Raw genomic sequence first — 115,343 nt, 5'->3', positions numbered from 1 at the left:
ACCAGCGCCGCATACGGCACCGGCTGTGAAGAGTCGAGCCAGCCGATAGCAGTTAACAGCTGGCTGAAATGCGCAAACTCAGCGCGCGGAATCACGCAATCTGGCGCAAACACACCGGCCTGTTGATAGGCCGCGAGGCCGCGCACCAGCGCCTCGCGCGGATAATCGGGGTAAAACGCCTGCACCTGTTGCGCCAGCGCAGTGGCGTCATGGTTGGCGATCCACGTCAGCGCCTGGGCAATGGCGCGGGAGAAGGCGGCGAAAGCGGTGGCTTTCTCCTGCAATACATCGGTGCGGGCGATGTAGGCGCTCCAGGGTACGTGGCCGCACACGCTGGCGAGGCTGCTGATGTTGTGGAGTTGTCCGGCGGCGATGGCGGGCGCCAGCATATGCATGGCGTGCAGCGCATAATCGGCTGCCCCCTGGGCCACGGCGGTGAAATCCCGCGCCTGATCGCCGCTACCGGCGATCAGCTCAACGTCATCCTGCAAACCGTGACGCGCCAGCAGCCAGCGGAACGTCAGCGTGGCGGTGCCGACATTACCGACATCCAGCACACGTTTGCCGCGCAGATCGCTGAGCTGAAAATCGGGCTGCGCCTGCGCCGCCGCAAGAAACCACGGATTGGCCGCCACCGAGGCGCAGAAACACTGCAACTCTGCGCCGTGCTGCTGAAAATGCTTCATCACCACCATCGGGCCGCCCAGCGTGAGATCGGCGTCGCGATTCAGCACTGCGGGAACCTGGCCGCCTTGTACCGTATGCCCGCCTGATTCACTGGTGGTGAAGATCACCTGCAGCTGCTGTGCGGCGAACAGGCCGAGGCTGTGCGCCAGATAGTGCGCGCAGTAATAGATGCGGGATTCGCTGGCATCGCCTTGGTTGAAAATCAGTGTCTGCATCAGTGGCGCTCCTCGGTGATAAAGCTGCCGTTCAGCGCCGCCATATCGCTGACGCCGCACCAATGACTAATGGCCGTAACTTCATTGATCCAGCCGGAAAGCAGATCGAACACCGCGCTCTCGCCACCGGCGACTAAAGCACTGATGATCGGGCGCACGCTGAGCGACAGCGACGCGCCAAGACAGCGCGCCACCACCGCATCGCTGCCGCAGCGTACGCCGCCATCCAGCAGCAGCGGCAGCCGCGTCACCGCCTGCAAATCGGGCAGCTGATCGACCGGCATAGCCCAGCGCGCGCTCTGGCGCAGGCCGATGTTTGAGGCAATCACTCCGCTGACGCCGTGCTGCGCGGCCTGCGCCGCATCGTCATGATGCAGAACGCCTTTCAGCCACAGCGGCAGTTGATGATTAGCGCAGTGCGCCGCTACCTCGTCAATTTCCTGCCAGCGCCACACCGGAAAAGCCGGCAGCGGCGCAACGCCCGGCTGCGTACCGCCGATGGTGTGCCAGCCGCGCTGTTTCAGGGCGTCGCCGATAGAGAAGCCGCCGGGCTGTAACCCGGCCACCGGATGCACCGGCGCCAGCACCGTGAGCACGATATTTTTAAATCCGGCCTGCGCGGCCTGGTCGATCAAGGCGTTGATACGGGCGACATCGCCCGCCGCGCGCAGTTGCAGCCAGCAGCGATCGTACTCGGCGCCAATCTGCTCCAGCGTTGTGACGCTCTCTTCGGAGATCACCAGCGGCAGTTGCAGACGTTTGCAGGCGCGCGCAATCGGCAGCACCCCTTCTTCATGGAAAATTCGGTCACCGGCAAACGCGCCGACGCCAATCGGCGCGGACCAGTTTTGCTGGTGCAGGGAAATCTGCGTGTCGATGCTTTCATTGCCCTGCAGCACGCGCGGTAACAGACGAAAGCGGCGCAGCGCCTGCTGATTGGCATCGGGTTCATTACCCAGCGCATCGGCCGGTTGGCCCTGCATATAGCGGAACAGCGCATCGCCGAGGCGCTCGCGTGCCGTGAGTTCAAAGCGCGTTGGCATGTGGCGCCTCCGCAGCATTTTCATGTTCAAGGAAAGTGGCAAAAGCCGGCGTTTGCGGATTTTGCAGAATCGTCGGCGGGCCTTCTTCAATCAGCGCGCCGTCCTGCAGGAACACCACACGATCGGCAACGCCCGCCGCAAACGCGAGGTCGTGGGTGCTGATGATCATGGTGATGCCGGTTTGCGCCAGGCTGCGCATGGTTTGGTTCACTTCGCGCACCAGTTCGGGATCGAGCGCGGAAGTCGGCTCATCAAACAGCAGGATTTGCGGTTCTGCCGCCAGCGCGCGCGCAATGCCGACGCGCTGTTTCTGTCCGCCAGAGAGTTCGTGCGGCAGCGAGGCGGCGAAATCACCGAGTCCTACCATTTTCAACGCGCGCATCGCTTTGCCGCGCGCGATTTCCGGCTGTGCGCCCTGCACGCGCAGCAGAATGCTCATCACGTTTTCCAGCGCGGTAAGATGATCAAACAACGCGAAGTGCTGGAACACGATGCCAATGCCCGACTTGGCGCGGTTCACCGGCAGATGTCGCTGCGCCAGCGCGCGACCGTTTTCGTCGCTGCCCATGAAGTGGCCTTCAGTCTGAATGGTGCCGCTGCTGCGTGGCGTCAGCGCCAGAATCGATTTCAGCAGCGTACTTTTGCCCGAACCGGAGCGACCAAGCAGCACCACCACTTCGCCGCGACGGACGGTTAACGACAGCGATTTCAGTACCGCTTTACCGGCGTAGTCGACGCACAGCTGATTCACTTCCAGCACCGGCGCGGCGGTTTGCGTATCCCAGCGCCGTTTTGGTAGCTGCATTGGCATCACGTCTGCTTCCGGCGGCAGTTTCGCCAGGCGCGCGCGCGCCCGTCGCGCACGTTCATCAAGGTTGTAGAACTTCTCCAGCCACCACTGACCGCCCGCCAGCAGCGTGGAAAGAATCAGATAGATGCCGCCCGACGCGACCAGCACCGGAATAAACAGGAAGTTTTGCGACACAATCGCCTGGCCGCGCATCGTCAGCTCATTGACGCCCACCACCGAAGCCAGCGAGGTGGATTTCAGCAGCCCGACAGTTTCATTGCCCATGGTGGGCAGAATGGCGCGCAGCGCCTGCGGGATCACCACGTGAATCATCTCTTTGCTGCGCGAATAACCGAACGCCTGCGCCGCCATGCTTTGATCGCGATCGGTCGCCATAATGCCGCCGCGAATGATTTCGGCGCAGAAGGCGGTTTCGTTGATCATCAGGGCGATAAGCGCGCTGGTGAACGGGCTCAAACGCAGACCAAATTCCGGCAGCACGTTGTACAGCAAAATCAGCTGCAGCAGCACCGGCGTGCCGCGCAGCGTATAGATGTAAATCTTCACCGGCACGCGAATAAACCCGTGCTTTGAGCTGCTGGCTAACGCCAGGAAAAAGCCAATCACAATGCCGCCCGCCAGCGCGCCAATCAGCAGCTGCACGGCGATAACAGCGCCTTCCCACAAGTAGGGGAAAGTCAGGTACTTAAGAAAATCATCCAAGGCGTTATCCTCCTCAACGCCTCGGATTAGTCACCGAGGCGGCTGAGTTTATGCATTAACCACGCGCAACCACTGGACGCTCGGCAGCGCTGCCCTGGCCCCAGTAATCCAGCAGTTTTTTCTGTGCACCGCTCGCCTGAATCACCTTCATCGCGTCCAGCACCGCCGCGCGCAGCGTGGCGTTGTCTTTGGCGATCGGGAAGCCCACCATGATCGGCAGATCCACGGTGAAGCCGCTTTGCAGCGATTTGTCCGCTTTGGCGATGGCAACGGCGGAACCGGCTTCGGTCAGATAGACGTCCGCGCGACCGCTTTTCACCGCCTGAATGCTGTTGTCGGTGTTCTGCACCATCAACATGCTGACTTCGGGCTTACCGGCGGCGCTGCATTTGGCGCTTTGTTCCGGCACCAGTTTGTTGGCTTCGTACGAACCCGCAGCGGCGGCGACGGTTTTGCCGCACAGATCATCGACGCTATTGATTTTCTTCGGATTGCCCTGTGCCAGCACTGAACCATCCTGCACCTGCATCGAGGCGACGAAGGCGATCTGCTTCATGCGTTCTTCGGTGACGTACAGCATCGGACCGATATCCGCGCGTCCGCTGGCGATCGAGGTGAGCAGCACGTTGAACGAGCCACTTTGGTAACTGTGTTTCGCGCCGAGGCAGCTGCTGATGCGCTCGAACAGGGAAGGATCGAGACCTTCAATGATGCTGGGATCTTTTTCCGATGGCGCTTCAAAGCCTTTGGTGTAGCCGCCGAGGCCGACGACCAGATCTTTGCCTTTCAGCGAGGGATATTTGGTTTGCAGTGCTTTGCACTGCGCCATCGCCGCGAAGTCGCTGGCGGCAGGCGTGATGGGATCGGTGCTGGCTGCGTGGGCGCTGGAGATGCCCGCCAGTAAGCTGCCGCTGAGACCAGAGATTAACAAAGCAGTGCGTGCAAATTTCATAATAAGGTTCCCCTGATGCTGGTGAATGAGAAAGCGATGACCTTGTGATTTATGAACGTCTTTGGTGTTTGGGTGCTGCTGGTCCCTCACCCCAGCCCTCTTCCAAGCATGAGAGGGGGCCGATAGTGCGGGCTGAAAATCTCTTCATCCCCTCTCCCATTTATGGGAGAGGGTTAGGGTGAGGGGAAAAGCGCACCCTTAATAACCTCGTGCCGGATCAACCTGATTACGCAGCGGTTGTCCGTGGCGGAAGCGCGCCAGGTTATCGATAAACACGTCAAGGCAACCGGCGAGGTAGGCGCTGTGATCGTCAAGGCTGCAGTGCGGCGTCATCACTACGCCGGGCGTGTGCCACAGCGGATCGTCGGCCGGTAGCGGCTCTTGCGGATAGACATCCAGCACCGCGCCGGCCAGTTCGCCTGCGTTGAGTTTTTCGCGCATCGCGCTGTAATCAAATACATCGGCGCGTCCAACAATCACGATACCAGCGCGTGCGGGCAGCAGATCGAGACGGCGGCGATCGAACAGATTGCGGGTTTGTGGCGTCAGCGGCAGCGTCGATACCACCACATCCACCTGCGGCAACACCTCGTCTAGCGCATCAATGCGGATGCAGCGCGCCACGTTGGCATCGCACTGGCCGCTGCGCGTCACGCCAATCACGCGATAGCCTTGCGCCGTCAGCAGAGTTGCCGCTGCGGCGCCAATGCCGCCCACGCCCAGCAGCAGCACGATTTTGCCGCGTGCGCAGCCGCCAAAGGTCGGACGCCACACACGCTGCGCCTGATCCTGCAGAAAGCCGGGAATGCCGAAGTTGAACATCAGCGCCGCCATCAAAATGAACTCGGCACCTTTATCGCCGTGTACGCCAGAAGCATTGGTGAGCGTCACGCCTTGCGGCCAGTGCGCCAGCCACTGCTCAACGCCAGCGGACATCACCTGCACCCAACCCAGACGCGGCGTGCTGAACTGATCGAGCGCCAGCTTGCGGCCGCTCCACAGAATGTCGCAGCGGGCGAGGAAGTCGGCGGTGTGTGCCGGATCGCGGTTTTCGCTCAGCGTAAAGTGGCTGCGCAACGGCGGATGCGCGTCGAGTTGCAGTTGCAGCTGCTCGACAGAGAGATGGAGTGCGCGCGGTGCGCTGGCGTCGTTCTCGATGTGAATATGCATCAGCGCATCGCTGTCACTTCCATCTCGACCAGCAGGTCAGGATGGTTGAGTTGAATGCCCACGGTGGCGCGCGCCGGGAAGGGGAACCGGAAGAATTCACTGTAAGCGGCATTCATCGCGCTGAACGTGCTGAGATCGGTCAGGTAAACAGTGACGCGGACCACGTTGTCGAAGGTCATGTTCGCTTCACTCAGCAGATCGCCGACGTTTTTCAACACCTGACGCGTCTGGCTGGCGATGTCGTTGCCCATAATCTCGCCGCTGTAGGGATCAATCGCCACCTGGCCGGAAATGAACAACATCGGTTCGTGCAGCACGGCGGCGGAGAGCGGCGCAGGCCCCATTGGGCGGTCGCTGGCGTTCATGCCGGGATAACTCAACGCAATCTTCATGGTGAAATCTCAAGCAAAACTGTTTCACCGCAATTTCGTATACGATTATACGAGTGTCAACGCGCGATTTTTAACCATTGGGTCAAAAAGGTGATATTCATCACGTAATAGGATTTGCTGATATATAGATCAAGCTTATGATATGTAAGATTTTAATGAAAATTTTATGTTGAGTGCTCGCGATGAGTGTGAATCGTATACGATTTTCTTATTGTTCTGTTTTTGCCCGCTAAACCTTGCCGTAATCGCCTGCGCATTGGCCTGGATTTCCGGCTGCACAATCCGCGGTCAAAGGGTATACTGGCGCACTCTTTTTTTAACCGATCCGTATCGCGTGCGAATTCAACATGCAAAAGTTTGATACCAAGACCTTTCAGGGCCTGATCCTGACCTTGCAGGATTACTGGGCGCGTCAAGGCTGCACCATTGTCCAACCGTTGGACATGGAAGTGGGCGCCGGCACCTCACACCCGATGACCTGTCTGCGTGCCTTAGGCCCAGAGCCGATGGCGACCGCTTACGTGCAGCCATCTCGTCGTCCGACCGACGGACGTTACGGTGAAAACCCGAACCGTTTACAGCACTATTACCAGTTCCAGGTGGTGATTAAGCCCAACCCGGACAACCTTCAGGAGCTGTACCTTGGGTCGCTGAAAGAGCTGGGTATGGATCCCACCATCCACGACATTCGCTTTGTCGAAGACAACTGGGAAAACCCAACGCTGGGCGCGTGGGGACTCGGTTGGGAAGTGTGGCTGAACGGCATGGAAGTAACGCAGTTCACTTACTTCCAGCAGGTTGGCGGCCTCGAGTGTAAGCCAGTAACCGGCGAGATCACGTACGGCTTGGAGCGTCTGGCGATGTACATTCAGGGCGTAGACAGCGTTTACGATCTGGTGTGGAGCGACGGTCCGTTCGGTAAAACCACCTACGGCGAAGTGTTCCATCAGAACGAAGTGGAGCAGTCGACCTATAACTTTGAATACGCTGACGTTGACTTCCTTTTCACCTGCTTCGAGCAGTATGAGAAAGAAGCGCAGCAGCTGCTGGCGCTGGAAAAACCGCTGCCGCTGCCGGCTTACGAGCGCATTCTGAAAGCGGCGCACAGCTTTAACCTGCTGGATGCCCGCAAAGCGATTTCGGTTACCGAACGCCAGCGTTATATCCTGCGTATCCGCACCCTGACGAAAGCCGTGGCGGAAGCCTATTATGCGTCCCGTGAGGCGCTTGGCTTCCCGATGTGCAATAAAAACAAGTAAGAGGCAGCCATGACCGATAAAACTTTCCTGGTGGAAATTGGCACCGAAGAGTTGCCTCCGAAAGCGCTGCGCAGCCTGGCGGAAGCCTTTGCTGCGCATTTCACCGCTGAACTTGATAGCGCCGGTCTGGCGCACGGCGAAGTGAGCTGGTTTGCTGCTCCGCGCCGTCTGGCGCTGAAAGTGGCCCAGCTGGCTGCCGCGCAGCCGGATCGCGAAGTTGAAAAACGTGGCCCGGCTATCGCCGCCGCGTTTGATGCCGATGGCAACGCCACCAAAGCGGCCGAAGGTTGGGCGCGTGGTAACGGCATCACCGTGGCGCAGGCCGAACGTCTGAGCACGGATAAAGGTGAATGGCTGGTGCATCGCGCTGCCATCACCGGCGAAAGCGCGCAGGCGCTGCTGCCCGCTATGGTGGCTACCGCGCTGAGCAAGCTGCCAATTCCTAAGCTGATGCGCTGGGGCGCGAGCGACGTGCAGTTTGTGCGTCCGGTGCACACCGTTACGCTGCTGCTCGGCGATGAGCTGATTCCCGCGAAGATTCTCGGTATTGAGTCCGATCGCGTGATTTGCGGTCATCGCTTTATGGGCGAGCCAGAATTCACCATCGACAATGCCGATCAGTATCCGCAGCTGCTGCTGGAGCGCGGTAAAGTGGTGGCGGATTACGCCGCGCGTAAAGCCAAAATCAAAGCGGATGCGGAAGCGGCAGCGCAGAAAATTGGCGGCATCGCCGATCTGAGCGAAAGCCTGCTGGAAGAAGTGACCTCGCTGGTGGAGTGGCCGGTGGTGCTGACGGCGAAATTCGAAGAGAAGTTCCTCGCGGTGCCAGCTGAAGCGCTGGTTTACACCATGAAAGGTGACCAGAAGTACTTCCCGGTGTACGACGCGGCGGGCAAGCTGCTGCCGAATTTCATCTTCGTCACCAACATCGAATCCAAAGATCCACAGCAGATCATCGCCGGTAACGAGAAGGTGGTGCGCCCGCGTCTGGCGGATGCCGAGTTCTTCTTCAACACCGACCGCAAAAAGCGTCTGGAAGATAATCTGCCGCGTCTCGAAACCGTACTGTTCCAGAAAGAGCTGGGTACGCTGCGTGATAAAACAGATCGCATTCAGGCGCTGGCTGGCTGGATTGCCGCGCAGATTGGCGCTGATGTGAATCACGCTACCCGCGCGGGCTTGCTGTCGAAATGTGACCTGATGACCAACATGGTCTTCGAGTTCACCGACACCCAGGGCGTGATGGGCATGCACTACGCGCGCCACGATGGCGAAGCGGAAGATGTGGCGGTGGCGCTGAATGAGCAGTATCAGCCGCGCTTTGCCGGTGACGATCTGCCGTCAAATCCTGTGGCCTGCGCCGTGGCGATTGCCGACAAAATGGACACCCTCGCGGGTATCTTCGGTATCGGTCAGCATCCGAAAGGCGACAAAGATCCGTTCGCACTGCGCCGTGCTGCGCTGGGCGTGCTGCGTATCATCGTGGAGAAAAACCTGCCGCTCGATCTGCAAACGCTGACCGAAGAAGCGGTGCGTTTGTACGGCAGCAAGCTGAGCAACGCCAAAGTGGTCGATGAAGTGATCGACTTTATGCTGGGCCGTTTCCGTACCTGGTATCAGGAAGAGGGCCACAGCGTTGACACCATTCAGGCGGTGCTGGCGCGTCGTCCAACCCGTCCGGCTGATTTCGATGCGCGCATGAAGGCGGTTTCGCACTTCCGTACGCTGGAAGCGGCCGCCACGCTGGCTGCTGCCAACAAACGTGTGTCGAACATCCTGGCGAAATCGACCGAAACCCTGAACGACAGCGTGCAGGCTTCCCTGCTGAAAGAGAACGAAGAGATCCAACTGGCGACCTTCGTGACCGCGCTGGGCGACAAGCTGCAGCCGTACTTTGCAGAAGGTCGCTATCAGGATGCGCTGGTTGAACTGGCGCAGCTGCGTGAAGCGGTAGATAACTTCTTCGATAAAGTGATGGTGAACGCTGACGATCAGGCGGTGCGTATTAACCGTCTGACGCTGCTGGCACAGCTGCGCCAGCTGTTCCTGCAGGTGGCGGATATTTCACTGCTGCAGTAATTGGCGTGGTCGCCATGAATGGCGATGCTACAAAACAAAGGGGACGAGAGATCGTCCCTTTTTTGTTTTCAAAACTCGGCGCTAACGTCCTGCGAGTGGTGCAAGATACGCCCGATGAAAATTTCATCCACTTCAGCGCGGTAGATCACAATATGCTGTTCGAAAGGCAGCGAATAGATCTGCTGACCTAAATCCGGTCGTTTACGACCTAAATCAAACATGGCGAGTTTGTCGAAGAGCTGAGCGAATCTGGCGCTATAGTCATCAGCTAACTGCTCTCCATAATTCCAGTAGCCATAAATCCAGATCTTCATTAGATCTGCATCAGCTTCCGGTTTTATCGTGATGGTCCTTTTCATAAATGCCTACCCTGGCTTTTGCTCGTCTTAGAAAATCTTCATGATCCCACTCTTTACCCGGGCCGCTTTCAAAGCCCTCTCTGACCAACTCTCTGAGCTTTTCCAGCTTTGATTCAGCCTGCTTCTCACGCAGCAAGCGCAGCGAGTCGCGCACCACTTCGCTTTGCGTACGGTAGTCGCCGGATTCAACCAGAGATTCAACAAACTCGCGCAGTTCATCGCCTAAATCGATCGTCATGGTACGTGCCATCATCGTCATCCCGTGTAAGAGTATTTCTTACATTCTGGCACTTTTTTGCGCAACAGGGAATGCGCGTTACAGCGCAGTTACAGGCTGAACTGCGAGGCAACGCGAGAGATTTTAGGCAGATGAGACGGGAAACAGGCGGTCGTCGCGCAACAGATGATCGTTACCACGGCGGCGGGTGAAGCCGCTGCGGTCGAAGAATTCCAGAATCTGTATCGCCACTTTGCGCCCGGTGCCAAGCTGGTTGCGGAAGTCGGCGGCGCTGGTGCTGCCCTCTTGCGCGGCACGTTGGCGAATCAGATCGGCGAAGATCTGGATCTGGTCGCTGCGATAGTAGCGATCGCGTACGATCGCGGTGATATGTCCGAGCCGGGCAGCAGTGAGCAGCAGCGAGCGAATCGCCTGTTCATCCTGCTGCAGCGCCAGCGCGATATCGCGCACCCACAGCGGCTGATCGCCAAACAGCGGGCCGACCTGCTGCCAAAGAGCTTCTTCCTGCGGATTAAAGCGCGGTTCGAAGTCGGGCAGATGCAGCCAGCCTTGTCGCTGTTGTAGCTGACCTTGCGCCAGCAGTTGATCAATCAGCGCTAACACCCATTCCGCAGGCTGATGCGGCATTGCCACACGACGCAAACGATCGTGGCCGATGCCCGGCACCTCGGGATGCTGCTGATGAAAATGCGCCAGTGATTCCAGCAGCTTTTGCCGCCATTGTGCTGCCTGCGCGGCACTCATTAGCGCGTTATCAAGCTGCACCGGCGCTGCATTCTTGATCAGTGCATCCAGCGCGGGCTCGGTAAGCTGGCGCGCCCACGCCAGGTCACGCCGTTCTGTCGGTTGATAGGCCAGATGCGCCTGCAGGCTGGCGTCATCATCTTGTGCGGCGGCCAGCTGCTGCAGCCAGGCAAGATACTCCGCCTGACGTTTGCCGCGCTTTTTACTGTTGAGCAGCAGCACGCGCGCGCCGCCCAGCGTGTGCTGTGCGTTGCTGTCGCGGATAATCAGCCGATCGTTTTCGGCCAGCCACAGCGGCTGATTCAGCACCAGTTCCGCGACATCATCCGCCAGCAGCGTAATGCGTCCAGTGACGTGGCTGGCGGCGTGGTGGAGATGAATCGGCTGCGACGCGCTCTTAAGCGGCTGCAGCAAGCGCAGCGCCACGGTTAAGCGCGTGGTGCCTTCCGCTCTGGCCTGTGACAGCAGCCAGTCGCCGCGCGCGATCTGCGCTTTTTCCACATCGCCGACGATATTCAATGCGATACGTTCACCGGCTTGCGCGCGCGTCACCGATTGGTTCTGCGCATGCAGCGCGCGCACGCGCAGCGGCAGATTCAGGCTGCTAAGCCAAAGAGTATCGCCGACGTTCACTTCGCCCGACAGCGCGGTGCCGGTGACCACCAATCCGCTGCCTTTCAGCGTGAAGGCGCGATCAATAGCGAGACGGAAACGGTAACGAGAGTCGAAGGCCGGTTCCGCTAGCGTGCTGAGATGCTGGCGCAGCGCGTCGATGCCTTGCTGGGTGTGGCTGCTGGTGACAAATTGCGGCACCGCCGGCCAGCCGAGTTGCTGCGTGAGCTGCGCCACCTGCCGCTGGACTTCCGCGATGCGCGTTTCATCCACGCGATCGGCTTTGGTCAGCGCCACGCTGAGCGGCGGCTGTCCGGCCAGGCTCAGCAATTGCAAATGTTCGCGGGTTTGCGGCATAACGCCATCGTCGCAAGCCACCACCAGCAGCGCATGATGAATGCCGCCAATGCCCGCCAGCATATTGGCAAGAAATTTCTCGTGGCCCGGCACATCAATAAAGCCGAGCACGCGACCATCCGGCTGCGGCCAGTACGCGTAGCCGAGATCGATGGTCATGCCGCGCCGTTTCTCTTCCGGCAGGCGATCGGCATCCACGCCGGTCAATGCCTGTAGCAGCGCGGTTTTGCCGTGATCGACGTGTCCAGCGGTGGCAATAATCATGACGCTAAGGCCTGAATCAGCGCGCTTTCATCATCAAGGCAGCGCAGATCCAGCCACAGCTTGCCTTCCTGAATGCGGCCAATCACCGGGCGCGCTAAGCTGCGCCAGCGCTGTGACAAATTGACGAGCTGGCTACCGCGCCCATCGTGTGGCGTGAAGGTGATGGCGAAACTGGGAAGGCGTTCAACTGGTAACGATCCACTGCCGATTTGGGATGAACAGGGCGCAATAGTTAGCGAAAAATCATCTCGATAAATCTGTTGTAACGCGGGCAGCAATCGTTCAGCTTGTTGCTGAATATCCTGCGCTGGACGGGTGAGCAGCCGCAGCGTCGGCAGGGCTTCGCGCAGCGTTTCCGGCTGACGATAGAGCTGTAGCGTGGCTTCCAGCGCCGCGAGCGTCATTTTGTCGACGCGCAGCGCGCGTTTTAGCGGATGCGACTGGAGCTGATCAATCAGCGTCTGCTTGCCGACGATAATCCCCGCCTGCGGACCGCCGAGCAGTTTGTCGCCGGAGAAACTTACCAGACTAACGCCTGCGGCGATCAGCTGCTGCGGCATCGGTTCAGCCGGCAGACCAAATTCGGTCATATCGATCAGCGATCCGCTGCCAAGGTCGGTGATCACCGGCAATTGATAAGCGTCACCCAGCTCAACCAGCTCTGCTTCCGTTACCGCATGGGTAAAGCCCTGAATCTGATAATTGCTGGTGTGCACCTTCATCAGCAGGCCGCTGTTTTCCGCGATGGCAGCGCGATAATCTTTCAGGTGCGTGCGGTTGGTGGTGCCCACTTCCACCAGTTTGCAGCCCGCCTGGCGCATCACGTCAGGAATGCGGAAGGCGCCGCCAATTTCCACCAGCTCGCCGCGCGAGACAATCACTTCGCGCCCCGGCGCTAACGCGGCCAGCATCAATAACACGGCGGCGGCATTGTTGTTGACGATACAGGCCGCTTCCGCGCCGGTTAACTCGCACAGTAGCGCGCTGACCGCACGATCGCGGTGGCCACGCGCCGCTTCATCCAGCGCGTATTCCAGCGTGACCGGCTGACGCAGGCAATTCACCACCGCGTCGATAGCGCGATCGCTCAGCTGTGCGCGGCCAAGATTGGTGTGCAGCACGGTGCCGGTGAGATTGAACACCGGACGCAGCGCACTTTGCTGCTGTTGCTGGCTGCGGCGCAGCGCTTCATCCGGCCAGTTCAGGTGCCACCCTGGCAAGGTTTGGTACTGCTGAATATGGTCGCGCGCTTCCTGCTGCATGCTGCGCAGCTGGCGCGTAGCGAAGGCGGTTCCGTGATGCGCCAGCAGCGGCTGCAGCGCGGGATCGCGCAGCAGGCTGTCGATAGCAGGTAATTGACTGTACAGGGTTTTCATCGGGTGACTTACAGAGAGGGCGGAACGGTGCGGGCAAAGCTTTCGCGCGCAAACAGGTTTTCGGCCAGCTTCACCAGCGCTGGGCGATTCACGCACCAGTTTGGCAGCACGCGGCGGAAGTTGAGGTAACCAATCATGCAGCCAGTGGCGATATCGGCCAGATTGATCGTGCCGCTATTGAGCCATTCGCCTTGGGCGGCGGCGGTTTCTAGCGCATCGAGGCCGCGTTGGATTTTATCACGGTTGCGCAGCAGCACCTCTTCAGATTGCTGATCGCCAGGACGCATCTGCTCGCGCACGATCATCACCGCCGCATCGTTAATGCCGTCGGCCAGTTTTTCCAGCTGACGGATGTGCAACGCGTGCAGCGCATCATCGGGCAGCAGCGCAGGCGCATCGCCGCGCAGTTCAATCACCTGCGCGATGATCGAAGAGTCGAACCAGGTGAGCTGGTTGTCGTCAATCAGCGCCGGTACTTTGCCCAGCGGATTGTACTGCGGTACATCGCTGTCATCGATCCACGGAGAGTGATTAACGAATTCGAAAACCAGGCCTTTTTCCAGCAATATCACTGATATTTTGCGGACAAAAGGGCTGGTGTAGCTGCCAATCAGTTTCATCGTGCGCCTCCGTGTTGAATGAAAATACGCGATAACAAACCGCACATATCCCTGGCGGCGCGCTGGCACAATGCGCGATAAATCGCGCCGCTACGGACCGCAGAAACATGGAAAAAGCTAATCGCCGGGGAACATAAATGGATTCAGACTGCTGCGGGCGAATCCTTCCTGCTCCATGCGGGCATCCAGCACCAGCGAGGCCAAATCATCGGCCACCGGCTCCACGGCGGGATCCTTCTCCTGATACAACATCTTCAGGTAGGTACCGCAATCGCCGCAGCTCTCTGCTTTCACCGCCGCTTTTTCGCTGTCCAGCGACCAGTAATGCAGATCGCCGGTTTGTTCACAGTTGGAGCACTTGCTGCGCACCACATACCATTCGCTTTCACACAGATTGCAGTGCAGATAGCGCAGACCTTGCTGGCCTACGCTCATGTGCACCACGCTGGTGACCGGCACGCTGGCGCATACCGGGCAGAACTGGCGATGCTCACCGTATTCGGCGCGCGCTTTGCCGGGAATTAATGCCGCCATCTGCGCCCAGTAAATCGACAACGCCGCCCAGATGAACGGCGATTTGTCGCTGCTCACCTGTGCGAAATCGCCTTCCAGCAGCGCATGTGCCAGATTTTCCAGTTCGGTAGTGGAGGATTTTTCCAGATTCTCCAGCACTGCCAGCGCCTGGCCGCTCATCTCTGGCTTCAGCTCGGCGATCAGCGAATGCAGCAAACGCTGCCAGTGCGCATCGCGCGGATAGGTGTGGATATCAAGCGGCGGTTTGCCCTGCTCGGCGCTCTGCGTCAGCCGCTGCTGCAGATCGAGCTGCAGCGGATGGTCATACAGCACGATCTCCTGCGCCTCGGCGATCACCGCGGCAAAGCGCAGGTAATCACCCAGCGGATTCTTCGCGGCCAGGTCGCGCAAACGTGCCGCACGGCGGCTATACAGATTTTTCAGCCGGGGGAAAAGTAACGGCGGAACTTGCTCCGCCGTGTGCTTTTCGCTTTTCTCCAGCTGGTCCTGCGGGATGATGCGAATACTCATCAGGGACGTTTTTCCTGTTGTGTTTGGCGTTGGCGCTGCTCGCGATACCAGCGTGGGTGATGTTTCTTCGCCCACGCGGCCGGAACCCAGCCCTCAACCATGGCGGTAATGGTGCCTTTTACCCACAACGCGGCGTAAATGTGCACCATAATCACCACGATCAGCGCCACAGCTGAGACCGAATGCACCACTAGCGCGATGCGAATCAGCGGAATAGTAAAGGCACCGGCAAAGTACGGGCGCCAGATAACAATTCCGCTCACCAGCAGCAAGACTAAGCTGATGATAGCAGCCCAGAACACACACTTCTGCCCGAAGTTGTATTTGCCGGTATCGCCGACCTCTTCGTTTTGCACGATTTTGTGGATGTTTTTCGCCCAAACCAGGTCTTCGCGATTGATCAGATTATGTTTCCAATAGCGTAAGAACATGATGATAAAGGCGGCAAACATCACCGTGCCAACAAACGGATGCAGGATACGCGCCAACTGCGGCGTGCCGAGCACGTGCATCAGCCAGTTAAACGACGGGAAAAAGAAACCCAGTCCGCTCAGCGCGGCGAGCACAAAACAGAACGCCACAATCCAGTGATTGATGCGTTCCGGTGCGCTGTAGCGCACCAGACGATCGCGTTTTTTCATTATTCGCGCTCCTCTTTTTCGTGCAGATTCTCGTCCTCATCCTCTTCCACGCGGTTTGGCCCTACGCCAACGTAGTGGAACACGGATGCAGCAAAGGTAGCGGCAAAACCGATCGCCGCCAGCGGTTTCCAGATCCCTTTCCAGAACGTTACCGCCGGGCTGATGCTCGGATTATCCGGCAAACCGTGATAGAGCTGCGGTTTGTCGGCGTGATGCAGCACGTACATCACGTGTGTGCCGCCGACGCCTTCCGGATCGTACAAGCCCGCGTTGGCATAGCCGCGCGTATTGAGCTCGGCCACGCGTTCACCGGCCAGCGCCTGCATATCGCTTTTGCTGCCGAAGTGAATCGCGCCGGTCGGGCAGGTTTTCACGCACGCCGGTTCCTGACCGACATTGACACGATCGACGCACAGCGTGCATTTATACACGCGGTTGTCCTCTTTATTCAGACGCGGCACATCGAACGGACAGCCAGCGATGCAGTAGCCGCAGCCAATGCACTGTTCTGACTGAAAATCGACGATGCCGTTGGCGTACTGAATAATCGCGCCTTCAGATGGGCAGGCTTTCAGGCAGCCGGGATCGGCGCAGTGCATGCAGCCATCCTTGCGGATCAGCCACTCTAACTTGCCGTTCTCCTCCACTTCTGAGAAGCGCATCACCGTCCACGATTTGGCGGTCAAATCGGCGGGATTGTCGTACACCCCAACGTTATGTCCCACTTCATCGCGGATATCGTTCCACTCCGAGCACGCCACCTGACACGCTTTGCAGCCGATGCAGGTGGTCACGTCGATCAGTTTCGCCACTTCCTGCTGATGGTTACGTGCCTGCGGGGCAGGCGTGAGTCCATTGGTGGCGGAGCGGCGGATAATGTCTTGAGATTGATAAGCCATATTCGTTCTCCTTACACCTTCTCGACGTTGACCAGGAACGCCTTAAATTCTGGCGTCTGCGTGTTGGCATCACCGACAAACGGCGTCAGGGTATTAGCGATAAAGCCTTTTTTCGCCACGCCCTGATAACCCCAGTGAATCGGAATGCCGATGGTATCGACGATTTTGCCGTCGACGTTGAGTGGACGGATGCGCTTAGTGACCACCGCTTTGGCTTTGATGTAGCCGCGATTGGAGCTCACTTTTACCGTGTCGCCCTGCGCGATGCCGAGCTTGTTGGCCAGCTTCTCGCCGATTTCAATAAACTGTTCCGGCTGCGCGATGGCATTGAGCCGCGCGTGTTTGGTCCAGTAATGGAAATGCTCGGTGAGGCGATAAGTGGTGCCGACATACGGGAACTGCTCCGCCTGGCCCATCGATGCCAAATCGTCCTTGAACACGCGCGCCGCCGGGTTGGATACCACGTTCGGATGCAGCGGGTTGGTGCCGATTGGCGTTTCAAACGGCTCGTAGTGTTCCGGGAACGGACCTTCGGCCATTTTATCGAGCGCAAACAGGCGGCCCATGCCTTCCGGCTGCATGATGAACGGCCCGACATCGCTGCCGGGTGCGGCGGCGCTGTAGTCCGGCACATCCATGCCCCCCCATTTGCTGCCATCCCACTTCAGGATCTGACGTTTCGGATCCCACGGATTGCCTTGCGGATCAGCCGAGGCGCGGTTGTAGAGAATGCGGCGGTTGAGCGGCCAAGCCCAGCTCCAGTTCAGCGTGTTGCCCAAACCGGTAGGATCGGTGTTGTCGCGGCGCGCCATCTGGTTGCCGTCCGGCGTCCAGCTGCCGGCGAAAATCCAGCAACCGCTGCTGGTGCTGCCGTCATCTTTCAGATGGGCAAAGGTGCTGAGCTGTTGGCCTTTTTTCACCAGCAGCGTGCCTTTGTCATCGTATACATCCGCCAGCGCTTTGCCGTTGTTCTCCATCGCCACTTCTTCCGGCGCCGGATTTTCTGGCGTCAGGTAGTTCCAGCTCATGTTCAGCACTTGCTCAGGCAATGCACCGCCTTCACTGGCGTACATTTTGCGCAGGCGTGAATAGATGCCGGAAAGAATCTCGCCGTCATTCAGCGCTTCGCCCGGTGCATCCTGACCTTTCCAGTGCCACTGCAGCCAGCGGCCGGAGTTAACGATTGAACCGTTCTCTTCGGCGAAGCAGGTGGAAGGCAAACGGAACACTTCGGTCTGAATTTTTGACGGATCGACATCGTTAAACTCGTCGTGATTCTCCCAGAAGGTGGCGGTTTCGGTGTTGAGCGGATCGATGGTGACGAGGAACTTCAGCTTCGACAGCGATGCGATCACTTTGCGCTTGTTCGGGAACGACGCCACCGGGTTGAAGCCCTGGCACAGATAGCCATTGACCTTGCCTTGCGACATCATCTCGAAGTACTGCAGCACGTCGTAGCCTTTATCCCACTTCGGCAACCAGTCGAAGCCCCAGCTGTTTTCCGCCTGGGCTTTGTCGCCGAAGAAGGCTTTCATCTGGCTGACAAAGAATTTCGGGTAGTTGCTCCAGTAGTTTACCTGGCCCGGCAGCAGCGCTTTCGGCGTGTTGGCAGCAAGATAACTCTGCAGATCGGTGTGTTTTTCCGACGGCAAAGTCATGTAACCCGGCAAACTTTGCGACAGCAAACCGAGATCGGTCAGACCCTGAATATTCGAGTGGCCGCGCAGCGCATTGATGCCGCCGCCAATCATGCCCATGTTGCCGAGCAGCAGCTGAATCATCGCCATGGTGCGGATGTTCTGCGCACCGACCGAGTGCTGCGTCCAGCCGAGCGCATACAGGAACGAGGTGGTGCGATCGCGCGCGCTGGTTTCGCCAATCAGTTCACACACATGCAAGAAGTCCGCTTTTGGCGTGCCGCAGATGCGTTCAACAATCTCTGGTGTGTAACGGCTGACGTGCTGCTTCAGCAGGTTCCACACGCAGCGCGGATGCGTTAGCGTGGTGTCGCGTTTGGCGAAGCCGTCGGCGTCCAGCTCGTAGTTCCAGCTGGTTTTGTCGTATTTGCGATTCTCTTCGTCGTAGCCGCTGAACAAGCCATCTTCAAAATGATAATCCTCGCGCACGATCAGGCTGGCATTGGTGTACGCCTGCACATATTCATGCTGGATTTTGTCGTTTTGTATCAGCCACAGCAGTACGCCCGACAGGAAAGTGATGTCGGTGCCCGAACGAATCGGCGTATAGAAATCGGCTACCGATGCCGTGCGCGTGAAGCGCGGATCGATAACAATCAGTTTGGCTTTGTTGTGAATCTTGGCTTCCATCGCCCAGCGGAATCCCACAGGATGCGCTTCAGCGGCGTTTCCGCCCATCACAACGATCAGATTGGCATTACGGATGTCGACCCAGTGATTGGTCATCGCACCGCGACCAAATGTTGGAGCAAGACTTGCTACCGTTGGTCCGTGTCAAACGCGTGCCTGGTTGTCGACCGCTAACATGCCGAGCGATCGGGTAAATTTCTGGGTTAAGTAGCCGGTTTCGTTGCTGGAAGCGGAAGCACACAGCATGCCGGTGGAGAGCCAACGGTTTACCGTCACGCCCGCAGCGTTTTGCGCCACAAAGTTAGCGTCGCGGTCCGCTTTCATCAGCCTGGCGATGCGATCAAAGGCATCGTCCCAGCTAATGCGCTGCCATTTATCGGAGCCTGGCGCGCGGTATTCCGGGTATTGCAGACGACTTTCACTGTGGATGAAGTCGAGCAGGCCTGCGCCTTTCGGGCACAATGCGCCGCGGCTCACCGGATGATCCGGATCCCCTTCGATGTGGAAAATGGTCTCTTTGGCGTTTTTCGCGCCGTCACCGAGGCTGTACATTAACAAGCCACAGCCAACTGAGCAGTAAGTGCAGGTGTTACGGGTTTCGCGTGCGCGCAGCAGTTTATACTGTCGCGTTTCCGCCAGCGCTACCTCTGGCGCAAAGCCAAGCAGCGCTGCCGTTGTCCCTGCCATACCGCCAGCACAGACCTTGAAGAATTTTCTTCGGCTGACGTTCATGGATTATCCTTTCAACATGAATGATTTTTTACTTTTGCAGAGCAGTGAATCGGGCGTCACAATAACCCGACGAATATTGCGGCAATAGCGACCTAATATTACCACTACTTTAGTAAGGTTGTTATGTGAGGCGAAAAAAGTGACAGAGAATGAGCAGGAAAGTCACATTAATGTGAATAAGATCTCAGGAGCGGTGCAGGCGCAGGTGCATCAGCGGCGTGATATCAGCCTTGCGGAAACAGACTGGCTGGCGCAGGAAGTGCCGGTGGCGCTGGTCTATAACGGCATTTCGCACGTTGTGATGATGGCGACACCCAATGATTTGGAAGCTTTTGCGATAGGTTTCTCGCTCTCGGAAGGCATTATTGCGCGCCCGGATGAAATCTACGGTATCGATGTGGTTCCGGGCTGTAATGGCATTGAAGTACAGATTGAACTCTCCAGCCGCCGCTTTATGGCGCTGAAAGAGCAGCGCCGCGCCATGGCTGGCCGCACCGGCTGCGGCGTGTGTGGCGTGGAGCAACTTGATCAAATCGGTAAGCCATTACAGCCGCTGCCGTTCAGCCAAACCTTTGATTTAGCCAATCTGGATAAAGGCCTGGCGCAGCTGCGCGACTACCAGCCGATCGGCAACCTCACCGGCTGCACGCACGCGGCGGCGTGGATGTCACCGCAAGGCGAATTGCAGGGCGGGTATGAAGATGTCGGTCGCCATGTGGCGCTGGATAAACTGCTGGGGAATCGCAGCCAGCAGCCGTGGCAGCAGGGCGCGGTGCTGGTTTCCAGTCGCGCCAGCTATGAGATGGTGCAGAAATCCGCCATGTGCGGCGTGGAAATTCTGTTCGCGGTGTCGGCTGCGACACAGCTCGCCGTTGAGGTAGCCGAACGTTGCAATCTCACGCTAGTCGGCTTCAGTAAACCGGGCCGCGCCACGGTTTACAGCCATCCGCAGCGGCTGCGTTAAACCACCTGCACCTGCGGCAGCGCTTGTTGCAGCGCCGTCAGCGCGCCGGGTTTTGCCGCGCCGCTGTCGCAGATCAGCAGATCGATTTCCGCAATCGCTGCATAAACGGTGCGGCTCATCACGCCGAGTTTGCTGTGATCCGCCAGTAAAATGGTGCGGTTTGCCTGCTGTACCATGGCGCGGGCAATCGCCGCTTCGTGGGGATGAAAACTGCTGGCACCGTTTTTCGCATCGATGCCGACCGGCGAAAGCAACGCGACATCGGCGCGATAACGATAAATTTCCCCAATCGTCATCTCCCCGCGCGTTTGCTGCGCGCCTGCCATCATCATGCCGCCAATTAAAATCACCTGATTATTCAGCGTCTCATGCTCTTCCGCTGCGCTCAGCGCCAGCGCGGCCTGCAGGCTGTTAGTGATGATGGTTAAACCCGACATGGTGCGCAGTTGTTCGGCCAGCATGGTGGTGGTGGTGCCGGCATCAAGGAACAGCGTTTGGCCGGGCTGGAGATGTTGCGCGGCAGCAACCGCAATTGCGCGTTTCTCTTTCGCCTGCGCGTTACGGCGCACCTGCAGCGGCGGCTCTGGCTGACTATCGACGGCGACCAAACCGCCATGCACCCGCCGCGCCAATCCCTGCGCTTCCAGCTCAATAATGTCGCGCCGCGCGGTTTCGCGCGAGATGCCAAGCTCATTGATGATGCGTTCGGTGCTGAGCTGATGTTGCGTGGTCAGCAGCGCGCGAATGCGGTGTAAGCGGGTTTCCTGCAGCATGACTTTTCCCTGTGGCGTGTTCAACCTGGGCCTAAGCTTACCTGAGTGTCATTGCGCCGTCATGTGTATTTGGTTGTATTTGTGTATTTGGTTGCATTTGTCGCCAAAGCAGGCATGATATTGGCAAACGGCGATTTCGCATGCACCCCTTTCACCTTCGCAACGGGAGTTACCATGGCTACACGTTCTACCATCATGGATACCAACAGTTTTCGTGCTGAGCACGCCGACGGACTGGATGCGGCAACCCGCAAGCTAACCGACAAGCGCAGCAAAGTGTTGGGCGAGTCGTATCGCCTGTTTTACCGCAAGCCAGTGCATTTAGTGCGCGGCGAAGGGCAGTATGTGTGGGATGCCGCCGGTGATAAATATCTTGATGTGTACAACAACGTGGCGAGCATTGGTCACTGCCATCCGGCGGTGATTGAGGCGGTGAATCAGCAGATGAAGATGCTGAACACCCACACGCGCTATCTGCACGAACGCATTCTCGATTACACCGAAGAGCTGCTGGCGACCACGCCAGATGCCATTGATCGCGCCATGTATATGTGCACCGGTTCGGAAGCCAACGATTTGGCGATCCGCGTGGCGCGGGCTTTCAGCGGCGGCACCGGCATTATCGTGTCGCAGGAGGCGTATCACGGCACCAGCGATCTCACGTCAGGTGTGTCGCCCGCGCTCGGCAGCGGACAGCCGCTGGCGGCGACCACGCGTCTGGTTTCACCGCCGGATGCCTATCGCGTGAATGCGCCCGATCTCGGCGAGTGGTTTGCCAATGAAATCCAGCAGCAGATTGACGATATGAAAGCGCACGGCATCAAGTTTGCCGGCTTCCTCGCTGACTCAATCTTCTCATCCGATGGCGTATTGCCGAACCCGCGCGGCTTCCTGCAAAAAGCGGTCGATGTGGTGCATGCCAACGGCGGGATTTTCATTGCCGATGAAGTGCAGCCGGGCTTTGGTCGTACCGGCGATGCGTTCTGGGGCTTTGCGCGTCACGGCGTGGTGCCTGATGTGATCACCACCGGCAAGCCAATGGGCAACGGCATTCCGGTTTCAGGTTTGCTGGCGAAAAGCGATGTGCTAGCGGCATTTAGTGACGAGATTCCTTACTTCAACACCTTTGGCGGTAATCCGGTGGCGATGGCCGCCGCGCAAGCGGTGCTGACGGTAATTAAAGAAGAGGGCTTGCAGGAGCACAGCCGCGTGGTGGGCGCCAGGCTGTTGAGTGAACTGCAGAAACTAATGGATCGTCACGAGTCGATCGGCGACGTGCGCGGTGCGGGCCTGTTTATTGGTTTCGAACTGGTGCAGGATCGCGCCAGTAAAACGCCGGATAAAGCGCTGGCGCTGGATTTGATCGAGAAACTGCGCGAACACCGCGTGTTGACGTCAGTGGCGGGACCTTACGGCAACGTGCTGAAGTTGCGTCCGCCGTTGGCGTTCCAGGAAGCGGATATCGATTGGCTGGTGGGCGCGCTGGATAAATCGCTGAGTGAGCTGGGGCGTTAACAGATCATTGATTGTGCACATTTTGTCGCGGCGCGATTTATCGCGCAATAAATTGCGCCGCTACGATATGTGCAGGTTTACGCAGCTGCGGTTTCCTCGGCGAAAATGCTCTCCATCTTCTGCCACGCCTGCGCGACATCGTCATCCAGATTAAACAAACCTGACGTGCCCACAATGAACACATCCACGCCTGAAGCAGCAATCTGCCGGAAGGTGCGTGCGTTGCATGAACCATCAATTTCGGTCAGATAGTGATAACCGTGCTCTTCGCGCATGGCGATCAACTGGCGAATCTTATTCAGCGTTTGCGGGATAAATGTCTGCCCGGCGAAACCCGGATCCACTGACATCACCGTGACTTTATCCAGCAGGTGCGCATATTCACGAATAGTTTCTGCTGGTGTGGCCGGATTTAACACCACGCCGCAGCGACGGCCTGCGTCTTTAATTTGCGTCAGCAGGCGGAAAATTTTGTTATTAGCGGTTTCCGGGTGGAAGCTAATAATATCTGCGCCGGCCTCAATGCACATTGGGATAATATCTTCCGGATGATTTACCATTAAATGCACATCAATTGGTACATCAGTAATTTTACGCAGGTTCTCAATAAAGAACGGCGACAGCGTAATATTCTTCACATAGCTGCCATCCATAATATCGACATGATAAAAGGCAGCGGTGCTATTCATCGCTTCAACCTGCTCGCGAAAACGCGTGAGATCCATGCACATTAAGGAGGGGGAGAATTTGGCTTGCATAACTTATTTCCTCATTACAACAACAGCGCCCGCAGGCGCTGTTGATGACATCAATGGAAGAACGAAATAATGTGGCCGAGCACGATACCAACAATGCCGAAGTCGGCATCACCGAAGGTGGTGGAAGCGAAGCCGAGGTCGCCCATCAGCGGCAGCAGAATCGCTGGCAGGAAGGAGATCAGCAAGCCTTGCACAAAGGCGCCGATCACTGCGCCGCGACGTCCGCCAGTGATATTGCCGTAGACGCCAGCGGTCGCACCGCAGAAGAAATGCGGTACCAGACCCGGAACAATAACGCTCAGACCAAACAGCGGACACAGGAACATGCTGATCAAGCCGGCGGAGAAGCTCGACAGGAAGCCGATGATCACCGCGTTCGGCGCGAACGGGAACACGGTTGGGCAATCCAGCGCCGGTTTGGCGTTGGGTACCAGCTTATCGGCGATACCTTTAAAGGCCGGCACGATTTCGGCAATCACCATGCGCACACCGGCGAGGATGATATAGACGCCCGCAGCAAAGGTGATCGACTGAATGATGGCGAACACAATGTAGTTTTGGCCGCCACTGATGCTTTCGGTGAATTCTTTACCGGCAACCAGAACCAGCGCGATAAACAGAATCATCATGGTCAGCGAAATCGCTACCGATGAGTCGCGCAGGAAGTTGAGGGTTTTTGGCACCTTCAGCTCTTCAATCGACGGGCTGCCTTTACCGACCATTTTGCCCACTAATGCGGAGAGCAGATAGCCGGTTGAGCCAAAGTGGCCGAGCGCCAGATCGTCCGAGTTGGTGATTTTGCGGGTGAACGGCTGCAGAATCGCCGGGCAAACCACCATCATGGTGCCGAGAATCAGCGAACCAATCAGCACCAGCCAGAAGCCGTGAATGCCGCCTACCGACAGAATTACCGCCAGCATCGCCGACATATACAGCGTGTGGTGACCGGTCAGGAAGATGTATTTCAACGGGGTAATGCGCGCCAGCAAGATGTTCACCAGCATACCAAACACCATGATCATGGCGGTTTCGGTGCCGTAACTTTTCTGCGCCAGCGCGGCCATTGCATCCGTATTTGGCACTACGCCCTGAATATTAAAGGAGTGCTCAAACAGCTGGCTGAAGATGGTCAATGTGGCCGCAATTAAATTGGCCCCGGCGATGAGAATAACAAAACCCATGATGGTTTTAAGCGTACCGGAAATAACATCAGAAACCGGTTTCTTTTGCAGTAATAAACCAAACAGGGAAAAAAGGCCGACAAGTATAGCGGGTGTTCCAAGAACATCCTTAATTATAAACTGCAGCATAACTTACTCCATAGTGAGTAAAGTTTTTCGGGATAAACTGTTATTAGATATTTTCAGCCAAAATTTCTTTAATCTTTGCATTATCCAGCAGGTTAGTCAGACCAACGACTTTCGCGCTATGCCCGGCTAATTGGTCGGCAATATCTTTTGCGGCAATGATTAAATCAGCCTGTTCAGATTTTGCAGAGGTTAAATCGGTGTGGCCCACTTCCGCTTCTTTGCCTAATTCCGCCACAATCTTCTTCACGTTCATTTCAACAATAAAGCTGCTACCTAAACCATTTCCACACACAATCAGGACTTTTTTCATCATAGGGTTCTCTGGTTATTTATTTTCAATGACAGCTTCAATCGCTGACAGGGTAGAAGCCGACAGCAATTGCTGCAGGCGGGATTCGTCGCTGAACACGTCCGCTAAGGCGGTGATCATCTGAATGTGATCGTCACCAGATACCGCGCACAGCATGATGACCACATAAACCGGATCGTTTTCATCGGCCTGAAAATTCACGCCATTTTTCACATGCAGCAACGACAGGCCGTTTTTGCGCGCGCCTTGTTCCGGGCGGGCATGCGGCATCGCCAGGCCCGGCGCCAGCACGTAGTAAGGGCCGAGTTCGGCATGCGAAGTGAAGATGGCATCGAGATAAGCCGGGCTGATCGCCCCAGCAGCCAGCAGCGGTTCGGCGGATAATCGCACTGCTTCCTGCCAGTGGCTAACCTGCTCTACTACCCGAATATGTTGCGGCGTTAGCCATTGAGTGAGCATCAGTCATTCCTGTTTATTCGTCGATGGAGTGCAATGTAGGTTATTTTCTCAGCGGTTTTCTGTGATGATTGTCGCAAAAGTTAGCGCTAACACCGTTATTGTTAAAAAACGTGTTATCGCTAACATTTCCTTGCTGTGCGTTTGTCTTGGTTGCAAGCACCTGACATGCTCAATCATTCTGAAAAGATCGCGGGGTGAGGCACGCCCGAAACTGTGGTTTTTCACATGGCGCGTTAACAGATTTGGTTTTAAGCTGCGTCCTGGCAAAAAAGTAGCGAGTAATGCAGGAGATCGCATGACAGAAAAAAAACGGCGCGGTACCGGTAAAAGCACTTTAGCCGATGTTGCCCGTTTGGTGGGCGTAAGCACCATGACAGCGTCGCGCGCGCTACGCATGCCGGAGAAAGTGTCGCCTGAAATTCGCGCCAAAATCGATGCGGCAGTGATTGAGCTCTCCTATGTGCCGAATGTGCAGGCGAGCAATCTGGCATCGGCCACATCACGCCTGATCACCATGGTGGTGCCATCTTTTGCCACGCCGGGCAGTGCAATTGTGTCCGAAGCGCTACAGGAAGTGCTGCGGCCGCAGGGCTATAACATGATGCTGGCTGAAGCCAACCATTCGGCGGCAGAAGAGAGCGAGCTGATCGAAATGTTGCTCTCCTATAATCCGGCGGCGATGGTGCATTTCAATTTCGATAACGCCGCCGAAGCGCATCGTCTGCTGAGCAATTCCGGGCTGCCGGTCATGGATATTGGCGGCGTGCATCAGGATTCGGCGGGGATCAGCATTGGTGTCGATTACGCCAAAGCGATTCGCCAGTTGGTGCAAAGTCTGGTCGAGCGCGGCTATCGCAATCTCGGTTTGCTGTGCACGCAGAGTAATAACACCATCTTCCGCCAGCTGCTGAATGGCTGGCACAGCGGCATGCTGGCGATGAATCAGGCGCCGCATCGCGTGGTGACCTCGCCGAAAATGCCGACCTTTGCCGCCGGGCACAGCTTGCTGGCGGAAATTCGCCTGACCTGGCCGGAGCTGGATGTGCTGATTTGCACCAGCGACGAAGTGGCCTGCGGCGCTATCATGGCGTGCCATGCGGCGGGGATTGCGATTCCCAGCCAGTTGGCGATTGCCAGCATCGGCGGCGGTCCGCTAGCGGCCGTATGTTCGCCGCCGCTCACCAGCATTGTGCTGCCGTATGAAGAGATGGGGCGCATGGCGGGTAAACGTCTGCTGGCGGCGCTCAAAGGTGATGAGCCGCCAGCCATCAATGAACTGCCGGTGCAGCTAAAACTGCGCGCCAGCAGCCACAAGGTGTAGCCGTGCGTGCGCACCTTTTCTCAGATTCATCAAATCCTTATCAATTCTAAGGCATTGATAACCCTTTTACGGATCATGTTTTTAACTATAATGATCCGACTGCTTACGCGGCACGCCCAGAGAGGTGGTGCTGCAAAACACTAAAATGGAGAGGAAGAACATGAGTTATTCACTGCCATCCCTGCCGTATGCGTACGACGCACTGGAACCGCACTTCGACAAGCAGACGATGGAAATCCATCATACTAAACACCACCAGACCTACGTTAACAACGCTAACGCTGCGCTGGAAGGTACCGAATTCGCTGACCTGCCGGTAGAAGAGCTGATCACCAAACTGGATCAGCTGCCAGCAGACAAAAAAGGTCCACTGCGTAACAACGCAGGCGGCCACGCTAACCACAGCTTCTTCTGGAAAGGTCTGAAGCTGGGCACCTCGCTGCAGGGCGACCTGAAAGCCGCCATCGAAAAAGATTTCGGTAGCGTTGAAGCTTTCCAGGCTGAGTTTGAGAAAGCCGCGACTACTCGCTTCGGTTCAGGCTGGGCGTGGCTGGTGAAAAAAGGCGACAAACTGGCTGTGGTTTCAACCGCAAACCAGGATAGCCCGCTGATGGGTGAAGCCGTTGCTGGCGTTTCAGGCACGCCGATCATCGGTCTGGACGTGTGGGAACACGCTTACTACCTGAAGTATCAGAACAAACGTCCTGATTACATCAAAGCATTCTGGAACGTAGTGAACTGGGACGAAGCTGCAGCACGTTTCGCTGCTGCGAAGTAAGTTCAGGCGATAGCCGCAACGCACTAAACCGGTGATCTCTTCACCGGTTTTTTTTCGCCTTTATAAACCCTTGCTAAACGACCTGAATATTCCCGCACACGACTATTCCGCTGCGAAAGCTATTAACCTGCCGTTGATAATTTGGGGCATATAGTGGCGATAATTTGTCTCGCCAAGCCTAAATAATCATGTCTACTATCACAACTTCTGTGACGAATAATGATTCGTCAGCACCGCTGTTTTTGCCGTTAATAAGCGGAAAGTTCAGGCCAAATAAATTATGGAATAGCGGAAGATTTCGCGCGAAATTTGCCTTAAGATCGCTGGTGTTTCCTGTAACTACCTTTAATTACCTGCACCAGTTGGCGCAATTATCTGCGTTACCACAGCTGTTGACCATGCAGGGTTTGCTGCCGGCGAAGCCACATCGTCCTTATCTGCGTGCGGGATTCAGCGTGGCGCAGCGCGCACAGGCGATCATCGATCACTATACGTTGATGGATCAGTTAGATAATGCGGCGCTGCGTCAGCTGTTGCAGAGTCCGGGTGATAATTTACTGGCCAGCCTGAGCGGCAAAAATGATGAGACGTATGTGATTCACTGCTGTCCGGGCCGCTTTGACCGTGAAGGTGAAATTACTCTGGAATTGCGCTATGAAACGCAGTTAATTGCGTCGCTCTCTTTCTCAATTATTCGCGAACAGCAGAAGCGCACGTTATTAATTGGTGGATTGCAGGGGCCGCGTAAGCATATTTCTAACGATGTGATTCGCGATGCCACCAAAGCGGCGCACGGCGTATTCCCAAAACGCCTGCTGATGGAAGCAGTATTTAATCTGGCGGAACAGTGTGGCGTTGAGGCGATCACCGCCGTTGGCGATACCACGCACGTGTTTCGCAGCCTGCGCTACCGTCACAGTAAAGGTGATAAGTTCTTTGCCAGCTACAGCGAGTTTTGGTTGTCGTTGGGTGGCGTGGCGCGTGGCGATGAGCTATTTACGTTGCCGTTACGCGCGGAGCGTAAAGATTTGGAAGAGATTGCCAGCAAGAAGCGCGCCGAGTATCGCCGTCGTTATGCCTTGCTGGACAGTCTGAATGAACAAGTTCATCAGGCGGCGGGCATCCTACGCGACGTTTCACACGCCGCGTAAGTCAAGATTAGAACGGCTGCTTCGCGTAGCCGGTCATCACTTTCAGTCCCATCTCACGTCCGAGCGCGGTCATTGGGTGTACCACCACCAGGCCGCGCACGCTTTTCTTGAATGCGCCCATGTTGGCTTGTTCTTTTTTGGTAATTTCGCGGCTAAAGCCCAGCTTCTGCAGCTGTTGCGCTTCTTTGCTCAGCTTCTCGGTGCGCACACCGCGCAGGCGCTCAATTTCCAGCTCCAGCTTCTCTTTTTCACGCAGCAGTTCACCGAGCTTTTCGGCATCGCCAGAGGCTAACAGCGGGGCTTCTTTGCGGTTGAGCGCATCGAGCTGATCGCTCAGAAGTTTGATCTCGGCTTTTTCTTGTTCTTTCATTGGGGGAAAACTCGTTAAGGAAAACAGGCAAAGGATACATCAAATTCAGGCAACTTTGCAGCGCATGACTTCGCGCGATAAATCGCGCCGCGACAATGCGTGCTGATTTAAGACGTAGATGCCTCACGCGCACTTATCCGCAGCGGCACGCTTCATCGTGCTTGTTCATACAAAAACTACAGCGCCGGCTTTTTAAACACCTGCTTATGCGAAATCCGTGAAATCAGCTCGGTGAGTGACAGCACCATGGTTGAACGCACCATTTGCAGATAGCGCTGTTGCTGCATGGAGCGCAGTTGGTCGTCGTCGCGGTTGAAGTCTGGCTGCGGTGGCCAGGCGGCCACGCAGTGCAGTTCGCCAAACGGGCCGAGGATCTCATCATCGGTAAAACGATAATCGCTGATGTCGTGATTCAGCTCCTCACGCAGCGCCAGCAGCAGTTCACAATCTTCGTACTCATGCCGATTGATCACGCCCAGGCCGTAAATCAGCTTGAGGCGAACCGAGAGTTCGCCCAGCGGACCATCACCCAGCAGCAGCGGTTCTACCGCGTATTTAACCGCGTAATCGTCCTTGCGAAACACTTGCAGTACCAGCAGGTTAACCGCTTCGGTCAGCAGCTCAACGGCGGCGATCAGGAAGCTTCTCACCGAACGACCGGCGTTCAGGCGCTCAAGCACCCGGTTTTCAAAAGCCTGCTTCTCTTCCATCATTGCCTGCATCGTTCAGCTACCGCCAGCGGGCACGCAAGCGCGCCCGAGTTAACCACTAAAGGGCGCGCATTATGCCATAGCGTTGTAAGCGCTCACCACTGAGGTGACCACTTCGCTGTTGGCATCCAGGCCAGAAATTTCCGCCAGCGTGGCTTGCGGGCCTTTTTCTGCCAGCAGCGCGACCAGTTCCTGCGCCTGCGGATCGGCTTCGCTGCGATAGTGCATCGCGGCGGCAATGCCCTGAACCAGATTATCGTGCGGCAGCTGATACTCCAGCGTGCCCAGCGTTGGCTTGATCAGGCGATCGCCCGCGCTGAGTTTACGCAGTGGCTGACGACCGACGCGCTCAACGTCATCTTTCAGGTACGGATTTTCGAAGCGGGTGAGGATTTTCTGGATATAGGCAGCATGTTTATCGGCTTCAAAACCATAACGCTTGATCAGCACGGCGCCGCTCTCCTGCATCGCGCCTTGCACTACCGCACGCACGTTCTCATCGAGAATCGCGTCACGAATGGTAGCGTGACCAGCCAGCTGGCCGAGATACGCGGTGATGGCGTGACCGGTGTTAAGGGTGAACAGCTTGCGCTCAACGAATGCCATCAGGTTGTCGGTCAATTCCATGCCAGGAATGTTCGGCAATTCCCCTTTGAACTGGGTTTTATCAACAATCCACTCGCTGAAGGTTTCCACGGTGACTTCCAGCGGATCGGTGGTGCCCGCTTCGGACGGCGGCACGATGCGGTCTACCGCGGAATCCACGAAGCCAACATGCGTTTCAACCCATGCGTGATACTGCTCTGGCAGCGCTTTTAGCACGTGCTGTTTCAGCTGGCTGGTACCGCGCACCATGTTTTCACAGGCGATGATGTTGAGTGGACGCACATTACCGCTGTCGCTGCGTTTGGCCAGACCTTTCGCGACGCCACCGGCGATGCGCTCCAGAATCTGCGGGCCAACCGCCGTGGTCACGATATCAACCTCAGCAATCAGCGTAACGATGTCATCGCTGGTGCTGTTGACGGCGCTCACGCCTGTTACGATTTCGACTTTTGCCTGTTCGCCAACCACATGAACCGGATACTCATGACGGGCGTTAAGGGCATCAAGTACCACCTGATTGACGTCAGCAAACACCAGCTCGATGCCGGCATCTGCCAGTAACTTACCGATAAAACCGCGACCGATGTTACCTGCTCCAAAATGTAACGCTTTCATAAATTTGACCCATATCAAATGACGAAAGGGCGGGCAAGTCCGCCCCGGAAATGTGGGACGGGCTTACCCGCCCCAGGGAAGGTAAAACGGGGTATTACGCTTTGACGGTGCTGCCCGAGAGCAGATCCAACACGTCCTGCACGCTGGTGGTATTGGCCAGCTTCTCAATCACGCTGTCATCATCCAGCGCGTTGGTCAGGCTGGTAATCACCTGAATGTGCTCGTTGTTGCGAGCGGCGATACCAATCACCAAACGCGCCACGTCTTCTGGCTCATCACCAAACTGCACGCCCGCCGGATACTGACAGAACACCACGCCGGTTTTCAGCACGCGGTCTTTCGCTTCTACGGTTCCGTGTGGTACAGCAATGGATTCACCGAGGTAAGTTGGCGTCAGCTTTTCGCGTTCCAGCATCGCTTCAACATATTCCGGCTGCACGTAGCCGCCTTTCACCAGCTGCTCACCCGCAAAGCGAATCGCCTGCTCTTTATGGGTGGCACTCAGACCGAGGAACACGTTGTCTGCACCCAGTTTGAACAGGTGCGCGTTGCCTTCGTCGTAGCTGTCAGCCAGCGTGGTCTGCACGGTTTCACGACGCGCTTCGCTGCGGTTAGCGGCCACCAGACGTTCGGTCAGGTTGCTGTACAGCGCGCTATCGAGGAAGTTGTTCAGCGAAATGTGCTGCGCCTGCGGCGCCTGACGCATTGCACGTTCGGTCAGATCGCGGTGGGTAATCACCAGATCAACGTCGCCCGGCAGCGAGTTAATCGCCGTGTTGGTGACAGAGATATTGCTCAGACCCGCGTCCTGCACTTTCTTACGCAGCACGCCTGCACCCATCGCACTTGAACCCATACCGGCGTCACAGGCTACGATGATTTTACGCACGTGGTTCAGGTCAACGCTCATCGCATCGCCAGCAACTGGCGAACCGGCAACAGCCTGACCTTTTGACTGCGCTTTCATATCCTGCATGCGCTGCGTCGCCGCTTCGATGTCGTCATCTTCTTTCACTTTGCTGGTTTTCAGCAGAATAGCTGAGACCACAAAGGAGACGGCAAACGCAGCGATAATGGCAGCGATATTCGCGAAGTAAGCGCCTTTTGGCGTCATCGCCAGCACCGCCAGGATGGAACCTGGAGAAGCCGGAGAGACCAGGCCGCCGTTCAGCAGTGTCAGGGTGAATACGCCAGTCATACCGCCGAGAATAACCGCCAGCAACAGACGCGGCGCCATCAGCACGTATGGGAAGTAAATTTCGTGGATACCACCAAGGAAGTGGATGATCGCTGCACCGCCTGCAGATTGTTTGGCGCTACCGCGACCAAATACCATGTAGGCAACCAGTACGCCCATACCCGGACCTGGGTTGGCTTCAATCAGGAAGAAGATTGATTTGCCTGCCTCGCTCGCCTGCTGGATACCCAGCGGCGAGAAGATACCGTGGTTGATGGCGTTATTAAGGAACAGGATTTTCGCCGGTTCAACAAAGATTGAGGTCAGCGGCAGCAGGTTGTTCTGCACCATCAGATTCACGCCCGCGGCGAGAATGTGAGACAGGCCTTCAACCAGTGGACCGATAGCGACAAACGCCAGCAGCGCCAGCAGCATACCGATGATACCGGCCGAGAAATTGTTAACCAGCATCTCGAAGCCGCTTTTGATCTTGCCATCAACAACGCGGTCAAAGGATTTGATTGCCCAGCCGCCCAGCGGACCGGCAATCATTGAACCGAGGAACATCGGCATATCGGCACCGACGATCACGCCCATGGTGGTGATCGCACCGACCACGCCACCGCGATCGCCGCCAACCAGACGGCCACCGGTGAAACCAATCAGCAGCGGCAGCAGGTAAGTGATCATTGGGCCGACGAGTTTCGCCAGCGTTTCGTTTGGAATCCATCCGGTTGGGATGAACAGCGCAGTGATGATACCCCATGCGATAAACGCACCGATGTTAGGCATCACCATATTACTCAGAAAGCGACCAAAGCTCTGAACCTTGACCTTTACTGATGAGGACATAAACCCACCCCTTATTGAGACGCGCTGCAATAAGAGAGCGCGTTTGTTTTTGTTTGAACGTTACGGCGGGGGCCGTGGCATTACTGTATGCACGCGGACTCTAGCACTAGTTTATTACGCTGCGTAGAGCTGCACCTAAGTGTGATGCAGATCACGCTAAGCTGGGGTGGTTGGGGGGCAATAAGGTGACATCGATCACAAAAAGGCGCTGTAAGAAAGCAATGATGCCGAAAAATTAAGCAAAACAAGGCGATGAATGTGACTTAAGTCACCTTTTTAAGTAGGTGCTTTGTTGTGTAAGTGTGATCAATGTCACAAACTATTTTTGGTCGAAAATGCGCCAGATCACAATATGCTGCAGCAGATAAGTGAGCTGTAAGGAAGTGACGAAATTCTGAAAAGGGACAACAGACTTTCAGGGTCGCCATTGATGGCGACCACTAAAATAGTTCGGCTGTTACAACCCGCCTTGCACCGCATTTTGTGCTTGCGTCAGCGCTTGCGCGTTGCTGGAGAGATTGCTCATCAGCGTGTTGTATTGCGTTGCCTGATCCTGGGTTGGGAACTGTACGCCGCCATCGTTGAAGGTTACGCGCGTGCCTTGCGATTGCAGATAGTCGCCGGTTTGCACGGCTGCCTGGCTCAGCGCCTGCAGCTGTGGCAGCAGCGGAATCAGCGTGCTCGCTGGCTGCGTCACGACTTTGACGTAGGCCGCGTCATACACTTTCTTCAGATCATCCGGCTGCTTCAGGGTGGCTTTGCTGCTGTCCGCCTGCATTTTGGCGCTCTGAATCTGCTGGGTCAGCACGCTCAGATTGCCGCTGGCCTGGCGCAGGCTATCGCGACGCGTGAGGTAATCCTGCGGTACACGAATCGCTGCTAACTCATCAACCACCGGGCGCATACCTTGCTCAATCGCCTGATTGGTCTGCTGCGAGAAGCCATAAAGGATGGCGTAGTCGCTGGCGTAGTTGCCGAAGGTTTGCTTTTGGTTTTCACTCAGGCTTGGCAGATGTTCGCCGCTGCGCATCACCGTGTTCTGAAGGAAGTCACTGAACGCTTTACGCTGATCGCCCTCTTTGTCACCGCAGGCTGTGAGTTGCAGCACCACTAACGCGCTGACCATCAGCATGCCGGTACGCATCCAGATGCGAGAAATTCCTGACGCCATGATGAACTCCTGTTATGGCTAATTCGATTCGATGGGAATGGTCCTAAAGAATAGTGCAATGGCCTGACGGGTACAACGGGCGGCGTTTGCCTGGTGCGCATAAATGCGCACCCGATAAGGAAATGGCGGAATTCCAGGGTCACCAATAATGGTGACCGTTTTAACACGTTAAATCAAAACACCAGCGCCTGCCCATCCTTACGGCTTTCAGTGGCGGCGATATAGAAGCCTTGCGGATCGCGCACAATCGCCTGCGCACCGCCGAAGTTATAGCCGAGCAAAGGATCTTCCAGCGTGATCTGGTGTCCCATCTCGCGCAGCTTCGCCAGCACGTTACGGTCGATGCCGGGTTCAACCACCACCGCACGTCCTTGCTCAACGCGCCAGCGCGGTGCATCAATCGCTGCCTGCGGGTTTTGCTTATGCTGCATGATGCGCAGCGCCATCTGCAAATGACCTTGCGCCTGCATCGGGCCGCCCATCACGCCAAACGACATTAGCGGCTGGCCGTCACCGTCGAGGGCAAACGCTGGAATGATGGTGTGGAACGGACGTTTGCCGCCGGCCACCACATTGGGATGCTGCGGATCGAGTGAGAAACCGCAGCCACGATTTTGCAGGCTGATGCCGGTGCCCGGCACCACTACGCCAGAACCGAAGCCCATGTAGTTTGACTGTATAAAGGAAACCATCATGCCGCTGGCATCAGCGGTAGAAAGATAAACCGTGCCGCTCTGCTGCGGGGAGCCAAAGGTAAAATCTCCGGCCCGATCGGGATTAATCAACTGCGCGCGCTGTTTTAAATACTCATCACTGAGAAGCAATTCTGCCGGGAACTCGAGGTGATCGTAATCGCTGACATAGCGATCCAGATCGGCCAGCGCCAGCTTCATCGCTTCAATCGACAGATGCAGCCACGGCACCGAATCCGGTTCATAGCGACCAATATCCCACTGCTCAAGAATGCCCAGTGCAATCAAGGTGGCAATGCCCTGACCGTTCGGCGGCAGTTCCTGCACCGATCCGCCCGCAAACGGACGCGATAACAATTCTACCCAGTCGGCGCGATGATTTTTCAGATCATCAAGGCTCAGCGCCGCACCATGCTGCTTAGCAAACGCCACTATCTTTTCAGCCAGCTCGCCACGATAGAAGGCCTCACCGCGCGTTTCGGCGATTTTTTGCAGCGTTTCGGCTTGCGCCGGATTACGGAACAGCTCGCCGGCACGCGGCGGTCGTCCATCGGGCGCAAAGCACTCGACGAAGCCGGGCTGATCTTTCAGCTTGTGGTAGGCGCGCTGCCACAGATGACCAATCAGCGGTGAAACCGGGAAACCATCGCGCGCGTATTCGATGGCCGGTTGCGCTAGCGTGGTGAGTGGTAGCGTGCCAAAGCGTTCGGCCAGCTCCACCCACGCCGAAACCGCGCCCGGCACGGTGACCGCTTCCCAGCCAATTTCCGGCATGGCATCGCGCCCGGCAAAGCGTTCCGGGTTCCATGCGGCGGGCGAGCGGCCCGAGGCATTCAAACCGTGCAGCTGTTTGCCATCCCAGATAATCGCAAAGGCGTCACTGCCGAGTCCGTTGCCGCTAGGCTCCAGCACGGTCAACGCCATTGCACTGGCAATCGCCGCATCTACCGCATTGCCGCCCTGTTGCAACATACGCATCCCGGCCTGCGCCGCCAGCGGCTGCGAAGTGGCAACCGCGTTGCGTCCCATCATCGGTACGCGGTGTGAGGCATAGCTGACGTTAAAATCCAGTTCACTCATGATCGTTCCTTAGTGTGAGTCATCACGTGGGTCGAGCGCGTCGCGCAAACCGTCGCCCAGCAGGTTGAAGCCCTGCACGGTGAGAAAAATAGCCAGGCCGGGGAAAATCGACATCCACGGCGCCTGTTCGAGAAAGCCTTTGGCGGTATTCAGCATCGCACCCCATGAAGGCGAGGGCGGTTGCTGGCCGAGGCCAAGGAATGAGAGGCTGGCTTCGGTAATGATCGCCGAAGCAATCGCCAGCGTGGCCTGCACCAGAATTGGCGATAGCACATTGGGCAGCACGTAACGCAGGATGATCCAGCGATCGGGCAGGCCAATCGCTCGCGCACCGTCAATGTACTCTTCGTGGCGAATGGCAATCACCTGGCCGCGCGTCAAGCGCGCGAAAATCGGCATCGCAGATAAACCGATGGCAATCATAGCGTTTGATAAGCTCGGGCCGAGAAACGCTCCCAGCGCGATTGCCAGAATCAGAAACGGGCATGCCAGCAGCGCTTCGATAAAGCGCGAAATAATGCCGTCGCACCAGCCTTGCCAGTAACCGGCAATCAACCCAAGCGGCACACCAATCAGAATGGCGATCAGCACCGAAATGCAGCCCGCCAGCAGCGAAGTACGGGCGCCCCACACCAGGCGAGACAAAATATCGCGCCCCAGCTCATCGGTGCCAAACCAGTGCAGCACCGTAGGTGCTTTACGCACCGCAAGGAAATTGGCTTTGATGGGATCAAACGGTGCCAGCCACGGTGCCAGCAGCGCCACGGCGACAAACAGCAGCACAATCACCGCACCAATCAGCGCACTTTTATTACGCAGGAACTTTTTCAGCACCCGACGATTCGGCTTTGCCACTGCAGGCAGTGCGCCAGCGGTTAATACCTCGCTCATGGTCAGCCTCGCATTTTCGGGTTAATGATCATATAGAGCACATCAGCCAGCAGATTGAGCAGCAAGAAGCCAATCGCCACCACCAGCACCACGCCTTGCACCACGGCGTAATCACGGTTGAATACCGCATCGACAATCATCTTGCCAAAGCCGGGCAGCGTGAAGACCTGCTCGGTCAGCACCGCGCCACCCAGCAACTCGCCAAACAGCAGCGTGGTGAGAGTAACTATCGGCATCAGCGCATTACGCAACGCATGCTTGAGCACCACTTTCTTTGCCAGCAGCCCTTTGGCGCGTGCGGTGCGAATGTAATCCGCTTTCAGCACGGCGATCATTGAAGCGCGAGTGTGGCGCATTAACGTGGCGGCCAGTCCGGTACCAAGCACCAGCGCCGGCAGCAGCAGCGTTTTCAGGTTCTGCGCCACATCTTCGCTAACCGGCACAAAACCCGATGCCGGCAGCCACTGCAGGTGTACTGAGAACAGCAGAATCAGCAGAATACCGAGCCAGAAGTGAGGCACTGAAATCCCGGAAAGCGCGACAAAGTTGGTGGTGTGATCGACCCAACTGTCTTTGCGCACCGCGGCGATGATGCCCATGCTGATGCCAATCACCAGCGCGATAATCATCGCCAGCAATGACAATTCCAGCGTGACCGGCAATTTGCTGGCGATCAGCGCCGTCACCGGCTCTTTGGTGCGCAGCGACATGCCCAAATCGCCGGTTAGCGCATTACCCATCCAGGCGAAATATTGCGCGGGAATCGGATCGTCCAGATGATATTCCGCCCGCAGCTGGGCGATAACCGCTGGATCGCGCTCTTCGCCCGCCATCGCCAGCACCGGATCGCCCGGCAGCAGCTTTTGCAGTGCGAACACCATAATGCTCACCAGCAGCAGCGTCGGAATGGCCAGCAATAGCCGTTTTACAATCAGTTCCAGCATCCTCGCTCCTTAGCGGTTTACTGCGCCAGACTTACGCCAGCCAAACGTACCAATCCGTCCGGCCAGGCTTTGAAGCCCTGCAGTTTTTTCGACATGCCAAAAATGCGTGGCTCAAAGTAGAGGTAAGCAATCGGCATATCGCTTTGCAGTTGGTTCACCACCTGGGTGTAGAGCGCCTGACGCTGTGCCTGGTCGTTGGTGAGACGCGCGGCATTCAGCCACTCATCGACCTGCGCATTGCTGTAGCGTCCGTCATTGAGCGTGCCTTTGCTGTTAATAAACGAATAGATGCTGCCGTCCGGATCCGGACGACCAGACCAACCCGACAGGCTAAGCTGATAATCCCCACGCTGCTGGCGATCCAACAGGGTGGCGAACTCACTCATTTGCAGATTGAGGTTGAAACCGGCTTCACCGACCATCGCCTGAATCACCTGGCCCACCTGCTGCGCGGTCGGGTTATTGCTGACCAGCAGCGTCAGATTCAGCGGTGTGGTAACACCCGCAGCCTTCAGCAGTGCTTTGGCTTTCTCAACATCGCGCGGTGCGATCGGTGTTTTGACGTGATACGCGCTGACCGGTGAAAACGCCTGATTGGCTGGCGTATATAAGCCTTCAAACGCCACCTGATTCAGCGCATCATGGTCAATCGCCAGTGAGAACGCTTCACGCACCCGCGCATCTTTCAGCGGACTATTAGCATCGACTTTGCCGTTGTTGATATTGAAAGTGATGCCCTGATAACCAAGACCTGTGACTTTTGCCAGCGCCAGTTTGCTATCGGCTTCAACGGTTTTCACATCGCTGGCGGCCACGCCTTCGGTGAGATCCAAATCGCCCGCACGCAGGTTCGCGAGGCGCACTGAAGCATCCGGGATCGGCAGGAAAATCACCTTATCGAAGTGATAGGCGCCTTTATTCCAGTAATTGTCATAGCGCTTCAGCACGATGCGATCCTGCTGAACACGGCTGTCGAACTGATACGGGCCAGAGCAGACCGGATGAGCGGCGAAATCGGGCTTTTTCGCCGCTTCCGGTGCCAGCATGGCTCCGGCGCGGTCGGTCAGTTGGCTCAGCAGCGCCGCATCCGGGTTTTTCAGGTGGAACTTCACCTGCATCGGGCCGCTCACTTCCACGCTTTCAATCGAGGAGATTTCACTTTTACGCAGCGAACCCGGCAGCGTTTGCGCACGTTCGATATTGAATTTCACCGCTTGCGCATCAAATTTTTCGCCATCGTGGAAGGTCACGCCGCTGCGCAGATTCATGGTCAGCGTTTTGCCGTCCTCGCTCCATGCCCAATCGGTCGCGAGACCCGGTACCACTTTGAGGTTTTGGTCAACATCGACCAAACGATCGCACATGGCCGCAAACACAAAACGGCCGTAATAGGTGCGCGCCAGATGCGGATCGAGCATGTCGGGATCGGCGCCCAGGCCGATGCGAATCACGCTGTCAGCCTGGCTGTGGGCGCTAGCCCCGAGCAGTAACAGACCGCTGAGGGCGGTTAATAACGTATGACGAGCTTGCTTCACGGTGTATCTCCAGAGGTTAGGCTTGCTGATTCACCGCCTGCTCAAACAGGGCGCGGCGACGTAAAAAAGCGGCGGAAGGTGGCGCAAGGGTGATGACGCTGCGATCGCGATTAATCTCCTGCCAGCGGTGACAGGCAATTTGACGGCCGCCGCTCAGCACCTGATTAATCGGTTCAAACTGGCGACATTCCGCTGTGGCATAGGGACAACGGGTATGAAAACGGCAGCCGCTAGGTGGATCTGCTGGGTTGGGCAAATCACCCTGCAGCATTGGGATGGTGCGACTGACGCCCGGCTGCATTTGTGGCGCGGAGGCAATCAACGCTTGCGTGTAAGGATGGAGCGGCGCATCAAAAATCTCATCGACGCTGGCCAGTTCGACAATCTGACCGAGATACATCACCGCCACGCGATCGCTCATATGGCGGATCACCGCCAAACCGTGCGCCACGATCACCATCGTCAGGCCAAACTGCTGTTTCAGGCTCTCAAGCAGATTCACCACCTGCGCCTGCACGGACACATCCAGCGCTGAAACCGGCTCATCGCCGAGCAGTAATTTCGGCTGTGAGGCCAGCGCGCGGGCAATACCAATGCGCTGGCGCTGACCGCCTGAAAACTCGTGCGGGTAACGTTCGGCCCAGGCCGCAGGCAGGCCAACGGTGCGCAGCAGTTCGGCGACGCGCGCGTGGCGCTGATCGCGGCTCATCTTTTCATGCAGCCACAAAGGTTCGCCCACAATCTGCTGCACCGTCATGCGCGGATTGAGCGAGGCAAACGGATCCTGAAAGATAATCTGCAATTCGCGACGCAGCTGATTGAGTCGCGCGCCGCTGGCATCGGTGATGCTTTCGCCCTGATAGAACACGTCGCCGGCGCTGGCGGCCAATAAACGCAGCAGCAAACGTCCCAGCGTCGATTTACCGGAACCGGATTCGCCGACAATCGCCAGCGTTTCGCCCGGCATCACCTGTAGCGCAACGCGATCGACCGCCGTCACGCCGCGATTGCGTGAAAACAGCCGGTTGCCCGTGGAGAAGGTTTTGCTTAAATCGCGGCACTCTAAAATCGGCTTCATGCACTTTCTCCCAGCGTGACGTGTTGCTCTAACGGAGCGCGGAAACAGGCCACATGATGATCGTTCGCCAGTGCGCGCAACGCCGGACGATGCTGGTGGCAGCGTATTTCGGCGAAGGGGCAACGCGTGGCAAAGCGGCAGCCAGCCGGCATGTTTTCCGGCAACGGCACCTGGCCGGGAATGGTGGCTAACGCCCCTTCACGCGCGCTCAGGCTGGGAATTGAGCCCATTAGGCCAATGGTGTACGGATGCTGCGGATCGTTGAAAATACGCTCCACGCTGCCGCTCTCCACCACCTGACCGGCATACATCACCGCCACGCGCTGCGCCACTTCCGCTACCACGCCGAGGTCATGCGTGATCATCAATACTGCGGTGCCAGTGTCCTGTTTTAGGGTGTTCAACAGCGCCAGAATTTGCGCCTGAATGGTGACGTCGAGCGCGGTAGTGGGTTCATCGGCAATCAACAGTTTTGGCTGGTTGATCAGCGCCATGGCAATCATCACGCGCTGGCGCATGCCGCCGGAGAGCTGATGCGGATAGGCTTTCAGCCGCTGTTCTGCTGCTGGAATTTGCACTTTTTGCAGAATCGCCAGCGCCGCGTCCATTGCCTGGCGCTTACTCACTTTGCGATGGCGCATCACCGCTTCGCTCAGCTGATCGCCAAGCGTGAAGGCTGGATTAAGCGAGGTCATCGGTTCCTGAAAAATCATCGCCAATTGGTTGCCACGCAGGCTGGCGTATTCACTGCTGCTGAGTTGGCGCAGATCGCGGCCATCAAACAGCATGTCGCCCTGCAAGATTTGCGCACTGTCATGCTGCAAACCCATCAACGTGAGTGAGGTGATGCTTTTGCCGCAGCCCGATTCACCGACCAGCGCCAGCGTTTCTCCCGCCTGTAGCTCCAGAGAAATATCATCCAGTACCGTGACCGGCGAACCACGAAACTGCACGCGCAGATTGCGTAGCGATAAAACGGGATATGCGGTCATGGCGCTTCCTCCTGACGGGAATAGAGCGTTTCCATCAGCGCCTGTTGCAGCGCAAGCAGATGCTCACGCATCGCCGCTGCCGCTTCATGGGGCTGGCGCTGGGCGATGTGCATCACCAGCCGCTGATGATGGGTGTCATAGTTATCCAGGCGTGCCGGGGTACGCGCCTGCACCCGCAAATGCTGCCAGCCGGGATCGCGGCGCACCGCATCGACGGCATCAAACAGCCCGAGCATCAGGCGATTGCCCGCCGCTTCGGCGATGGCGCGATGGAAGGCGCTGTCCCACAGTTCATGCTGATCGCCATCTTCAGGCGGCGTGATGGCGTGCATGCGCTCCAGCAGGCGATTCATTAAGGCGATTTGTTCTTTGGTGGCGCGCAGGGCGGCAAGACTTGCCAGCCCCGGCTCCAGCTGCAAACGCGCTTCCATCACTTCAAGCAGATTCGATTGTTGCGGCAGATCCTGTAGCACCAGCGGTTGCACTGGCGCGGAGGGCCCAACAAAGGTGCCTTTGCCCTGTTTACGCCAGATGCGGCCCTCTTCTTCCAGCACATCTAATGCCCGGCGAATTTCACGACGACCGATGCCAAACCGCTCGGCTAACTCACGTTCGGTGGGCAGCGCGCGATCGGGCGTGTGCTCCTGTTGCTGAATCAGCTGGCGCAGTTGCTCAAGTGCGGTGCTGGAGTTGCGGCTGGTTTCTGGCGTGTCATTCATGATTGGTTCGCCTGTTTATACTTCAGAAAAAGATCGGTAATCGCCGCGTATCCAGCACTTTTCCTGATAAAAGGCGAATTCGGCAGCTTTCTTAGCGTAGGCAAGAAGTGAACCAATATTTAATTGGTTCGGATTAGCGTGTCATCAATGTGTAATAACCACATGATCGCAAAGTAAAAGTTTTTTCAGTGCCGGTTGAGAATTGCGAGAAGCGTCAACGTCCTCACCGGCATACTGCTTCACGGTGGTGCGCGCGCGCTGCTTATCTGTGCAATGCCAGCAGTGCGGCGACGCACGGTGGGTGAATAACCGATGGTTTTCAGCGGGATATAACCTTGGCATCTATTTTGTATGTGTTAACGCAGATGCAGGAGCGATAGCGGGCAACCGAGGTCGCCAGACAATTTGCAATGGGTCACTAGGGTTCCGGTCGAAAGATGCTGGTCCGAGAGTGACCGACCGTCCTCTGACGGTTACACGGCGGGAAAAAAGCCCGGGAGGAAAGCGAGAACGTTGCTCGCCGCCTCCTGCTTTTTTTTCGTCCGTTAACGCCAGAGGAACCATCATGATCAAAGCCTGCCTTCGCCTGCTGTTGCTTTGCACCATCACGCTGTTCAGCGTCAACACGCTGGCCGCCGACAAACCCTCCTTTAAGATTTGCTGGTCGATCTACGCGGGCTGGATGCCGTGGGATTACGCGCAGCAGAGCGGCATCGTCAAAAAATGGGCTGACAAATACGGCATCGATATCCAGTTTGTGCAGGTTAACGACTACATCGAGTCGGTGAATCAATACACCGCCGGGGGTTTTGCTGGTTGCACCATGACCAACATGGATGCACTGACCATTCCGGCCACCGGCGGCGTGGATAGCACGGCGCTGATCGTTGGCGATTACTCCAACGGTAACGACGGCATTCTGCTGAAAGGCGCGGGCAACCTCTCAGCGCTGAAAGGCAAGCCGATCAATCTGGTCGAACTCTCGGTTTCGCATTACCTGCTGGCGCGGGCGCTGGAGAAATCCGGCATGAGCGAGAAAGATGTCAAAGTGGTGAACACCGCCGATGCCGATTTGGTGGCGGCGTTCGGCACCGCCGACGTCAACGCTATCGTTACCTGGAATCCGCTGCTCGCCGAAGCGGAGAAGCAGCCGAACAGCCATCTGATTTTCTCTTCCGCGCAAATTCCGGGCGAAATCCTCGATCTGCTGGTGGTCAACAGCGCCACGCTGCAGAAGTATCCGCAGCTCGGCAAAGCGCTGACCGGCGCATGGTATGAAACGTTGAAAACCATGTCCGGCTCAACCGACAGCGCTAAAGCGGCACGTACACAAATGGCGCAGGCTTCCGGCACCGATCTGGCGGGCTTTGACCAGCAGCTGGCCGCCACGCATCTGTTTAGCGATGCCAAAACCACCCTCGATTTCGTCCAAAGCCCACAGCTCAAAGCCACCATGCAGATGGTCGCCGAGTTCTCGTTCAAGCACGGTTTGCTGGGCGAGGGCGCGCCGAGCGCCGATGTGGTTGGCGTGGCAACGCCTGCGGGCAATTGGGGCGATGCGGGTAACCTCAAACTGCGCTTCACCGATGAGTACACCAAAATGGCCGCCGCCGGGCAGCTGTAAGCGAGGCGATGCCGATGCGTAAGTTGATCAACTACCAACCGCTGCCGCTGGGGCGCTTGCTGCTGGGCATTCTGCCGCTGCTGGCGCTGCTACTGGTGTATCTGTTCGCGTCGGAGGCGCGTCTCAGCCTGAATGCGGCAGACAAGCTGTTGCCGGGCTTTAACGCCATGGGCGACGCCATCAGCCGCATGGCGTTTCAGCCCAGCCCGCGCACTGGCGAATATCTGTTGTGGAGCGATACCGCCGCCAGTCTGCTGCGTTTGCTGTGTGGTGTGGCGATCAGCGCGCTATTGGCGCTGGCGCTGGGTCTGTTCACCGGCGCGCTGCCGGTGGTGCGTGCGGTGCTGGCGCCGCTGGTGACGCTGTTTGCGTTGGTGCCGCCGCTGGCGATTCTGCCGATTCTGTTTATCTGTTTTGGTCTCGGCGAAGTATCGAAAGTGGTGCTGATTGTCATCGGCATTACGCCGCTGATTGCCCGCGATTTGCAGCTGCAGGTGCAGAAGATCCCACGCGAGCAGCTGGTGAAAGCGCAGACGCTCGGCGCGCACAGCGCACAGATTTTATGGCGCGTGATCCTGCCGCAGCTAATGCCGCGCCTGTTGGATGCGGTACGGCTGTCGCTGGCATCGGCGTGGCTGTTTCTGATTGCCGCCGAAGCCATCGCCGCCACGGAAGGCCTGGGGTATCGCATCTTCCTGATGCGGCGTTATCTGGCAATGGATGTGATTCTGCCCTACGTGGCGTGGATCGCGCTGCTGGCCTTTCTGCTCGACCTGTTGCTGCGGCTGATTAGCCGTCGCTGCTGGCCGTGGTATCACGCGAAATAAGGGGCGAGCGATGCCGTTACTGCAACTGAAAAACCTTGAGAAACATTACGGCCAGCAAGTGGTGCTGGAGCGCCTCAACATTGAGGTTGAAGAGGGCGAGTTTGTGGCGATTGTCGGTGCGTCCGGCTGCGGCAAAACCACCTTCCTGAATATGCTGCTGGGCACTGAAGCGCCCAGCAAAGGCCAGCTGTTGCTGGATGGCGAACCTATCCCCGACGAACCGGATGCGCATCGCGGCGTGGTGTTTCAGCGTTATTCCGTGTTTTCGCATCTGACGGTGCTGGGCAACGTGATGCTGGGCGACGAGTTCAGCAGTGCGCGTTGGCTGGGCCGCGTGTGGGGAAAGAAACGCCAGGCGATTCGCCAGCGCGCGCAGGCCATGCTGGCGCAGGTCGGGCTTGAACAGGCACAGAATAAATATCCGCATCAGCTGTCGGGCGGCATGCAGCAGCGTCTGGCGCTGGCGCAGGCGTTGATGAAGCAGCCGCGCATTTTGCTGCTCGATGAACCCTTCGGCGCACTCGATCCCGGCACCCGTAGCGAGATGCACCAGCTGATCACCCGTTTGTGGCAGCAGCATAACCTGACCATTTTCATGATCACCCACGATTTGAAAGAGGGATTTAGCCTTGCATCGCGTCTGCTGGTGTTCGACAAGCTGCGCCACGATCCGCACGCGCCTGAAGCCTGGGGCGCGACCATCACTTACGATCTGCCGCTGGATCGCGCACAGCCATCCGAACCGCAGGTCGCCTAAAGGAGAAAACCATGAAGCCTTACCAAACCTTGTTGCCGAGCGGCGCACACTGGTCGCTGGTGATGCGCAGCGGCAGCGCGCTGACCCTCACCGATGTCGAAGGTGGCGCCAACGTCGGCCTGCTGTTTTACAACCCGGAAAACCTGCTGGAGCGCTATAACGCGCCCGACACCCTGAAGTGCCAGCACACTTTCCGCCTCACCGCCGGTCATTGTCTCTATTCAGATATGGGACGTATTTTCTGCGGCATCGAACACGACAGCTTCGGCTGGCACGAAAGCGTGTGCGGCACGCTGAATGCCGCACAAACCGCCGCGCGTTTTGGGGCCAGCACCTATCAGCAGGCGCGCAATCTGCGCCATCAAAATGGCTACGACAGTTTTCTCGTCGAGCTGGCCAAATATGGGCTCGGCCAGCGCGATATGGCGTCCTGCCTCAACCTGTTTGCGCAGGTGCGCGCCGACGACAGTGGCACTTTGCAGCTGGAACGTCAGGGCGCGGCGGGTGCCAGCGTGCGTTTACGTTTCGCGATGGACACGCTGGTGCTGCTGCACACTTGCCCGCATCCGCTCAGCGCATCGCAGGATTATCCGCGCCACCCGGTGCAGATCGAACTGGATGCGCAACACGCGCCGCTGCCGGCGATGTGTCTCGAGCGCGACGAGAATCAGCGCGGTCTGCGCAATAACGCGCTGTATCAACTGCAAGGAGAAATGTGATGATCATTGAAAGTCAGCGCAATCCAGCCGAAGCGCGCTTCCAGCAACAAATTGATGCCGGTGATTACTGGCTGCAGCGCATCGAGGCGGGCCAAACACTACGCATCACCGATCTTGAAGGCAATCAAGCCGCCGATACGCTGTTTTTCAATGCTGAGGATACCGCCGAACGCTACAGCATGAGCGACACGCTGCGCGGGCAAAACAATGTGTTTCTGACGGCCGGCAGCGTGCTGCGCTCGAACTTTGATCGCCCAATGCTGACCATCACTGCCGATACCTGCGGCCGTCACGACACGCTCGGCGGCGCTTGTTCGTGCGAGAGCAACACGGTGCGCTATGACCTGGAGAAGCGCCATATGCATTCGTGCCGCGATAGCTGGATGCTGGCGGTGGCGGAACAGCCGGAGTTTGGCCTGACGCGCCGCGACATCACCCACAACATCAACTTTTTCATGAACGTGCCGGTGACGCAGGATGGCGGATTGACCTTTGCCGACGGCATTTCTGCGCCGGGCAAATATGTCGAGATGCTGGCGCACATCAACGTGCTGGTGCTGATCTCCAACTGCCCGCAGCTCAACAATCCCTGCAACGGTTACAACCCAACGCCGATTTTAGTCAGCGTGTGGTGATTCTCTGACGCAACGGGACGACCCGTTTTCTGCCGTCAATGCTACGCAGGACGACCTGCCGCAACGAGAGTATTCAGTCATGATTGATCGCGTATTAATTGCCAACCGTGGCGCGATTGCCGTGCGCATTATTCGAACCCTGCAAGCCATGAATATCCGGGCGATTGCCGTGTACGCCGAAGCCGACCGTCATGCGCGCCATGTGCGTCTGGCGGATGAAGCCTGGTCGCTCGGTGAAGGTCAGGTGCGAGACACTTATCTCAATCAGGATAAATTGCTGGCGATAGCCGCGCAGAGTGGCGCGCAGGCGCTGCATCCCGGTTACGGTTTTCTTAGTGAAAATCCGGAGTTTGTCACGCGCTGCGAAGCGGCGGGCGTGCATTTTCTTGGGCCGAGCGCCGAGCAGATGGCGGCCTTTGGCCTGAAACACAGCGCGCGTGCGCTGGCTGAACAGAATAATGTGCCGCTGCTGCCGGGCAGCGGCTTACTGTCTTCGCTGGCCGAGGCGCAGCAGATGGCGGCGCAGATTGGCTATCCGGTCATGTTGAAAAGCACCGCGGGCGGCGGCGGCATTGGCATGCAGCGCTGCGACGATGCCGAACAGCTCGATGCGGCATTTACCCGCGTGAAGCGCCTGGCGGGCAACAACTTCGCCGACGATGGCGTGTTTTTAGAGAAGTTTATTGCGCGTGCGCGCCATATCGAAGTGCAGATTTTTGGCGACGGCGCAGGTGAAGTCATCGCGCTCGGCGAGCGTGATTGCTCGGCCCAGCGCCGCAATCAAAAGGTGCTGGAAGAGACGCCCGCACCGGGCTTGAGCGCTGCGGTGCGCGCGCAGTTGCAGGCCACCGCCGTAAGGCTGGCGCGGGCAGTGAACTATCGCAGCGCGGGCACGGTGGAATATGTTTATGACGATGCCAGCCAGCAGTTCTGGTTCCTCGAAGTGAACACGCGCTTGCAGGTGGAACATGGCGTCACCGAAATGGTGTATGGCGTTGATTTGGTGCGCTGGATGGTGGAACTGGCGCAGCAAAAATTGCCGCCGCTGGCCGATTTGCAGCCGGTCGCGCAAGGTCACGCCATTCAGGTACGGCTTTACGCCGAAGATCCGGCTAAGCAGTTCCAGCCCAGCGCGGGATTGCTCAGCCATGTGCAGTTCCCGACTACGATTGAGGGCGCTACGCTGCGCATCGACAGCAGCGTTGAGAGCGGCATGGAGGTTTCGCCATTTTACGATCCGATGCTGGCGAAACTTATTGTACATGCCGCAGACCGTGCCAGCGCGCTAGGCAGCATGGCGCAGGCGCTGTCCGCCACCGAACTGTACGGCATCGAAACCAATTTGCTATGGCTGCGCCAGCTGTGCACGCTGCCGGACGTGCAGCAGGGACGCATCATCACCGCCACGCTCGGCACCCTGCAGTGGCAGCCGCCAACGCTGGATATTCTCAGCGGCGGCACCTTAACCACAGTGCAAGATGCGCCGGGCCGCATCGGTTCTTGGCATGTTGGCGTGCCGCCTTCCGGTCCATTCGACAGCCGCGCGTTCCAGCTGGGTAATCGCCTGTTAGACAATGATGCTCAGGCCGCCGGGCTGGAGATCACCTTGCGTGGCCCGACGCTGCGCTTCAACCAGGCCTGCAGTTTTGTCCTGACCGGCGCGCCGATTGCCGCGCAGCTTGATCAACAAACGATACCGATGCATCAGCGGCTGACGGCGCAGGCCGGGCAAACGCTGACGCTCGGCGAAGTACGAGATGGCAGCCGCAGCTATTTGCTGCTGGCCGGTGGCCTCGATACGCCGCGCTATCTGGGTAGCCGCAGCACTTTCACCCTCGGCAAATTTGGTGGTCATGCCGGACGCGCGTTGCGCGCCGGTGATGTGCTGCATCTCGCCGCGCCGCAGGTGCTGACAGCGGCCAGCTTGCCGGATAATTTGCTGCCGTCACTGAACGGCAGCTGGCAGCTGCGGGTGATTTACGGTCCGCATGGCGCGCCAACCTTCTTCACCGATGATGACATCGCGGAATTTTTTGCCGCTGAGTGGCAAGTGCACTACAACTCCAGCCGCACCGGCATTCGCCTGATCGGCCCCAAACCGACCTGGGCACGCAGCGATGGCGGCGAAGCGGGCATGCATCCCTCGAACATCCACGACAATGCGTACGCCTTCGGCACCGTGGATTTTACCGGCGATATGCCGGTGATCCTCGGCCCGGATGGCCCATCGCTGGGAGGATTTGTTTGTCCGGCAACGGTGATCGAAGCCGATCTGTGGAAGCTGGGGCAGCTGAAAGCTGGCGATCGCGTCCAGTTCCAGCCGATCGAACTTGCCACCGCCGATCAACTGGCGCAGGCGCAGCGTGACGAGATCATCAAACTGCAATCTCAACCGATTACAGTGAACGCGGCGCTGCCCTTAATTGATCCGGTTCTGCACCATCATGCGGCAACGGAGCAACGTCCTTCGCTCAGTATTCGGGCGGCGGGCGACCGTTTTCTGCTGGTGGAATATGGCGATTTGCAACTGGATATCGCGTTGCGTTTTCGCGTGCATGCGCTGATGCAATGGCTGGAAGCGCACCCGCTGCCGGGGCAACTGGAATTGACGCCTGGCATCCGCTCGCTACAAATTCATTATGACGCACAAATGTGTGGCAGAAGTGAGCGAGTGGCGCAAATATTGCACGCTGATTTAGCATTGGGGAGCCTGGCCGATGCGGCCGTGCCTGCGCGCACCGTCTGGCTGCCACTCAGCTGGGATGATGCGGCCTGTCGTGAAGCGATTGTGCGCTACGACCAATCCGTCAGACCGAATGCGCCGTGGTGCCCAAGCAATATTGAATTTATTCGCCGCATCAATGGGCTGGATAGCATTGAGTCGGTAAAAGAGATCGTATTTAGCGCCTCTTATTTGGTCATGGGATTGGGCGATGTCTATCTCGGTGCGCCGGTGGCTACGCCACTCGATCCGCGCCATCGCCTGGTGACCACCAAATACAATCCGGCGCGCACCTGGACGGCGGAAAATTCGGTCGGTATCGGCGGCGCTTATATGTGCGTGTACGGCATGGAAGGGCCGGGCGGCTATCAGTTTGTTGGACGCACTATGCAGATGTGGAACCGCGATCGCCCCACAGCTGCGTTTACCCAGCCGTGGTTACTGCGCTTCTTCGATCAAATTCGCTTTTATCCGGTAGATGCCGACGAGTTGCAGCAGATTCGTGAGCGTTTCCCGTGGGGCGATTATCCGCTACGCGTGGAACAGGGTGAATTCCGCCTCGCCGAGTATCAGGCGATGCTGACGCAGCACGCGCAGGAGATTGATGCCTTCCAGCAGCAGCGCCAGCAGGCGTTTGATGAGGAGTTGGCGCGCTGGCGAGCGGAAGGGCAGTTTACCTTTGATAGCCAACTGCAAGCGCAGAGCAGCGAAGAGAGTGTGGTGCCAGCCGGTTGTCATCCCGTTGAGAGCCAGGTGGCGGGCAGCGTGTGGCAATGGCTGGTGGAGGAAGGCAGTGAAATCAGTGCGGGGGCCACGGTCGGCATCCTCGAATCAATGAAGATGGAAATCCCGATCGTCGCGCCCGTCAGTGGAAAAATCCATAGTCTGACGCGGCAACCTGGGCAGCAAGTGCAGGCAGGTCAATTGCTTATGGTGATCGACCCAAAAGTGGCATAAGAAAGAATAAAAAATAATCAGGAATCTGGCAGCAAAGTCGGGGATATGTCCCATACTTAGAAACCCGAACTATTGTTGCATTGCCCTGACATCTTTTGCAGTGCTCAACAGGCTGTGTCCCGCATCGGTTTGATAATAACTATGCGAAACCGCTTCGGGATACAGCCTGATCGTCCGGTTTCAGCGCCTGGTGGCGCTTACCTCTCTACTTTCACGTGCTTCATAGTGAGTTTTTAAGGAGTTCTCTATGGAATTAAAAGATCCCATGGTCGAGTTGCTCAGCAGCCTTGAGCAGATTGTTTTGACACGTGACGCGAAGCCATCCGTATCAGAAATTTCAATCAATCAGACTACAGTTCCCGAGCCGCAGCGTTTGCGCGAGATGACCGGCATGCAGGTTGACGAATTTGCCCGTGTGATGGGTGTTAGCGTTTCGTCAGTGAAAAGCTGGGAGGCGCAACGTACACGTCCTTCCGCTACGGCGCGTAAATTGATGAAGTTGTTGCAGGCCAACCCTTATTTAGGGCGTCAGCTGCTGGAGTAATCCCTTTTTTGGGATGATCCAACCCGCCTTGATGGCGGGTTTTTTAATTTATGGAGCCATACTTTGCTGCCTGTTTAACGAACCAGCTCTCCGGCACGCTGTACGGCGGTTGCGCTAACTGCGCAAGCCCTTGTTTGATAGTCTGCTCTGCCTGCCGCCAAAGATGGCTATCGCCCTGGCGTAACAGCTGAATCTGAATCTGCTTTTCCACCAGATAGACGCGCGCAAAGTCGGCATCGTACTGCACGATGGCGCGGGTGTTGTCGATGATGTCGGCCAGCTTGATGGTTTGCGCTTCGGGCGAGGCATCGGCGGTATGACGGAAATGCGCCAGCTTGCGCGCGGCGCGGTTTTTTGCCGCAGGCTGCGCGCTGTCGGTGAGCTGGTCCACCAGTTCCGCCACGCGCGGGCCGAAATGGCGTTCGATATCGTCAATGGTGCTGGGCGTGTCTTCTACCGTGTCATGCAGCCAGGCGGCGGCAATCATCTGTTCATCATCGGTAACGCTACGCACTAATTCGGCGACGGCCGCCGGATGCACAATGTAAGGCTCGTCAGTGTATTTGCGACGTTGACCCGCAGCGGCATGCGCCTCAGTGGCATAACGGCGCGCTTGCTCTTCCAGTGAATCTCGCATATTTCACTCTCCCAGAGAAAAGTCGCTTGCAATTATCTAGCGCGCTATTTATATTGAAACCCATGAACAGTAATCAAGATGACAAAAAAGTGAAGCAGGCGCCACTTCAGTTAGATCAGCAGCTCTGCTTTGCACTGTATTCGGCGAATCTCGCGATGCACAAAGTCTATCGCCAGCTGCTATCAAAGCTGGAGATTACCTATCCGCAATATCTGGTGATGCTGGTGCTGTGGAATCAGGACGATGTGACGGTCTCTGAGATTGGCGAGCAGCTGTTTCTTGATTCAGCCACGCTGACGCCGCTGTTGAAACGTCTGGAGAGCGCGGGTTTATTGCATCGCCAGCGTTCCCGTCAGGATGAGCGTCAGGTTGTGGTAACGCTGACCGATGAAGGTCGTGCGTTGCGTGATAAAGCAGAAAGTATTCCGGAAGCTATTCAGTGCGCAACAGCCTGCGATGATCAGGTGATGGCATCACTGAAAGCTCAGTTAGACGAGTTGCGCGATAGCCTTTACCGCGCCAATTAATAAACAGGGGAAGTCGCTGTCCCGACAACCCAAAAGATGACGTTCAGGTTTGCGCATAATAAGTAGTGCGCGATTATATAGCGAATTAATGAGGTTATTATGTCTTTAGAAAAAGTTGTTTACACTGCAAAAGCTAAAGCTACCGGCGGTCGTGATGGTCGTGCTACTTCTTCCGACAACGTGCTGGATGTAAAACTGGGCGTACCAAAAGAGATGGGCGGCGCAGGCGGCGAAGTGACTAACCCGGAGCAGCTGTTTGCTGCAGGTTATTCAGCGTGTTTCCTCGGAGCGATGAAGTTTGTGGCTGGCCGCGACAAGATTTCGATGCCGAAAGATGCATGGATTGAAGGCGAAGTTGGCATTGGCCCAATCCCGAACGGTTTCGGTATTGAAGCCAAACTGAATATTCATCTGCCAGAGATGGATGCAGCTGAAGCGCAGAAGCTGGTAGATGCGGCACACATCGTTTGCCCATACTCAAACGCAACGCGTGGCAATATCGACGTGACGCTGAACATCATCAACTAGTTGATGTTATTCACGATAACAGGCTCCTGCGGGAGCCTTTTTCACATCTGAATAAAACGCTAACCGGTTCGATTAGAAAATTTATCTGGTCTTACCATTGGTTAAATGTTCTACTGCTCGGCTTCGCGCCATCGCCCTTTCGCCAGTCGGAATCGTCCCGATCCTGCATCTTGCGTCACGCTTTTACTGCGGTTTAGCGAACTCTGCTGTCTTTAAACAGTCACATAACGGTTGATACAACGACACCAGGTCGGGAATAGAAAATTTTCATGAATTATATTAAAAGTTTAACGCAGCAAAAGCTGTCTCTGCTGCTTGCGTTATATCTCGGTATCTTACTGAATTTACCGATATTTTATCGCCGCTTTGACGGCTTCTTAACGAAATCCAATATCTCTAACTGGCTCTCTGCAGTGGCGGAAGTGATGGCAGCGGTACTGCTGACTTTCTTCCTGATGCGCTTGCTGTCGCTGGGCGGCAAATGGGTTTACCGCATTCTCGCCACACTCACCGTGATCATCTCTGTTGCCGCCGCCTATTACATGGCGTTCTTCAACGTGGTGATTGGCTACGGCATTATCGCCTCGGTGATGACCACCGATATCGATCTCTCTAAAGAAGTGATTGGTCTGCATTTCGTGCTGTGGATGGTGCTGGTGAGTGCGTTGCCGCTGCTGCTTATCTGGCGCAATAAGCTTAGCCAGACACTGATTGAACAACTTAAAACGCCAGGGCAACGTTTGAAGCCGGTAGCCATTATGCTGCTGAGCGTGGCGCTGGTCTGGCTGCCGATTCGCTATTTCGACAAGCTGCAGAAGGTGAATGAAGAGATCACCAACATCGATTTGCCGAGCTATGGCGGCGTGGTGGCGCACTCGTATCTGCCATCCAACTGGATTGCCGCGCTGGGCCTGTTCGCCTGGACCAAAGTTGATGAAGAGTGGGATGGCCAGAAGTTACTCGATCCGGCAAAAGAGTTTACTTACGTCGCGCCTGCGGGCATCGACGATACCTATATGGTGTTTGTGATTGGCGAAACCACGCGCTGGGATCACATGGGCATGCTCGGCTACGATCGTGATACCACGCCGAAGCTGTCGAAAGAGAAGAACCTGGTCGCGTTCCGTGGTGAATCTTGTGATACCGCCACCAAGCTGTCGCTGCGCTGCATGTTCGTGCGCGAAGGCGGCACCATGGATAATCCGGGCCGCACGTTGAAAGAACAAAATGTTTTCGCCGTGTTGAAAGCGCTGGGCTTCACGTCTGAGCTGTTCGCGATGCAGAGCGAAGTGTGGTTCTACGATAACGCTGACACCAATAACTTCTCGTTCCGTGAGCAGATTGGTTCAGAGAAGCGTAATCAGGGCAAAGCGGTCGATGACATGCTGTTAGTGCCGGAGTTGCAGGCATCGTTACAGCGCTTCCCGAAAGGCAAGCACGTGGTGATTCTGCACACCAAAGGCTCGCATTACCTTTATTCACAACGTTATCCGCGAGACTTCGCGCGCTATCAGCCGGAGTGCATGGGCGTTGATGAGAAGTGCAGTAAGGCGCAGTTGATTAACGCCTACGACAACTCGATTTTGTATGTTGATACCATGCTGGATAGCGTGCTCGATCAGTTGCGTGATAAGAAGGCGATTGTGTTCTACGCCTCCGATCACGGTGAATCAATCAGCGAGAATATGCACTTGCACGGTACGCCGCGCGAGATGGCGCCACCGGAGCAGTTCCGTGTACCGATGATGGTGTGGGCTTCTGATAAGTATCTTGAAGATCCAACCAACCGCAGCAACTTCGAGCGTTTACAGGCGCAGCAGCGCGTGGGTAAAACCCATCGTCATGTTGAGCTGTTCGACACCATCATGGGTTGCCTCGGCTACACCTCGCCGGACGGCGGAATTAAAGACGCAAATAATTGGTGTTCAGCACCAGCGGCCGCGCCTGCTAAAGCGCTGTGATTTTTTTGGGGTTGTTGACCGCTGCTTGCTTTCCAGGCGATCAGTTGGGTTTTCAGTAAAAGGCATTGACGCTTTTTTAGCAGCGCAGTAATATGCGCCCCCATCGGCGAGTAGCGCAGCTTGGTAGCGCAACTGGTTTGGGACCAGTGGGTCGGAGGTTCGAATCCTCTCTCGCCGACCATCTTTGAAGAAACCTGCTTTTATAAGCAGGTTTTTTTTCGTCTGTAATATGCGTGGATTACTTCACTGGTTAGGTGCGTATCAGGATGAAATACGGGCCGCTCCATAAAGTCGCCGTGGACACATCCCTGTGGGCTCTGCCGACGGTTACTCGCCTCATCCCTGAGGCTCGCCCGCTTCGCGGGCCAACGCTGCGCGTTGTTCAAAAACGCTCCCGGCGTTTTTGTCCATGCGCCGGAAGCTTTACTCCGCGGCCCGTATCCCATCCTTATCAAATTCCGCTGCGCTCTGTTTTAAAGCGAAACCCATCGTTCAGGCTATGGGAAGGCGGCTCGGTTAGCAAAGCGTCCGCCGCAGGGATGCGGCGGTCGAGGCTACAGGGACGTATTCACGCCGACTTTGCGTTCGAGCCGCCTTTCCTGAGCAACGCACCAATAATCAGCAAAACCCGTACATACAACCGTTCCATCTCTCAAATCAAAAATGATCACTATTATTCCGACTTTCAAGCTTGCACCCCACGCCAAATGGAACCCGCAGGCTTAATTCGCGAAACATTCTTCTTATGACCGGTTTATGCATCATGCTGATTTCTTATGCCATTTCCCTAGCACATTCCGCTGCCTGAACGTCATAACGCACGCAGAATCGTTCAGATATTCAACATTTACCAATAAGTTTTGTGTGTTTTTTAGCGGTGATAATCACTGCTATTTGACTACATAGCCAGATAATCACGCGGCATTGAGCGCTTTATCACCTTTTTAAATTTTGGCTTAGGCTGAGAAGGGTGTTTTTTATCGTTGCTTGCACTTAGTCACACTCTATGTAAATAACCCCACACTGTATTGACGTTCATTGCAACTGTTGACAAATTGATGCGTCAATAAAATGTAGAGAAGGACGTGTCTGACAGATTCCACGGTGCCAGCACAAAAAAATAACCGCTCACATTTTGCTTACTCTTAATTGACCTGCCCGAGCCGCATAAAAAAATCAGAGGTCGGGCGACGCACACAACATCACATCACAATGGAGCAAAACATGATCAACTCCCTGGCTAAATCCAGGATGCTGAAGGTCGGTCTCAGCCTGATTGCTATGACCGTTGCCGCTGGTGTCCAGGCGAAAACCCTTGTTTATTGTTCAGAAGGTTCGCCGGAAGGCTTCAACCCGCAGCTCTTCACATCGGGCACCACCTACGACGCAAGCTCGGTACCGATCTACAACCGTCTGGTTGAGTTCAAAACCGGTACCACCGAGCTGCAGCCAGGTCTGGCAGAAAAATGGGATGTCAGCGCGGACGGTAAAACTTATACCTTCCACCTGCGTCAGGGCGTGAAGTGGCAAACCACCAAAGACTTCAAGCCAACCCGCACCTTCAATGCCGATGACGTCGTGTTCTCCTTCGAGCGTCAGCTCGACAAAAACAACAAATATCACGGTGTTTCTGGCGGCAGCTACGAATACTTCGAAGGCATGGACATGCCTAAGCTGATCGCCAAAATCGAAAAAGTTGACGATTACACCGTACGCTTCACCCTGACGCGTCCAGAAGCGCCGTTCATTGCTGACCTCGGCATGGACTTCGCCTCAATCATTTCTAAAGAATATGCCGACAACATGCTGAAAGCGGGCACGCCTGAGAAGCTGGACCTCAATCCAGTGGGCACCGGTCCGTTCGTACTGCAGCAGTATCAGAAAGACTCGCGCATTCTGTATAAAGCTAACCCAGACTTCTGGGGCACCAAGCCGAAGATTGATCGCTTAGTGTTCTCCATCACGCCAGACGCCTCTGTGCGTTATGCGAAACTGCAGAAAGGCGAGTGCCAGGTCATGCCGTACCCGAACCCGGCCGACATCGCCAGCATGAAGAAAGACGACAAAATTAACCTGATGGAACAGCCTGGTTTGAACGTCGGTTACCTGTCGTTCAACACCGAGAAAAAGCCGCTGGATAACGTGAAGGTGCGTCAGGCACTGACCATGGCAGTGAACAAACAAGCCATCATTGATGCTGTTTATCAGGGCGCTGGCCAGGCCGCGAAAAACCTGATCCCACCAACCATGTGGGGCTACAACGACGACATCAAAGATTACGCTTACGATCCTGAGAAAGCCAAAGCGCTGCTGAAAGAAGCAGGCATGGCTGATGGTTTCTCCATCGACCTGTGGGCAATGCCGGTTCAGCGTCCATACAACCCGAACGCACGTCGCATGGCGGAAATGGTTCAGGCTGACTGGGCGAAAATTGGCGTGAAAGCCAAAATCGTCACCTTCGAATGGGGCGAGTACCTGAAACGGGCGAAAGCCGGTGAACACCAGACCGTGATGATGGGCTGGACCGGTGATAATGGGGATCCGGATAACTTCTTCGCCACGCTGTTCAGTTGTGCAGCGGCGAAAGACGGTTCTAACTACTCACGTTGGTGCTACAAGCCGTTTGAAGATCTGATTCAGCCAGCCCGTGCTGAAGCCGATCACAACAAACGTATTGAACTGTACAAACAGGCTCAGGTAGTGATGCATGACCAGGCTCCTGCGCTGATCATCGCTCACTCAACCGTCTACGAGCCAGTGAGTAAGAAAGTCTCTGGTTATGTGGTTGATCCATTAGGTAAACATCACTTCGAAAACGTCGATATCCAGGAATAACCTTTCGGATTATCGCGGTCAGGGCCAGCATTGCTGGCCCTCGGGCGGCACCTTCGCCGCCCGTATTCCGCTCTTTTTTTCCGGCAAATTCTACTAATGAAGCGCTTCTTGCGTCGCGTCCGCCTTCGGCTGGCTGCGAGTGTTGAGCAATGTTGTCCCCGGCGGTAACGCTGTGGGAAATGTCAGAGAACCAGGCTTATGCTGCAATTCATACTCCGACGTTTGGGCCTTGTCATCCCAACGTTCATCGGTATCACGTTATTGACCTTCGCGTTTGTCCACTTGATCCCCGGCGATCCGGTACTGATCATGGCCGGCGAACGCGGTATCTCTCCTGAACGTCACGCGCAATTGATGGCGCAGTTTGGCCTCGATCAGCCGATGTGGAAGCAATACATCACCTACATCAACGGCGTCTTACACGGTGACCTCGGCATCTCGCTGAAAAGCCGTATCCCGGTTTGGGACGAATTCGTACCACGCTTCAAAGCTACGCTGGAGCTGGGCATCTGCGCCATGTTGTTCGCGGTCGCTGTCGGCATTCCTGTTGGCGTGCTGGCCGCGGTAAAACGCGGCTCGATCTTCGATCACACCGCCGTGGGCATCTCGCTCACTGGTTACTCGATGCCGATTTTCTGGTGGGGCATCATGCTGATCATGCTGGTCTCGGTGCAATGGAACCTCACGCCGGTCTCCGGGCGCGTCAGCGACATCATCTTCCTTGACGACAGTCATCCGCTCACCGGATTTATGCTGATTGATACGCTGCTGTGGGGCGAAGAGGGTGATTTTAAAGATGCGGTGATGCACATGATTCTGCCGGCCATCGTGCTCGGCACCATTCCGCTGGCGGTGATCGTGCGTATGACGCGCTCCTCGATGTTGGAAGTGCTGGGTGAAGATTACATCCGCACCGCGCGCGCCAAAGGGCTGACGCGTATGCGTGTGATTGTGGTGCATGCGCTGCGTAACGCCATGCTGCCGGTCGTCACCGTGATTGGTTTGCAGGTTGGTACGCTGCTGGCCGGTGCGATTCTGACCGAAACCATCTTCTCGTGGCCGGGACTCGGTCGCTGGCTGATCGAAGCGCTGCAACGCCGTGATTATCCGGTGGTGCAGGGCGGCGTGCTGCTGGTGGCGATTCTGATCATCGTGGTCAACCTGCTGGTTGATCTGTTGTACGGCGTGGTCAATCCACGTATCCGTCATAAGAAATAAGGGGGAATCATGTCTGCTGTTGATCCCGCAAGCGTAACTGCTGCACCCAAGCCGATGACCCCGTTGCAGGAATTCTGGCACTACTTCAGGCGTAACAAAGGCGCGGTTATCGGCCTGGTTTACATCGTTCTGATGCTGTTAATCGCTATCTTTGCTGATGTGTTGGCACCGCACGCACCGGCTGAGCAATTCCGTGATGCCTTGCTGCATCCGCCGGTTTGGCAGGAAGGCGGCAGCTGGAGCTACATCCTCGGTACCGATGACGTGGGCCGCGATGTGCTGTCGCGCCTGATGTACGGCGCGCGCCTGTCGCTGCTGGTTGGCTGCATGGTGGTGGTGCTGTCGCTGATTCTCGGCGTGATATTTGGCCTGATGGCCGGCTACCTTGGCGGCGTGGTTGACGCCATCATTATGCGTGTGGTCGATATCATGCTGGCGCTGCCAAGCCTGCTGCTGGCATTGGTGCTGGTAGCGATCTTCGGTCCGTCGATCGTTAATGCCTCGCTGGCGATTACCTTCGTCGCCTTGCCGCACTATATCCGTCTGACGCGTGCTGCGGTGCTGGTTGAAGTTAACCGCGACTACGTTACCGCCTCAAGCGTGGCGGGTGCCGGTACCCTGCGCCAGATGTTCATCAATATTCTGCCTAACTGCCTGGCACCGCTGATCGTGCAGGCATCATTAGGTTTCTCCAACGCCATCCTCGATATGGCGGCGTTGGGCTTTCTCGGTATGGGGGCGCAGCCGCCAACGCCGGAGTGGGGCACCATGCTCTCCGACGTGTTGCAGTATGCGCAAAGTGCCTGGTGGGTGGTGACATTCCCTGGAGTGACCATTCTGCTAACGGTTCTGGCATTCAACCTCATGGGCGATGGTTTGCGTGATGCACTCGACCCGAAACTCAAGCAGTAAAGAGGCACCGAGATGGCGTTATTAAATGTAGACAAATTATCGGTGCATTTCGGCGACGAAAAAACACCGTTCCGTGCGGTTGACCGCATCAGCTATCAGGTCGAGCAAGGCCAGGTAGTCGGCATCGTCGGGGAATCCGGTTCCGGTAAATCGGTCAGTTCGCTGGCGATTATGGGCCTGATCGATTATCCCGGCCGCGTGATGGCCGAGAAACTGGAATTCAATCAGCGCGACCTGCAGAAAATCTCCGAAAAAGAGCGCCGCCAGTTGGTGGGCGCCGAAGTAGCGATGATCTTCCAGGACCCGATGACCAGCCTCAACCCTTGCTACACCGTGGGTTTCCAGATCATGGAAGCGCTGAAGGTGCATCAGGGCGGCAGCAAACGTACCCGTCGTCAGCGCGCGATTGATCTGCTCGATCAGGTGGGCATTCCCGACCCGGCATCGCGTCTGGATGTCTATCCGCACCAGCTGTCGGGCGGGATGAGCCAGCGCGTGATGATCGCGATGGCGATTGCCTGCAAACCGAAACTGCTGATCGCCGATGAGCCGACCACCGCGCTCGACGTGACCATTCAGGCGCAAATCATCGAACTGCTGCTGGAGTTGCAGAAGCAGGAGAACATGGCGCTGATCCTGATTACCCACGATCTGGCGCTGGTGGCCGAAGCGGCTCAGCACATCATCGTGATGTATGCCGGACAAGTGGTGGAGAGCGGTAAAGCAGTGGATATCTTCAAAGCGCCGCGTCATCCCTACACGCAAGCCTTGCTGCGCGCGCTGCCGGAGTTTGCTGCCGATAAAGCGCGTCTGGCCTCGCTGCCTGGCGTAGTGCCGGGTAAATACGATCGCCCAACCGGCTGCCTGTTAAATCCGCGCTGCCCGTATGTGACCGATCGCTGCCGCCGCGAAGAGCCGGAGCTGCGCGACATTCCTGGCCGCCAGGCCAAATGTCACTTCCCACTGGATGATGCCGGGAGACCGACTTATGAGTCTTGATAACGATAAGCAGGATTACCTGCTGCAGGCGATTGACCTGAAAAAACACTACCCGGTGAAGAAAGGTCTGTTTGGCCAGGAACGTCTGGTCAAAGCGCTGGATGGCGTCTCGTTCAACCTCGAACGCGGCAAAACGCTGGCGGTGGTCGGCGAGTCTGGCTGCGGTAAATCCACGCTGGGCCGCTTGCTGACGATGATTGAAACCCCGACCGAAGGCCAGCTGTTCTGGCACGGTCAGGATCTGTTAAAACACGATCCGCAGGCGCAGAAACTGCGTCGCCAGAAAATTCAGATCGTGTTCCAGAACCCGTATGGCTCGCTCAATCCGCGTAAGAAAATCAGCCAGATTCTGGAAGAGCCGCTGGTGATCAACACCTCGTTGACCAAAGCGGAGCGCAAGGAAAAAACTCTGGAGATGATGGCGAAGGTTGGCCTGAAAACCGAGCATTACGATCGCTATCCGCACATGTTCTCGGGCGGCCAGCGTCAGCGTATCGCTATTGCGCGTGGTTTGATGCTCGATCCTGATGTGCTGATCGCCGATGAGCCGGTCTCGGCGCTCGACGTGTCGGTGCGAGCGCAGGTGCTGAATCTGATGATGGATTTGCAGCAGGATTTAGGCTTGTCCTACGTCTTCATCTCGCACGATCTCTCCGTGGTGGAACACATCGCCGATGAGGTGATGGTGATGTATCTCGGCCGCTGCGTTGAGAAGGGCAGCAAAGAGGCGATCTTCAGCAATCCGCGTCATCCTTACACGCAGGCACTGCTGTCGGCGACACCACGCCTCAACCCGGACGATCGCCGCGAGCGCATCAAACTGACGGGCGAGTTGCCAAGCCCGCTCAATCCGCCGCCGGGCTGTGCGTTTAACGCGCGCTGCCGTCGTCGTTTTGGCACCTGCGTTCAGCTGCAGCCAAAACTGAAGCAATATGGCGATCAGCAAATCGCCTGCTTCGCGGTTGATCAGGATGAAAATCAGCCGGTAGGCGTGTCATAAATTACTGCCATAAATGAATCAAGGCTCCTTTGGGAGCCTTTCTTTTTGCTGATTAATACATGAGATAAATTAACGACAAAAAGTGTTACCGCGAAAGCCCTGGCAAAAGCATTACGCCACTGCATCTGTGAACAATTGGTCCTGATTAAGATATATAGCGTAAAGGCAAATTCCTATTTTCATCATCATTGTGTGAGCAATGTCACTGTAGAATAAAATCCATAACTTGCAGCGCAGTAGAGGTTTTTCAGTAGCTTAGGTTAAAATCCCCTGCGTGATTATTTCTGTTAATTGATACTAATTAATCTCCGTCCATAAATCACTGCATGCTTTTTGCATTCCCGCTTTTTCAATCTTAAAGATAGAATTCTTTTATTGAATGCGCTGTTTTAGTAATCAGATTTGTCTCACCGTCTTTTAATGTGTGTGATATATTCGCGGAAAATTCCCTCCCGCTTTTACAGGCTCTGATCATGAAGAATTACGACGATCTGCAGCGTTTTAAAGAGAAAACGCAGACGCTTGACATCGCTTTTAAGGATATGTCCGGTCAATCGCAGGAAGCCGATCAAAGTCAGTGGGCGTTACTGCGTCAATTGACCACCGAACAAGAGCCTGAATTAGGCAGCGGTCAGCGCATCGATATGCCGCAACCACAGCCGATTCGCGGGGATGAATTCAGCGCACCGCCGGAACCGGCTCAGGCTGCACCAGCCAGCCCGGCGCGCGCATCGATTCTCGATAGCCTGAACGCACCTGCCACCGAGCAACCGGAGAGCGGCTCATCGCTGTTTCCGCCCGCGCCGTCGGCTAAGCCGCTCTCCTCTGCGACGCCATTAGCGCCGAAAGCCACGCGGGTCGAGCGCCAGGCGACAACCTCACTGTTTCCACCAGCAAAACCTGCCGTCGCGCCAGCCGCTCAGCCTGCTGCTGTTGCCGCACCGGCAGCTCCTGCGCCAATCGCGCCAGTGCCTGCGCCAACCCTGGCCGCTGCGGTTGAACCGGCACGTCCGGCTGCGCCGGCCCCGTCTCGCTTTGGTGCGCTGTTCCGCTCGCGTCCAGCCGAGCCGGCTAACCTGTCAAAAGAAACACCGTTAAAACCGCTACTGGAGAAGATTGCGCTATGCCGTTAGTTTGTGTGTGCTCGCCAAAAGGGGGAGTAGGGAAAACCACCATGGCGGCCAACCTTGCGTGGAGTCTGGCTCGCGCTGGCAGCAAGGTATTGGCAATCGATTTCGATGTTCAGAACGCCTTGCGCCTGCATTTCGGTGTACCGCTGAACGATGGTCGCGGCTTTGTAGCACGCTCTGAAGATCAGGCTGACTGGAGCCAATCGATTCTGACCACCGGCGGCAATATTTTCGTCATGCCGTATGGCGAGGTCAGCGAAGAGCAGCGTGAACGCTTTGAAGAAAATCTGGTAAAAGATCCGCATTTCCTGAAACGCGGGCTGGATACGGTGCTGAATTATCCGGGGCTGGTGATTATTGCCGATTTTCCCCCCGGTCCGGGTCCGGCGCTTAAAGCAATGCAGGCACTTGCCGATATGCATTTAGTGGTGATGTTAGCGGATACCGCATCGGTCTCGTTGCTGCCGCAAATAGAAAATGACCGCATGATCGGTCGGCCGCTGAATAATAAACGTGGTCACTATTTTGTCCTTAACCAGAGCGATAACCGCCGCAATATTAGCCGTGAAGTCACCGCTTTTATGCAGCAGCGGTTGGGTGAGAACTTATTAGGCGTGGTTCATCGTGATGAAAGCGTCGCGGAAGCCAATGCCTCGCAACAATCGGTTTATGATTTCAGCCCAGCGTCTGCAGCTGCGTTTGATATCGAATTAGTGGCAAAACGCGTAGCCAATATCCTGGATATCACCGTGGGTAACGGCGAAGTTCAGGCACCTTTTCGCAGCCACTATTAATAATGAGGCCGACTCCGGCCACATAATAACAACACAGCTTCTTCAGGGTGAATCATGAGTAAACTCGGGTTTTACCTGCTGCTGCTGGTGCTTGCACCGGTGGCGGCGGTAATCGTCATCACGCCTATGGACAGCCAGAAGCAATATATATTTGGCTTAATCAGCATCGGGATGATGTTTTTACTGGGCTTCAGCAAAAGCCGCAAAATAACCATCGTTATGGTTATCTTATCCGCGCTGATGTCGACCCGATATATCTGGTGGCGTACTACGGAGACGCTGCAATTTAATTCTGAGATTGAAGCGATTCTCGGTATCGGCTTATATCTGGCCGAACTGTATGTCTGGCTGATCTTAATTCTCGGCTTCCTGCAAACCACCTGGCCATTAAAACGCACCATCGAACCTCTGCCGGATGATACCAGCCTGTGGCCGACGGTGGACGTCTATGTTCCGACCTACAACGAAAGCCTCGATGTGGTGCGTGATACCGTGCTGGCGGCGCAGTGTATTGATTACCCGCGCGACAAGCTGAAGGTCTATTTGCTGGATGACGGTAAGCGCAGTGAGTTCGCGGTATTTGCCGCCGATGTTGGCGTGGGTTACATCACCCGTGACGACAATAATCACGCTAAAGCCGGTAACCTCAACCACGCGATGAAGATCACCAAAGGTGAGCTGATTTGCATCTTCGACTGCGATCACGTGGCTACGCGCACCTTCCTGCAGGCGACGGTCGGTCCGTTCCTGAAAGATCCAAAGCTGGCGCTGCTGCAAACCCCGCACTACTTCTATTCACCGGATCCGTTCGAGCGTAACCTGCGCGCAGCGCGCAGCATCCCGAACGAAGGTTCACTGTTCTACGGCCCGGTGCAGCAGGGTAACGATAACTGGAACGCCACCTTCTTCTGCGGTTCTTGTGCGGTGATTCGCCGTAGCGCGCTGGAAGAGATCGGTGGTTTTGCGGTGGAAACCGTGACCGAAGATGCGCATACCGCGCTGAAAATGCAGCGTCGCGGTTGGGGATCGGCCTTTTTGGCGATTCCGCTGGCGGCCGGTCTGGCAACCGAGCGCCTCGGCCTGCACGTCGTGCAGCGTAACCGCTGGGCGCGTGGCATGACGCAGATCTTCCGCGTTGATAACCCGCTGTTTGGCCGTGGATTGAAGTGGCAGCAGCGTCTGTGCTACCTCAACGCCATGCTGCACTTCCAGTTTGGCTTGCCGCGCGTAGCGTTCCTGACGGCACCGCTGGCCTACCTGCTGTTTAACCTGAATATCATTCACTCGTCAGCATCACTGATTTTCGCCTACGTCCTGCCGCATCTGGTGATGTCCCTCTACGTCAACTCGCGAATGAACGGCAAGTTCCGTTACACCTTCTGGGGCGAAATCTACGAAACCGTGATGTGCTTCCACCTCGTCATCCCAACGCTGCTCACCATGCTGGCGCCGAAGCGCGGTAAGTTTAACGTAACGGATAAAGGCGGCCTGCTCGATCAGGGCTTCTTCGACTTCCACATCGTGCGTCCACATGTGATTGTCGCGGTGCTGCTGTCGATCGGCATCATCGCGGGCGTGGTGCGCGCCACCGCGCATGACTACTTTGGTGTCGATCCTTACGTTATTGCGCTCAACGTCGGCTGGGCGGTATTCAGCCTGGTTATCCTGATGGCGGCGATTGCCGTGGCGCGCGAAACCAAGCAGGTGCGTAAAACCATCCGTATTGAGGTGCAGATCCCGGCGGTGATTCACTACGCCAGCGGCATCTCGTCACGCACGAAAACCAGCGATCTGTCGATGGGCGGCGCGCAGCTGGATGCGCCGGACAATCGTCACGAGCACGATGAAATTGAAGAGATCGATCTGCTGCTGAAGTCGGGCACCATCACCATTCCGGTGAACAAAATCTCCGGCGATGAGGAGAGCATCCGTCTGCGCTTTGGCGATATGCCGCTGTCGCGCCGCCGTGAGCTGGTGCGCGTGGTACTGGCGCGTGCCGATGCGTGGATTCAGCCGGAGTATAAGCAAGACAATCCACTGGTTTCGCTTGGCACCATTATTCGTACCGTCTTTGAGCTGTTCTGGCTGACCTGGAAAGATCGCCGTGAGAAGCGTAAGCGTGACAACCAGCCCGCAGTAAAAGAGGACAGCGCTGCATGAAGAATTTGACGCAAACGTTGCTGGCAAGCTCGCTGGCAACGGCGCTGCTGCTCGCGCCAGCGTGGGCCGAAACCCCGCCAGTCACTCAGGATAGCGCTGCACTTTCAGACGTGCCGCCGCCGCAAGGCATCGAAAGCGCTGCCGATCCGCAGCTGCAACAGGCAGCGGGCGCTGCACCTTATGCGCCAGCGGAAACCGCACCGCAAACCGCTCCCGAAACCGCACCGGAAGCCGCATCGACAACGGAAAACAACGCGCCTGCTGAACCTGCGCCCAGCGAACCTGCTGCCGCACCAGAAATGGTGCTGCCAACGGTAGCGCCAACCGCACCGGCGATGATGCCAGAAACGTCTTCCGTGACGCTTAACCAGCCAATCAGCAGCACCGTTTCGGTGGCGCAAATGGGCCAGCCGCGCGGCATTACGTTGACCGGCGGCCAGCTGCAATCCGGCATCATGTTCACGCTGCCCAGCGATGAAGTGATCACCAACGCGCGTCTTAATCTGTCGCTGCGCGTCTCGGCGGCGCTGGCCGCGCGTAACACCTCGCTGCAGCTGATGCTGAACGGTCAGCCGCTGGGTACCTTGCCTTTGGGCGCCAGCGACAGCGATGTCAGCGATTACCAGCTGGATATTCCGGCGGCGATGGTGGTCTCCAGCAACAACCTCAGCTTCAAGATTAACGATGCCGACAAGCTGCTGTGCGAGAAAGAGAGCGCGCAGCAGTATCAGGTGTCGATTTTGCCGAAGACCACGCTGAGCCTCGAAGGGCAGCAGCTGAACATTGGCACCAGCCTGCGTAACTTCCCGCGTCCGTTTATTGATGCGCAGCGCATGACGCCCGCCAGCGTCACCTTTGGCTTTGCCGCCAATGTCGCGCCGGACAGCATCAGCGCCGCTGCGCTGGTGGCATCGTGGATGGGCATTCAGTCGGATTATCGTGGCATCCGTTTCCCGGTGGTGCGCGGCGATCTGCCTGAACACAACGGCATTCTGGTCGGCCATCCGGGCGACAAAATTGGTACCGTAACCTTGCCAGCCACCAGTGGTCCGCTGCTGCAGGTGATCGATAACCCGAACAATCCGGTCTACAAACTGCTGCTGGTGGTGGGCGCGAATGACGATCAGCTACGTCAGGCCGCTAACCGTTTAACCACTCAGCCGTTGGCGACCGATGCCAGCAGCCTTAACGTGCAGCCGCAGCCGATAGGTGAACGTAAGCCGTACGATGCGCCGCGCTGGATCAACACCACGCGCCCGGTGCGTTTGAGCGAACTGCTGCGCAAAGATCAGAGCCTGACCACCACCGGCATCTGGCACGATGCGCTGAGCGTCAACTTCCGCGCGGCGCCAGACCTGTTCCTGTGGGATGGCGACACCATTCCGGTGGAGCTGCACTATCGCTTCCCATCCGAAAGCTGGATTGATGAGGACAACTCGTTCCTCAACGTCATGATTAACGGCACGTTCCTGCGCAATCTTACGGTGAATAAAGTCGGTTTGCTGGAGAGCGCCTGGCATCGGCTGGGCGGCGACGCGCGTCAGGAGCATTACACCCTGAAGCTCGAACCGTACCTGATTTACGGTGACAATCAGCTGGCGCTCTACTTCAACATCAAGCCGAAAGCGGATGCGCCGTGCGGCGTGCTGCTGAACAACAACATTAAGAGCCGCATTGAAGAGGATTCGTGGATCGATCTGAGCCATACGCGCCACTTCACCATGCTGCCAAATCTCTCTTACTTTGTTGGCGCTTCGTTCCCGTTCTCGCGTCTGGCGGACTTCTCGCAGACCACGCTGCTGTTGCCGGAACAACCAAGCGATGCGGAGATCGCCACGCTGCTGGATATGGCCTCACGCGCCGGTAACGCTACCGGCGTACCGCTGCTGCAAAATCAGGTGCTGTTTGGCCTGCCAAACGGCGGCACCAACATGACGCGCCTGCAGCAGAGCGATCTGCTGGCGGTCAGCACCACGCAGAACAACGAGTTCAACCAGGCAATGCTGGCCAACACGCCGTTCGATACCAGCGGCAACACGCTGGGCGTGAAAGAGCCCACCACCTGGGACAAACTGCGTGGCTGGCTGACCGGCGACTGGTATCGCCAGCCGCTGGATGCCGATCGTTACTTCTCCTCCAACGAAGCGTGGCGCGGCTTTGTCAGCTATCGCTCGCCGTGGAACCCGGATCGCTTAGTGGTGATGACGGTGGCGACCAGCGATCAGCAACTGCTGCGCCTGCATGAAGACCTGAATTCTGCACGCATCAACGCCGGGATTCGCGGCGATACCGCCATCATCACCGATGAGAACGGCATTCGCAGCTTCCGCGTCGGCCCGCAATTCCCGAGCGGCGAAATGCCGTGGTACATGATGGTGGTGTGGTATGCCAACCAGCACTCGGTGCTGATGGCGCTGGCGGCGCTGCTGCTTTCAGCGTTGGTCGGCGGCGGTGCGTGGGTGATGCTGAAACGTCATGCGTGGCGTCGTCTCAACCCAAAAGTTGATAGCAAGTCCGGCAAGAAGTAAGGATAAAAACAATGAAAAAACATCTGTTAAGTGCCGGTATTCGCCATGCCTTGATTCTGGGTGGCGCGCTGACGCTCTCTCAGTCGCTGCTGGCGGCGGAGAGCAGTAATCCTGCGTTACAGGCGCTGTTCGATCAGGCGGCTTACTGGCACCAGAAAGCGCATGACGATTTGGCCAAAGCCTCGCTGCAGAAAGTGCTGATGGTTGAGCCCAACAACACGCAGGCGCTCTATCTGCTGGCGCTCTATTCACAGCAGAGCGGCGGCACAGCGGAAGCAGCGCAGTGGCGTGCGCGCCTGAGCGCGGCCTCGCCGAACGATCCGCATCTCACCGAGCTGGATAACGCCCGCCAGCTGCAAACCATTCCGCAGGCGCAGCTGCAGTTAGCGCGCCAGCAGGCACGCAGCGGCAACATCGCGGCGTCGCTGCAAACCTGGCGTAACACCTTCAGCGGCAACGAACCGCCGCCGAGCGTGGCAGCCGAATATTATCTGACCATGGCGGGCGATCGTTCGCTGCTGCCGCAGGCGGTTGAAGCGCTGCGTCAGTTCTCCGCCGATCATCCGCAGGATACCGGCGCCAAGCTGGCGCTGGGTAAAGCGCTGACCTATCAGGAAGCAACGCGTCGTCAGGGTATCGATGTGCTCGGCAGCCTGGCAGACGGCAACAAAGAAGCGGACCGTTCGCTGCGTCAGGCGCTGTTGTGGCTGGGTCCGCAGGCGTCCGATGCGTCGCTGTATCAAACCTGGCAGCAGCGCCATCCGCAAGACAACGCGGTGCTGGATTACTACCGTAAAAACGTTGGCGGTGCGGAGAAGGGCGCAGGCTTTACCGCGCTGAACAGCGGCGACGTCAGCAACGCGCAGAACAACTTTGAGAAAGTACTGCAAGCTAACCCGCAAGATGCGGATGCGCTGGCCGGTATGGGCTATGTTGCCCAGCGCGCCGGACGTTATGCCGAAGCGGCGGATTACCTGACGCGCGCGGCGCAGATGGGTGGCGATCAGAGCGATACGCGCCAGAAGCAGGCCGCCGATGCACGCTTCTACGCGCAGCTGGCCTCCGCGCAGCAGGCGCTGAAAAATGGCGACAGCGCGCAGGCGTTGGCGCTGAGCGAACCGCTGGCGCAGGCCGACGGCGAGAAAGGCGTCTCCGCCAAACTGTTCCGTGCCGATGTGCAGCGTCGCAGCAATCAGTTCGATCAGGCGGAGCAAACCTATCGCGCCATCCTGCAAAGCGATGCCAATAACCGCAACGCCAAAGAAGGCTTGTTCTACGTGCTGCGTCAGCAGAACCGTGGCGCAGAAGCCAATACGTTGCTGGCATCACTGCCCGACAGCGTGCGCCAAAGCGTGGCACCGCGCGGCAGCAGCACCGATCCAATTCGTGCCCAGGCCAAACGTGAAGTGGCGGCGGGCAATAACAGCGCCGCCATCGCCACCTTGACCTCGGGTATTCAGCGCTATCCCAACGATGGCTGGCTGCGTCTCGATCTGGCACGTCTCTACCGCGCGCAGGGCAATAACATGATGGCGGCCAATATCATGCAGCCCACTATGCGCAGCGGCGCCAGCACCACCGAACTCTATGCAGGTGCGTTAAACGCCAGCGAAAGCAGCGCGTGGCAGCAGGCGAGTCAGTTGCTGTCTCGCATTCCCAACAGCAGCAAAAACAGCGATATGCGCGAGCTGGCGCAGCGCGTCAACTTCAACCTGCAGATGGCTACCGCCGATCAGTATCTGGCGCAGGGCTCGAACGCGGCAGCGGCCAACACCCTGCGCGCGCTGGCCTCTACGCCGCCCGCCAATCCGGTGGATGCCGGTAACCTGGCGCAGAAGCTGGCAAAAGCCGGCGATCTCACCAGCGCGGTGTCCGTGGTGCGCAGCAATATGCAGCGCGGCATTCAGGGCAATGCCGGTGATTACGCCGCGCAGGTGGCGGTGCTGAATCAGGCGGGGCTGAATACCGAAGCGCAGAGCTTACTCAGCAGCCCGGAACTACAGGCACGCAGCACGCCAACCCAGCTGGCGGGCATCCGCAACGGCTACGTGATCAACGAAGTGGATCGCCTGCGCGAGCAGAAACAGTACGCCGCCGCTTACGACAAGCTGGTGGGCGCGCTGCAGCACGATCCGCAGAACCGCGATCTGATGTTCGCCATGGCGCGACTCTACCAGTCCGGCAAGATGAACAAAGAAGCGGGCGTGGTATACGACTACCTGATGACCCAAGATACGCCAACGCAAGACGCGCGCACCGGCGCCATCAACGTGGCGCTGGCGCAGAATGACGTCAACAAAGCCAATACCTTAACGCGCGGCCTGCGCAACGAGCAGTCGCCGGATCGCTTGCTGCTGTTAGCCCGCGTGGCCGAAGCCAACGGCGAACACAGCCAGGCGATGAGCTACCTGCGCACCGCGCGCGGTCAGCTGATTGGTCTGCAGGGCGCAGAAACCGGCAGCGTGCCAAACGTCGGTGGTCTGGCGCTGGCCGACAATCCGTTTATCAATCGCGGCACCTCGCCGGTGGGGCGTACGCCTTCCAGCTATGGCGCGGTGATGCCGTGGCAGTCGGCACCGGCGGCCACCAGCAGCGCCGAAGGCGTGACGCTGGCGAGCAACACACCGGCGGTTCAGCAGAGCCAGACGCTGCGCCAAATCGACAACATGATGGATGACCTGCAAGAGAAAACCGGCACCTGGGTGCAGGGTGAAATGCAGGTACGCGGTCGTGATGGCGAATCCGGTTTGAGTAAGTTGACCGAAGCCAAAGCGCCGCTCACCTTCTCCACCGTGCCGTTTGGCGAGTCGCGCTTCGACTTCACCATGACGCCGGTTTCCCTCACCGCCGGCAGCGCCGGTGGCGACGCGTGGCGTCGATTCGGTACCAACGCGCTGGTGCAGGGCAACGTGGTTGCCTCCGGTGCGGCGAAAATTGATGATACGCCCAACTCCACCACCGATTCGCAATCCGCGACCGGCGTGGAGCTAAACATGGCGCTGAAGGGCGACAGCTACAAGATTGACCTCGGCAGCACGCCGCTGGGTCAGGACTTGAGTACGCTGGTGGGCGGCGTGCAGTGGTCGCCGAAGCTGACCGACTTCCTGACGCTGATCCTTACCGGTGAACGCCGCGCGATGACCGACAGCTTGCTGTCGTATGTCGGCGTCGAAGACAAAACCAGCGGTAAACGCTGGGGCCGCGTGACTAAAAACGGCGGTAACGCCTTGCTGAGTTACGACAACGGCGATGCCGGTTTTTATGTCGGCGGCGGCGCGTACAGCTACATCGGCGAAAACGTGGCGAGCAACAACAGCGTGCAGGCGACCGCAGGCGCGTATGTGCGTCCGTATCACCTCGACGATCGCGAGCTGAAAGTCGGCATGAGCTTGTCGTGGATGGATTACTCGAAAAACCTCAGCTACTTCAGCTACGGTCAGGGCGGTTACTTCAGCCCGCAGAACTATGCGTCGGTGTCGTTCCCTATCGAATTCAGCCGCAAGTTTGACGATCTGAAAGTGAACGTCGGCGGTTCGGTGGGTTATCAATCCTACAGTCAGGATAAGAGCGCCTACTTCCCGAATAATCCGTCGTTGCAGGCGCAGCTGCAAAGTCTGGCCGATCAAGGCTACGTGAAGGATGCGTTCTACAGCGGCGACAGCAAAAACGGCATTGGCTACAACCTGCATGCCGGTGCGGATTATAAGATCAACAAAGATGTCACCGTGGGCGGTCAGCTCGGCTACGACACCTTTGGCGATTACAACGAGAGCACCGCCAATCTTTACTTCCGTTACATGTTCGGAGATTACTAATGAGTGAGCAAGTAACCGCACGCGTCAGCCATCCGCATCAGCCGGGCTGGTTTGATTTGGTGAGCGCGATGATTGAGAGCATGCTGGACAACGCGGGCGAGGAAGCGGAAGGCTTTCTCAATGGCGTCGGCGTATCGCTGGCAACACGCTATCCTTTACCCGATGCGCGCACCGTGCAGGATCTGGAGCGTGAAATGAATTTGCAGCTGGCGCGATTTAACTGGGGCTTTGTGCAGTTACAGCCGCAGGAGAATGCCATTCTGATTCAGCACCACGCGCTGCCGCAGGGCGACAGCAACGTCGGTGTTGAACGTTGGCAGCTGGCGTTGAGCGCGGTGCTGGCGGGCGTGTATGCACAATGGCTGCAGGCACAAGGCGGCAGCGCGGCGGTGCCGGTGATGCTGGAGAACAACGACGGCGGCACGCTGCACTATCGATATCAATAGGATGCTGTAATGAGAGTGATGCGGTTCTGGCGTCAATGGATGCTGTGTTTCATGGTGATGTTTTTTAGCGCTCAGGCGGCCGCAGATGGCTGGAGTACCTATAAAAGCCGTTTTATGGGCAGCGATGGCCGAATCAGCGATACGGCCAACAACAACGTTAGCCATACCGAAGGGCAAGGCTACGGCATGTTGCTGGCGGTGGCGCATGACGATCGCGCCACTTTCGATCTGCTGTGGCAGTGGACGCGCAGCCATCTGCGTAATACGCAAAACGATCTGTTCTACTGGCGCTACACGCCAGGCGCCGCCGATCCGATTGCCGACAAAAACAACGCGTCTGATGGTGATGTTCTGATTGCCTGGGCGCTGCAACGTGCGGCACAGAAGTGGGGCGGCGATTATCAGCAGGCCTCCGACCGCATTCAGCGTGCGATCGTCAAGCTGAATGTGATCAGCTACGGCGGACATAAAGTGATGCTGCCGGGCGCGCAGGGCTTCAACAAAACCAGCTACGTGGTGCTTAATCCCTCCTATTTCCTGTTTGAGGCCTGGCGCGAGTTTGCGGAACACAGCCATCTGCGTATCTGGAATGAGCTGATTGATGACGGCATGGATTTGCTGGGTGAGATGCACTTCGGCAAAACCGGCCTGCCGCTCGATTGGGTGGCGCTGAATGCTGATGGTTCTGTGGCACCGGCGGTCGGCTATTCCAATCGCTTCAGCTATGACGCGATCCGTATTCCGCTAAATATCTGGTGGTACGACCCGCAAAGCCTGCGTCTGGTGCCGTTCCAGCGTGTCTGGCAAGGTTCGGCGCGCATGACCACGCCCGCCTGGTATGATGTGTTGGGCAACACGCCAGCGCCGTACAACATGGAGGGGGGATTGATTGCGGTGCGCGATTTAACCCTGGGCCAAACCCAGTATCTCAATGACACGCTGGCAGCGGATCAAAACTACTTTTCCGCCAGCCTGCAGCTGCTGACCTGGCTGGCATATCAGGAAAAGCGCTAAATCTCATTTTTGGCCTGGTCGCTATAAATGGCGACCTCAGGACGGCGGAGCTGTTGATTAATGTGACGCAAGCTCGTGGAAGAATTTTGGATTGGCTTGAATCATTGCCAGCACCTTTGCGGCCAGTCCGGTCGGATTGCGCCGCCCCGTTTCCCAACTTTTAATGGTATCAAGGCTGGTGCCGAGGACCTGCGCCATTTCGCTTTGCGAGACGTTCAGCTGCATCCTAATGGCTTTTACATCAGCCAACTCATAACGGGTAACGCGAGCAGGCTCGCTTGTACCGTTTTTAATTTCTACAGCTTCTTCAAGCGATGCTTTCAGCTCGTCAAAAAAACTCATGTTATACCTCGTCTTTTAATCGTTGGGTCAACTTCTTCAACTCGGCTTTTTCCGCATGCGTGAGGCTTTCTTTGATATTTTTCGGGTAGGCCATTACCAGGTAAATCACTTCAACGGTGGCGAGGAAATAAATCACCCTTGCACTGCCACTTTTTCCCTGATTACCCGTTGCCATCCTGATTTTTCGCAGGCCACCAGTATGTTGAATGAGATCACCTTTCTCAGGTGACTCGATAAGCGTTTTTTGTAACTCCCTGAGTTCGTCATCCGTGGCGATTTGCTTTATCTGGCGAGTAAATATCGGAGTTTCAATAAACTCAATCGCATGACTCATCGGCTATCTCCTTTGCCTTCAAGGAGTACATTGTACACTAAAATGTGTGCCGTTAAAGACTCTCAGGCGTCAGAGTTAATGTGAGCTACGTCCGAAGTGCTATTTAAAATCCGCATACGGCGTCAGCGGTTGTGGCGGCATATCCATATCGCCATTCCAGCCGGACATTGAGTAGCGCATGAAAATCAAACCGTGGCTTGGGGTGTAATCTTTCGCTTGCTGTATATCCATCGCCAGGCCCACCGACCAATGCGGCGTAATGCGTCGCTCCACCAGCGCCTGCAGCGTGTAGCCAAAACCTCTACCCGAACTGCTGTCTGAGGTGGGATTCGACGCCAGCGTAAAGCCAGGATTGACCGGATAGCGCTGCTGCCCGTCGGTATGCGATTGCGACCAGGAAACCGAGCCGCCGAGATCAAACGACCAGTTCTCTGTGCGCTGGCGATAGGTCATCGGCAGCGACAGCGAGAAATATTGCTGCGGGCTGTAATAGCCGCCCTGACCGAAGGTGTAGTCGCTGAGATCCTTCTGGTAATGCCACAGCATGCTGTTCAGGCCCACGGTGGCGCGGCGATTATCGTCATTAATCAGCTTGTAGTAATAGCCCGCCATCAGGCGTTCGCGGCTGTTATCCGCCACGTTATCACCGCTGAGTTGATGCGCACTGATATCGCCCCACACGCCATGCGCGCCGCCCTGATCATAACTCAGTCCGAGCGAGCCGCCGGTTGCCACCACGCCGCCCCAGGTTTTGCCGCCGTTCGCTGCGGGATCGCGCGCGCCTGCGTACGCCAGCAGCGAGCTGGAGATCGGTCGGCGTGATGCGGTGAACGTCAGGCCAATGTCTTTGACGTCGGTTCTCCAGCTGACGCCGCCGACCCAGTTGCGGGTCTCGAAGCCGAGCGGCGTGGTGCCGAAATCAGCCGACCAGCGATCGTTATGCCAGCCCACGCCCAGCGCGGTGCCTTCATCGTGCTGAGTAAAGTCGCGGCTGCATCCGCCGGAATTGTCATCGTTACAGCTGCCGAACTGCTCGCTGTGGCTGCCGTTGCTGGTGGAGAAAGTGCCGGCTGAAACCCGCACATGATCGACACGCACAAAGCTGTGGCCATCGGCCAGCGGTGTTTCCGCCTGCATCATGGTGGTATGGGCGGTGAAATCGGAAGTGCCGCCGTTGCCTTTGTTGCGCGAGTAATCCTGCTCCAGCGTGAACGTGGTGTCCTGCTGACGATAAAGATCGGCGGCGTCGCTGCGGATGCTACGTTTCAGCCAGTCATCCTGCGCCTGATTGCGGGTTAATTGCGTATAACGATCGTTATCCTGTGGCACATCCGGGCTGATGCCGCTCGCGGCCATCGCCCGTTGATAATCCTGCTGCGCTTGTGCGGGTTGTTGCAGCTGCGTTTCCAGCCGCGCCGCATCGCGAAACACCAACGCTTTTTCCTGTGACGCGGCCTGTTGCGCCGCGCGGGTTTTCAGCTCAGCAAAAATCTGTTGAGCACGAACCGCATCGCCACTGTTCTGCCAGGCGAGCGCCACGCGCCGACCGCTGTTCACACCTTGCTGCGCCACGCCTGGCGGCAAGGCTTGTAACGCGCGTTGCGCTTCAGCAGGGCGTTTTAAGGCGATCAAGGCTTCGATACGACCCAGCGCCGCATCGCCGTTTTTACGGTCTTGCTGCTGCACCTGTTGATAGCTCGCCAGCGCACTGCGGGCGTCGCCGCGCTCCAGCGCCCAATCGGCCAGCGTGATATCGCGGCGGATAGAAGCGGGTTGCTGTTGTAGTAATGCAATCGCCGCCGTTTCATCGCCGCGCGTGCGTAAATCACTGGCGCGGGTAAACACTTTGTCCTGCTCGAGACGATCGGCCAGCTCATGCATGTTGCTGTCCCAGCGCGCAGCGGGCAGGCGATGCAAGGTGGCCAGCGCCGCGTCATCGCGGTCGCCAGAAGCCAGCCACAGCGCCGACGCATACAGCGCTGTGGGTTCCTGTGGATGCTGGCGCACCATCGCGTCCATCACCTGCGCGCCCTGAGTTTCTTCGCCGCCGTTGCGCAGTGCGCCAGCCAGTCGATAAACCAGCCAGATATCATCAGGATTCGCCTGCGCTACCTGGCGATACTTCTCCGCCGCCTGATGCCATTGGCCTTGCTGCGCCAACGCATCGGCTTCGGCCATCAGCGCATCGGTGCGCAGCTGTAGCAGACGACGTTTCGCCGTGCTATTGCTGCGATCTAAACGCAGCGCCTGCTGCCAATAATGCTCAGCCTGCGCAGAATTTTTACCCGCCAGCGCGGCATCACCCAAGCCAATCAGCGCCCAGCTATCACGATTATCCAGCGCTTGCGCGCTGCGGTAATACCCTTCCGCCGCGGCGATATCGCCTTTTTTCAGCGCCGCATCGCCATTGTTGATCGCCAGCCAGTAACGGTTGGTTTGCAGCAGCGACTGCCATTTGCCGATCTGCGTGCTGGCCTGACCGGCCTGTATCGCTTTCTCCAGCCAGCGAATGGCGGCGGCGCGATTGTTGGCTCGCGCCTGCGCCTGGCCCATCGCGCCCATCAGTTCAGCATCGTTGGGATTGGCGGTTAGCGCGGCATTGAGCGCGGCAATCGCATTGGCGCCGCCACCGGCATCCACCAGCGCTAAGCCACGCATGCGCTGGCGATACGGGGGATCGGCGAGCAGTTGTTGCTGACGCGCCAGCTCTTGCTGACCGCGCTGCTGGGCATCGCCCTCGGTAAAGGTTTGCAGATATTGCTGCAGGCTGGCGACGCTGCTTTCGCTCACCGGCTGATTCTGGATCTGCTGTAGCCACAGCTCGGAAGCGGCATCGCGCCCGCCGTTGCGGTTGGCGAGACGACGCAGCTGGGTAAAGGCTTCGCCCGGCTGATTGTTATCAAACGCCATGCGCGCCAGCTGCAGTTCTACGCCGATGTTGCCGGGATAGCGCTGCTCAAGCGCCTGCAACTGTTGATACGCTTGCGGCTGCTGGCCGGGTAAACGCGCCACCAGCCGCCAATACTCCAGCTCGGTATTCACATCGGGGAACACGCCTTGGAACAGCGCGTCCCACGCGGCTTTGGCTTCGACGACATGCCCGGCGGTGGCCAGCAGTCGCGCCTGCTGCAGCTGCTGACGCCCTTCCGCAGTCACCAGACGCAATCCGGCTGCTGATTCACGCGTGGCGGCGGCATTCGGTGCCACGCGCTTCAGTTCATCCAGCAGTTTTTGCGCTTTGGCCTGGTCGCCCTGGCGCAGTGCCATGCGGATTTGCGCCGCCAGCACCTGCGGATTATCAGGATCGATTTTTTCCAGCCGATAGAGCGATTGCTGTACCAAATCGATTTTGTTGGTCGATTCGCCGGTACGAATCTGCATCAGCAGCCACTCAACAGGCGAAACCTGGGGACCGATCGGGGCGGCAGTCGCGCCGGCCAACACCCCGAGTGTGCTACTGATCAGCAATCCCAGCTGCAGCTTATTCATCGTCATCCAGCTCGGCCAGACGGCGACGGCTGACCATGCGCATTAAACGCCACGCCATCAGCGCAAACAGAACCACGACCACCACCGCGCAAATCGCCAGCCACACCGGATGGATGGCCAGCAGATTCCACAGGCGTTCCCACCACGGCAGGTGACCTACGTAATAGGTATCGCCGACGCGGATGCTGTTAACGCCCGATTCACGGATCACCGTGGCGGTACCGAACACTGCCGTGCGTTTGCCGCTGTCGAGCAGCGCGTTATTCAGCAATTCCCAGCCGCGCGGGCTGTCGGCCAGCAATGCCACGACGCTGCGTTGATCGTTAAACGGTGACTGGAACCCGACAATCGCGCCCATCGGCCCGCGTGAGCTAATAGTGGTTTGGCTTTCTACCGCGCGTTCACTGTCAGAAATCGGTACGTTAGCTGCTGCGTTGCTGCGTGCGGGCATGCTGATCCAGCTGCGGGCGGCATCGGCCAGCAGCGAGATCTTCGTGTCGTCCTGCAGATCCTGCGGAATGCCGCCGATCATCAACATATCCGCATCCGCCGATTTCGCTTTGCTCCAGTCATCGCTCATCTGCACGCGCAGCGCCGGATAACCGGTTTGTGCGCCGATGCTGCCGAGCGCATTCAGCAGCGTGCTGACTTCGTCATTGCTCGGCCTGGATGGCACCAGCACCAGCGTTTGCGCCAGATCGGCGTAGCGGCTGTACGGGAAACCGGCGTTGGCGAAGGCGCCCAGCGACGGCATTTCGATGTAGTGACGATAGCCGGAGAAATCGATGCTCGAGGTATCGTCAATCACCACGTGATGTCCGACGGCGGTGACGGTTTCACAGCGGCCATCGGCGGTACCGCCAATAAAGGTGTTGGCGTAATCAAAGTTAAAACGCAGCTGATTTACCACGCCGAGGCGCAGCGCCGGAATGGTCAACTGGCGATTGCTGTCCTGCAAACCCTGCATCAGCGGGATGCGCATCAGCTGCTGACCGGCGGTATCTTTCTGCGTCAGCGGATAATCCTGCATGAACTGATTGTTGAGATGCACCGCGAGACGCGAGCCATCCTGCTGAATCGGCGAGGTGTAGCGGTAGCGCAGATCCATATCGATGCCGCGTGCGCGCACCAGGAACAGATCCGGCGGCAGATTCAGCGTCAGGCTGATCGGATTCGGCTGCAAACCGTCGCCCTGCAGCTGATTTTGATACTGCGTCAGCTCGGCAAAGGTGGTGCGGCGATCGGTGCGCACCCAGTTCGGTGCGTCGTACGCCTGGCGCGCGGCCAGCAGTTTTACGCTGTCGATGGTTGAGCTGTCACCGCGCAGCAGCAGCTGGCCTTGCGCAATGCCTTCGACGGCGGTCAGCAGGTCGTTATCGTCACGGCCGAGGATCAGCAGCATCTTCTCGTACGGATTATCCGGCTGATTCACCATCTCCACCGTCGGTTTCTCCACTGGCGGCAGATCTTTCAGGAAGTCGGGGCGATGATCGTTGGTGGCAAACACCACCGCATGCTGCTCTTTAGGCAGTTGGTTATACAGCACCGGGAAGGATTGTCCGCGCCACTGCGCTTTACTGCCAAACCAGGAAGCCAGAATCCCGGCCGCACGCTGTTGCAGCAGATTCGGCTGGGCGTTGAAGACCATCGGCAGCTGCAACGGACGGCTGTCGCGCGTATCTAAGAACGGCTCCGGGAAATGCGACAGATCGTTCTTCAGCGGCAGCTTCTGCAGCGTCAAATCGAGTTTGCTGGCTTTGCCGATATCCAGCCAGATGGTGCTGTTGGCCGGGTTTTCACATACGTTGGCATAGTGACCTACCAGCTCAAGCCGCACGCGGTTGAAGTCGCTGATAAAGCGCGGATCGATAGGGATTTGCGTTTGGTTCTCTTTGCCGAGCTGCTCGGCGGTGACCGTCACCAATCCCACCAGCTCATCGTTGAGATAGACTTTGAGCTGCGACAGCGTCGGAATCAGCGCCGGCGAGGGACGATAGCTCAGATTCAGCAGCGCGCGCGTCACCACTTCATCGCTGCGCACGCCGAACTCAATCTGGCTGCTCGGTTCGGTACCGCGCAGCGTCATGCTGCCGGGCGGCGGAGCGACCTGATTAAACACCAGCTGGCTGTCACGCAGCGGCGCGTTGGCGTCGACCCGCGCATTCACCTCCGGTAACGGCTGCGGCGCAGTCATGGCGCCAGAAGTCAGCGGCGCGGCCTGCACCACAGAGACGCAGCCCAGCAGCAGGGCGGTGAACCAACTCAGTTTTTTCGTCATGGTCATATCATCAACTTAAGTAAAATCGGTTTTGATCGTCGCAGGCTGGCGGTCAATACGCTGCGGTAGCAGTGTCGCCAGCCAACTCACCAACGCGGTGAGGCCACGGAATAAGCGGCGCAGCGGCGCAGGTCCATACTCGGCCAGACGCAGATAGCCTTTAAAACCCAGCACCATAATGTCGGCCAGACTTTGCACCGGTTTATCTTCCGGGAAGCCATCCTGCCACAGCGCCCAGGTATCGGCGCGAGCGAAGGTGCACTGAATAAATTCAATGTGTTGGCGCGTCGTGAGTTGATGCAGGCGAATCCCGGCGCGACGGCCAAACACGCGCTGCACCTGACACGGGAAGCTGAACTCTTGCTGACCACGGCGCAGCAGCAGCGACACGGTTTCGTCCTCTTTCAGCGCATCGGCTTCGCGCAGCTCAACGCCCACGCCGCCGTCGGAATAGTCACGCAGCGTGCACGGCACCATGTGTCCATCTTCACGTGCGATGGCGGCGGGCATGGCGATTTCCACACGATGCGCTTCGCGGATCTGACGCGCTTCAACCGATACCGCCACCGCGCCGCCGAGGATAATCATGTTGTAAATCACCCACACCAAACTGACCCAAATGGTGAGCATTTCGTTGGCCGGACCGTACGCCATGCGCCAGAAGGCCATGCCAATACCGGCGATATTCAGCAGCACCAGCATCATGTACGGCTTGGTAATCACCCAATCGAGATGACGTTCGGCCACCAAACCACCTTTGGCGGTAACGTTGAATTTGCCTTTGTGCGGATTAAACAGCGCCACCGTGGTTGGCCGCGCGATGTACCACGCCAGCACAGTTTCATACACTTCGCTCCAGAACGAATGTCGCCAGCGGCCCTGAATGCGCGAGTTGGTCAAACTGGTGTGCAGCATGTGCGGCAACACGTAGATGGCGATCGCCAGCGCGGGCGCGTAGATGATGTAGGCGTGGAACAGCAGAAACGCCAGCGGTGCCAGCAGGAAGATCAGACGCGGAATCCCGGCGAGAAAGTGCAGCATGGCGTTGGCGTAACACAGGCGCTGCACCAGCTTTAACCCTTTGCCGAACAGCGGGTTATCGAGGCGGAAAATCTGCACCATACCGCGCGCCCAGCGGATACGCTGACCGATATGCGCGGACAGACTCTCGGTGGCCAGACCCGCAGCCTGCGGAATACGAATATATGCCGAGGTGTAACCCTGGCGATGCAGACGCAGCGAGGTGTGCGCATCTTCGGTGACGGTTTCTACCGCAATGCCGCCGATCTGATCCAGCGCAGTTCGGCGCAATATGGCGCAAGAGCCGCAGAAGAACGCCGCATCCCAGGTATCGTTGCCATCCTGCACCAAACCGTAAAATAGCGAGCCTTCGTTAGGCGTCTGGCGGAAGCGACCGAGGTTACGTTCAAACGGATCGGGTGAGAAGAAGTGGTGCGGCGTTTGCAGCATCGCCAGCCGATGATCTTTCAGGAACCAGCCCATCGTCAGCTGCAGAAACGAGCGCGTCGGCACATGGTCGCAGTCAAAAATGGCAACATATTCGCTGCGGCACACGGCTTTCAAAGCATGGTTGATGTTGCCCGCTTTGGCGTGTTCGTGGGTGGGACGCACCACGTAATTGACGCCGATGCTGCCGGCAAACTCGCGGAACTCTTCGCGCGTGCCGTCGTCCAGCAGGTATATATTGAGCTTGTCCTGCGGCCAGTCGATGCCCATCGCCGCGTAGAGGGTCGGTTTCACGACGCTCAGCGGTTCATTGTAGGTCGGTACCAGAATATCGACGCTCGGCCACGAGGTGATTTCCGGCGGCATCGAGACCGGCTGACGATTGAGTGGCCACAGCGTCTGGAAATAACCCAGCACTAATACCGCCCACGCATAGGTTTCTGCACCTATCAGCAGCAAGCCAAACGTCAGGCTGATCGGGTCGTCCCAGTTGAGGGTTTCGGTGTAGCGCCACCACAGATAACGGCAGGAAATCGTCAGCGATAACACGATCAGCATGATGGTGGACAAGCGGCCCGGCACGCGACGCACCAGCATCGCCAATCCCCATAACAGCAGCACGAAGACAAACTGCGTAGTGATGCCGAAGGGCTGCGAGATGCACAGCAGCGCCAGCAGGCTGGCGACAATCGCTGCCACGATAAACAGCAGCTGCCGCAACCACGCGGGCAGCGCCTGAATACGTTGTTCGCTGCGCTGGGCGAACCGGTTTCGTTCCAGCCGTGCCGGCAGCGCACCGAGCCACTGATAGAGCGGCTCGCGCCAGCGGAACAGCGGTTTGACGCTGAAACTTTTACGCGTGCGTTTATCCAGCGGCAATACCAGCATCAGCCACAGGCTTTGCAGTGCATAGCGCAGCGGGTCAAGCGGACGTGGGCGCAGCAGCGAAATTTGCGGGTAGTAACGTTGACGATGTTGCAGGATGCGCTGCCAACCGGGGGTTTCCAGCCGCAACAGCGACCACGCGAGTATGCACCACATTAAATGCAGCGCGATGGTGAAACGGCCCGCGCCGTGCTGATGCGCCAGCTGAGCGCGGCGTTGCAGCGCCTGCCATGCTTGCGGCATCAGCAGCCAGCGTAATGGATTCACGCCGCGCCTCCCGGCACATGCAGCAGCAGCCAGTTAGCCAGCGTGTTGATCTCTTCGCTGGCCAGCGCATGCGGCCGATATTCGCCCACCGGCTGTTTCATCATCAGCGCTTCCGCCAGCGCTTCATCGCGGTGAATCACTTGGGGAATCAGGTTTTTCAGTGAGCTGATCCACAGCTGATGCAGATCCTGCTGTAGCTGGCTGTTGGCGTTGAACTGGTTGATCAGAAACAGCGTGTGCGCAGGAAAACGCGCGTGATGCAGACGCAACTGACAGTTGGCATCCAGCGTTAGCACCTGCAGCAGACGATCGGCGGTGGTAACCAGGGATCGCTGCCACGGCAACAGATCCGCTGGCATGTCGAAAATAATCCAGTCGTAGTGCGATTTCAGGACCGGCAGCGCGTGTAGCAGCGGTGCGGCAAATTCTGCGTTGATAGCGCTGATGCTGGCGTACTGTTGCGACGTGAGTGCGCCAAACGGCAGGAAATCCAGCCCTGCTTGATAGCGCTGAGCGCACTGCTGCCACGCTTGCTGTTCGAGCAGCGCGGGCGCCCAGCCCTGAGCGCGGTCGAGCGGCATATTAAAATGGGTAGCTAGCTGATTTACCGGGGAAAAATCGATAACCAGCACCGATTGCTGCAGCGCGTTAAACGCCCAGCCGAGTGCGGCGCTCAGCGAGGTAGCGCCACAACCGCCACGCAATCCTTGTAATGCAATAACAGGCATTAACGTTCTGACTCCTGTGCGGCGCTTATTTCACGCAGCAATGGCCAGCGCGTCATAATGGTATTCAGTCGCGCTTCGCGGGCAATATCAATGTAGCGAAATGCCTTAAGGGAAAAGGCATCACTTAAGGCTGTAATGTCATCGTGCTCTTCGCTGCTAGTCGCATTCAGCGAAAATGCATTCTCTGTTTTCATTATTTTTTTGCCACCGAAAAATCGACAACGGATGAATTGTGGTTTTATTTTTTGTAAAGTTTAAACCTGAAGTAAAGACAAATGCTATCCACAGATCAATATGATTTGCGCTAATACGCTATTTTTTATTTCACCCGTTCCAATTGCGGCTGTCTCGATTAAACTAGCCTGGATTGTATCGATCGCGAATCAAATATGAAAAAACATTATGCGCTTGGCCTGCAGCAGATTCAGCAGGAATTAAATACTCTGCAGAATCCGGGGTTTTACTGGATTACCAGCCAGCGTCAGGAAGATGCGCGAACGCTGCTGCGTCAGGTAGTTAGCCAACAAAAGGCGGCTACGCTCATCAGTGCGGATGAGAAACCGCAGGCGCTTTTGACGCCCGATCCCATCGGCGGTCCAGCGCGTATGCCGTTATTTTCACTGCCGGCTAATAAACGCAGCCTAAAGCAGCTGGAAAGTGATTTTTCCCGTGTGCTGAATAGTCGCAGTGGCCTGGTGATTTTTTATAGTAATGCCGCGCTGTGGGGAAAATTATCGCCCGATGAGTTAATCTTCTGGCTTAAGCGCATGCGCCGTTTGTTATCTAAAAAACAAATTACGTTGTTAATGATCACCTCCGGTACGTCAATAATTCACCTGCGTAATCATCTGCAAGGTTATTTTCGCCAGCTTGATGGTCTCGCACATTTGGAGTTTCAGCAGGACAGTTGGCATTATCGAATTAACTGGTGGTATGCGGCAGATAAATTACTGGCCGACCGCGCTATCCGTTTGAGTTATGTCGATAATCAATTTATTGCCGTTAATCAAGCGGAACAAAATATTCCCTTAAGCCGCAATGATGAAAACCAATTCCTTGCGCAGGAAGGTGTGCTGGAAGGCGCGCCGCCGCTTTCGACGCAGTGGCAATTGTTTAGCGATAACGAAAGCGTGTTCTCGCGTGCGCAGCAGGCGAACGCCGCCACGGTCATCTTTAGTCTGGTTCATAATCAAGACGTTAATTCTTTAGCAACGATGGTCCATAGTTTGCGTCGCTCACGCGGTAGTGCGCTTAAGATTGTGGTGCGCGAAATCAGTACCACGCTGCGCTACAGTGATGAGCGTTTGCTGCTGGCCTGCGGCGTGAATGCCATTGTACCGACCGCGGCCAGCCTGTCGCGCTTTCTTACCACGCTGGAAGGGATTCAGGGGCAGCAGTTCTCGCGCCATGTGCCTGCCAATCTCAATGCCCTGATGCAGGCGCTGCAGCCGCTACAGCAGAAAGGCTTTTTACCGCTGGATGCCTTTTGCGCGGCGGTGCAGCAGTTGATGAGCAATACGCTGCTGCCGGAAAATGACAAAGGCTTGATGGTGGCGCTGCGCGCGGTGCCGCAGCTGAAACCCGAACAGATTCTGACGCTGTGTAAACCGCGCCGCTTCGGCGATTTGGTGACGCTGGTGAACGACCGCATCTATCTGTTCCTCTCTTCATGCCGATTCAATGATTTGGATATCGCGCTGAAGTCGATCTTCTCGCTGCCGCACGACGAGCTGTTTAGCAATCGTATCGTCTGGTTTGAAGACAATCAGATCGTGTCGGAGGCGGACAAAATTCGTCAGCTGACGCCGGTGGCGCAGCGCGACCGGCAGGCCGCGCCGCTGGCCGCTGCGCCAGTCAGCACGCAAACCGCCGCGCCTGAGCGCGGGGCACAAACGCCGCAGCCGATTACCCTTAACCTCGACGGAGTAAGCCACCAATGACGCTGATGGATTGGGTGCAGGTGGCGATCCTGCTGTTACTGATTTTGCTGTTCCTGACATCACTGTTTGGGCGCGGACGAGCGCGTAGCGGCTCTAATCCGCTGCTGCGTTTGCTGCCGACGCGCGCATTGAAATCAGAAGGACAGTGGCAACGCAAAACCCATAAAACGGATAAACATGAATAACAGATTCACGATGCACGGTTCGTGGTGGCGCGGCCTCGGCGGCTGGAACTTTTACTTCCTGATCAAATTTGCGCTGCTGTGGTACGGCTACCTTAATTTTCACGCGCTAAGTAACCTGGTGTTTCTGGCGTGGCTGCTGTTCCCGCTGCCGGGCGTGCGGCTGCATCGCTTGCGTCAGTGGATTTCGCTGCCGATTGGCGTGGCGCTGTTCTGGCACGATACCTGGCTGCCGGGACTCCATTCGATTATGAGCCAGGGCAGCCAGCTGGCAGGCTTCTCGCCCAGCTATCTGCTCGATCTTGCCAATCGCTTTATCAACTGGGAGATGATTGGCGCGGGCTTTGTACTGCTGGTGCTGTATCTGTTTATCGCGCAGTGGATTCGCGTCACCGTGCTGGTGTCGCTGATGCTGATCTGGCTCAACGTGCTGACGATCGCCGGACCGGCAATGAATTTACTGCCGAACAGCGCCGCCACGCCGACGGTGAAGCTCAACGATACGCCAGCGGCGAAAGCGCCAGATGGCCTCGATCAATCCGCGCCGCCAACCAGCGCCAACCTCACCGCGTGGCTCAACCGTTTTTACGACGCCGAGCGCCAGCGTGCGACCCATTTCCCGGACGCCTTGCCAGCTGATTCGCAGCCGTTCGATATTCTGGTGATCAACATCTGTTCGCTGTCGTGGTCGGATTTGAACGTCGCGCAGCTGCGTAATCATCCGCTGTGGCAGCACTTCGATATTCTGCTTAACAACTACAACTCTGCCACCGGTTACAGCGGCCCGGCGGGGATTCGTCTGCTGCGCGCCAGCTGCGGCCAGAGCTCGCACAGCGATCTGTACAAAGCCACCGATCAGCGTTGCTATCTGTTTGATAATCTGGCGAAGCTGGGCTTTAAACAGCAGTTGATGATGGATCACACCGGCGTGTTTGGTAACTATCTCAAGGAGCTGCGTGAAGAGGGCAATCTGCAGGCGCCGCTGATGTCGCAGGCGGGCATCTCGCCGGAGGTGACGTCATTTGATGGCTCGCCGGTATTTAATGATGCGCAGCTGATGCAGCGCTGGCTCGACGATCGCACCAAGAGCAGCGATGCGCGCTCCGCGACCTTCTATAACCTGATTCCGCTGCATGACGGTACGCGCGAGTTGGGCAGTACGCGCAGCGCAGACTGGCAGCCGCGCGCCAAAGTGCTGTTTGATCAGCTCGATGCCTTCCTGACCAATCTGGAGAAGTCGGGCCGTCGCGTGATGGTGCTGGTGGTGCCGGAACACGGCGCGGCGCTGCAGGGCGACAAGATGCAGATGTCAGGATTGCGTGATATCCCCAGTCCGGATATCACCCATGTGCCGGTCGGCATTAAGTTTGTTGGCATGAAAGCACCGCATCAGGGCCAGCCGCTTAGCGTGGAGACGCCTACCAGCCTGATGGCGATCTCGGAAATCGTGTCGCGCGTGGTGGATGGCCAGGTATTTAACGCGCCGAACGTTAATATGTCGGTGCTGACCGATAATTTGCCGCAGACGCCGGTGGTGTCTGAGAACGATAACGCGGTGGTGATGATGTATCAGGGTAAACCGTGGATCCGCCTGAACGGCGGCGATTGGGTGCCGTATCCGCAGTAGGGCGCCATTAATGGTGTGATGCCGCTCAGTTAAGCGCGGAGCGACTTTCGTTCGCCATGTGCTGAGGCAGTTGCAGCACCTACGTGCGGCGACCGAGCAGAGGACGCCTGGCCGCGCCCTCTGCACTCCCGGGCCTTGCGCCAGCCCAACCCGCCGCTTCGCGGTGCCTTCACTCATTCACGATTCCTGACGGACCGGTGGCGATTCGCTCCTGCTCAGCGCCACCTCTCGCCGCATCCATGCGGCTCGCCCTGGAATCCCTCATTCGCTCAGCGGCTCGGGATGTCGCCTCAACACCCGCGCTGCAGCATTAACGCGTATTATTCACTCGCAATCGCTACAAATCTCATGGGGTTGTCATCCATGACGGCCAGGCGCGCTTGAATGCGCGTCAAAACCTGCATAATTCCGAATCACTTCATAAATAACCAAACTTGCTTATTTTTCGCCTTTATCCCGGCGAAAAAAACGCGTGACCTGGGATATACTCGCTGCGAATTTCATCTCATTACACGCCTTTGGTGGCCTGGAGAAGTTTTGTTGCGCGTCAGTCGTTCTCTAACGATAAAGCAGATGGCGACGGTTTCCGCCGTGGCGATGGTGACCATCTGCATCTTTATTGTCATCCAGCTCTTTCACTTTGTGCAGCAGCGCAGGATTGACTACGCCCAGCAAATGGAAAATGTGGCGCACACCGTGCGTCAGCCACTCTCCGAAGCGGTGCTCAAAGCCGATATTCCGCAAGCCGAACGCATCCTTAATACCCTGAAACCGGCCGGTATTTTATCGCGCGCCGATGTGGTGTTGCCAAATGCCTTCCAGGCGCTGCACGCCGATTTTGCGCCGGAAAAACCGGTGCCGCGCTGGGTCGCACGCCTGTTTGAGCTGCCGGTACAAATCACGCTGCCGCTCTATTCCGTGGAGCGTTCCGGTTTGCCGAAGCCGATTGCCTATCTGGTGCTACAGGCTGATTCCTCCCGCGTCTATCAGTTCCTGCTCAGCACGTTATCCACCATGATCACCACCTACCTGCTGCTGGCGCTGATTCTCTCGATCGCCATTAGCTGGTGTATCAACCGCTTGATTGTGCATCCGCTGCGCGATCTTTCGCGTGATTTACAGGAGCTGCCGCCGCAGGCGATTCTGACCCACAAAATGAAGCTGCCGAATAATCATCGCGATGATGAAATCGGCATGTTGATCCGCAGCTACAACCGCAACCAGCAGGTGCTGGAGTCGATTCACGACGAAATGAGCCGCATGACCACGCATTTTGCCGTTACGGATCTGCCCAATCGCGCGCTGTTCCTTGCGCTGCTCGAACAGCACATCAGCCATCGCCACAATCGTCAGGCGTGGGGCTTGATGGTGATTCGCATTGAAACGCTGCAGGAAGCCAACGGCGTGCTGAGCGATGAGCAGCGCGATACGCTGATGCTGACGCTGGTGGAGAAGATTCGCAGCACCGTTGACGATCACTCACTGCTGGCGCAAACCGGGCCCAGCGACTTCGCCTTGCTGATGAAACGCGCGCACAATCCGTTCCGCGCCATGCGCCTGGCGCGTAACCTGATGATTCGCATTAATCAGCCGGTGAACCTGCAACAGCTGCAGCTGCGTCCGAACGCCAGCATTGGCCTGGCGCTGCACGAAGAGAGCAGCATCTCGGCCAGCGAACAGCTCGATCGCGCCACCTCGGCGATGATGTCGGCGCGGCATCAGGGCAAAAACCAGATTCTGTTTTTCGATCCGGCGCTCACCGAGCGGGCGCAAAAGCGTTTAACGCAGGAACACGACATCTTGCAAGGTCTGCAGGACGAGCAGTTTGCTCTTTATCTCCAGCCGCAAATCAATATGGAAACCGGCGAGCTGGCCGGTGCCGAAGCGCTGCTGCGCATGCGCATGCCGGATGGCAGCTACGGATTATCGGAAGAGTTTATTGCCAGCGCCGAAGAGATTGGCGTGATCTCGGCCATTGGCCGCTGGGTATTTGAAGAAGCCTGCCGCATTCTGGCCGGCTGGCAGAAGCAGGGCATTAACATCCCGCTCAGCGTCAATATCTCGGCGGTGCAGCTGCGTGATGCCAGCATGGTCAGCCATTTGCAGGGCTTGCTGGAGCGCCATCGCATCGCGCCGGGCAACTTCGTATTGGAAATCACCGAAACCGCGCAGATTGGCGATGCCGAACAGGCGATTGCGCTGCTGCGCTTGCTGCAGCAAACCGGCGTGGGGGTAGCGCTCGATGATTTCGGGATGGGTTACTCCAACCTCAACTATCTGCATCAGTTCAAAGCGCTGCCGGTAAATAAGCTGAAAATGGATCGCAGCTTCGTCGCCGCGCTGCCGGATGACGACACCATGGTGCGCATCGTGGCGGCGATTGCCGACATCATTCACCTCGACGTCATCGCCGAAGGTGTGGAAACCGCCGAGCAGCGCGACTGGCTGCTGGCGCGCGGAATTACTATAGGGCAAGGCTACTTATACGCTGAAGCGCTGCCGCTCCACATCTTTAACCAACGCTGGCTCAATAGCTCGCAACTCCCTGAATAATCACCTTGGTTATTGATTTTCCTTACAAAATTGTAGCGAAGCGCTGTGCTGAAGCGTTTCAGTTCATAGTTAGAGTTTTGTAACTTTTGTAAGGAATAGTAGGGGATATTAATCTTGTTAACAGGGTGTTATTTTCCTCGCCATCGGTAAGGTTTTACGCTTCTGGCGGCTTGCCGCATGCGTTCTCCACAACAATGGCGGTGCGAACCGTCTTACTGGACACCTGTTATGAAAATCTTAAAAAGCCTCTATTTTCAGGTACTGGTTGCCATCGGCATCGGCGTCCTGTTGGGCCACTTCTATCCTGAGTTAGGCGCGCAAATGAAGCCGCTTGGCGATGGTTTCGTTAAGTTGATCAAGATGATCATCGCCCCCGTGATTTTCTGTACGGTGGTGACCGGTATTGCCGGCATGGAGAGCATGAAAGCCGTTGGACGTACGGGCGCAGTGGCGCTGCTGTACTTTGAAGTAGTCAGCACCATCGCGCTGATCATCGGTTTGGTGGTGGTTAACGTGGTGCAGCCTGGCGTGGGCATGAACGTTGATCCAGCCACGCTGGATGCTAAAGCAGTCGCGGTATACGCGCAGCAGGCGGAGCAGCAAGGTGTGGTCGCCTTCCTGCTGGATGTGATCCCGAATAGCGTCATTGGTGCCTTTGCCAGCGGCAACATTCTGCAAGTGCTGCTGTTCGCTATCCTGTTCGGCTTCGCCCTGCATCGCCTGGGCAGCGCCGGCACCGTGATGTTCAACGTCATTGAGAGCTTCTCGAAAGTGATCTTCGGCGTGATCAACATGATTATGCGTCTCGCGCCAATCGGTGCCTTCGGGGCGATGGCCTTCACCATCGGTAAATATGGCGTCGGTTCGCTGGTGCAGTTGGGGCAGCTGATCATCTGCTTCTATATCACCTGCGTGCTGTTCGTGGTGGTGGTGTTGGGGCTGATTGCACGCTTCGCTGGCTTCAACATCTTTAAATTTGTCGCCTACATCAAAGAAGAGCTGCTGATTGTGCTGGGCACGTCATCTTCCGAATCTGCGCTGCCGCGCATGCTGGATAAGATGGAGAAGCTGGGCTGTAAGAAATCGGTGGTGGGGCTGGTGATTCCAACCGGCTACTCCTTCAACCTGGATGGCACCTCGATTTACCTCACCATGGCGGCGGTTTTTATCGCTCAGGCGACCAACGCGCATATGGACGTGTTCCACCAAATCACGCTGTTAGTGGTGCTGCTGCTCTCCTCGAAAGGCGCAGCGGGTGTAACCGGCAGTGGCTTTATCGTGCTGGCGGCGACCTTGTCAGCGGTGGGCCATTTACCGGTTGCGGGTCTGGCGCTGATTCTCGGTATCGACCGCTTTATGTCCGAAGCGCGTGCGCTGACCAATCTGGTGGGCAACGGCGTGGCGACCATCGTGGTGGCGAAGTGGGTCGGCCAGCTGGATGAGAAACAACTGAATGCGACGCTTTCTGCCGGGAAAAAGGTGAATAACGCACCAGAAACCGCCGCATAACCTGCTATTTGCGTTAATTTGCCGAGAAATGCCCGCTGTCGCTTGCCCTGACAGCGGGCATTTGCATAATAAACCCCATTGATTTTTTTCCCGATTTTTTGCCTCGTTGCGCGACATCCTGACCTTCTCGTGGTCAAAGAGTCTGTTATTAAATAAACGTGGCGGCACAATGCCGCGCCGGTCACCCCAGATGTGACCTAACATGCCGCGCTAACGAGCGTTGATCTGTTTGAGTAGGGGTTCACATGCAGGGCACCAGAATTCGGCTTTTGGTTGGCGGATTGCTACTGGCAGCGTCCGGTTTTGGCGTGCACGCCGAGACGCTCCAACCCGATCCCGCCTGGCAGGAAGGCAAACTGGACAATGGTTTTAGCTGGCAGCTGCTAACCACACCACAACGTCCAAGCGATCGTATTGAGCTGCGCCTGATTGTTAACACCGGTTCGCTGGTGGAGAGTGCGCAACAAACCGGCTATAGCCATCTTTTACCGCGTTTAGCGATGGTGCATAACGCCACGCTGGACACCAATCAGCAACGTGCGCTGTGGCAGCAAGCCATGGATCCGCAACGTCCGCTGCCACCCGCTATTTCGTCGTACGATTACACCCAATACAACCTGAGCTTGCCGAACAACCGCCCTGATTTGCTGAAAGAAGCGCTCAACTGGCTGGCGGCGACCGCCGGAAAAATGACGATTAATGAGCAGGTGGTTTCTACCGCGTTAATGGCGACCGATCCGATTGCCACCTGGCCTGCCAATACGCAGGATGTGTGGTGGCGCTATCGCCTGAAAGGCTCGGCGATGCTGGCGCACGATCCCGGCGAGCAACCGCGCGCGCCGGTGGATATCGCACAGCTCAACAGCTTCTATCAGCAGTGGTACACGCCCGACGGCATGACGCTGTACGTAGTAGGTAACGTCGATAGCCGCAGCATGGCGGAGCAGATCAACAAAGCTTTTGCGCCGCTGAAAGGCAAGCGTGTCGCACCTGCCGCGCTACCGACGCTGTCACCGCTGCCGCATCAGCCGGTGAATCTGGTGAATGGCGGCATGAATCAGGATCGCCTGTCGCTGGTGTGGGACACCGCATGGCAGCCGATTCGTGATTCGCAAAATTTGCAGCGCTACTGGCAGAGCGATTTAGCGCGTGAAGCGCTGTTCTGGCATGTGCAGCGCGCGCTGGCTGACAGCAAAGCGCAAAGCGTGCAGGTTGGCTTCGATTGCCGCGTGCTCTATCAACGTGCGCAGTGCTCGATCAACATGGACAGCCCGAATGCCTCTTTGCCGCAGAATATGAATCAGGTGGCGAAAGAGCTGGCGGCGGTGCGCGACAAAGGGTTACCGCAGGAGGAGTTTGATGCGCTGATGGCGCAGAAGCTGCTGGAGCTCAACAAGCTGTTTGCCACATACGCCCGCACCGACACCGATATTCTGATGGGCCAGCGTCTGCGCTCGCAGCAAAACGCGGTGGTGGACATTGCGCCTGAGCAGTATCAGAAGCTGCGTCAAACCTTCCTCAGCGAGATGACGCGCGATCAGCTAAATCAGGAACTGCGCCAGCAACTGTCGCAGGAGCTGACCATGGTGCTGATTCAGCCGCAGGGTGAAGCCGAGACCAACGTGAAGATGCTGCAGGAAAGCTGGGATAAAGTGATGAAGCTACCCGAACCGCCAGCGGTACCCGCGAGCCCGGAAGAAGTGAAACCGGATAACAGCGCAGGTGCGGCGGATCAGACCGCGCCATCATCCTAAACATTAGGTCTTAGCACGTAGCCACTCGGTTACCAGCATCGGCCAACTGGCGAGCGGTAAATCTGCCACGCCACGGATACCAAATCCGTGGCCGCCTTTCTGGTAGAAGTGAATCTCCACCGGCACTTTGTGCTCACGCAGCGCGCTGAAGAACACCATGCTGTTGTTCACCGAAACCGATTCATCATCGGAAGCGTGAATCAGCAGCGTCGGTGGCGTGTGTGCGTGCACGCGCGTCTCCAGCGAATAAGCATCAACCATCTTCTGATCCGGCCATGCGCCGAGCAAGCGGGTGCGCGCACCTTCATGCGCCAGACCTTCACGCATGCTGATCACCGGATAGAGCAGCACCATCGCATCCGGGCGCGGTGTGAAGCTGTCGGCTTGATCCTGCACCGGATAGAGTTTCTCGCCAAAGCGGGTGCCGAGGCTGGCGGCAACGTGTCCACCCGCCGAGAAGCCCATCATCACGATATATTTGCCGTTCAGCCCGCGCTGCGCACGTTCACGTAGCACGCGCACCGCACGCTGCGCATCGGCCAGCGGCGCGTCTGGACCTTCATGGTGACCGTCATACGGCAGGCGATAGGTCATCACCGCCAGCGTGTAGCCCATTGACGTGAAGAAAGTGGCAAGCGCGCTGCCTTCGCGGTCGATCAATACCCGCTGATAACCGCCGCCCGGCGCGACCAGCAGCGTGATGCCGTTCGAGGTTTCCGGATGCCAGATGGCAATTTCCGGGCAGCGCACGCCGGTGGCGGCGCGGTCATAAGGTTCATACTCTTTGGCGAGATCGACGATCTGCGGCTGAGCGCGCGAATCGCTCGCGCCTGGCGCATCACCGTGTGGCCAGATATTGATGATTTCTGTGTGCATAAGTCAGTCCTGAGCGAGTCATGTTGTCGTTATTTTTTTCGCGGCCGGAGTAACAGCGTCCTACTGTTGTTGATTAAAACATGGTCTTTTTTGCTGCTGGCGTCCAGCCGAAAACCGCCGATTACGCCAGTTTCGGACTATGCCTGGCGGCCAGATTTCGTGCCATAACGCATTGAATTAAATAGATCTGATTAGCGCGAGTGAAGAAGTAATACCGTTTTTGTTACAGAAGTGGATGAGTCAGGTCGTTAGCGGAAATTGGCAGGGAAAAATGCTGCGTTAAGGCAAACTGCGCGGGCGGGTTGGTTAGCACAGGTAATGAATAGCGAGGAGATTTGTAGCGGCGCGATTCATCGCGCAATCAATTGCGCCGCTACGGTTGGTGCAGGTGGTTAAGTCATTTCGGCATCGCGCTGAGCGGGATAATCGCCCCGCGATACTGGATCACCGTGCTGGCGGTGAGATGACCGCGTGCGGCGGCATCTTCGGCGCTTCCTCCGGCTAAACGCACCGCCAGATAACCAGCGCTGAAGGAGTCGCCAGCCGCGGTGGTATCGATCACTTTCTCTTTCGCCAGCTTGATGGCGGCGACCTCGCGCAGCGGCTCATCGCCAACCGCCACCAGACAGGAGTCCGCACCGCGTTTGATGGCAATTTCCTGCACGCCCGCAGCGCGTGTGCGAGCAATCACCGCATCCAGCGGCTGCTCGCCCCACAGCAAATCTTCGTCGTCGAGCGTCAGAAATGCCATGTCGGTATGACGCAGCATCTCGGCATACGCCTGCTGAGCGCTGGCTTTATCGGCCCACAGACGCGGACGATAGTTGTTATCGAAAATCACCTTGCCGCCGTTCTGGCGACAGGCGCTGAGCAGCGACATCAGTTTTTCGCGACTGGCCGCAGGCAGAATCGCCAGGCTGATGCCGCTCAAATAGAGATAATCATAGTGCGCCAGCTGCTGGCAAATCGCGTCCGCTTGCGCGCTGTCCAGCCAGAAACGGGCGGCGGCGTCGTTGCGCCAGTACCAGAAGGTCCGCTCGCCGTGGTCGTCGGTTTCGATGAAGTACAAACCCGGCATTTTATTGTCGAGGCGCTGAACCAGCGCGGTTTCGACATTTTCCTGCTGCCAGGCGGCGATCATCTGGTCACTGAAACTGTCGGTGCCGAGTGCGGTGACATAATCGACACGCAGCTGTTTATCTGACTGACGCGCCAGATACACCGCCGTGTTCAGCGTATCGCCGCCAAAACCGCGTTTGATGTTCTCACCTTTCTCGGACAGCTCAATCATGCATTCGCCAATAATAGCGATTTTCTTCTGCGTCATGGTCTTCAGCCTGTAGTGAATTCTGCCTTAGTCTCGCGTCTGGTATGGCAGTCGTCAATGGTTTTTAAAACGATGTTTTGATTTAACTTAAGGCAGCAAACCGCCTGCGCCACGGTGATTTAGCGGCCAAAGCGCGTTTTGTTTTGCCGATTAAGTGCGAAGCACGCTGTTACACTCAACTCTTCATGGGACTAACGAGATTGATAAAGTTATCCCGGCGATCGCCGATACTTGCCGCTGAGATGCTATTTGCAGGCACTCAACACCAACCAGGAAAAAACCATGGTGATGAAGAATTTGAGTCATCGGCTGCCTGTTTCAAATGAATTGGAGCAACAACAGGAAACGCGTCTCTTCTGGCAACAGTGCCAACGATTCTATACTTTCCAGCCGATTTACCAGGTCTCAGGCCGCATGCTGGCTATTGAATTACTGACGGCGGTTACCCATCCCTCCGCGCCAGAAAAAAAGCTGTCGCCCGAAGACTATTTTGAAGCACTGACTATCGCGCAGCGGCTTGGTGTCGTCCAGGAACAACTCGAGCTGCTGATAACATGGTCAACGTTTTTCAATCAGCGTCAGCTGGTGGCGTCGGTTAATATCGACGGTCCAACGCTGATGGAGATTGAGAAGCATGAGTCGATTCGCACGCTGATTGCGCAACTGCCGTGGGTGCGCTTCGAACTGACGGAGCATCATGCGCTGCCGCAGGAAGAGATGGTGGCGAAGATGCCGGAACTCGGGCCGCTGTGGCTGGATGATTTTGGCTCTGGCATGGCGAACTTCTCCGCGCTGACCGAACTGCGTTACGACTACATCAAACTCTCGCGCGAGCTGTTTATGCTGCTGCGCGCCAGCGATGAAGGCCGCTCGATGTTCTCGATGCTGCTGGCGTTGATTAACCGTTACTGCAACGGCGTCATCGTTGAAGGCGTGGAAACCGAAGAGGAGTGGCAACAGGTGCGTAGCTCGCCAGCGATGGCGGCGCAGGGCTACTTCTTCTCGCGTCCGGTGCCATTCAGCGAGCTGGAACGTATGGCACTTGAGCTTCCCTGATCCCGTTCCGCGGCGTCTCGACTATCCTTAGTCAGACGTGGAAGGGCAAGGAGGAAGCAATATGTCACGTACTCGAAAGATCCTGAGCTGGGTGTTCGGGATTTTTTTGTTATTGGTTGTAGTGATTGTGGTGCTCATCGCCACCTTTGACTGGAACCGCTTGAAACCAACGATTAATCAAAAAGTTTCAGCCGAACTGAACCGACCTTTCGCGATTCGCGGCGATCTCGGCGTGGCCTGGGTTCGCAACCGTGAAGAACCTGGCTGGCGCAGCTGGGTGCCGTGGCCGCAGGTGCATGCCGATGATGTGATGCTCGGCAATCCGCCCTCTATTCCTGATGTCACCATGGTGCATCTGCAGCGGGTTGAAGCCACCATTGCACCGCTGGCGCTGCTGCATCAGCAGATCTACCTGCCGTGGATCAAGATGCAAAAGCCGGATGCGCGGCTGGTGCAAACCGCAGATAAGAAGAATAACTGGACCTTTGATCTCGCCAGTAGCCAGAACAGCGATGCTAACGCCGCGCCTTCTGCCTGGTCCTTCCGCCTCGACAATATTTTGTTCGATCAGGGACAAGTGCGCTATCGCGACGCCGTCAATAAAGCCGATGTCACAGTGACCATCAATCCGCTGGGCAAACCGGTGCCGTACGCCCAGGTGGCGGGCGGTGACGATCAGCAGAAAGGCGCGGGTGATTTTGTCTTTGGCTGGCAGGCGAACGGCACCTACAACAATCAGAAGCTGGATGGCGACGGCAAAATTGGCGGCATGCTATCGCTGCGCAGTAAAACCACGCCGTTCCCGCTGCAGGTGGATGTGCGTAATGGCACCACGCGTGTACGTATTGACGGTACCTTGCAGGATCCGCTCAATCTTGGCGGACTTGATGTGCGTCTGCGCTTTGCGGGCGATACGCTGGCCAATCTGTATGGCCTGACCGGCGTGCTGCTGCCCGATACGCCGCCCTATGAAACCGACGGCCATTTGATTGCGCGTTTCAATGAGGCGAAAGGGCCGCTATTCCGCTACGAGAAGTTTAACGGCCACATCGGCGACAGCGATATTCACGGCTCGCTCACCTATCGTCAGGGCAAACCGCGTCCAACGCTGACCGGTGAATTGACCTCGAACCAGCTGCGGATGGAAGATTTGGGGCCGCTGATTGGCGTCAACTCCGGCAAAGGCAGCGAGAAAACGCAGCAGGCCAAAGCGCAGCGCGGCGAAGCCTCATCGCAGCCCGCCGATCGCGTGTTGCCACACGATAAGTTTGATACCAAGAGCTGGGACGTGATGGACGCGGATGTGAAGTTCAGCGGCAAACGCATTCAACACAGCAGCAAGCTGCCGCTCAGCGATCTCTATACGCATCTGCAGCTGAAAAACGGCGACCTGCTGCTTGATCCGCTGCGCTTCGGTATGGCCGGCGGCAGCATCAACTCCACCATTCATCTGGAGGGCGACCGCAGCCCGATGCGCGGACGTGCCGATTTGCACGCGCGTAAGCTGCGTCTGCGTCAGCTGTTCCCGGATGTTACGGCGATGCAGAACAGTTTGGGCCAGCTCAACGGCGATGCCTCGCTGAGCGGCACCGGCAATTCGGTGGCGGATCTGCTCGGCACCAGCAATGGCGAACTGAAGCTACTGATGAATGATGGCCTGATCAGCCGTAGCCTGATGGAGATTGCCGGACTGAACGTCGGTAACTATGTGGTGGGTAAGCTGTTCGGCGATGATGAAGTGAAGATCAACTGCGCGGCGACCGATATGAATATTCGTCAAGGCTTAGCGACGCCGAAACTGTTTCTGCTGGATACCGAGAATGCGGTGATCAACGTGACCGGCAACGTTAACTTCGCGAATGAACGCATGGACTTGTCGATCAATCCGGAGAGTAAAGGGATTCGCATCATCACGCTGCGTTCGCCGCTGTATGTGCGCGGCACCTTTAAAAATCCGGATGCCGGGGTGAAAGCCGGACCGCTGATTGCACGCGGTGCCGCAGCGGTGGCGCTCGGGGCGGTGGTTGCTCCCGCCGCCGCGTTGATCGCACTGATTTCCCCTAGCGATACTGACGACAATCAGTGCAGTAATGTGCTGCAGCAGATGAAGAATCAGAAGTGATCAGTTACGCCACAGCACTTTGATGATGTGGTAACCAAAGGCGGTTTTCACCGGTCCGTAAGGCTGTAGCAGCGGACAGGAGAAGACCGCCTTATCAAATGCCGGTACCATTTGTCCTTTACGGAACTCACCCAAATCACCGCCGTTGCGTCCGGATGGGCAGGTAGAGTGTTTCTTTGCCAGCTGCTGGAAGTTCGCCCCTTTCTCAAGTTGCGCCAGCAGGGATTTGGCCTGCGCTTCCTCTTTCACGAGGATATGTAAAGCCGCCGCGGTTTTCGCCATGATGAAGTCCTAATGTGTATAATCCGGCCATTATAACCTCCTTTCTTTTGATTCAACTGAGCGAATTCCGTTATGCGTTTAAACCCCGGCCAACAACGAGCTGTCGAATTTGTCACCGGTCCTTGTCTGGTGCTGGCCGGTGCTGGCTCGGGTAAAACCCGCGTGATCACCAACAAAATCGCCCACCTGATTCGCGAATGTGGCTATCAGGCGCGCCATATCGCCGCCGTAACCTTTACCAATAAAGCCTCGCGCGAGATGAAAGAGCGCGTGGCGCAGACGTTGGGGCGTAAAGAGGCACGCGGCCTGATGATTTCTACCTTTCATACGCTGGGACTGGAGATCATTAAACGCGAATACAAGGCGCTGGGAATGAAAGCCAGCTTCTCGCTGTTCGACGATCAGGATCAGCTGGCCTTGCTTAAAGACCTGACCAAACAGTGGCTGGAAGAGGACAAGACGCTGTTACAGCAGCTGATTTCCACCATCTCCAACTGGAAGAACGATCTGGTCGATCCGCAGGGCGCAGCGGGTTTGGCGCAATCGCAGCGTGACCAGATTTTTGCTCACTGTTATCAGCTGTATGACCAACACCTGAAATCCTGCAACGTGCTGGATTTCGACGACTTAATCGCGCTGCCCACGCTGCTGCTGCAGCGCAATCAGGAAGTGCGCGAACGCTGGCAGCAGCGCATCCGCTATCTGCTGGTGGATGAGTATCAGGACACTAATACCAGCCAATATGAGCTGGTGAAGCTGCTGGTGGGTGCGCGCGCGCGCTTTACCGTAGTGGGCGATGACGATCAGTCGATTTACTCATGGCGTGGCGCGCGTCCGCAAAACCTGGTGCTGCTGCAGCAGGATTTCCCGGCGCTGGAAGTGGTGAAGCTGGAGCAAAATTATCGCTCGACGCAGCGCATCCTGAAATCGGCCAACATCCTCATCGCCAACAATCCGCACGTATTTGAGAAGCGCCTGTTCTCAGAGTTGGGGCAGGGCAGCGAGCTGAAGGTGCTGAGCGCGAATAACGAAGACCACGAAGCGGAACGCGTGGCGGGCGAATTGATCGCGCATCACTTCATCAACAAAACCGCCTATAAAGATTACGCCATTCTCTATCGCGGCAATCATCAGTCGCGCGTGTTCGAGAAGCAACTGATGCAGAACCGTATTCCGTATCGTATTTCGGGCGGTACGTCGTTCTTCTCACGCCCGGAAATCAAAGATTTGCTGGCTTATCTGCGCGTGCTGACCAATCAGGAAGATGACAGCGCGTTTCTGCGTATCGTGAATACGCCGCGCCGTGAGATTGGTCCGGCAACGCTGCAGAAGCTGGGCGAATGGGCCAACCTGCGCAATAAAAGCCTGTATAACGCCAGCTTCGATATGGGGCTGGAGCAAACGCTGAGCGGGCGCGGACTGGAGCATCTGCAGCGCTTTACGCACTGGCTGAGTGAAATCGTCCAGCTGACCGAACGCGAGCCGGTGAATGCGGTGCGTGATCTGATTCGCGGCATCGACTACGAAAGCTGGCTGTTTGAAACCTCGCCCAGCCCGAAAGCCGCTGAGATGCGCATGAAGAACGTTAATCTGCTGTTCCAGTGGATGACTGAGATGCTGGAAGGCGATGAGCTGAACGAACCGATGACGCTGGCGCAGGTGGTGACGCGCTTTACGCTGCGCGACATGATGGAGCGCGGTGAAAGCGACGAAGAGCTCGATCAGGTGCAGCTGATGACGTTGCACGCCTCAAAAGGGCTGGAGTTCCCGTATGTCTATCTGGTTGGCATGGAAGAGGGATTATTGCCGCACCAGAGCAGTATCGATGAGAACAACATCGAGGAAGAGCGGCGTCTGGCTTACGTGGGGATTACGCGAGCGCAGAAAGAGCTGACCTTTACGTTGTGCCGTGAACGCCGCCAGTACGGCGAGCTGATGCGCCCGGAACCGAGTCGCTTCCTGCTGGAGTTGCCGCAGGACGATGTGGTGTGGGAACGCGAGAAAAAAGTGGTGAGCGCAGAAGAGCGCGTGAAGACCGGACAGACGCGCGTCGCTGGATTGAGAGCGATGCTAGAGAATGCGAAGAAGGGTTGAGTTCACGGTTAGTGGTCGTAGTCCCCCTCCTCGGTCCGTGCTTGCAGTCCCCCTCCTCGGCCCTCCCCCATGAATGGGGGAGGAAGATGCTGCTATATGTGAGTCGGAAATTGCATGTGGCAGCATCTCCTTCCCCCCGCTTGCGGGGGAAGGTCGGGATGGAGGACAGCCAGCGCAATCCCAATCAGGAAATCGTCAGTAACCAGTGCACGTAGGACTGATAATGACTCTCCTGCTCTAACAGCTCAGAACGCAGCGGATGCGCTTCGCGCCAGCCGGCCGGCAGCGTCAAATGCAGTGCATCATCATCCGCCTGTAAACGCACGGCAGGCAAAGTGTCATCGCGACGGCGACTTGAGAAGATAATCGCTAAGCGTAGCAAACGACTTAAACGCTCCGCCATGCGCGGCGGTACGGCATTTTGCTGGGTCAGCAAGGCCAAATCGATGCTGCCGCTTTGGTTCTGCAGCAGGCAAGCCAGCATTTTTTTCTGCGCGGGAGTGAAGCCAGGAAGATCGAGATGACGAATCAGGTAAGCGGCGTGCTGCGGTGCCTGGCGGAAATCGACGCTCAGGCCAATTTCGTGGATAGAACAGGCGCTAAGGAGTAGATCGCGACATCGGTTATCCAGCTTCCAACTGCTGCTCACCTGACGGAAGAAACTTTCCGCCAACTGACGTACGCGACCGGCCTGGTCAATATCAATGGCAAAACGACGCTGCACGTTCTGCAATGTGCGGCTGCGGATATCACGATCCACCGGCAGATGCAGCATGCCATATACTAAACCTTCGCGCAGTGCGCCGCCGGCTAGCGTCATGCCTTCAATGCTGAGTTCCTGGAAGATAGCGATGAGAATCGATAAACCGCTCGGGAACACTAAGGCGCGCTCCAGCGTCAATCCTTCAATTTCCAGCTCTTCCAACTTGCCGCACTGAATCGCGCGCTGTTTCAGCTGTTGCAGTTTGCTTAGGGTGATGCGCTCATCCATGCCCTGCGCCATCATAATTTCCTGCAACGCTTGTACGGTGCCCGACGCTCCGACGCAGATTTGCCAGCCTTTTTCGCGCAGCGCAGCGGCCACCGGACGGATCATCTCGCGCGCGGCCAGTTCGGCCTGCTCGAAATTCTCTTTGGCCAGATGACGGTCGCTGAAGTAGCGTTCAAGCCAGGTTACGCAACCCATCGACAAGCTGAACAGCGTGGTAGCATGTGAACCTTCGCCAGTCACCAGTTCGGTGCTGCCACCGCCGATATCGACCACTAAACGCTGATCGGAACCGCCGGTGGTATGCGCTACGCCCTGATAAATCAGGCGTGCTTCCTCTTCGCCGCTGATGACATTCACCGCGCAGCCAAGAATGTGTTCAGCCGTTGTGAGGAAATCCTGCGCATTTTCGGCAAGGCGCAGCGTGGCGGTTGCCACCACGCGGATTTGTTCCGAAGGAATATCCTGCAGCTGTTCGGAGAACAACCTCAGGCACTGCCAGCCGCGTTGCATCGCCTCAGCGGAGAGGTGATTCGCTTTGTCGAGGCCAGCCGCCAGACGCACTTTGCGCTTTATCCGCGCGACGGTCTGAATGCTGCCAGACACCTCGCGCACCACCAACATATGAAAGCTGTTAGAACCTAAATCAATCGCTGCATAAAGTGACGATGCGCTTAGCATGGTGTGCTTAACCCGAACGTTTACGGTTGCTATTGCGCGGCGCGCCGCTCCGACGGTTACTGTTGTTCCCGCCACGGCGTGGGCCGTTACCCGAGCGGCTGCGTTGCAGACGTTTCGGCGGTGGCAGTTCGCTCATTAGCGCATCGCTGTTGTACTTGCTGACCGGAATACCGTGACCAATATACTCTTCGATTGCCGGCAGGTTCAGCGCGTACTCTTCGCACGCCAGGCTGATGGAGTGACCGCTGGCACCCGCGCGGCCAGTACGACCGATACGGTGAACGTAGTCTTCGCGATCGTCAGGCAGATCGTAGTTGAACACATGCGTGACGGCAGGAATGTGCAAACCCCGTGCCGCGACGTCGGTGGCAACCAGGATATCCACATCGCCTTTGGTGAAGTCATCGAGGATACGCAGACGTTTTTTCTGCGCTACATCGCCGGTCAGCAGACCCACGCGATGACCATCGGCAGCCAGATGGCCCCAAATGTCTTCACAGCGGTGCTTGGTGTTCGCAAAGATGATGGCGCGATCTGGCCACTCTTCTTCTACCAGCGTCTGCAGCAAGCGCATTTTCTCTTCGTTTGAAGGGTAGAAAAGCTCTTCTTTAATACGGTGGCCGGTTTTCTGCTCGGGTTCCACTTCCACGTATTCGGCGTTGTTCATGTGCTCAAACGCCAGTTCACGCACGCGGTAAGACAAGGTTGCAGAGAACAGCATACTCAGGCGTTGGGTGGCCGGCGGCATGCGGCGGAACAGCCAACGAATGTCTTTAATAAAGCCGAGATCGAACATGCGATCGGCTTCATCCAGCACAACAACCTGAATCGCGCCCAGGTTAACATGGTTCTGCTTGGCGTAGTCAATCAGACGTCCGGTGGTGCCCACCAGAATATCGACACCATCAGCCAGCACTTTCAGCTGTTTATCGTAGCCGTCGCCACCATAAGCCAGGCCCAGCTTTAAGCCAGTGACCTTGGCTAACGGTTCTGCATCGGCATGAATTTGTACGGCGAGCTCACGCGTCGGGGCCATGATCAGCGCACGTGGCTGATTGATCTGGCGACCTTCTGCGGCAGGATGAGAAAGAAGATAATGAAACGTTGACGTCAGGAACGCCATCGTTTTGCCGGTACCGGTTTGCGCCTGACCCGCAACATCACGCCCTGAAAGCGTAAAAGGCAATGCGAGCGCCTGGATAGGCGTGCAGTTAGAAAAGCCTTTGGTATCAAGGGCTTCTACCACCTGAGGGTGCAGGGCGAAGTCGGAAAACTTCTGTTCAGTTAAGTGTGTTTTGCTCATAGTGTGGTAGAATATCAGCTTACTAGCGCTTTACGAAAGCGTATCCGATGAAATAAAGTCAACCTACGTTGGTATCATTTCCGCCAATTCGCCAGGCGCAATCTTTTGGAGTTAAACATGAGCAGCGATAAGATCGTTCACTTGACCGATGACAGTTTCGACACAGACGTACTGAAAGCAGACGGTGTCACTCTGGTAGATTTCTGGGCTGAATGGTGTGGTCCTTGCAAAATGATCGCCCCAATTCTCGACGAAGTCGCAGAAGAGTACGAAGGTAAACTTACCATCGCTAAGTTGAACATTGATGACAACCCGGGTACGGCACCAAAATATGGCATCCGCGGTATCCCAACTCTGCTGCTGTTCAAGAACGGTGAAGTGGCGGCAACCAAGGTTGGCGCACTGTCTAAAGGACAGTTGAAAGAGTTCCTGAACGCCAACCTGGCCTAAGCCCGGCGCGGTGTTTGTTCGGCAGTGGTGAATTTTTTCGCCACTGCTGGACGTCTCACTTTAAGCGTGTTAAGTTAATTTCACTGCATTACGCTCTTACCTTGTAGTTTGCATCTAAGTTTTCCCTTGTCAGACCCTACTCGCAATGAACGTTATCGTGGTTTGGCAATCTGATGACTAGCACATTCGGCATCATCTTTCGACTGTCTCCTCGTTTCCTATCGCCACATCTGACGATAATCGTCGAGCTGAGTTGAAAAAGAGCCATTAACAGGCATGGAATTTTTGCCATACCACTCACGACAATCATTTCGAGAATTACCCCGAGTTTAAGAACCCATCACTATGAATCTTACCGAATTAAAGAATACGCCGGTTTCTGAGCTGATTACCCTCGGCGAAAATATGGGGCTGGAAAACCAGGCGCGTATGCGCAAGCAGGATATTATTTTCTCTATCCTGAAACAGCACGCAAAAAGCGGCGAAGACATCTTTGGTGATGGTGTGCTGGAGATATTGCAGGACGGATTTGGTTTCCTCCGTTCTGGAGATAGCTCCTACCTCGCCGGTCCCGATGATATCTACGTCTCTCCCAGCCAAATCCGCCGCTTCAACCTCCGCACTGGTGACACCATTTCTGGCAAGATTCGCCCGCCAAAAGAGGGTGAACGCTACTTTGCGCTGTTGAAAGTTAATGAAGTTAACTATGACAAGCCGGAAAACGCGCGTAACAAGATTCTGTTCGAAAACCTTACGCCGCTGCACGCCAGCAAGCGTATGCGTATGGAACGCGGTAATGGCTCGACTGAAGATCTGACCGCACGCGTGCTGGATCTGGCTTCTCCGATTGGTCGTGGTCAACGTGGTCTGATTGTGGCGCCGCCGAAAGCGGGTAAAACCATGCTGCTGCAGAACATCGCGCAGAGCATCGCCTACAACTATCCAGATTGCCTGCTGATGGTGCTGCTGATTGACGAACGTCCGGAAGAAGTGACCGAGATGCAGCGTCTGGTCAAAGGTGAAGTGATCGCTTCGACCTTTGATGAGCCAGCGTCACGTCACGTGCAGGTTGCTGAGATGGTGATCGAGAAGGCCAAGCGCCTGGTTGAGCACAAGAAAGATGTGATCATCCTGCTTGACTCCATCACGCGTCTGGCGCGTGCCTACAACACCGTGGTTCCAGCATCAGGTAAAGTGCTGACCGGTGGTGTGGATGCTAACGCCCTGCATCGTCCGAAGCGTTTCTTCGGTGCGGCACGTAATGTGGAAGAGGGCGGCAGCCTGACCATCATCGCGACCGCGCTGGTTGATACCGGTTCGAAGATGGACGAAGTGATTTACGAAGAGTTTAAAGGTACAGGTAACATGGAATTGCACCTCTCGCGCAAAATCGCCGAGAAGCGTGTATTCCCAGCGATTGACTACAATCGTTCCGGTACCCGTAAAGAAGAGCTGCTCACTACGCAGGAAGAGCTGCAGAAGATGTGGATTCTGCGCAAAATCATCCATCCAATGGGTGAAATCGACGCGATGGAGTTCCTCATCAACAAACTGGCCATGACGAAAACCAACGACGAATTCTTCGATATGATGAAGCGTTCCTAAGTTGCGATCGGCGAGTCACTAAGCCAAGCGGTGATTCGCACAATTTGCCAGGAAATATTGCTAACGCCACGTCTTAACGTGGCGTTTTTTATTTATGGGCATTAGGATTAGCGCAGTCAGGAAGCTTTTATATTGACTGTGACAGAGATTCGTTTGTTTTTTCAGCAATCAGACTTTTCTGTAGCAGAATTCGGAATAGGGATATACGGCAATGGCGGGTGTTTTGCATATTGTTGTCCACGATTTTAGCTGAGAGCATTAACGTGAATTTACTCACTATGAGTACTGAGCTTGGTTTAGTTTTTCTTTTTACTTTAGTGTTCCTGTTTTTTGCTCGCAAAGCAGCTAAAAAAATTGGGCTTGTGGACACACCAAACTCCAGAAAAAGGCACCATGGCGCCATTCCGTTAGTTGGCGGCATTTCCGTGTACGCGGGAATCTGCTTCGCTTTTGCCATCTCAAATTATTATTTGCCGCACGCGATGCTGTATCTGAGTTGCGCGGGCGTATTGGTGCTGGTTGGCGCACTGGACGATCGCTTCGATATCAGCGTTAAAATTCGTGCGCTGGTGCAGGCGGCGGTTGCCATCGTGATGATGGTCGGCGCCAAACTCTATTTGCTCAGTCTGGGCTTTATTATCGGGCCGGTTGAGTTAATTGTCGGTCCGTTTGGCTACGTATTGACGCTATTCGCCGTATGGGCCGCCATCAATGCGTTCAATATGGTGGATGGGATTGATGGCCTGCTTGGCGGCCTCTCCAGCGTCACTTTCGCCGCCATCGGCATCATTCTCTATTTCGACGGCCAGACCAGCCTCGCCATGTGGTGCTTCGCGATGATCGCCGCCACTATTCCTTATATCCTGCTTAATCTCGGCTTGATTGGCCGTCGCTACAAAGTGTTTATGGGCGATGCCGGCAGCACCATGATCGGTTTCACCATCATCTGGATTCTGCTGGAAACCACCCAAGGCCTGAGCCATCCGATCACGCCCGTCACCGCGCTGTGGCTGATCGCGATTCCGCTGATGGATATGGTGGCGATTATGTATCGCCGTTTGCGCAAAGGCATGAGCCCGTTTTCCGCTGACCGCCAGCACATCCACCATTTAATTATGCGCGCCGGATTCACGTCACGTCAGGCGTTCCTGCTGATTACCGTCGCCGCCGCGCTTCTGGCGGGTATTGGTGTGCTCGGCGAGTATCTGGCTTTCATCCCGGAATGGGTGATGCTGGTGCTGTTCATGATGGCATTCCTCCTTTATGGCTATTGCCTGAAACACGCATGGCGCGTGGCGCGCAAAATCCGTCGCATTAAACGTCGCTGGCAAAGCAGCGAAGATAAAAAATAAATTACCCAGAAAGTACCCTGATAAGGATTTTGTTATGACCTCTGTCGTTGTGGAGAACGAACTGGATATACGTGGCCTTGGCTGCACACTCTGGCGTGGTAAACGCTGGATTATCGGTCTGGCGCTGCTGTTTGCGCTGGTCGCCTGGTTAGCATCGATGTTAATGAAGCAGGCGTGGAGCACCACGGCGGTGACCGATCGTCCAACGGTCAATATGCTGGGTGATTTCTTCGTACAGCAGCAATTCCTCAATAATCTGGATGTGCGCACCAATACGCTCAATCTCAGTTCGCCAGCGCCGACCGTGATGGATGAGGTTTATCAGGAGTTCACCATGCAGCTGGCATCATGGGATACGCGCCGTGATTTCTGGCAGCAGACCGAATACTTCAAAAGCCGCAAAAGCGGTAACGCGCACAACGATGCGGCGCTGCTCGACGACCTGATCACCAACATTCAGTTCACCGCTGCCGACCCGGCGCGCAATATCTTAGATAACATTAAGCTGGTGGCCGAAACCGCCAGCGATGCTAACAATCTGCTGCGTCAATATATTGCCTACGCCAGCGAGCGTGCGGCGCGTCATCTTAATGCGGAGCTGAAAGGCGCCTGGCAGGCGCGCAGCGTGCAGCTGGCGTCGCAGGTTAACCGCCAGCAGGAAGTGGCGCAGGCGGTATTTGAACGTCAACGTCAGCGCATCGAGCAGGCGCTGAAAGTGGCGAGCGAGCAGGGGATTAAAGAGAACCGCGCGCCGGCAACCGGCGAAGCGCTGCCAGACAGCGATCGTTTCCTGCTGGGTCAGCAAATGCTGCAGGCGCAACTCGACACCTTGCAAGCCAGCGGGCCTGCTTACGATTTAAGCTATGATCAAAACAAAGCGATGCTGAGTACGCTGCAGGCCGGTCCGCGTCTGGATAAACAATTTCAGACTTACCGCTATTTGCGCACCCCGGAAGAGCCGGTGTCGCGCGATAGTCCGCGCCGCCTGTTTATGATGATCATGTGGGGCGTGATTGGCGCGCTGGTCGGTGCGGGAGTGGCGCTGGTGCGTCGTCCGCGTTCAACGTTAGCAACGAGCCATTAAGAGAAGCCACGTGAAAGTTCTGACGGTATTTGGCACGCGTCCTGAAGCGATCAAAATGGCTCCGCTGGTGCAGGCGCTGGCGCAGGATGCTGCGTTCGAGTCACGCCTATGCGTCACCGCACAACATCGTGAAATGCTCGACCAGGTGCTGCGTTTGTTCCAGCTGCAGCCTGATTATGATCTGAATATCATGCGCCCGGAGCAAGGGCTGACGGAGATCACCAGCCGCATTCTGCAGGGCATGAAAACCGTACTCGCCGATTTCCAGCCGGATGTGGTGTTAGTGCACGGCGATACCACCACCACGTTTGCGGCCAGCCTGGCGGCGTTTTATCACCAGATTCCGGTGGGTCACGTAGAAGCGGGATTGCGTACCGGCAACCTGATGTCGCCGTGGCCGGAAGAGGCCAATCGCACGCTCACCGGCCATCTCGCCAGTTATCACTTCACGCCCACGCAAAATTCGCGACAAAATTTGCTGCGCGAGAATCTGCCAGATGCGCGCATTTTCGTGACCGGCAACACGGTGATTGATGCGTTGCTGTGGGTGCGTGATCGCGTGCTGGACGATGCCGATCTCAATGCCCGCCTCGCCGCGCGCTATCCGTTCCTCGACGCTGACAAAAAACTCATTCTGGTTACGGGTCATCGCCGCGAAAGTTTTGGCGACGGCTTTGAACGCATTTGCAGTGCGCTGGCGCAAATCGCGCGCCAGCATCCGCAGGTGCAAATTGTCTATCCCGTGCACCTCAATCCCAACGTCAGCGAGCCGGTTAACCGCATTCTCAGCGGCATCGAGAATATCATCCTGATTGAGCCGCAAGAGTATCTGCCGTTTGTCTGGCTGATGAATCGCTCATGGCTGATTCTCACCGACTCCGGTGGCATTCAGGAAGAAGCGCCGTCATTAGGCAAACCGGTGCTGGTGATGCGCGATACCACCGAGCGTCCGGAAGCGGTGGACGCAGGCACGGTGAAACTGGTCGGCACCGATATCAGTAAAATTGTCGCTGAAGTCAGCCTGCTGTTGCAGGACGATGAAGCCTGGCAGGCAATGAGTCGCGCGCACAATCCGTATGGCGATGGCCATGCCTGCGCGCGCATCTTGCAGGCCCTAAAACAACACAGAGTGTAACCATGCGTTTTGAAACCATTTCCGTTATCGGACTGGGCTACATTGGGCTGCCAACGGCAGCCGTTTTTGCCTCAAAGGGAAAGAAAGTCGTTGGGGTGGATATTAATGTCCGCGCCGTTGAAACCATCAATCGTGGCGATATCCATATCGTGGAACCCGAGTTGGGTGATGTGGTGCGCGAAGCCGTGCGTGCCGGTCATCTACGTGCGACTACACAGGCCGAAGCCGCCGATGCATTCCTGATCGCCGTGCCCACGCCGTTTATCGGCGACCATCAGCCGGATCTCAGCTATGTGCAGGCCGCGGCGCTGTCGATTGCACCCGTGTTAAAAGCGGGCGATCTGGTGATCCTCGAATCGACGTCGCCGGTGGGCGCCACCGAGCAAATGGCGGAATGGCTGGCGGCGGCGCGTCCCGATTTGCGTTTCCCGCAGCACGGTGATGCGTGCGATGTGTTTATCGCTTACTGCCCGGAGCGCGTGTTGCCCGGCAAAGTGATGGTTGAACTGCTGGAAAACGATCGCGTCATTGGTGGCATGACGCCAGCCTGTTCCGCACGCGCCAGCGAGCTGTACCGCATTTTCCTGCGCGGCGCGTGTGTGGAAACCAATGCGCGTACCGCCGAGATGTGCAAATTGACAGAAAACAGCTTCCGCGATGTGAATATCGCCTTTGCCAATGAGCTGTCGCTGATTTGCGCCGAGCAGGGCATCAACGTGTGGGAGCTGATAGCGCTGGCGAATCGCCATCCGCGCGTCAACATCCTGCAACCCGGACCGGGCGTCGGCGGGCACTGTATCGCCGTCGATCCGTGGTTTATCGTGGCGCAGAATCCAGAACAGGCGCGACTGATTCGCACCGCACGTGAAGTGAATGATGCCAAACCGGGCTGGGTGCTGGATCAGGTAAAGCAGGCGGTAGCAGAGTGCCTCACCGCCAGCGGAAAAGGCGCCAGTGATGTCACCATTGCCTGCTTTGGTCTGGCCTTCAAACCGAATATTGACGATCTGCGCGAAAGTCCGGCGATGAGCGTCGCCCATCGGATTGCCGAGTGGCACAGCGGCGCAACCTGGGTGGTTGAACCGCATGTGGAAGACATTCCGCAACGTCTGGCGCACGAAGCCACGCTGGTTGCCACGGACGTAGCGCTGCAGCAGGCGGATATTCTGGTGATGTTGGTTGATCACGCACAGTTCCGCGCGATTGATGCGGCCCAGATTGTCCAGCCGTGGATTGTTGATACCAAAGGCGTTTGGCGATGAAACAGTTTCTGGTGACCGGCGGGGCAGGATTTATCGGTTCTGCGCTGGTACGTTTTCTGCTTGAAAACACTGAACACCGCGTGGTGGTGGTCGATAAGCTAAGCTATGCCGGCAATCTGGCGTCGCTGGCGCCGGTGCAACAGAATGCACGTTTCGCCTTCGAACAGGTGGATATTTGCCATCGCGCTGAGCTGGATCGCGTCATGGCACACTATCAACCGGATTGCATTATGCATCTGGCGGCAGAAAGTCATGTTGACCGCTCGATCGATGGACCTATCGCCTTCGTCGAAACCAATATTGTCGGCACCTATCAGCTGCTGGAAGCGGCGCGTCATTACTGGAATGGCATGGCAGATGAACGCAAAAAAGGCTTCATTCTGCACCATATCTCCACTGATGAAGTGTTTGGTGACCTGCACGGTAGCGACGACTTCTTTACCGAAACCACGCCGTATGCGCCGAGCAGCCCCTATTCGGCGACCAAAGCCAGCAGCGATCATCTGGTGCGCGCCTGGCTGCGCACCTACGGTTTGCCGGTCATCATCACTAACTGCTCCAACAATTACGGACCGTATCATTTCCCGGAGAAGCTGATCCCACTCACCATCATTAATGCGCTGGCGGGCAAACCGCTACCAGTGTATGGCAACGGCAGCCAGATACGCGACTGGTTATATGTAGAGGATCACGCGCGGGCACTGTATAGCGTGGTGAGCAGCGGCAAAGTAGGGGAAACCTACAATATTGGTGGTCATAACGAGCGACGTAATCTTGAAGTGGTGGAAACGCTGTGCGATCTGCTGGATGAGTTGGCGCCGCAGCAGCGTGCACCGCACCTGAGCCGCTACCGTGACCTGATTACCTTTGTTAGCGATCGTCCCGGCCACGACCAGCGCTACGCCATCGACGCCAGTAAAATTGAGCGTGAGCTGGGTTGGACGCCGCAGGAAACCTTTGAGAGCGGCATTCGTAAAACCGTGCACTGGTATCTGGCAAACCCGCAATGGTGGCAGGCAATTCTTAACGGCAGCTATCGCGGTGGGCGTCTGGGATTAGCCACGCCGCGTTAAACGCACTTCAGAAGGAGCAGCGATGAAAGGCATTATTTTAGCCGGAGGTTCGGGCACGCGTTTGCATCCGATTACCCGCGCCATCTCGAAACAGCTGTTGCCGGTATATGACAAACCCATGATTTACTATCCGCTGTCGGTACTGATGCTGGCAGGGATTCGCGAAATTTTGATCATCACCACGCCAGAAGATCGCGCCCATTTTGAACGTTTACTGGGCGACGGCAGTGAATTTGGGATTCAGCTAACCTATGCAGAACAACCCCGTCCTGATGGGCTGGCGCAGGCATTTATCATTGGCGAGAGTTTTATTGGTGACGATCACTGTTGTCTGGTGCTGGGCGACAATCTCTATTTCGGCCAGGGTTTCAGCCCCAAGCTGAAGAAAGTGGCCGCGCGCAGCAGCGGCGCGACCGTCTTTGCTTATCAGGTGATGGATCCGGAGCGTTTTGGCGTGGTGGAGTTTGATGACGACTTTAACGCGCTCTCCATTGAGGAAAAACCGCAGCAGCCGAAATCGCGCTGGGCGGTCACCGGCCTCTATTTTTACGATAATCGCGTGGTGGAGTTCGCCAAACAGGTGAAACCTTCCGAGCGCGGTGAGCTGGAAATCACCGCCATCAACCAAATGTATCTCGATCAGGGCGAGCTTGCGGTGGAGTTGCTAGGGCGCGGATTTGCCTGGCTGGATACCGGCACGCACGACAGCCTGATTGAGGCGAGTATGTTTGTGCAGACGGTGGAAAAACGGCAGGGCTTTAAAATTGCCTGCCTGGAAGAGATTGCATGGCGTAACGGCTGGCTGAGCGATGCCCAGCTTTTAGCCGCGGCTCAGGCGCTAACCAAAACCGGCTACGGCCAGTATCTGCTGGATGTTCACAATGCCCGTCCGCGTCAATATTGATTCCCTTACGTGGGAAAATGAGTTCTTCGGTCAGAACAGCGCGCGCTTATCGCTGGATGGCGATTTGACGCTGGCCGAGGCCCTTCAGCAGCCGTATGCGCTGTGGCAAGTGAAGGTGCCCGCTGAACGCGTTGATGCCATCGATGCGCTGAGCCAGCATGGTTTTCAGTTAGTGGAAGGCGAAGCTGACCTTTCCCTCAGCATCAAACATACCGAGCGGCAAGTTGGCGTGCGCATTGCGCGGGAAGCACAAATCCCGGCACTGCGTGAAGCGGCTGCGCAGGCGTTTAGCCAAAGTCGCTTCCGCGCGCCGTGGTTTGCTGCGGCGGACAGCGGACGTTTCTACGCGCAGTGGATTGAAAATGCGGTGCGCGGCACCTTTGATAATCAATGTCTGGTGGCCTGCGATGAGCAGGGCGCGCTGCAAGGTTTCGTCTCGATGCGCGAAGTGGACGGCGACATGCGCATCGGTCTGCTGGCGGTATTGCCCGCCGCACAAGGTTGCGGCGTCGGCCAGCGCCTGCTGCTCGCCGCCGCCGACTGGGGCCGCGTGCGTCAGCTAACGCATCTGCGCGTGGCGACCCAGCTCAGCAATCTCACGGCGTTGCGCCTCTATTTACGCAGCGGTGCGCGGCTGGAAAGCACCGCTTACTGGTTCTACAGGAAAGCCTCATGATCCCATTTAATGCGCCGCCGATTGTCGGCAGCGAAGTTGAATATATGCAGTCGGCGATGGCCAGCGGCAAGCTGTGCGGCGATGGCGGCTTTACTCGCCGCTGCCAGCAGTGGATGGAACAGCATTTCGGCAGCAAAAAAGTGCTGCTGACGCCATCCTGCACCGCGTCGCTGGAGATGGCGGCGCTACTGATTGACCTGCAGCCTGGCGATGAAGTGATCATGCCGAGCTACACCTTCGTCTCCACCGCCAACGCCTTTGTGCTGCGCGGCGCGACCATTGTGTTTGTCGATGTGCGCCCCGATACGCTAAATATCGATGAAACGCTGATTGAAGCGGCGATCACGCCGAAAACCCGCGCCATCGTGCCAGTGCATTACGCGGGCGTGGCCTGCGAGATGGACAGCATCATGGCGCTGGCGGTGAAGCATAAACTCTATGTTATCGAGGATGCCGCGCAAGGCGTGATGTCGCAGTACAAAGGACGCGCGCTCGGCACCATTGGTCACATTGGCTGCTTTAGCTTTCACGAAACTAAAAATTACACCGCCGGCGGTGAAGGCGGCGCAACGCTGATCAATGACGCGAAGCTGGTGGATCGTGCCGAGATCATTCGTGAAAAAGGCACCAACCGCAGCCAGTTTTTCCGTGGTCAGGTAGATAAATATACCTGGCGCGATATTGGCTCCAGCTATTTGATGGCGGATTTGCAGGCGGCCTATTTGTGGGCGCAGCTGGAAGCGGCGGATCAAATTAATCAGCAGCGTTTGCGTTTGTGGCAACGCTACTACGATGCGCTGCAGCCGCTGGCTGCTGCCGGCCGTATTGAGCTGCCGGTAGTGCCAAAAAATTGCCGCCACAATGCACATATGTTCTACATCAAGCTGCGCGACAGCGACGATCGTCAGGCGCTGATCAACTGGATGAAAGAGGCGGAAATCCTCACGGTGTTCCATTACATCCCGCTGCACTCGTCGCCAGCGGGTGAACGTTTTGGCCGCTTCCACGGTGATGATGCCTTTACCACGCGTGAAAGCGAGCGCCTGCTGCGCCTGCCGCTGTTCTACAACTTATCGGATAACAACCAGCGTACGGTGATCAGTTCGCTGCTGAGTTTCTTTGCCTGATGTCATTAGCAAAAGCATCAGTCTGGACCGCTTCTTCCACGCTGGTAAAAATCGTTGCTGGCCTGCTGGTGGTGAAACTGTTAGCGATAAGCTTCGGACCCGAAGGGATCGGGCAAGCCGGTAACTTCCGCCAGTTGATTACTGTACTCGGCGTATTGGCCGGCGCGGGCATCTTTAACGGCGTCACTACGTTAGTCGCGCAACATCAGCAACAGCCACAACAACTGCGCGCGGTGACCGGCACGGCTTCGGCGATTGTGCTCGGTTTTTCAACGCTGCTGGCGCTGGTGTTTTTGCTGGCGGCAACGCCCATCAGCACGGCGCTGTTTGGTCATGCTGAATATGCCAACGTGGTGCGCATTGTTGCCTTTCTACAGCTCGGTATTGCCTGGGCCAATCTGACGCTGGCGTTGCTGAAGGGCTTCCGCGATGCGCGCGGCAATTCGCTGGCGCTGATTGCCGGAAGTATCGTCGGCGTGCTGGGTTATGTGCTGTGCTGGTGGCTGGGCGGCTATGCTGGTGCGTTAGTGGGGTTGGCGCTGGTGCCGGCGCTGCTGGTGTTTCCGGCGTTGCTGATGCTACGTCGCCATCGCGATCGGCTGCCGCTGAGCTGGCTGATGCCAGGCTGGCATCCTGACCTGGCGCGCAATCTGGCGAAGTTTACGCTGATGGCGCTGATCACCTCATTCACCTTGCCGGTGGCGTGGGTGATGATGCGAAATCTGCTGGCCGAGCAGCAAGGTTGGGCGCAGGTCGGTTTATGGCAGGGCGTGACCAGTATTTCCGATGCCTACCTGCAATTTATCACCGCCACCTTTAGCGTCTGGCTGCTGCCCACGCTGGCGCGGCTGGAGCAGAAACCGCAAATCGCCCGTGAGATTGGGCGTGCGCTGCGCTTTGTGTTACCTGCCGTCGCAGCGGCCAGTTTCTGCGTATGGCTGCTGCGCGATGTCGCTATCTGGCTGCTGTTTTCGCCGCAGTTCAGCGCGATGCGTGACCTTTTCATCT

At 57.0% G+C, this 115,343-nt stretch carries 94 protein-coding genes, 1 tRNA gene and 1 riboswitch (2 of these 96 only partly in view); of the genes, 50 read left to right on the top strand and 45 right to left on the bottom strand.

The window, feature by feature from the left end:
- The 6 genes from K5Y33_RS20390 to K5Y33_RS20365 all read right to left on the bottom strand — a co-directional run.
- Positions 1-902 carry the 5' portion of an ABC transporter substrate-binding protein gene (locus K5Y33_RS20390; protein ID WP_222234998.1) on the bottom strand. The gene continues 22 nt to the left of window position 1, outside the view, so 902 of the gene's 924 nt are visible here — the first part of the coding sequence; its start codon is at positions 900-902; the stop codon falls past the left edge of the window.
- Positions 902-1,945, bottom strand: coding sequence for an alpha-hydroxy acid oxidase (locus K5Y33_RS20385; RefSeq protein WP_222234997.1), 1,044 nt, complete (start codon positions 1,943-1,945; stop codon positions 902-904). The genes K5Y33_RS20390 and K5Y33_RS20385 overlap by 1 nt, the downstream gene beginning before the upstream one ends.
- Positions 1,929-3,458 carry an amino acid ABC transporter permease/ATP-binding protein gene (locus K5Y33_RS20380; RefSeq protein ID WP_222234996.1) on the bottom strand — a complete coding sequence of 510 codons (1,530 nt, stop codon included), beginning with the start codon at positions 3,456-3,458 and terminating at the stop codon, positions 1,929-1,931. Before K5Y33_RS20380 ends, K5Y33_RS20385 begins: the two co-directional genes overlap by 17 nt.
- 55 nt (positions 3,459-3,513) lie before the next feature.
- Positions 3,514-4,410, bottom strand: a complete 897-nt coding sequence (locus K5Y33_RS20375; protein WP_101763846.1) for a transporter substrate-binding domain-containing protein — start codon at positions 4,408-4,410, stop codon at positions 3,514-3,516.
- Positions 4,411-4,608: 198 nt separating this feature from the next.
- Entirely contained in the window at positions 4,609-5,580 is a 972-nt protein-coding gene (locus tag K5Y33_RS20370; RefSeq protein ID WP_222234995.1) for a D-2-hydroxyacid dehydrogenase, read from the bottom strand.
- The gene (locus K5Y33_RS20365; RefSeq protein WP_101763844.1) at positions 5,580-5,972 is read right to left on the bottom strand and encodes a RidA family protein; all 393 of its coding nucleotides are present in this window, start codon (positions 5,970-5,972) and stop codon (positions 5,580-5,582) included. The genes K5Y33_RS20370 and K5Y33_RS20365 overlap by 1 nt, the downstream gene beginning before the upstream one ends.
- Before the next feature lie 347 nt (positions 5,973-6,319).
- Between K5Y33_RS20365 and glyQ the strand changes: the two genes are divergently transcribed.
- A complete protein-coding gene (glyQ, locus tag K5Y33_RS20360) occupies positions 6,320-7,231 on the top strand; it encodes a glycine--tRNA ligase subunit alpha (protein ID WP_008105242.1) in 912 nt (303 codons plus the stop codon).
- Between the two features lie 9 nt (positions 7,232-7,240).
- A complete protein-coding gene (gene glyS, locus K5Y33_RS20355; protein ID WP_222234994.1) occupies positions 7,241-9,310 on the top strand; it encodes a glycine--tRNA ligase subunit beta in 2,070 nt (689 codons plus the stop codon).
- Positions 9,311-9,378: 68 nt separating this feature from the next.
- Here the strand turns inward: glyS and K5Y33_RS20350 are convergent, their stop codons facing one another.
- From K5Y33_RS20350 to fdnG, 9 genes are all read right to left on the bottom strand, one after another.
- Complete coding sequence (locus tag K5Y33_RS20350) at positions 9,379-9,624, bottom strand: type II toxin-antitoxin system RelE/ParE family toxin (protein WP_233501802.1); 246 nt, start codon at positions 9,622-9,624, stop codon at positions 9,379-9,381.
- Between the two features lie 10 nt (positions 9,625-9,634).
- Positions 9,635-9,919 (bottom strand): type II toxin-antitoxin system ParD family antitoxin, encoded by a 285-nt coding sequence (locus K5Y33_RS20345; protein ID WP_061719305.1) that lies wholly within the window; start codon positions 9,917-9,919, stop codon positions 9,635-9,637.
- Positions 9,920-10,030: 111 nt separating this feature from the next.
- Positions 10,031-11,884: a selenocysteine-specific translation elongation factor gene (selB, locus tag K5Y33_RS20340; RefSeq protein ID WP_222234993.1), complete on the bottom strand. Its 1,854-nt coding sequence runs from the start codon at positions 11,882-11,884 to the stop codon at positions 10,031-10,033.
- Positions 11,881-13,260, bottom strand: coding sequence for an L-seryl-tRNA(Sec) selenium transferase (gene selA / locus K5Y33_RS20335; protein WP_222234992.1), 1,380 nt, complete (start codon positions 13,258-13,260; stop codon positions 11,881-11,883). Before selA ends, selB begins: the two co-directional genes overlap by 4 nt.
- 8 nt (positions 13,261-13,268) lie before the next feature.
- Positions 13,269-13,880 (bottom strand): glutathione S-transferase, encoded by a 612-nt coding sequence (locus K5Y33_RS20330; protein WP_222234991.1) that lies wholly within the window; start codon positions 13,878-13,880, stop codon positions 13,269-13,271.
- A gap of 117 nt (positions 13,881-13,997) precedes the next feature.
- Positions 13,998-14,924, bottom strand: a complete 927-nt coding sequence (gene fdhE / locus K5Y33_RS20325; protein WP_101763838.1) for a formate dehydrogenase accessory protein FdhE — start codon at positions 14,922-14,924, stop codon at positions 13,998-14,000.
- Positions 14,924-15,565, bottom strand: coding sequence for a formate dehydrogenase cytochrome b556 subunit (fdoI, locus tag K5Y33_RS20320; protein WP_101763837.1), 642 nt, complete (start codon positions 15,563-15,565; stop codon positions 14,924-14,926). The genes fdhE and fdoI overlap by 1 nt, the downstream gene beginning before the upstream one ends.
- On the bottom strand, positions 15,565-16,464 hold the full coding sequence (gene fdxH / locus K5Y33_RS20315; RefSeq protein WP_222234990.1) for a formate dehydrogenase subunit beta: 900 nt from the start codon (positions 16,462-16,464) through the stop codon (positions 15,565-15,567). The genes fdoI and fdxH overlap by 1 nt, the downstream gene beginning before the upstream one ends.
- A gap of 11 nt (positions 16,465-16,475) precedes the next feature.
- Positions 16,476-19,523 (bottom strand): formate dehydrogenase-N subunit alpha, encoded by a 3,048-nt coding sequence (gene fdnG, locus K5Y33_RS20310; protein ID WP_222234989.1) that lies wholly within the window; start codon positions 19,521-19,523, stop codon positions 16,476-16,478.
- A gap of 172 nt (positions 19,524-19,695) precedes the next feature.
- On the opposite strand from fdnG, the gene fdhD reads away from it, so the two are divergent.
- Positions 19,696-20,487, top strand: coding sequence for a formate dehydrogenase accessory sulfurtransferase FdhD (gene fdhD, locus K5Y33_RS20305; protein WP_233501805.1), 792 nt, complete (start codon positions 19,696-19,698; stop codon positions 20,485-20,487).
- Here fdhD and K5Y33_RS20300 read toward each other — a convergent pair.
- Positions 20,484-21,260, bottom strand: a complete 777-nt coding sequence (locus K5Y33_RS20300) for a DeoR/GlpR family DNA-binding transcription regulator (protein WP_222234988.1) — start codon at positions 21,258-21,260, stop codon at positions 20,484-20,486. The genes fdhD and K5Y33_RS20300 overlap by 4 nt on opposite strands.
- 174 nt (positions 21,261-21,434) lie before the next feature.
- Here K5Y33_RS20300 and K5Y33_RS20295 point away from each other — a divergent pair, with 174 nt between their 5' ends.
- A complete protein-coding gene (locus tag K5Y33_RS20295) occupies positions 21,435-22,775 on the top strand; it encodes an aspartate aminotransferase family protein (protein ID WP_110867874.1) in 1,341 nt (446 codons plus the stop codon).
- Between the two features lie 77 nt (positions 22,776-22,852).
- Here K5Y33_RS20295 and alsE read toward each other — a convergent pair whose 3' ends face one another.
- The 4 genes from alsE to K5Y33_RS20275 are packed head-to-tail and all read right to left on the bottom strand — an operon-like array spanning position 22,853 to position 25,612.
- Complete coding sequence (gene alsE / locus K5Y33_RS20290) at positions 22,853-23,533, bottom strand: D-allulose 6-phosphate 3-epimerase (RefSeq protein WP_101763830.1); 681 nt, start codon at positions 23,531-23,533, stop codon at positions 22,853-22,855.
- Between the two features lie 50 nt (positions 23,534-23,583).
- The gene (locus K5Y33_RS20285) at positions 23,584-24,843 is read right to left on the bottom strand and encodes a PTS ascorbate transporter subunit IIC (protein WP_110867875.1); all 1,260 of its coding nucleotides are present in this window, start codon (positions 24,841-24,843) and stop codon (positions 23,584-23,586) included.
- Between the two features lie 43 nt (positions 24,844-24,886).
- Entirely contained in the window at positions 24,887-25,153 is a 267-nt protein-coding gene (locus K5Y33_RS20280; protein WP_101763934.1) for a PTS sugar transporter subunit IIB, read from the bottom strand.
- A 15-nt stretch (positions 25,154-25,168) separates the two neighbouring features.
- A complete protein-coding gene (locus K5Y33_RS20275; protein ID WP_222234987.1) occupies positions 25,169-25,612 on the bottom strand; it encodes a PTS sugar transporter subunit IIA in 444 nt (147 codons plus the stop codon).
- A 295-nt stretch (positions 25,613-25,907) separates the two neighbouring features.
- Here K5Y33_RS20275 and K5Y33_RS20270 point away from each other — a divergent pair, with 295 nt between their 5' ends.
- The 3 genes from K5Y33_RS20270 to K5Y33_RS20260 all read left to right on the top strand — a co-directional run bounded on the left by K5Y33_RS20270 (position 25,908) and on the right by K5Y33_RS20260 (position 28,862).
- Positions 25,908-26,933 carry a LacI family DNA-binding transcriptional regulator gene (locus tag K5Y33_RS20270; RefSeq protein WP_101763827.1) on the top strand — a complete coding sequence of 342 codons (1,026 nt, stop codon included), beginning with the start codon at positions 25,908-25,910 and terminating at the stop codon, positions 26,931-26,933.
- A 160-nt stretch (positions 26,934-27,093) separates the two neighbouring features.
- Positions 27,094-27,711 (top strand): superoxide dismutase [Mn], encoded by a 618-nt coding sequence (gene sodA / locus K5Y33_RS20265; protein ID WP_101763826.1) that lies wholly within the window; start codon positions 27,094-27,096, stop codon positions 27,709-27,711.
- Between the two features lie 188 nt (positions 27,712-27,899).
- The gene (locus tag K5Y33_RS20260; RefSeq protein ID WP_222234986.1) at positions 27,900-28,862 is read left to right on the top strand and encodes a VirK/YbjX family protein; all 963 of its coding nucleotides are present in this window, start codon (positions 27,900-27,902) and stop codon (positions 28,860-28,862) included.
- Between the two features lie 7 nt (positions 28,863-28,869).
- Here the strand turns inward: K5Y33_RS20260 and K5Y33_RS20255 are convergent, their stop codons facing one another.
- The 12 genes from K5Y33_RS20255 to K5Y33_RS20200 form a co-directional block, all read right to left on the bottom strand.
- A complete protein-coding gene (locus K5Y33_RS20255; RefSeq protein WP_007893377.1) occupies positions 28,870-29,232 on the bottom strand; it encodes a YibL family ribosome-associated protein in 363 nt (120 codons plus the stop codon).
- Positions 29,233-29,408: 176 nt separating this feature from the next.
- Positions 29,409-29,954, bottom strand: a complete 546-nt coding sequence (gene mtlR, locus K5Y33_RS20250) for a mannitol operon repressor MtlR (RefSeq protein WP_192236852.1) — start codon at positions 29,952-29,954, stop codon at positions 29,409-29,411.
- A 60-nt stretch (positions 29,955-30,014) separates the two neighbouring features.
- Positions 30,015-31,163: a mannitol-1-phosphate 5-dehydrogenase gene (gene mtlD, locus K5Y33_RS20245; RefSeq protein WP_101763824.1), complete on the bottom strand. Its 1,149-nt coding sequence runs from the start codon at positions 31,161-31,163 to the stop codon at positions 30,015-30,017.
- A gap of 94 nt (positions 31,164-31,257) precedes the next feature.
- Positions 31,258-33,192 (bottom strand): PTS mannitol transporter subunit IICBA, encoded by a 1,935-nt coding sequence (locus K5Y33_RS20240; protein ID WP_222213160.1) that lies wholly within the window; start codon positions 33,190-33,192, stop codon positions 31,258-31,260.
- A 457-nt stretch (positions 33,193-33,649) separates the two neighbouring features.
- Positions 33,650-34,363 carry a DUF3053 domain-containing protein gene (locus K5Y33_RS20235; RefSeq protein ID WP_110867877.1) on the bottom strand — a complete coding sequence of 238 codons (714 nt, stop codon included), beginning with the start codon at positions 34,361-34,363 and terminating at the stop codon, positions 33,650-33,652.
- A gap of 173 nt (positions 34,364-34,536) precedes the next feature.
- A complete protein-coding gene (locus K5Y33_RS20230; RefSeq protein ID WP_222234985.1) occupies positions 34,537-36,135 on the bottom strand; it encodes a gamma-glutamyltransferase family protein in 1,599 nt (532 codons plus the stop codon).
- A 9-nt stretch (positions 36,136-36,144) separates the two neighbouring features.
- Positions 36,145-37,026: an ABC transporter permease gene (locus K5Y33_RS20225; RefSeq protein ID WP_101763820.1), complete on the bottom strand. Its 882-nt coding sequence runs from the start codon at positions 37,024-37,026 to the stop codon at positions 36,145-36,147.
- Between the two features lie 2 nt (positions 37,027-37,028).
- The gene (locus tag K5Y33_RS20220; RefSeq protein WP_137384873.1) at positions 37,029-37,970 is read right to left on the bottom strand and encodes an ABC transporter permease; all 942 of its coding nucleotides are present in this window, start codon (positions 37,968-37,970) and stop codon (positions 37,029-37,031) included.
- Between the two features lie 17 nt (positions 37,971-37,987).
- Positions 37,988-39,505 carry an ABC transporter substrate-binding protein gene (locus tag K5Y33_RS20215; RefSeq protein WP_222234984.1) on the bottom strand — a complete coding sequence of 506 codons (1,518 nt, stop codon included), beginning with the start codon at positions 39,503-39,505 and terminating at the stop codon, positions 37,988-37,990.
- A gap of 16 nt (positions 39,506-39,521) precedes the next feature.
- Positions 39,522-40,583: an ABC transporter ATP-binding protein gene (locus tag K5Y33_RS20210; protein WP_101763817.1), complete on the bottom strand. Its 1,062-nt coding sequence runs from the start codon at positions 40,581-40,583 to the stop codon at positions 39,522-39,524.
- Complete coding sequence (locus K5Y33_RS20205; RefSeq protein WP_222234983.1) at positions 40,580-41,575, bottom strand: ABC transporter ATP-binding protein; 996 nt, start codon at positions 41,573-41,575, stop codon at positions 40,580-40,582. Before K5Y33_RS20205 ends, K5Y33_RS20210 begins: the two co-directional genes overlap by 4 nt.
- Positions 41,572-42,294: a FadR/GntR family transcriptional regulator gene (locus K5Y33_RS20200; RefSeq protein ID WP_110867883.1), complete on the bottom strand. Its 723-nt coding sequence runs from the start codon at positions 42,292-42,294 to the stop codon at positions 41,572-41,574. The genes K5Y33_RS20205 and K5Y33_RS20200 overlap by 4 nt, the downstream gene beginning before the upstream one ends.
- Positions 42,295-42,701: 407 nt before the next feature.
- Positions 42,702-42,796: riboswitch (guanidine-I (ykkC/yxkD leader) on the top strand.
- Positions 42,797-42,859: 63 nt separating this feature from the next.
- On the opposite strand from K5Y33_RS20200, the gene K5Y33_RS20195 reads away from it, so the two are divergent.
- The 7 genes from K5Y33_RS20195 (at position 42,860) to K5Y33_RS20165 (ending at position 51,079) form a co-directional block, all read left to right on the top strand.
- Positions 42,860-43,918 carry a putative urea ABC transporter substrate-binding protein gene (locus tag K5Y33_RS20195; RefSeq protein WP_101763814.1) on the top strand — a complete coding sequence of 353 codons (1,059 nt, stop codon included), beginning with the start codon at positions 42,860-42,862 and terminating at the stop codon, positions 43,916-43,918.
- A 14-nt stretch (positions 43,919-43,932) separates the two neighbouring features.
- Positions 43,933-44,745 carry an ABC transporter permease gene (locus tag K5Y33_RS20190; protein WP_101763813.1) on the top strand — a complete coding sequence of 271 codons (813 nt, stop codon included), beginning with the start codon at positions 43,933-43,935 and terminating at the stop codon, positions 44,743-44,745.
- Between the two features lie 10 nt (positions 44,746-44,755).
- The gene (locus tag K5Y33_RS20185; RefSeq protein ID WP_222234982.1) at positions 44,756-45,502 is read left to right on the top strand and encodes an ABC transporter ATP-binding protein; all 747 of its coding nucleotides are present in this window, start codon (positions 44,756-44,758) and stop codon (positions 45,500-45,502) included.
- Between the two features lie 11 nt (positions 45,503-45,513).
- Entirely contained in the window at positions 45,514-46,221 is a 708-nt protein-coding gene (locus tag K5Y33_RS20180) for an urea amidolyase associated protein UAAP1 (RefSeq protein WP_222234981.1), read from the top strand.
- Positions 46,221-46,856: an urea amidolyase associated protein UAAP2 gene (locus K5Y33_RS20175; protein WP_222234980.1), complete on the top strand. Its 636-nt coding sequence runs from the start codon at positions 46,221-46,223 to the stop codon at positions 46,854-46,856. Before K5Y33_RS20180 ends, K5Y33_RS20175 begins: the two co-directional genes overlap by 1 nt.
- Positions 46,857-46,935: 79 nt before the next feature.
- A complete protein-coding gene (gene uca / locus K5Y33_RS20170) occupies positions 46,936-50,535 on the top strand; it encodes an urea carboxylase (RefSeq protein WP_222234979.1) in 3,600 nt (1,199 codons plus the stop codon).
- Between the two features lie 247 nt (positions 50,536-50,782).
- Positions 50,783-51,079 carry an HTH-type transcriptional regulator gene (locus tag K5Y33_RS20165; protein WP_008104629.1) on the top strand — a complete coding sequence of 99 codons (297 nt, stop codon included), beginning with the start codon at positions 50,783-50,785 and terminating at the stop codon, positions 51,077-51,079.
- 43 nt (positions 51,080-51,122) lie between these two features.
- Here the strand turns inward: K5Y33_RS20165 and K5Y33_RS20160 are convergent, their stop codons facing one another.
- On the bottom strand, positions 51,123-51,716 hold the full coding sequence (locus K5Y33_RS20160; protein ID WP_222234978.1) for an HD domain-containing protein: 594 nt from the start codon (positions 51,714-51,716) through the stop codon (positions 51,123-51,125).
- Between the two features lie 62 nt (positions 51,717-51,778).
- On the opposite strand from K5Y33_RS20160, the gene K5Y33_RS20155 reads away from it, so the two are divergent.
- The 16 genes from K5Y33_RS20155 (at position 51,779) to K5Y33_RS20080 (ending at position 73,583) form a co-directional block, all read left to right on the top strand.
- Positions 51,779-52,243, top strand: a complete 465-nt coding sequence (locus tag K5Y33_RS20155; RefSeq protein WP_110867890.1) for a MarR family winged helix-turn-helix transcriptional regulator — start codon at positions 51,779-51,781, stop codon at positions 52,241-52,243.
- A gap of 99 nt (positions 52,244-52,342) precedes the next feature.
- Positions 52,343-52,771 (top strand): organic hydroperoxide resistance protein, encoded by a 429-nt coding sequence (locus K5Y33_RS20150; protein WP_101763806.1) that lies wholly within the window; start codon positions 52,343-52,345, stop codon positions 52,769-52,771.
- 269 nt (positions 52,772-53,040) lie between these two features.
- A complete protein-coding gene (gene eptB, locus K5Y33_RS20145; protein ID WP_222234977.1) occupies positions 53,041-54,732 on the top strand; it encodes a kdo(2)-lipid A phosphoethanolamine 7''-transferase in 1,692 nt (563 codons plus the stop codon).
- A gap of 104 nt (positions 54,733-54,836) precedes the next feature.
- A tRNA-Pro gene (locus tag K5Y33_RS20140) sits at positions 54,837-54,913 on the top strand.
- Positions 54,914-55,956: 1,043 nt separating this feature from the next.
- Positions 55,957-57,567: a dipeptide ABC transporter periplasmic-binding protein DppA gene (gene dppA / locus K5Y33_RS20135; RefSeq protein ID WP_101763804.1), complete on the top strand. Its 1,611-nt coding sequence runs from the start codon at positions 55,957-55,959 to the stop codon at positions 57,565-57,567.
- Between the two features lie 198 nt (positions 57,568-57,765).
- Positions 57,766-58,785, top strand: coding sequence for a dipeptide ABC transporter permease DppB (gene dppB / locus K5Y33_RS20130; RefSeq protein WP_101763803.1), 1,020 nt, complete (start codon positions 57,766-57,768; stop codon positions 58,783-58,785).
- Between the two features lie 9 nt (positions 58,786-58,794).
- Positions 58,795-59,697 (top strand): dipeptide ABC transporter permease DppC, encoded by a 903-nt coding sequence (gene dppC, locus K5Y33_RS20125; protein ID WP_110867893.1) that lies wholly within the window; start codon positions 58,795-58,797, stop codon positions 59,695-59,697.
- A 12-nt stretch (positions 59,698-59,709) separates the two neighbouring features.
- On the top strand, positions 59,710-60,696 hold the full coding sequence (gene dppD, locus K5Y33_RS20120) for a dipeptide ABC transporter ATP-binding protein (RefSeq protein ID WP_008104610.1): 987 nt from the start codon (positions 59,710-59,712) through the stop codon (positions 60,694-60,696).
- Entirely contained in the window at positions 60,686-61,696 is a 1,011-nt protein-coding gene (dppF, locus tag K5Y33_RS20115) for a dipeptide ABC transporter ATP-binding subunit DppF (protein WP_137384884.1), read from the top strand. Before dppD ends, dppF begins: the two co-directional genes overlap by 11 nt.
- 473 nt (positions 61,697-62,169) lie before the next feature.
- Positions 62,170-62,829 carry a cellulose biosynthesis protein BcsO gene (gene bcsO / locus K5Y33_RS20110; protein WP_222234976.1) on the top strand — a complete coding sequence of 220 codons (660 nt, stop codon included), beginning with the start codon at positions 62,170-62,172 and terminating at the stop codon, positions 62,827-62,829.
- Entirely contained in the window at positions 62,820-63,620 is an 801-nt protein-coding gene (gene bcsQ / locus K5Y33_RS20105) for a cellulose biosynthesis protein BcsQ (protein ID WP_101763799.1), read from the top strand. Before bcsO ends, bcsQ (K5Y33_RS20105) begins: the two co-directional genes overlap by 10 nt.
- 54 nt (positions 63,621-63,674) lie before the next feature.
- A complete protein-coding gene (gene bcsA / locus K5Y33_RS20100; protein ID WP_101763798.1) occupies positions 63,675-65,780 on the top strand; it encodes a UDP-forming cellulose synthase catalytic subunit in 2,106 nt (701 codons plus the stop codon).
- Positions 65,777-68,308, top strand: a complete 2,532-nt coding sequence (gene bcsB / locus K5Y33_RS20095; protein WP_222234975.1) for a cellulose biosynthesis cyclic di-GMP-binding regulatory protein BcsB — start codon at positions 65,777-65,779, stop codon at positions 68,306-68,308. Before bcsA (K5Y33_RS20100) ends, bcsB (K5Y33_RS20095) begins: the two co-directional genes overlap by 4 nt.
- An 11-nt stretch (positions 68,309-68,319) precedes the next feature.
- The gene (locus K5Y33_RS20090) at positions 68,320-72,123 is read left to right on the top strand and encodes a cellulose biosynthesis protein BcsC (protein ID WP_222234974.1); all 3,804 of its coding nucleotides are present in this window, start codon (positions 68,320-68,322) and stop codon (positions 72,121-72,123) included.
- Positions 72,123-72,569, top strand: a complete 447-nt coding sequence (gene bcsD / locus K5Y33_RS20085; RefSeq protein ID WP_110867897.1) for a cellulose biosynthesis protein BcsD — start codon at positions 72,123-72,125, stop codon at positions 72,567-72,569. The genes K5Y33_RS20090 and bcsD overlap by 1 nt, the downstream gene beginning before the upstream one ends.
- Positions 72,570-72,578: 9 nt before the next feature.
- On the top strand, positions 72,579-73,583 hold the full coding sequence (locus tag K5Y33_RS20080) for a glycosyl hydrolase family 8 (protein WP_210081020.1): 1,005 nt from the start codon (positions 72,579-72,581) through the stop codon (positions 73,581-73,583).
- A gap of 57 nt (positions 73,584-73,640) precedes the next feature.
- Here K5Y33_RS20080 and nadS read toward each other — a convergent pair whose 3' ends face one another.
- From nadS to bcsR, 7 genes are all read right to left on the bottom strand, one after another.
- Entirely contained in the window at positions 73,641-73,925 is a 285-nt protein-coding gene (nadS, locus tag K5Y33_RS20075; RefSeq protein WP_222234973.1) for a NadS family protein, read from the bottom strand.
- 1 nt (position 73,926) lies between these two features.
- Complete coding sequence (locus K5Y33_RS20070) at positions 73,927-74,259, bottom strand: type II toxin-antitoxin system RelE/ParE family toxin (protein ID WP_222234972.1); 333 nt, start codon at positions 74,257-74,259, stop codon at positions 73,927-73,929.
- Between the two features lie 99 nt (positions 74,260-74,358).
- A complete protein-coding gene (gene bcsC / locus K5Y33_RS20065) occupies positions 74,359-77,748 on the bottom strand; it encodes a cellulose synthase complex outer membrane protein BcsC (RefSeq protein ID WP_222234971.1) in 3,390 nt (1,129 codons plus the stop codon).
- The gene (bcsB, locus tag K5Y33_RS20060) at positions 77,741-80,026 is read right to left on the bottom strand and encodes a cellulose biosynthesis cyclic di-GMP-binding regulatory protein BcsB (RefSeq protein ID WP_222234970.1); all 2,286 of its coding nucleotides are present in this window, start codon (positions 80,024-80,026) and stop codon (positions 77,741-77,743) included. The genes bcsC and bcsB (K5Y33_RS20060) overlap by 8 nt, the downstream gene beginning before the upstream one ends.
- Before the next feature lie 15 nt (positions 80,027-80,041).
- Positions 80,042-82,645, bottom strand: a complete 2,604-nt coding sequence (bcsA, locus tag K5Y33_RS20055; RefSeq protein WP_222234969.1) for a UDP-forming cellulose synthase catalytic subunit — start codon at positions 82,643-82,645, stop codon at positions 80,042-80,044.
- On the bottom strand, positions 82,642-83,373 hold the full coding sequence (gene bcsQ / locus K5Y33_RS20050) for a cellulose biosynthesis protein BcsQ (protein WP_222234968.1): 732 nt from the start codon (positions 83,371-83,373) through the stop codon (positions 82,642-82,644). Before bcsQ (K5Y33_RS20050) ends, bcsA (K5Y33_RS20055) begins: the two co-directional genes overlap by 4 nt.
- On the bottom strand, positions 83,373-83,567 hold the full coding sequence (gene bcsR / locus K5Y33_RS20045; RefSeq protein WP_101763788.1) for a cellulose biosynthesis protein BcsR: 195 nt from the start codon (positions 83,565-83,567) through the stop codon (positions 83,373-83,375). Before bcsR ends, bcsQ (K5Y33_RS20050) begins: the two co-directional genes overlap by 1 nt.
- A 195-nt stretch (positions 83,568-83,762) precedes the next feature.
- Here bcsR and bcsE point away from each other — a divergent pair, with 195 nt between their 5' ends.
- The 6 genes from bcsE to K5Y33_RS20015 all read left to right on the top strand — a co-directional run bounded on the left by bcsE (position 83,763) and on the right by K5Y33_RS20015 (position 92,938).
- Positions 83,763-85,313: a cellulose biosynthesis protein BcsE gene (gene bcsE, locus K5Y33_RS20040; protein WP_222234967.1), complete on the top strand. Its 1,551-nt coding sequence runs from the start codon at positions 83,763-83,765 to the stop codon at positions 85,311-85,313.
- Complete coding sequence (locus K5Y33_RS20035; RefSeq protein WP_192414390.1) at positions 85,310-85,498, top strand: cellulose biosynthesis protein BcsF; 189 nt, start codon at positions 85,310-85,312, stop codon at positions 85,496-85,498. The genes bcsE and K5Y33_RS20035 overlap by 4 nt, the downstream gene beginning before the upstream one ends.
- A complete protein-coding gene (gene bcsG / locus K5Y33_RS20030; RefSeq protein ID WP_137384895.1) occupies positions 85,491-87,122 on the top strand; it encodes a cellulose biosynthesis protein BcsG in 1,632 nt (543 codons plus the stop codon). Before K5Y33_RS20035 ends, bcsG begins: the two co-directional genes overlap by 8 nt.
- 540 nt (positions 87,123-87,662) lie before the next feature.
- Entirely contained in the window at positions 87,663-89,675 is a 2,013-nt protein-coding gene (gene hmsP, locus K5Y33_RS20025) for a biofilm formation regulator HmsP (RefSeq protein ID WP_222235024.1), read from the top strand.
- Positions 89,676-89,903: 228 nt separating this feature from the next.
- Positions 89,904-91,184 carry a dicarboxylate/amino acid:cation symporter gene (locus K5Y33_RS20020; protein ID WP_101763784.1) on the top strand — a complete coding sequence of 427 codons (1,281 nt, stop codon included), beginning with the start codon at positions 89,904-89,906 and terminating at the stop codon, positions 91,182-91,184.
- Positions 91,185-91,429: 245 nt separating this feature from the next.
- A complete protein-coding gene (locus tag K5Y33_RS20015; RefSeq protein ID WP_222234966.1) occupies positions 91,430-92,938 on the top strand; it encodes a pitrilysin family protein in 1,509 nt (502 codons plus the stop codon).
- A gap of 3 nt (positions 92,939-92,941) precedes the next feature.
- Here K5Y33_RS20015 and K5Y33_RS20010 read toward each other — a convergent pair whose 3' ends face one another.
- Complete coding sequence (locus tag K5Y33_RS20010; protein WP_101763782.1) at positions 92,942-93,814, bottom strand: alpha/beta hydrolase; 873 nt, start codon at positions 93,812-93,814, stop codon at positions 92,942-92,944.
- A gap of 397 nt (positions 93,815-94,211) precedes the next feature.
- Positions 94,212-95,141: a sugar kinase gene (locus K5Y33_RS20005; RefSeq protein WP_222234965.1), complete on the bottom strand. Its 930-nt coding sequence runs from the start codon at positions 95,139-95,141 to the stop codon at positions 94,212-94,214.
- A 282-nt stretch (positions 95,142-95,423) separates the two neighbouring features.
- Here K5Y33_RS20005 and pdeH point away from each other — a divergent pair, with 282 nt between their 5' ends.
- Positions 95,424-96,197: a cyclic-guanylate-specific phosphodiesterase gene (gene pdeH, locus K5Y33_RS20000; RefSeq protein ID WP_222234964.1), complete on the top strand. Its 774-nt coding sequence runs from the start codon at positions 95,424-95,426 to the stop codon at positions 96,195-96,197.
- Between the two features lie 61 nt (positions 96,198-96,258).
- Complete coding sequence (locus K5Y33_RS19995) at positions 96,259-98,319, top strand: AsmA family protein (RefSeq protein ID WP_222234963.1); 2,061 nt, start codon at positions 96,259-96,261, stop codon at positions 98,317-98,319.
- Here K5Y33_RS19995 and ppiC read toward each other — a convergent pair whose 3' ends face one another.
- Positions 98,320-98,601, bottom strand: a complete 282-nt coding sequence (gene ppiC, locus K5Y33_RS19990) for a peptidylprolyl isomerase PpiC (protein ID WP_008105734.1) — start codon at positions 98,599-98,601, stop codon at positions 98,320-98,322.
- A 72-nt stretch (positions 98,602-98,673) separates the two neighbouring features.
- Here ppiC and rep point away from each other — a divergent pair, with 72 nt between their 5' ends.
- Entirely contained in the window at positions 98,674-100,695 is a 2,022-nt protein-coding gene (gene rep, locus K5Y33_RS19985; protein WP_137384900.1) for a DNA helicase Rep, read from the top strand.
- Between the two features lie 184 nt (positions 100,696-100,879).
- On the opposite strand, the gene gppA is transcribed toward rep, so the two are convergent.
- Both gppA and rhlB read right to left on the bottom strand, forming a co-directional pair.
- Positions 100,880-102,364, bottom strand: a complete 1,485-nt coding sequence (gene gppA, locus K5Y33_RS19980) for a guanosine-5'-triphosphate,3'-diphosphate diphosphatase (protein ID WP_222234962.1) — start codon at positions 102,362-102,364, stop codon at positions 100,880-100,882.
- 7 nt (positions 102,365-102,371) lie between these two features.
- Positions 102,372-103,667, bottom strand: coding sequence for an ATP-dependent RNA helicase RhlB (gene rhlB, locus K5Y33_RS19975; protein WP_110867909.1), 1,296 nt, complete (start codon positions 103,665-103,667; stop codon positions 102,372-102,374).
- A gap of 117 nt (positions 103,668-103,784) precedes the next feature.
- Here rhlB and trxA point away from each other — a divergent pair, with 117 nt between their 5' ends.
- From trxA to wzxE, 11 genes are all read left to right on the top strand, one after another.
- On the top strand, positions 103,785-104,117 hold the full coding sequence (gene trxA / locus K5Y33_RS19970) for a thioredoxin TrxA (protein WP_008105741.1): 333 nt from the start codon (positions 103,785-103,787) through the stop codon (positions 104,115-104,117).
- Between the two features lie 345 nt (positions 104,118-104,462).
- Positions 104,463-105,722: a transcription termination factor Rho gene (gene rho, locus K5Y33_RS19965; protein WP_008105744.1), complete on the top strand. Its 1,260-nt coding sequence runs from the start codon at positions 104,463-104,465 to the stop codon at positions 105,720-105,722.
- A 278-nt stretch (positions 105,723-106,000) separates the two neighbouring features.
- The gene (wecA, locus tag K5Y33_RS19960; RefSeq protein WP_101763775.1) at positions 106,001-107,074 is read left to right on the top strand and encodes a UDP-N-acetylglucosamine--undecaprenyl-phosphate N-acetylglucosaminephosphotransferase; all 1,074 of its coding nucleotides are present in this window, start codon (positions 106,001-106,003) and stop codon (positions 107,072-107,074) included.
- Positions 107,075-107,108: 34 nt separating this feature from the next.
- On the top strand, positions 107,109-108,158 hold the full coding sequence (gene wzzE, locus K5Y33_RS19955; protein WP_137384901.1) for an ECA polysaccharide chain length modulation protein: 1,050 nt from the start codon (positions 107,109-107,111) through the stop codon (positions 108,156-108,158).
- A gap of 10 nt (positions 108,159-108,168) precedes the next feature.
- Positions 108,169-109,293 carry a non-hydrolyzing UDP-N-acetylglucosamine 2-epimerase gene (gene wecB, locus K5Y33_RS19950; RefSeq protein WP_008105750.1) on the top strand — a complete coding sequence of 375 codons (1,125 nt, stop codon included), beginning with the start codon at positions 108,169-108,171 and terminating at the stop codon, positions 109,291-109,293.
- Positions 109,294-109,295: 2 nt separating this feature from the next.
- On the top strand, positions 109,296-110,555 hold the full coding sequence (gene wecC / locus K5Y33_RS19945; protein WP_222234961.1) for a UDP-N-acetyl-D-mannosamine dehydrogenase: 1,260 nt from the start codon (positions 109,296-109,298) through the stop codon (positions 110,553-110,555).
- Positions 110,552-111,628, top strand: coding sequence for a dTDP-glucose 4,6-dehydratase (gene rfbB, locus K5Y33_RS19940; RefSeq protein WP_222234960.1), 1,077 nt, complete (start codon positions 110,552-110,554; stop codon positions 111,626-111,628). Before wecC ends, rfbB begins: the two co-directional genes overlap by 4 nt.
- A gap of 22 nt (positions 111,629-111,650) precedes the next feature.
- Complete coding sequence (gene rfbA / locus K5Y33_RS19935) at positions 111,651-112,532, top strand: glucose-1-phosphate thymidylyltransferase RfbA (protein WP_101763770.1); 882 nt, start codon at positions 111,651-111,653, stop codon at positions 112,530-112,532.
- Positions 112,510-113,208, top strand: a complete 699-nt coding sequence (gene rffC / locus K5Y33_RS19930; protein WP_101763769.1) for a dTDP-4-amino-4,6-dideoxy-D-galactose acyltransferase — start codon at positions 112,510-112,512, stop codon at positions 113,206-113,208. The genes rfbA and rffC overlap by 23 nt, the downstream gene beginning before the upstream one ends.
- A complete protein-coding gene (gene rffA / locus K5Y33_RS19925) occupies positions 113,205-114,335 on the top strand; it encodes a dTDP-4-amino-4,6-dideoxygalactose transaminase (RefSeq protein ID WP_222234959.1) in 1,131 nt (376 codons plus the stop codon). The genes rffC and rffA overlap by 4 nt, the downstream gene beginning before the upstream one ends.
- Positions 114,335-115,343: the 5' portion of a lipid III flippase WzxE gene (gene wzxE / locus K5Y33_RS19920; protein WP_222234958.1), read on the top strand. The gene runs 245 nt beyond the window's last position; the window shows 1,009 of its 1,254 coding nt (coding positions 1-1,009); its start codon is at positions 114,335-114,337; the stop codon falls past the right edge of the window. Before rffA ends, wzxE begins: the two co-directional genes overlap by 1 nt.

The organism is Pantoea sp. DY-17 (assembly GCF_019795975.1).
GTDB classification, from domain to species: domain Bacteria; phylum Pseudomonadota; class Gammaproteobacteria; order Enterobacterales; family Enterobacteriaceae; genus Pantoea; species Pantoea leporis.
The sequence above is the reverse complement of the archived record's forward strand: the minus strand, read 5'-3'. Positions and strand labels throughout refer to the sequence as shown.

What these genes read in the sequence shown, in the direction of transcription:
- K5Y33_RS20385 (WP_222234997.1), bottom strand. Translation starts at nt 1,945, where the DNA reads ATGCCAACGCGCTTTGAACTCACGGCACGCGAGCGCCTCGGCGATGCG.
- K5Y33_RS20375 (WP_101763846.1), bottom strand. Translation starts at nt 4,410, where the DNA reads ATGAAATTTGCACGCACTGCTTTGTTAATCTCTGGTCTCAGCGGCAGC.
- K5Y33_RS20370 (WP_222234995.1), bottom strand. Translation starts at nt 5,580, where the DNA reads ATGCATATTCACATCGAGAACGACGCCAGCGCACCGCGCGCACTCCAT.
- K5Y33_RS20365 (WP_101763844.1), bottom strand. Translation starts at nt 5,972, where the DNA reads ATGAAGATTGCGTTGAGTTATCCCGGCATGAACGCCAGCGACCGCCCA.
- glyQ (WP_008105242.1), top strand. Translation starts at nt 6,320, where the DNA reads ATGCAAAAGTTTGATACCAAGACCTTTCAGGGCCTGATCCTGACCTTG.
- glyS (WP_222234994.1), top strand. Translation starts at nt 7,241, where the DNA reads ATGACCGATAAAACTTTCCTGGTGGAAATTGGCACCGAAGAGTTGCCT.
- K5Y33_RS20350 (WP_233501802.1), bottom strand. Translation starts at nt 9,624, where the DNA reads ATGAAGATCTGGATTTATGGCTACTGGAATTATGGAGAGCAGTTAGCT.
- K5Y33_RS20345 (WP_061719305.1), bottom strand. Translation starts at nt 9,919, where the DNA reads ATGGCACGTACCATGACGATCGATTTAGGCGATGAACTGCGCGAGTTT.
- selB (WP_222234993.1), bottom strand. Translation starts at nt 11,884, where the DNA reads ATGATTATTGCCACCGCTGGACACGTCGATCACGGCAAAACCGCGCTG.
- selA (WP_222234992.1), bottom strand. Translation starts at nt 13,260, where the DNA reads ATGAAAACCCTGTACAGTCAATTACCTGCTATCGACAGCCTGCTGCGC.
- K5Y33_RS20330 (WP_222234991.1), bottom strand. Translation starts at nt 13,880, where the DNA reads ATGAAACTGATTGGCAGCTACACCAGCCCTTTTGTCCGCAAAATATCA.
- fdhE (WP_101763838.1), bottom strand. Translation starts at nt 14,924, where the DNA reads ATGAGTATTCGCATCATCCCGCAGGACCAGCTGGAGAAAAGCGAAAAG.
- fdoI (WP_101763837.1), bottom strand. Translation starts at nt 15,565, where the DNA reads ATGAAAAAACGCGATCGTCTGGTGCGCTACAGCGCACCGGAACGCATC.
- fdxH (WP_222234990.1), bottom strand. Translation starts at nt 16,464, where the DNA reads ATGGCTTATCAATCTCAAGACATTATCCGCCGCTCCGCCACCAATGGA.
- K5Y33_RS20300 (WP_222234988.1), bottom strand. Translation starts at nt 21,260, where the DNA reads ATGCTGCAGGAAACCCGCTTACACCGCATTCGCGCGCTGCTGACCACG.
- K5Y33_RS20295 (WP_110867874.1), top strand. Translation starts at nt 21,435, where the DNA reads ATGGCTACACGTTCTACCATCATGGATACCAACAGTTTTCGTGCTGAG.
- alsE (WP_101763830.1), bottom strand. Translation starts at nt 23,533, where the DNA reads ATGCAAGCCAAATTCTCCCCCTCCTTAATGTGCATGGATCTCACGCGT.
- K5Y33_RS20285 (WP_110867875.1), bottom strand. Translation starts at nt 24,843, where the DNA reads ATGCTGCAGTTTATAATTAAGGATGTTCTTGGAACACCCGCTATACTT.
- K5Y33_RS20280 (WP_101763934.1), bottom strand. Translation starts at nt 25,153, where the DNA reads ATGAAAAAAGTCCTGATTGTGTGTGGAAATGGTTTAGGTAGCAGCTTT.
- K5Y33_RS20275 (WP_222234987.1), bottom strand. Translation starts at nt 25,612, where the DNA reads ATGCTCACTCAATGGCTAACGCCGCAACATATTCGGGTAGTAGAGCAG.
- K5Y33_RS20270 (WP_101763827.1), top strand. Translation starts at nt 25,908, where the DNA reads ATGACAGAAAAAAAACGGCGCGGTACCGGTAAAAGCACTTTAGCCGAT.
- sodA (WP_101763826.1), top strand. Translation starts at nt 27,094, where the DNA reads ATGAGTTATTCACTGCCATCCCTGCCGTATGCGTACGACGCACTGGAA.
- K5Y33_RS20260 (WP_222234986.1), top strand. Translation starts at nt 27,900, where the DNA reads ATGTCTACTATCACAACTTCTGTGACGAATAATGATTCGTCAGCACCG.
- K5Y33_RS20255 (WP_007893377.1), bottom strand. Translation starts at nt 29,232, where the DNA reads ATGAAAGAACAAGAAAAAGCCGAGATCAAACTTCTGAGCGATCAGCTC.
- mtlR (WP_192236852.1), bottom strand. Translation starts at nt 29,954, where the DNA reads ATGCAGGCAATGATGGAAGAGAAGCAGGCTTTTGAAAACCGGGTGCTT.
- mtlD (WP_101763824.1), bottom strand. Translation starts at nt 31,163, where the DNA reads ATGAAAGCGTTACATTTTGGAGCAGGTAACATCGGTCGCGGTTTTATC.
- K5Y33_RS20240 (WP_222213160.1), bottom strand. Translation starts at nt 33,192, where the DNA reads ATGTCCTCATCAGTAAAGGTCAAGGTTCAGAGCTTTGGTCGCTTTCTG.
- K5Y33_RS20235 (WP_110867877.1), bottom strand. Translation starts at nt 34,363, where the DNA reads ATGGCGTCAGGAATTTCTCGCATCTGGATGCGTACCGGCATGCTGATG.
- K5Y33_RS20230 (WP_222234985.1), bottom strand. Translation starts at nt 36,135, where the DNA reads ATGAGTGAACTGGATTTTAACGTCAGCTATGCCTCACACCGCGTACCG.
- K5Y33_RS20225 (WP_101763820.1), bottom strand. Translation starts at nt 37,026, where the DNA reads ATGAGCGAGGTATTAACCGCTGGCGCACTGCCTGCAGTGGCAAAGCCG.
- K5Y33_RS20220 (WP_137384873.1), bottom strand. Translation starts at nt 37,970, where the DNA reads ATGCTGGAACTGATTGTAAAACGGCTATTGCTGGCCATTCCGACGCTG.
- K5Y33_RS20210 (WP_101763817.1), bottom strand. Translation starts at nt 40,583, where the DNA reads ATGAAGCCGATTTTAGAGTGCCGCGATTTAAGCAAAACCTTCTCCACG.
- K5Y33_RS20205 (WP_222234983.1), bottom strand. Translation starts at nt 41,575, where the DNA reads ATGACCGCATATCCCGTTTTATCGCTACGCAATCTGCGCGTGCAGTTT.
- K5Y33_RS20200 (WP_110867883.1), bottom strand. Translation starts at nt 42,294, where the DNA reads ATGAATGACACGCCAGAAACCAGCCGCAACTCCAGCACCGCACTTGAG.
- K5Y33_RS20195 (WP_101763814.1), top strand. Translation starts at nt 42,860, where the DNA reads ATGATCAAAGCCTGCCTTCGCCTGCTGTTGCTTTGCACCATCACGCTG.
- K5Y33_RS20190 (WP_101763813.1), top strand. Translation starts at nt 43,933, where the DNA reads ATGCGTAAGTTGATCAACTACCAACCGCTGCCGCTGGGGCGCTTGCTG.
- K5Y33_RS20185 (WP_222234982.1), top strand. Translation starts at nt 44,756, where the DNA reads ATGCCGTTACTGCAACTGAAAAACCTTGAGAAACATTACGGCCAGCAA.
- K5Y33_RS20180 (WP_222234981.1), top strand. Translation starts at nt 45,514, where the DNA reads ATGAAGCCTTACCAAACCTTGTTGCCGAGCGGCGCACACTGGTCGCTG.
- K5Y33_RS20175 (WP_222234980.1), top strand. Translation starts at nt 46,221, where the DNA reads ATGATCATTGAAAGTCAGCGCAATCCAGCCGAAGCGCGCTTCCAGCAA.
- uca (WP_222234979.1), top strand. Translation starts at nt 46,936, where the DNA reads ATGATTGATCGCGTATTAATTGCCAACCGTGGCGCGATTGCCGTGCGC.
- K5Y33_RS20165 (WP_008104629.1), top strand. Translation starts at nt 50,783, where the DNA reads ATGGAATTAAAAGATCCCATGGTCGAGTTGCTCAGCAGCCTTGAGCAG.
- K5Y33_RS20160 (WP_222234978.1), bottom strand. Translation starts at nt 51,716, where the DNA reads ATGCGAGATTCACTGGAAGAGCAAGCGCGCCGTTATGCCACTGAGGCG.
- K5Y33_RS20155 (WP_110867890.1), top strand. Translation starts at nt 51,779, where the DNA reads ATGAACAGTAATCAAGATGACAAAAAAGTGAAGCAGGCGCCACTTCAG.
- K5Y33_RS20150 (WP_101763806.1), top strand. Translation starts at nt 52,343, where the DNA reads ATGTCTTTAGAAAAAGTTGTTTACACTGCAAAAGCTAAAGCTACCGGC.
- eptB (WP_222234977.1), top strand. Translation starts at nt 53,041, where the DNA reads ATGAATTATATTAAAAGTTTAACGCAGCAAAAGCTGTCTCTGCTGCTT.
- dppA (WP_101763804.1), top strand. Translation starts at nt 55,957, where the DNA reads ATGATCAACTCCCTGGCTAAATCCAGGATGCTGAAGGTCGGTCTCAGC.
- dppB (WP_101763803.1), top strand. Translation starts at nt 57,766, where the DNA reads ATGCTGCAATTCATACTCCGACGTTTGGGCCTTGTCATCCCAACGTTC.
- dppC (WP_110867893.1), top strand. Translation starts at nt 58,795, where the DNA reads ATGTCTGCTGTTGATCCCGCAAGCGTAACTGCTGCACCCAAGCCGATG.
- dppD (WP_008104610.1), top strand. Translation starts at nt 59,710, where the DNA reads ATGGCGTTATTAAATGTAGACAAATTATCGGTGCATTTCGGCGACGAA.
- dppF (WP_137384884.1), top strand. Translation starts at nt 60,686, where the DNA reads ATGAGTCTTGATAACGATAAGCAGGATTACCTGCTGCAGGCGATTGAC.
- bcsO (WP_222234976.1), top strand. Translation starts at nt 62,170, where the DNA reads ATGAAGAATTACGACGATCTGCAGCGTTTTAAAGAGAAAACGCAGACG.
- bcsQ (WP_101763799.1), top strand. Translation starts at nt 62,820, where the DNA reads ATGCCGTTAGTTTGTGTGTGCTCGCCAAAAGGGGGAGTAGGGAAAACC.
- bcsA (WP_101763798.1), top strand. Translation starts at nt 63,675, where the DNA reads ATGAGTAAACTCGGGTTTTACCTGCTGCTGCTGGTGCTTGCACCGGTG.
- bcsB (WP_222234975.1), top strand. Translation starts at nt 65,777, where the DNA reads ATGAAGAATTTGACGCAAACGTTGCTGGCAAGCTCGCTGGCAACGGCG.
- K5Y33_RS20090 (WP_222234974.1), top strand. Translation starts at nt 68,320, where the DNA reads ATGAAAAAACATCTGTTAAGTGCCGGTATTCGCCATGCCTTGATTCTG.
- bcsD (WP_110867897.1), top strand. Translation starts at nt 72,123, where the DNA reads ATGAGTGAGCAAGTAACCGCACGCGTCAGCCATCCGCATCAGCCGGGC.
- K5Y33_RS20080 (WP_210081020.1), top strand. Translation starts at nt 72,579, where the DNA reads ATGAGAGTGATGCGGTTCTGGCGTCAATGGATGCTGTGTTTCATGGTG.
- nadS (WP_222234973.1), bottom strand. Translation starts at nt 73,925, where the DNA reads ATGAGTTTTTTTGACGAGCTGAAAGCATCGCTTGAAGAAGCTGTAGAA.
- K5Y33_RS20070 (WP_222234972.1), bottom strand. Translation starts at nt 74,259, where the DNA reads ATGAGTCATGCGATTGAGTTTATTGAAACTCCGATATTTACTCGCCAG.
- bcsC (WP_222234971.1), bottom strand. Translation starts at nt 77,748, where the DNA reads ATGAATAAGCTGCAGCTGGGATTGCTGATCAGTAGCACACTCGGGGTG.
- bcsB (WP_222234970.1), bottom strand. Translation starts at nt 80,026, where the DNA reads ATGACGAAAAAACTGAGTTGGTTCACCGCCCTGCTGCTGGGCTGCGTC.
- bcsQ (WP_222234968.1), bottom strand. Translation starts at nt 83,373, where the DNA reads ATGCCTGTTATTGCATTACAAGGATTGCGTGGCGGTTGTGGCGCTACC.
- bcsR (WP_101763788.1), bottom strand. Translation starts at nt 83,567, where the DNA reads ATGAAAACAGAGAATGCATTTTCGCTGAATGCGACTAGCAGCGAAGAG.
- bcsE (WP_222234967.1), top strand. Translation starts at nt 83,763, where the DNA reads ATGAAAAAACATTATGCGCTTGGCCTGCAGCAGATTCAGCAGGAATTA.
- K5Y33_RS20035 (WP_192414390.1), top strand. Translation starts at nt 85,310, where the DNA reads ATGACGCTGATGGATTGGGTGCAGGTGGCGATCCTGCTGTTACTGATT.
- bcsG (WP_137384895.1), top strand. Translation starts at nt 85,491, where the DNA reads ATGAATAACAGATTCACGATGCACGGTTCGTGGTGGCGCGGCCTCGGC.
- K5Y33_RS20020 (WP_101763784.1), top strand. Translation starts at nt 89,904, where the DNA reads ATGAAAATCTTAAAAAGCCTCTATTTTCAGGTACTGGTTGCCATCGGC.
- K5Y33_RS20015 (WP_222234966.1), top strand. Translation starts at nt 91,430, where the DNA reads ATGCAGGGCACCAGAATTCGGCTTTTGGTTGGCGGATTGCTACTGGCA.
- K5Y33_RS20010 (WP_101763782.1), bottom strand. Translation starts at nt 93,814, where the DNA reads ATGCACACAGAAATCATCAATATCTGGCCACACGGTGATGCGCCAGGC.
- K5Y33_RS20005 (WP_222234965.1), bottom strand. Translation starts at nt 95,141, where the DNA reads ATGACGCAGAAGAAAATCGCTATTATTGGCGAATGCATGATTGAGCTG.
- pdeH (WP_222234964.1), top strand. Translation starts at nt 95,424, where the DNA reads ATGGTGATGAAGAATTTGAGTCATCGGCTGCCTGTTTCAAATGAATTG.
- K5Y33_RS19995 (WP_222234963.1), top strand. Translation starts at nt 96,259, where the DNA reads ATGTCACGTACTCGAAAGATCCTGAGCTGGGTGTTCGGGATTTTTTTG.
- ppiC (WP_008105734.1), bottom strand. Translation starts at nt 98,601, where the DNA reads ATGGCGAAAACCGCGGCGGCTTTACATATCCTCGTGAAAGAGGAAGCG.
- rep (WP_137384900.1), top strand. Translation starts at nt 98,674, where the DNA reads ATGCGTTTAAACCCCGGCCAACAACGAGCTGTCGAATTTGTCACCGGT.
- gppA (WP_222234962.1), bottom strand. Translation starts at nt 102,364, where the DNA reads ATGCTAAGCGCATCGTCACTTTATGCAGCGATTGATTTAGGTTCTAAC.
- rhlB (WP_110867909.1), bottom strand. Translation starts at nt 103,667, where the DNA reads ATGAGCAAAACACACTTAACTGAACAGAAGTTTTCCGACTTCGCCCTG.
- trxA (WP_008105741.1), top strand. Translation starts at nt 103,785, where the DNA reads ATGAGCAGCGATAAGATCGTTCACTTGACCGATGACAGTTTCGACACA.
- rho (WP_008105744.1), top strand. Translation starts at nt 104,463, where the DNA reads ATGAATCTTACCGAATTAAAGAATACGCCGGTTTCTGAGCTGATTACC.
- wecA (WP_101763775.1), top strand. Translation starts at nt 106,001, where the DNA reads ATGAGTACTGAGCTTGGTTTAGTTTTTCTTTTTACTTTAGTGTTCCTG.
- wzzE (WP_137384901.1), top strand. Translation starts at nt 107,109, where the DNA reads ATGACCTCTGTCGTTGTGGAGAACGAACTGGATATACGTGGCCTTGGC.
- wecC (WP_222234961.1), top strand. Translation starts at nt 109,296, where the DNA reads ATGCGTTTTGAAACCATTTCCGTTATCGGACTGGGCTACATTGGGCTG.
- rfbB (WP_222234960.1), top strand. Translation starts at nt 110,552, where the DNA reads ATGAAACAGTTTCTGGTGACCGGCGGGGCAGGATTTATCGGTTCTGCG.
- rfbA (WP_101763770.1), top strand. Translation starts at nt 111,651, where the DNA reads ATGAAAGGCATTATTTTAGCCGGAGGTTCGGGCACGCGTTTGCATCCG.
- rffC (WP_101763769.1), top strand. Translation starts at nt 112,510, where the DNA reads ATGCCCGTCCGCGTCAATATTGATTCCCTTACGTGGGAAAATGAGTTC.
- rffA (WP_222234959.1), top strand. Translation starts at nt 113,205, where the DNA reads ATGATCCCATTTAATGCGCCGCCGATTGTCGGCAGCGAAGTTGAATAT.